A 113,871-nucleotide genomic window follows, 5' to 3' on the forward strand; every position below is an offset into this window, starting at 1 on the left:
GGCTTCGTCATCCAACTCGCCGGTGTCTTCCGGGGCTTGACGCCCTGTCCGACGTTTCAAACTCTAGCCGATCTCCGCTCCGAAAAGCGAATCCGACCGCAACCCGATAAAACGAGCACGCCAAATAAGCGCTCAGTCGCGACGAGGAAATGCCGACGCGACCCAGCCCGAACCTGGGAAGTGGTGTTTCAGAGGATTGGCCGCCCCGGGACCGTCCGCGCTGATGCGTGTCCGGTGCTCCCTGCCGAGCGACTAGAAAACACTACCCCTGTCCGAGACCGAAGGCAAACCCGTCCCGGAGACGGTCCGGGTGCAGAGCGCCCGGCCGGGCTTCACGTACTCGCCGTTCGGATGGTCGTTGCCGGTGACCCAGTGGCGGGCGGCGGCTTCGTCGCGTCCGCCGTCGCGGTGCCGCCGGAGCAGGCGCTCCTCACGTTCCTCGTCGTCGGTGTGCACGTACCAGAGCTCGTGGAGCAGTCGACGGGCGTCGGGCCAGGGGGTGTCTGCGGAGGCGAGGTAGTTGCCTTCGGTGATGACGAGTCGGGTGTGCGGGCGGACCACGTGGCGGGCGGCGACCGGTTCGTCCAGAGTGCGGTCGAAGTCCGGGACGTAGATGTCCTGGAAGCGGTCGCCGGCGATGCGGCGCAGCAGGGCGACGTAACCGTGGGCGTCGAAGGTGGCCGGGGCCCCCTTGCGGTGGGTCAGGCCGAGGCGGTCGAGCTGGGCGCCGGAGAGGTGGAAGCCGTCGAGCGGGACGTAGGCGGCGCTGCCGGGGCCTTCGGCGCGCTCGACCTCGGCGACCAGACGGCGGGCCAGGGTGGACTTGCCGGCGCCGGGCGGTCCGGCAAGTCCGAGGATCGTGCGGGCGTTGCTGCCCGGGCCGCGCAGGAAGCCGAGGGCAAGGGCGGTGAGGCGGTCCTCGTTCATGGCGGCACCTTACTCAGGGCGCACCTCTTTCAGCGTGCCCCTTGCTCGGTGACCCCGGACGGGCCGGACTCACCGAGTCGAGTCGGGTCGGGTCGCGAGCTCAGCGGCCGGCGAGGGCGGGCTGGTCCAGTGTCAGGGTGCCGGCGTCGGCGTCGAGCAGGGCGGGAACGCCGAGCGGGACGGTGAGGGTGGAGGGGCAGTGGCCGAAGCCCAGTTCCCAGAGCACGGGAACGCCGAGCCCGCCGAGCCGGTCGAGCATCACGTCCCGGACCCGCTCGGGCTGTCCGCAACCCTCCCAGGAGCCCAGGGCCACGCCGGCCACGCCGTCGAGCGCGCCGGAGCGCAGGAGCTGGGTGAGCAGCCGGTCGAGCTGGTAGGGGTGCTCGTTCACGTCTTCGAGCAGCAGGATGCCGCCCTCGTAGGAGGACCGCGCGGCGGGTGTGCCGCGCTCGGCGGTGAGGACGTGGAGGCAGCCGCCAGCCGTGACGCCGCGGGCCCGGCCGGGGACGAGCGGGGCGGCGGTGGGTGAGGTGAGGACGGTGACGGCGGCCGGGTCGAAGAGGGTGCGGCGCAGGTGCTCGGTGGTCGGGCCGTCGGCGACGAAGGAGGCCCCGGCGGCCAGCGGGCCGTACAGGGTGGCGAGGCCGAGGCGCTGGGCGAAGGCCTCGTGCAGGGAGCTGACGTCGCTGAAGCCGATGAAGGGCTTGGGCGCGGCGGCGCGCATCGCGGTCCAGTCGAGCAGGTCGACCAGTCGGTGTACGCCGTACCCGCCGCGGGCGCAGATGACGGCGTCGACGGTGGGGTCGAGCCAGGCGGCCTGGAGGTCGGCGGCGCGGTCGGCGTCGGCGCCGGCGAGGTAGCGGAGGGTGGGGTGGGTGTCGAGGACGTGCGGGGCGACGGTGACGCGCAACCCCCAGGAGCGGAGGATCGCGCAGCCGGCGGCGAGGCGTTCGGCGTCGATGGGGCCGCTGGGGGCGACGACGGCGATGTGGTCGCCGGGGCGCAGGTGCGGCGGGCGGGTCAGCCCCTGGCCGGGTGTGGTCGGGTGCTGGTCCATGGGCCGGACCACCTTTCGGGCACGGGATCGGGGTGCGGGCGGTCGCGTCGTGGCCGCGACCGCCCGGTGACGATATGCCCCGTGTCAACCGGCCGATGTCCCCCGCCCGGCCCGTGCCCGGCGGCGAGCGCTCTTCAGATCGCCGCCCCCATCACCTCCCGGACCTCGGCGAGGGTGGCGTCGGCGACGGCGTTGGCCCGCTCGGCGCCGTCGCGCAGGACCTGCCGCAGGTGGCCCCGGTCGGCGGCGAGTGCGGCGCGGCGGGCGCGCATCGGGCGGAGGAACTCGTTGACGGACTCCGTGACGGTGCGCTTGAGCACCGCGGCTCCGCCGTCGCCGATCTCCTCGGCGACGGCTTCGGGGGTGCGGTCCTGGCAGAGGGCGGCGAGCAGGACGAGGCTGGAGACCTCGGGCCGGTTGACCGGGTCGTAGCCGATCCGGCGGTCGGCGTCGGTCCGGGCGCCGCGGATGATCCGGGCGGTCTCGTCCTCGGTGGCGCCGAGGGCGACCGCGTTGCCCCTGCTCTTGCTCATCTTGCCGCCGTCGGTGCCGAGCAGCATCGGGGCGTCGGAGAGCAGGGCCTGGGGGCGGGGGAAGACGGCGCTGCCGTCGGCGTGCGGGTAGCGCTCGTTGAAGCGGCGGGCGACGGTGCGGGCGACTTCGAGGTGGGGCAGCTGGTCCTGGCCGACCGGGACCAGGTCGGCCTTGCAGAAGAGGATGTCGGCGGCCTGGTGGACGGGATAGGTGAACATCAGCCCGCTGACGGCGGACTGCCGGGAGTGGGTGATCTCGTCCTTGACGGTGGGGTTGCGGCGCAGTTCGGCGACGCTGACCAGGCTGAGGAAGGGGAGCAGCAGTTGGTTGAGGGCGGGGACGGCGCTGTGCGGGAAGATCGTCGCCCGCTCGGGGTCGAGGCCGGCGGCGAGGTAGTCGAGGACGAGGTTCTCGGTGTGCTCGGCGAGCCGGTCGGCGAGGTCGCGATCGGTGATGACCTGATAGTCGGCGACCACCACGAACATCTCGACGCCCTGGTCCTGGAGCCGGACGCGGTTGCGCAGGGTGCCGAAGTAGTGGCCGAGGTGGAGCGGTCCGGTGGGGCGGTCCCCGGTGAGGACGCGGTGTGCGCTCGGGTCGTCGTCGTACGGAACGGACGGAACGGACGGAACGGCCGTGCCGGTCGTGCCGGACGGAACGGTCGTGGCGACGCCAACGGCGGTGGGCGCGACGGCGGCGGCGGACGCGGGCGTGGTGGTCAAGGTCTCTCCTCGGTGCGGCGGTGGTGGTCTGCCGTCCGGGGCGAGGGGCCGGTTCTGCGGGGAGCGCGGGGGCGCGGAGAACGCAGCAGGGCCGTCCATCCCGGACGGCCCTGCTCAGGCGAGTGTGGTGGCCGTCCTAGGACGGCCACCAGCACAGGCCCGTGAAACGCTTCATGCGCTCAACAGTACTGGTGTCAGTCCTCCACGACCAGTGCCTGGGTGTCCTTGGTCAGCGTCTCGCCGCGGAAGAACTCCGGCCGGATGAAGCCGTACCAGGTCATCAGGCCGGCGCCGAGCAGCAGGATGCCGACGCCGATCACGAAGACCGAGCCGATGCCGAAGACCGAACCGCTGCCGTAGTCCGGGTCCCAGGCGTCGGTGAGGGTCTGCAGGAAGACCGCGGTGAGGAGCACCCCGCCGAGGAGCGGGGCGGCGCCCTTGAGCAGCAGGTCGCGGACGCCGGTGCGCAGCGAGCGGCGGAAGTACCAGACGCAGGCGAAGGCGGTCAGCGCGTAGTAGAAGCAGATCATCAGACCGAGCGCCAGGATGGTGTCCTGGACGACGTTCTCGCTGATCAGGCTCATGCCCACGTAGAAGACCGCGGTGGCGATTCCCGCCGCGACGGTGGCGTAGCCCGGGGTGCGGAAGCGCGGGTGGACGGCGCCGAAGCGCGGCGGCACGGCGCGGTAGGCGCTCATCGCGAGCAGGGTGCGGGCCACGGGGATGAAGGTGGTCTGCAGGCTGGCGGCGGCGCTGGCGACGACGGCCAGGAAGAGCAGGATGCTCCACGGCGAGCCGAGCACCGGACGGGCCAGCGCGGCGAACACGTTGTCAGCGGTGGCCGGGTTGCCGAGGCCGTTGCCGGTGCTGCCGACGCCCGCGAACATCTGGGAGGCGATCGCGACCAGCAGGTACGAGCCGACCAGGGTGACCATGGAGATCATCGCGGCGCGACCCGGGGTCTTGGCGCTGCCCTGGGTCTCCTCGTTCATGGTCAGGCAGGTGTCCCAGCCCCAGTACATGAAGATCGACAGCGACAGTCCGGCGGTGAACGCGCTGAACGAGCTGACCTCGAGCGGGTTGAGCCAGGAGAAGGAGAAGCCGATCGAGTCGGGCAGGTCGCCGGAGGCGGCCTTGCCGATGGCGATGGCGGAGAAGAGCAGCAGCACGGCCAGCTGGAGGCCGACCAGGCTGTACTGGAACCACTTGGTGGCGGTCATCCCCCGGTAGCTCATCGCGGTGGCGCCGGCGATCAGCAGGACCACGGTGAGCAGGTGGACGGCCTTGTTCTGGTCGAGTTCGGTGACCCAGCTACTGCCGGTCATCTCCCCGAGCATCAGGTACAGGAAGTCGGTCGCGACCCCGGCCAGGTTGGAGAGCACGATGATGGTCGCCACCGTCAGGCCCCAGCCGGCCATCCAACCGACCCGGGGGCCGAAGGCCCGCACACCCCAGGTGAAGGACGTTCCGCAGTCCGGGAAGTCCTTGTTCAGCTCCTTGTACGCGAACGCGACGAGCAGCATCGGCAGGAAGCCCGCGAGGAACACCGCGGGCATCTGGACGCCGACCGCGGTGACGGTCGGGCCGAGCGTGGCGGTCAGGCAGTAGACCGGGGCGACCGTCGAGACGCCCAGCACCACGCTGCTCAGCAGGCCGACGGAACCACCCCGTAGACCCTTGTCCCCCGCTCCCCCAGCCGTCCCCTGACCCGCGGGGACTCCACCACTGATGCCACTGACCGGGGCACCCTGCGGAGCGCCGGGCGCCATTGCCCGGCCGCTGCTCGTGTGCTCTGAGAGCTGCTGATCAAACACCAGCGCACCCTAGATGCGGCCGTGGAAGGTTGAGTAGACCAACCCTTGGTGATCTAAACCACTTGCTTCGATTCGTTCCCGTGCAGGCCACTCCAGCTGATGTATTTACGGCTTGTTAACCCATGTACCTTTGTTTCAAAGGAGTTGACCCAAGGAATTTTCTTCCTTTTGCCAAGGTTCGGCATGGTTTGCCCCCCTGGCACGAGCAGCCCGCGACCCTGTCACCCCAAGTCGGCTAGGTTTGCCTAACCTAATTTCGATCGTGAATGGAGCGCCGCGTGCCCCCCACCCCCGACGACCTGGCCCTCGTCGCCCGCACCGCCCCCCGCACCGCCGGCCGCCGCAGGTTCCTCACCGCGGCATTCGCCGGAGGAACGGTCCTCGGCCTCGGCGGGCTGCTCACCGCCTGCGGCAGCTCGGGCGGATCCGGTGGATCGGGCGGGTCGGGAGGCAGCGGCGGCTCGACCCCGGCCGGCGGCAGCTCCTCCCCGAACCAGAAGTCGGTCAAGCAGGGCGGTGACGACTACGCCACCGTGATCGAGAAGATGAAGGGCTTCGGCACCGACGCCGCCCCCGGCGTCTACCCGCGCACCCTCAGGCACGCGATGGGCGAGACCGTCATCCCGGCCAGGCCCACCCGGGTCGTGGTGCTGGACACCGGCGAGCTCGACAACGTCGTCGCCCTCGGCATCCAGCCGGTCGGCGTCGTCCACACCGACGGGTCGAAGTCCCTGCCGTCCTACCTCAGGGACAAGGCCGGCAGCCCCGCTGCCGTCGGCACCATCAACAGCCTCAACCTGGAGGCCATCGCCGCGCTCAAGCCGGACCTGATCCTCGGCAGCCAGCTGCGCGCCCAGGACCAGTACGCGCAGCTGTCCAAGATCGCGCCGACCGTCTTCTCGCTGCGCCCCGGCTACCCCTGGAAGCAGAACTTCCTGCTCAACGCGAGCGCGTTCGGCCTGGAGGCCGAGGCCAGGGCCCAGCTCGACGCGTACCAGGCGTCCGCCGCCGCGATCGGCGCGAAGCTCGGCGACAAGCGGCCCACCATCACCCCGCTGCGCTTCATGCCGGGCCGGACCCGGCTCTACGCCGAGCTCTCGTTCATCGGCACCATCCTCACCGACGTGCCGCTGCCGCAGCCCGAGATCGAGCGGGTCCAGGAGCTCGCGGTGGAGGTCAGCCCGGAGCAGATCGACAAGGCCGACGCCGACTGGATCTTCTACGGCGTGTACGGCAGCCCCAGCTCGACCAACCAGGACGCGGTGCTGGGCGGTGCGCTCTGGAAGACGCTCGGTGCGGTCAAGTCCGGTCAGGCCAGGCCGGTTTCGGACGAGACCTGGTTCCTCGGACTCGGAGTCATGGCGGCCAACGCGGTGCTCGCCGACCTCAAGGGATTTGTCGCGCCCAGCAGTTGATCACACCCGGTGGGGCGGGGTCGGGGGCGGCGAACAGCACGGGACGCCACGCCGGTCGCGTGGCAACAGTGTTCGCCCTGCGCTGTCTTGGACGATCCCTGGGCGGCCCCGCGACCATCCCACGGTGGTATGGCGCACACCATCGGGTTCGACGCTTGGAGCTGATCGCGCCGTGCGGGAGGATCGTCGGAACCGTTCCCCGAAGGGCCAGCCGATGACCTCGCTCCGCACCACCGCAACCGACCCGTCCCTGCCCGGCCCGCCCGGGGACAGCGCCGGGTCGTCGCCTCCCCCCGCCGAGACCGGCCCGCCCGCCACGTCCGTTCCGATGTGCTCGATCGCGACCGCCGCCGAGCCCGGTGCGGCCGCGGCCGGCGTCCCGGCGAGTGCGGCGGGTGCGGTGGGTGCGGTGGGTGCGCCGCGCCAGGGCGGCACGGCTCGGCAGGACACGGTGCGCCACGACACGGTGCCGCGGCCGCGCAGCCGGAACGACGCGGAGGCGCCGCCCGTCCCGCGCGCGGTCGGCCCGGAGGACCACGACGGTCCGACCGGCGGCGACCCGACCACGGCACGGCTGCGGGCGGCGTTCGCCGACCGGCTGCGGGCCGCGCACGCCCAGGGCCGTTCCGCCGCCGAGCTGGCGGACGCGTGCCGCCGACCGGTCGCTGAGATCTGGGCCCTGCTCGGTGCGGACGTCGGCGCGGACGCCGACCCGCAGGGCAACGCCGGCACTCAGGCCGGGAACGCTCAGGCCGGGAGCGGCCCGGCCGCGCCCGACGCCTCCGCGGGCATCGCCGCCACGGCACCCGACACCTTCGACGGGCCGGACCGGGGCGGGCCCGAGGGCGGATGCGTCCGGCATCTGCCCGCCGCCGCACCGTCGGAGGTCGGCCGCTCCGGGGCGGCGCCGCGCCCGGTGCGCGAGGAGCCGCGGATCCTGGGCTACCGACGGCCCTCTCCCTCGCGGCGACTGCGCCGGATGCATCCGCAGGCCGCCCAGAACGGGCAGGGGGCGACCGCACGGGAGACGGCCGCGTCCGGCCCGACCGGGGCGGGCCTGCCTGGCGCCGCCGGCCAAGCGGGCGAACGTGCCGGTGCGCGGGAACTAGCGGCGCAGGGGCCGCCGTTCGGGGTCGGCCAGGACGCCCTCGGCTTCGCTGCGGTCGATGCCGTCACCGCCGTCGGCCCTGCCGCCGGGACCTCGTGGAGCAACCCTCCGCTCGGCATCCTGATCGGCGGCAGCCCCGGACCGGCCGAGGCCCTCGGCCGACCGGAGGAGCGCGCACCGGTGCGGGTGACGGCGCGGCCGATCCGGGTCGGCCGCGGCACCTGTCTGGTGGTGCTGCCCTCCTGGCGGCCCGCCATCGCCGTCTCGGTGCCGACCGAGCAGTTGCTGTCCGCGACCGGGCTCGGCTCCGAGCAACTGGTCGGCGCTCGCCTGACGGTGCTGATGAACCCCGCCGCGCTGCACGACCGGGAGCTGGAACTGCACGGGTGGGAGCCCGCTCCGGCCGGGCGGACCCGACGCGGCGGGCGCGCGTAACCGCTCCGCCGGGCGCCGTCCGGCGGAGCGGCCGGCGGACCGGTGGGCCCAGCGGTTCAGCGGGCCAACGGTTCAGCGGGGCAGCGGTCTAGCGGGCCTGACGGGTGGCCGGAGCGTTCGGGACGTACCCGAGGTCGACGGGCACCGGCGGTCGCCCGTCCACGACCCAGCCCGTACGGACAGCGTCCAGCAGTTCCGGCAGCGCGGGCGGCCAGAGCGCGTCGGCGTTCTCGTCGGCGAGGTCCGCCGGGGTCCACCAGCGCCAGTCCAGGATCCGGTCGACGGCGTGCACCTCGCTGACGTCGCCGACCGGGCCGCGGTGCGGTCCGCCGGTGAGGTAGATGTGCTCGTGCTGGCGGACCGGGGTGCCGTGCCAGGTGAAGTCGTGCTCCCAGGTGCAGAGCAGTGGGCCGGGTTCGAGATCGCTCCAGCCCGTCTCCTCCCACAGCTCGCGCCGGGCGCCCTCCCACGGCGTCTCGCCCTGCTCCAGTCCGCCGCCCGGCATGGTCCAGTGCACGCCGACCTCGTCGTTGTCCGAACGGAGCAGGAAGACCGAGCCGTTCCCGTCCAGGACCACCGTGCGGGCGGCCTGCCTCGGCCTGCGTTTGCGGGATCGCAGCAGATTTCGCATCGGGTCACTCTCGCAGCGGCCGCCCGGGGCGTCGAGGGGATTCGGCACTCCGGTCGGGGTGCTCGGGCCGGCCGGTCCGTCGTGGCGGGCGCGGGATCAGCCCGCCGGCCGTACCCTGACGGCCATGCCCGAACCAGCGATCATCTTCCCCGCCGATCCGCTCAACCCGCGCCGGCCCGACCCGCACTTCGCCTGGGAGGCCAGGATGCTGCGGGAGTTGGGCGGCGAGCACCACTTGGTCGACCACGACGGGCTGCTCGCCGGACGGGCCGACGAGGCCGTCCGGCGGGTGCCGCGGGACAGCGGACCGCTCTGGTACCGGGGTTGGATGCTGCCCTCCGCCCGGTACGCCGACTTCGCCGCCGCGCTCACCGCCCGCGGCGGCAACCTGCTGACCAGCGCGCCCGGGTACGCGGCCGCCCACGAACTGCCCGGCTGGTACGGCGTGTTCGAGGGTGCGACGCCGGCCAGTGCGTGGTTCCCGTCCGACGGGGCGGTGCCGCCCGGGCCGGCGGAGCTGGCGGAGGCCGCGGCCCGGCTCGGCGGGCACGGACCGGCGATCGTCAAGGACTACGTGAAGTCACGCAAGCACGAATGGCTCGAGGCCTGCTACGTACCGGAGTTGGCCGACCTGACGGCGGTCGGCCGGGTGGTGGAGCGGTTCGTCGAGCTGCAGGGCGAGTTCCTGGCGGGCGGCGTGGTGCTGCGACGGTACGAGGAGTTCGAGGGCGCGGGCGTCCCGGCGGAGGGACCGGCCGGTACGAGTGACGCGGCCGCGAGGCGTGGGGTGGCCGGCGCGGCCGACACCGTCGGCCCCACCGGGCCGGAGCACGCGGACCGCGGCGCGCCGGAGAGCGGCGGGCGCGCCGTGGAGGCCCGGGTGTGGTGGCTGGACGGCCGGCCCGTCCTGGTCGGGCCGCACCCGGACGCCCCGCGCCGGGCCGTCGAGCCCGATCTCACCGACGTCCCGGCGCTGGTCCGCAGACTCGGCTGCCGCTTCGTCACCACCGACCTCGCCAGCCGGGCGGACGGCTCCGGCTGGCGCGTGGTCGAGGTCGGGGACGGGCAGGTGAGCGAACTGCCGCGCGGGATCGATGCCTCGGGCCTGCTGGCCTCGCTGATCGCCGCCTGACGGACCTCGCATGAAGGCCCGTCAGACGGCGTGCGGGTACGGCGCGGCCCCGGTGCGGGGCGGCCTGGGGCGGCTGCCCCGGGGCCGTTCCGCACCGGGGCAGCGGCCCTACACGGCGTCGACGGTCTCGACCGCCGGGTGGCCGTCGGCGATGAACGCCTGCCAGAGCCGGGAGTAGGTTCCGCCCCGGGCGAGCAGTTCGGTGTGCGTGCCGTCCTCGACCACCCGGCCGTGGTCCAGCACGACCACCCGGTCCGCACGCTCGGCGGTGGTCAGACGGTGGGCGATGACCAGGGTGGTCCGGCCGCCACTGAGCCGGTCGGCGGCCTGGTTGACCGCCGCCTCGGTGGCCAGGTCGAGCGCCGCGGTGGCCTCGTCGAGCAGCAGGATGTCCGGGTCGACCAGCTCGGCCCGGGCCAGCGCGATCAGCTGGCGCTGGCCCGCCGAGAGGTTCCGCCCGCGACCGGCCACCTCGTGGTCGTAGCCGCCCGAGAGCCGGACGATCATGTCGTGGGCGCCGACCGCCCGGGCCGCCGCCTCCACCTCGGCCGCCGAGGCGTCCGGCCGACCGTAGGCGATCGCCTCGCGGACCGTGCCCGCGAACAGGTACGCCTCCTGCGGCACCACGCCCAGGCGGTGCCGGTACTGCGCCAGGTCGTAGCGGGTGAGGTCGACCCCGTCCACCCGGACGGTGCCCTCCGTCGCGTCGTAGAACCGGGCGACCAGCTTCACCAGCGTCGACTTGCCGGCGCCGGTCTCGCCGACCAGCGCCACGGTCTGCCCGGCCGGGATGTGCAGGTCCACTCCGCTCAGCACGGTCGGGGCGCCGTCCGCGCCGCCGTTGTAGGCGAAACCGACGCCCTCGAAGGAGATCTCGCCGCGCAGGCCCTTGGCCACCGGGACCGGGTCGGCCGCCTCGGCGGTGGTGGTCGGGGTGCGCAGCAGCTCGCGGATCCGGCCGAGGCCCACCGAGGCCTGCTGGTAGCCGTCGAACACCTGGGACAGCTGGTTGACCGGCGCGAAGAACAGGTCGATGTAGAGCAGGTACGCGACCAGCGCACCGACCGTCAGGGTCCCCGCGTCGACCCGGGCCGCGCCGACGATCAGCACCAGCGCGGCGGCCACGCTGGAGAGGAACTGGACGAACGGGAAGTACAGCGAGATGTAGAGCTGGGCCCGGACCCGGGCCTCGCGGTAGGCGATGCCACGGGCCACGAAGCGGTCGGTGTTGGTGTCCAGACGGCGGAAGGCCTGGACGATCCGCATGCCGGCCACGTTCTCCTGGAGGTCGGCGTTGACCGTGCTGATCAGGTCGCGGGAGCGCTCGTACTGGTCCTTGGACTTCTTGCGGAACACCAGGGTGGCGATCACCAGCAGCGGCAGGACGGCGAAGACCACCAGGGCCAGGCCGGCATCGATGATCAGCAGGGCGGCGAAGATCCCGGCGAAGGTCAGCAGGCTGACCACGGCGGTGACCATGCCGGTCTGGAGGAAGGAGGTCAGCGAGTCCAGGTCGGTGGTCATCCGGGTCATGATCCGGCCGGTCAGCTCGCGCTCGTAGTAGTCCAGGCCCAGCCGGTTGAGGTGGGCGAAGATCTTGAGCCGGAGCGTGTAGAGGACGCGCTCGCCGGTGCGGCCGCTGACCCGGTTCTCGGCGCCCTGCACCACCCAGTCCAGGAGGACCACGACGAGTGCGGCGAGCGCGGCCACCGCGACGCCGGACATCAGGCCCTTGCGGACGCCCTCGTCGATGCCGTGCCGGATCAGCACCGGCAGCACCAGTCCGGCCGCCGCGTCCAGGGCGACCAGCAGCAGGGCGATGAGCAGCGGGACACGGAAGGGGCGCAGCAGGCGGCGCAGGGTGAAGTCGGGGTCCCCGGCCTCGGCCTCGGCGCGGGGGACGCCCGGGGTGTCGGAGGCGGGCGGGAGGGCGGCGACCTTCTCCAGCAGGTCGGGGTCGGCGGTGCGGGCGGCCTTGGCCAGGGCCGGGGTGGGGAGGGCTGGGGTGGGGCGGGCGGACGTCTCGGGGGCGGGGGTCTCGGGGGCGGAGCTTTCGAGGGTGGACCGGGGCCCGGTTCCGGGGGTGTCACCGGTGGGGGCGCCGCCGGTGGCCGGCTGACCTGCCGGCTGCCCCGGGGCTTCGTCGGGTGCCTGATCGAGGGTGGACTCGGGGGTGGACTCAGGAGTGGACTCAGGAGTGGAGTCGGGTGTGGACCGCCGGGTGTCGCGACCGGCCCCGGGGTCGGTGATCAGGGCCCGGTACTGGGGACATCGGGCCTCGAGCTCCTCGTGCGTTCCGAGGTCCAGCAGCCGACCGCGTTCCAGCACGGCGATCCGGTCCGCGAGCTGGAGGCTCGAACGGCGGTGGGCGATCAGCAGCGTGGTGCGGCCGGTCATCACCGAGCGCAGCGCGTCGTGGATCTCCGCCTCGATCTGCGGGTCCACTGCGGAGGTGGCGTCGTCCAGCAGCAGGATCCGGGGGTCGGTGAGGATCGCCCGGGCCAGTGCGATGCGCTGGCGCTGGCCGCCCGAGAGGGTCAGCCCCTGCTCGCCGACCCTGGTGTCGTAGCCGTCCGGCAGCGCGCGGACGAACTCGTCGGCCTGGGCGGCGCGGGCGGCGGCGACCACCTGCTCGTCCGTGGCGTCCGGGCGGCCGTAGGCGATGTTGGTGCGGACCGACTCGGAGAAGAGGAAGCTCTCCTCGGGGACGATGCCGACCGTCGCGCGGACCGAGTCCAGGGTGAGGTCGCGCAGGTCGTGGCCGTACAGGCGGACGGTGCCGGCGGCCGGGTCGTAGAAACGGGGCACCAGCTGGGCCACCGTCGACTTGCCGGAACCGGAGGCGCCGACCAGCGCGAGGGTCTCGCCGGGGGCCAGCTTCAGGCTGAGGCCGTGCAGGACGGGGGAGGGGTGCTCGGGGTCGTAGCGGAACTCGACCTGGTCGAACTCCAGGGCGACGTCGGGGGTCAGCGCACCGACGGTGGGGGTACCGGGGGTGGTTCCGGCGGCCGTTCCGGATGTGGTTCCGACAGCGGTGCCGTGCGGGATCTCGCCGTGCGCGAGGTCCAGGGTGCGGGCGTCCGGGCGCTCCTGGACCAGCGGGCGCTCGTCGATCAGCTGCAGGACGCGCTCGACGCCGGCCCGGGCCTGCTGGCCGACGGTGATGACCATGGTCAGCATCCGCACCGGACCGGTCATCTGGGCGACGTAGGTGGAGAAGGCGACGAAGGTGCCGAGCGTGACGCTCCCGTCCACGGCCAGCCAGCCGCCGAAGGCCAGGACGCCGACCTGGGCGAGCGCCGGGATCGCCTGCATCGCCGGGTTGTAGCGGGCGTTCAACCGGATCGAACGGAGCCGGGCCGCGAAGAGGTTGCGGGAGGCCGCCTCCAGCTTGTCGAGCTCCTGTGCCTCCTGGCCGAAGCCCTTGACCACGCGGACGCCGCCGATCGCGCCGTCCACCACGCCGGCGACGGCGGCCGCCTCCTGCTGGGCGGCCCAGGTGGAGGGGAAGAGGCGCTTGCGGCTGAGCACCGAGACCCACCACAGCGCCGGGCCCATGACCAGGGCGATCAGGGTGAGCGGCGGGGACAGCCAGAGCATCACGGCCAGCGACATGACGAACATCAGCAGATAGCCGGTCATCATCGGCAACATCGAGAGCAGGCCGTTGACCAACTGGAGGTCCGAGGTCGCGCGCCCGACCACCTGGCCGGTGTCCAACCGGTCCTGGCGGTGGCCGTCGAGCCGGCCGAGCGAGCGGAACAGGTCGCTGCGCAGGTCGTGCTGGACGTCGACCGCGAGCTGGCCGCCGTAGTAGCGGCGGACCTGGGTGCAGCCGAAGACCACGAGGGCGGCGAGCAGCAGCACCACCGCCCAGGGGGCCAGCGATCTGGTGTGGGCGACTATGACGTCGTCGATGATCAGCTTGGTGACCAGCGGCACCAGCGCGGTGACGGCCATGCCGAGGAGCGAGGCGCCGAAGGCGAGCAGCAGGCTGCGGCGGGAGCGCCAGCTGTAGCCGACCAGACGGCGCAGCCAGCCGGCCGGCTCGGCGCCCTCGGCGGGCCCGGTGCTCCCGGCGGGCTCGATGCTCTCGGTGCGCCCGGCCTTTTCGGTGCGCTCGGGGTTCTCAGTGGGCCCGGTGTTTCCGGCGCCGGCCTGCGGGCCGTCGACGGGGACCTCCGGGGTCGAGCCGGGGGCTGGGGGGCCGCTCGGGGATTGCTCCGCCGTGGATCCATGAGTCTCAGGCATATTTAGAGATGCTAACCATTTCGTCGGGTGGCCGCCATGGCGTTTCCGGCCCGGGTGGGTTCGGGGCGGGCCGGGGCAGCCCGGATCGTCCGGTCCGGCGGACTGGCCAACAGCCCGCGGCCTGCGGTGATTCCCGATCGAACACCCTCCCGGCCCGCTCTCTCCCGGCCGCCTCCAGCATCGCCGACGGCCTGCGCGACGCCCAGCGGCCAGGGGTGGGTGGACGCCGTCCTTTGGGACTAGGCCTCGGGACGGGCAGCCGTCGAGGCCTTCACCGGCGAAACCTTTACTCCCCGACCATTCTCCGCCGAACCCTTCACCACTCGGCCGTCCCCCACCTGGCCGCCCCCCGAAGGGCGCGGGAGGCCTTGGCGTGACCGGGCAGGGCACAGCCCAGCCGGACAGGGAGCGACCGAACAGGGGGCGACCCGGGCGGGGCGCAGCCCGACAGGGGGCGACCCGGGCGGGGCGTTCCCTGGGGCGCGGGGCTCAGGCTCCCGCGGGCCCCGCGGCCGCCGTGGTCGCCGTGGCCGTCGCGGCGGCGGCCGACCCGTCGGCGGTGGCGGCGGCCGACTCCGCCGCCGCCGCGAACGCGCCGTGGGCGAGGGTGTGGAGCAGGGCCGCCATGCCGTTGCGCTGGAGGGCGGTGCGCTCGCCCTGGTCGGGGTTCGAGCCGAGGCTGTGCGGGGTCGAGTTGATCAGGCCGAAGACGGCGTGCACGGCGGCCCGCGCCACCGGCTCGGCAGCAGGGTCGGCCAGCGGCGGGTAGGCCTGCCGGACCACCTCCACCCACAGCTCGACGTAGCCACGCTGGAGCCGGCGGACGGTGCGCCGGTCCTCCTCCTTGAGGTTCAGCAGCTCGCGGTCGTGGAGGGTGATCAGGTCGCGGTCGTCCAGGGCGAAGTCGACGTGGCCGCCGATCAGCGCGTCCAGCGTGGCAGCCGGACCTTCGCCGCGGCCGGCCCGCCGGCGCCCCTCGTCCAGCAGGCGCTCGCTGATCCCGATCAGCAGGTCCGCGAGCATCGCGTCCTTGCCGGCGAAGTGGCGGTAGAGACCGGGGCCGCTGATTCCGACCGCCTTGCCGATCTCGTCCACGCCCACGCCGAGGAAGCCCCGCGCGGCGAACAGCCTCGCGGCCTCCCGGCGGATCTGGTCACGGCGGCTGAGCGCGGAGGCGGCGGGGACGTTCGGCATACCGCCCATCGTAGACAGTCGGGTTATCGGCCGTTAACCTGGCTGCGTAAGTTAACGTTAATTAACGTGGCGATCACAGGCGGACCGCACCCGGCTGCCCACCTGGTGCCGAGGGCAAGGGAGCTCTTGGGAATGGTCATCTCAACCACCGGCACAACCGCCGGCGTCCGGCTCAGCGCAGCGACCGGCACGGCGGCGGCACCCGGTGCCACGCCGTCCGCAGCCGCCGCACCGGCGCCCCGGCTCGGCAGCTCCGCCGACCCGGGTTCCGAGGCCTACCGCGCCAACACCGAGGCGCACCGGGCCCTGGTCGCCGAGCTGCGCGCGAAGCTCGACGCGGCCGCCCTGGGCGGCGGTGCCAAGGCCCGCGCCCGGCACACCGCTCGCGGCAAGCTGCTGCCCCGCGACCGGGTGGACACCCTGCTCGACCCGGCCTCCCCCTTCCTGGAACTGGCCCCGCTGGCCGCCGACGGGATGTACGACGGTGCGGCGCCCGCGGCCGGCGTGATCGCCGGCATCGGCCGGGTGGCCGGGCGCGAGGTGGTGGTGGTCGCCAACGACGCCACCGTCAAGGGCGGCACCTACTACCCGATGACGGTGAAGAAGCACCTGCGCGCCCAGGAGGTCGCGCTGGAGAACCGGCTGCCCTGCGTCTACCTGGTGGACTCCGGCGGCGCCTTCCTCCCGATGCAGGACGAGGTCTTCCCGGACCGCGACCACTTCGGCCGGATCTTCTACAACCAGGCCAGGCTCTCCGCCGCGGGCATCCCGCAGATCGCCGCCGTGCTCGGCTCGTGCACGGCCGGCGGCGCGTACGTCCCGGCGATGAGCGACCAGGCCGTGATCGTCCGCAACCAGGGCACGATCTTCCTGGGCGGCCCGCCGCTGGTGAAGGCCGCCACCGGCGAGGTGGTCACCGCCGAGGAACTGGGCGGTGGCGAGCTGCACTCCCGCACCTCGGGCGTGACGGACCACCTGGCCGAGGACGACGCCCATGCCCTCTCCATCGTCCGCACGATCGTCGCCGGGCTCGGGCCGCGCGAGGCCAAGCCGTGGCCGCTGGCCCCGGTCGAGCCGCCGGCCGTCGACCCGGCGGGCCTGTACGGGGCCGTGCCGGTCGACCCGCGCACGCCCTACGACGTGCGCGAGGTGATCGCCCGCCTGGTGGACGGCAGCCGCTTCGCCGAGTTCAAGGCCGAGTACGGCTCGACCCTGGTCACCGGCTTCGCCCGGATCCACGGCCACCCGGTCGGCATCGTCGCCAACAACGGCGTGCTGTTCTCCGAGTCGGCCCTCAAGGGCGCCCACTTCATCGAGTTGTGCGACCAGCGCGGCATCCCCCTCCTCTTCCTCCAGAACATCACCGGGTTCATGGTCGGCCGGCAGTACGAGGCGGGTGGCATCGCCAAGCACGGCGCCAAGATGGTCAACGCCGTCGCCTGCACCCGTGTCCCGAAGCTGACCGTGGTGATCGGCGGCTCGTACGGAGCCGGCAACTACTCGATGTGCGGCCGGGCCTACTCACCTCGCTTCCTGTGGATGTGGCCGGGCGCCAAGATCTCCGTGATGGGCGGCGAGCAGGCGGCCTCCGTCCTCGCCACCGTCCGCCGCGACCAGCTGGAGGCGCACGGCGAGCAGTGGCCGACCGAGGCGGAGGAGGAGTTCAAGCGCCCCGTCCGCGAGCAGTACGAGCGCCAGGGCAACGCCTACTACGCCACCGCCCGGCTCTGGGACGACGGCGTGATCGACCCGATGGACACCCGCACCGTCGTCGGACTCGCGCTCACCGCCTGCGCCAACGCCCCGCTGGCGCCGCCCGCTCCCTACGGCGTCTTCCGCATGTGATCCGTCCTCGTGTCACCCCTGCGTCCGTGAACCCTCCCTTCCGGGTGTGACTCCCCGTGGCGCCGACCCACCCGGGCCGGCGCCCCGATCGCCCATCCACCACCTCCTTCGTACGGCTCCCCTCGACCCGGAGGAACGCCTCCCATGTTCGACACAGTTCTGGTCGCCAACCGCGGCGAGATCGCCCTCCGGGTGATCCGCACCCTGCGGCGGCTCGGCGTCCGCTCGGTCGCCGTGTTCAGCGACGCGGACGCCGACGCACCGCACGTGCGCGAGGCCGACGTCGCGGTCCGGCTCGGCCCGGCCGACCGCAGCGACAGCTCGGCGACCGAGACCTACCTGCGGACCGACCAGATCCTCGCCGCCGCCCGCCGCACCGGCGCCCAGGCCGTCCACCCCGGCTACGGCTTCCTCGCCGAGAACCCCGGCTTCGCCCGCGCCTGCGCCGACGCGGGCCTCGTCTTCATCGGACCACCTCCCGGTGCGGTCGAGTTGATGGGCGACAAGATCAACGCCAAGGAGGCCGTCCGGGCCGCCGGCGTGCCGGTGGTCCCCGGCAGCCAGGCCACCGCGCCCACCGACGAGGAACTCGTCGCCGCCGCCGACGAGATCGGCTACCCGGTGCTGCTCAAGCCGTCCGCCGGCGGTGGCGGCAAGGGCATGCGCCTCGTGCGGGACAGCGCCGACCTGCCCACCGAGATCGCCGCGGCCCGCCGGGTCGCCCGCACCGCCTTCGGCGACGACACCCTGCTGCTGGAACGCTGGGTCGACCGGCCGCGCCACATCGAGGTGCAGGTGCTCGCCGACGCCCACGGCACCACCGTCCACCTCGGCGAGCGCGAGTGCAGCCTCCAGCGCCGCCACCAGAAACTGATCGAAGAGGCTCCCTCCGTTCTCCTCAATGCCGAGACCCGTGCCGCGATGGGCGCCGCGGCCGTCCGCGCCGCGGAGTCCTGCGGCTACACCGGCGCCGGCACCGTGGAGTTCATCGTCCCCGGCATCGACCCGGACGCCCCCGCCTCCGCCGCCGAGGGGGTGCGGGACTTCTTCTTCATGGAGATGAACACCCGTCTCCAGGTGGAACACCCCGTCACCGAGCTCGCCGTCGCGGTCGGCGCGGACGCCGACCGGCTCGACCTGGTCGAGTGGCAGGTACGCGTCGCTGCCGGCGAAGCACTCAGCTTCACCCAGTCCGACATCTCCTTCCTGGGCCACGCCATCGAGGCCCGCATCTGCGCCGAGGACCCGGAACGGGACTTCCTGCCCACCGGCGGCCGCATCCTCGCCCTGGACGAGCCCCGGGGCGAGGGCATCCGCGTCGACTCCGGAGTGGCCCCCGGAACCGTCGTCACCAGCGCCTACGACCCCATGCTCGCCAAGGTCATCGCGTACGGGCCCGACCGCCCGACCGCGCTGCGCCGGCTCCGCGCGGCACTGGCCGACACCCGCATCCTGGGCGTCACCACCAACACCGGCTTCCTGCGCCGACTGCTCGCACACCCCGAGGTTGCCGCCGGTCGGCTGGACACCGGCCTGGTGGAGCGGACGGCCCAGGAGCAGCCGGCCCTGCTCACCGCGCCGTACTCCCCCGCGAACGCGACCACCTCTGACGCGCCCGCGGCGGACGAACCGCCGTCGCCCGCTCACCTCCTCTACTACGCGGCCGCGCTGGCACGGCACCTGGAACTCACTCCGCCCGCCGATCCCGACGGCTGGACCGACCCGTTCTCCCTTCCCTCCGGCTGGCGCCTGGGCGGCACCCCCGCCTGGACCACCCACCGACTCCGTACCCCCGGCCAGGATCCGGTGTCGGTGCGCATCCGTTCGATCACTGCGGGCAACGTAGCCGATGCCACTGACAATTCCGGTGGGCCCACCCGCGACCTGGAACTCCGGCTCGACGAGGGCCCCGCGCACCGCGCCCGCGCGGCCCTGGCCGGCGACCGGCTGCACCTGACCGTCGACGGCCTCCGGACCACGTTCTCGCTGGCCACCGACGCCACCCCCGGCCTCGCCGCAGGACCGGTGACCTGGCTCGGCCTCGAGGGCGACGCCTGGCCGCTGCACGCCTACGACCCGGTCGTCGAGAGCGCCGCCGGGGCCGGCGCGCACCACGGCGCCCTGACCGCCCCGATGCCCGGCACCGTCACCGTCGTCAAGACCACGGCGGGCGAGACGGTCCGCAAGGGACAGCCCCTGCTCGTGCTGGAGGCCATGAAGATGGAACACGTGATCGCCGCGCCGCACGACGGCGTGGTGGCCGAGCTGCGGGCTTCCGCCGGCGCCACCGTCGCGATGGAGGACCTGCTGGTCGTGGTCACCCCGGTCGAGGACGCGGCCGGCGAGGACGGCCCCGCCGTGCCGACCGCCGTACCCGCCGCACCCGCCGCACCCGCCGAGCCCGCGGAGGTCCGGTCGTGACGGCCTCCGTCCCCGCCCGCGAGCCCGACGCCCTCGACCTGGGACTGCCCGACCCGGTCCGTGCCCCCGGCCTGCCCGAGGAGGTCCGGATCCACGAGGTCGGGCCGCGCGACGGCCTGCAGAACGAGAAGTCCCTGGTGCCGGTCGAGACCAAGGCCGAGTTCATCGCCCGGCTCGCGGCCGCCGGGCTGCGGACCGTCGAGGCCACCAGCTTCGTTCACCCGAAATGGGTACCGCAGCTGGCCGACGCCGAGGAGCTGGTCCCCCGGCTCGCCGGCCTGCCGGAGCGTCACCCCGGCCTGCGGCTGCCGGTGCTGGTGCCCAACGAGCGCGGTCTGGACCGTGCGCTCGCCCACCGCACCACCGACATTGCGGTGTTCGCCAGCGCCACCGAGACCTTCGCCCGCCGCAACCTCAACCGCTCGGCGGACGAGGCCATGGAGATGTTCCGCCCGGTCGTGGCCCGGGCCACCGAGGCCGGGGTCGCGGTCCGCGGCTACCTCTCGATGTGCTTCGGCGACCCGTGGGAGGGCCCCGTCCCGGTCGAGCAGGTGGTCCGGTACGGCGTGCAGCTGCTGGAACTGGGCTGCACGGAGCTGAGCCTCGGCGACACCATCGGGGTGGCCACCCCGGGCCAGGTCACCGCCCTGCTGGCGGGTTTCGCGCGGGCCGGCGTCCCGGTCGAGCGGCTCGCCGTGCACTTCCACGACACCTACGGCCAGGCGCTCAGCAACACCCTGGCGGCGCTGCGCGAGGGCGTCACCACGGTGGACGCCTCGGCGGGCGGTCTGGGCGGCTGCCCGTACGCGAAGAGCGCCACCGGCAACCTGGCCACCGAGGACCTGGTCTGGATGCTGCACGGGCTCGGCGTCCGGACCGGCGTCGACCTGCGCTCCCTCGTCGCGACCAGCGGCTGGATGGCCGAGCGCCTCGGCCGCCCGAGCCCGTCCCGCACCGTCCAGGCGCTGCTCGGCTCCTCCGGGGGCTGACCCGCCCGCTCCCTCCCCGGCGCCGGCCGGCCGCCCGCACCGTCCGGCCGGCGCCGCGCACCACCCCGCACCGCTCGACACCAATCCCTCAGTCACACCGTGCGTCCGTCATACCGTCCGACGGACCCCGGTCATCCCGCTCACGTCCGCGGCCGACCCGGCCGGGCGCCAGGAGGATCACCATGCTCGACCACAGGCTCAGCAGCGAGTACGAGGAACTGCGGCGCACCGTCGCGGAGTTCGCCCAGGACGTGGTGGCGCCGAAGATCGGCGGGTTCTACGAGCGGGAGGAGTTCCCGTACGAGATCGTCCGCGAGATGGGGCGGATGGGGCTCTTCGGCCTGCCCTTCCCGGAGGAGTACGGCGGCATGGGCGGCGACTACTTCGCCCTCGGCCTCGCCTTGGAGGAACTCGCCCGCGTCGACTCCTCGGTGGCGATCACCCTGGAGGCCGCCGTCTCGCTCGGCGCGATGCCGATCTACCGGTTCGGCACCGAGGAGCAGAAGCGCGAGTGGCTGCCCCGGCTGACCTCGGGCGAACTCCTCGGCGCCTTCGGCCTCACCGAGCCGGAGGGCGGTTCGGACGCGGGGGCCACCCGGACCACGGCGCGGTACGACGAGGCCACCGACGAGTGGGTCATCAACGGGACCAAGTGCTTCATCACCAACTCCGGCACCGACATCACCGGCCTCGTCACCGTCACCGCGCTCACCGAACCGATCGCTCGTTCGAGTGAAGAGGGCGAATTCCGCTCGCCTGTACGGGAGATCTCCTCCATCATCGTGCCCACCGGGACCCCCGGCTTCCAGGTCTCGAAGAAGTACTCGAAGGTCGGGTGGAACGCATCCGACACCCGCGAACTGTCCTTTACCGACTGCCGCGTTCCCGCGGCCAACCTGCTGGGCGAGCGTGGCCGAGGCTACGCCCAGTTCCTGCGGATCCTCGACGAGGGCCGCATCGCGATCGCGGCCCTGGCCACCGGCCTGGCCCAGGGCTGCGTCGACGAGTCCGTGAAGTACGCCGGCGAGCGCAGGGCCTTCGGCCGGCTGATCGGCGCCAACCAGGCCATCCAGTTCAAGCTTGCCGACATGGAGCTGCGCGCCCACACCTCCCGCCTGGCCTGGCGGGACGCCGCTTCCCGGCTGCTGCACGGCGAACCGTTCAAGAAGGAGGCCGCGATCGCGAAGCTGTACTCGTCCGAGGCCGCCGTCGACAACGCCCGCGAGGCGACCCAGATCCACGGCGGGTACGGCTTCATGAACGAATTCCCGGTCGCCCGGTTCTGGCGCGACTGCAAGATCCTGGAGATCGGGGAGGGCACGTCCGAAGTCCAGCGCATGCTCATCGCCCGGGAGCTCGGCATCGGTTCGTGACGACCACGTCCTGATGGTCGCCTCCTGAGCCGCGCCACGCCCACCGGGCCAGCACACCAGTCAACGTGCTGCTCCCCGACGAGAGTTGGGGAGCAGCACGGCGGAGGAGGCATCAGGAGGAGACCTCACGGAGGCTTCGGGAGAAGCCGCAGGCACAAAGCCTCAGGGGATCACGATCACCGGGCGGTTGGCCCGCCGCGCCAGCCGCCCGGAGACCGAGCCGAAGATCTTGCCGAGCAGGCCGTGCGTCGTGCCGACGACGATCGCGTCGGCAGCGTACTCGCGGCCGACCTCCTCGATCTCGTGGCAGATGTCCCCTCCGCGCTCGACCAGGATCCACGGCACGCCGGTGAGGAAGTCCGCGCAAGCGAGCTCCAGACCCAGGACCTCCGTCCGGTGGTCGGGGAGGTCGACGAAGACGGGCGGCTCGCAGCCTGCCCAGACCGTGGCGGGCAGGCGGTTGGCGACGTGCACGATCACCAGGCCGCACTGCGAGCGGCGCGCCATGCCGCAAGCGTAGGCAAGGGCGCGCTCGCTCGACAGCGAGCCGTCGAAGCCGACCACCACGCCGTGCTGGAACACCGGGTCGAGAGACGGCGCGGGGGCGTCCTGCCCGGTCGGCTCGGCGCGCCCGCCCAGCGGGCCGGCCGCGCCGGAGGCCGCCTCCGGGCGCTCGGCGCCCGGACCCATGCGGCCCGTCACCGGAGCCCCCGCGGGGTCGGCCGGGGGCTCGCCACGCCTCTGGCGGGGCCCTGGGCGGTCGCGCCGGGCCAGGCTGCCCCGACGGGCGAGGCCGCGCAGAGCGCGAGCGAAGCCCGGAGCGCCGTCGCGGCCGTCGTGCCCCGGGCCGGGGCCGGGGCCGGGCTCTCCTGGCTCCGTCGACTGTGCCGCGTCGGCCGACCGGGCCACACGGGCCGTTCCGGCCGCCTCGGCGCCTTCGGCAGCGTCGGGCCGCCCGCGTGCCGTCCGTACGCCCGAAGCGCCCTCCGGAGCCTCGGCGCGGGCCTCGGCCCGTCCGTCGGCTTCGCTGTCGGCGCCGTCGGTGTGGTCGCTGCGGTCACTGCCGTCACCGCAGTCGCCGCCGAGGCGTTCACCGCGGTGCTCGCGCTGGTGTTCACGGTGGTCGTCACTGCGCCGGCCGGCAGGAACCCCGGCCCGCCCGTCGGAGCGATCGGAGCGATCGGAGGCAGGACCGCCTTCCGGGCCCGCATTGCGGGAGGTGTCCGGTTCAACCGGTCGGGGAGGCTCAAAACCAGCCATGGCTCACGGCTCTTCGATGGAGAGGGGCCGACAGGAGAGGAGAACAACGCTGCCCGGGCAGCAGGCCCGCCCACGGGATGACGTCGGTCTGCGCCACGCAGCACCGTATGTGACCTGTTCCTTTCAGAGTACGACGGGCCTGGGGCCCCGCCCAGCGAGGAAGGCACCGAGCGACGTTGTTCCCGCGAAAGGGGGATGCGCCCGCCGTGGCGGTGCGCCCCGTCCACGGGCGATCGCGCCCCCTCCGGAAAGGAGGTTCCCAGGAGCTTGACGGACCGGACCGGACGGCGCAACAGCCCCACGGGACACCGTGACCGGACTGTCATGGATCGGCGACGATCCGTTGCCACCGGTCGCGAACCGTGACGTCCGACCTGCCCCAACAGGCCCAACCGCCGCGTGCGCCACCGCCCGCCACGGAGGCACGGAGGTCGTTTCAGCCACTCCGTACGGCTTCGGGACGCCGACTGGCATTTGCCACGTGCATAGGCACGGCCGCTGGCACCATGCTTGGCATGCCCCTGCTCCTGTTCGACCTCGACAACACCCTGCTGCCCCGGGACGCCGCCTACCGGGCCTGGGCAGAGGACTTCCTGTCCGAACACGACCTCCCCGCGGGCGACCTCGACTGGTTCGTCACCCTCGACGGGGGCGGTTACGTTCCGCGCAGCACCGTACTGTCGGCGGTTCGGCGCCGCTACGGGCTGGACGTCACCGCCGACTTCCTGATTGCCCACTATCGACGCGGCATCAACTCCCACATCCACTGCCCGCCCCGGCACATCGAGGCGCTCCGGGCCGCCCGGGCGGCCGGGTGGACGCTCGGGATCGTCAGCAACGGCGGCACCCGACCGCAGTTGGAGAAGATCCGACGGACCGGGCTGGGCCCGCTGGTCGACGGCTGGGTCATCTCGGAGGAGGCCGACTGCGTCAAACCGGACCCGCTGATCTTCGAGATGGCCGCCCAGCGGTGCGGCATCGCCCCCACCGGGGACTGGGCCGAGCACACCTGGATGATCGGGGACCACGCGCCCGCCGACATCGCAGGCGCCGAACTGACCGGGCTGCGCAGCGTCTGGCTGCACCACGGTCGTCCGTGGGCGGAGAGCGGCTACCGGCCGACGCTGAAGGCGGCCGGCCTGCCGGAAGCCGTCGGCCAGGTCCTCGCCGCGCGGAACGCGCCCTCGCCCCGGCCGGACGTCCACTCCGACCGGCAGCTCCGGAAGGTCGCGGCGGGAGTGCCCGTACGCGCGACGGCGCCGGTCGGCGCGCGGTCCGGCGCACGTTCCCCGCTGGCCGCCCCGGAGGGCCCGAGCACATCCGTTCCCGCAACAACCGGGACGCTCCGCGAACCCGTCTCCGCAGGCCGGCCCGGTGTCCGAAACCGATCCGGCGGGTTTGCCGTGATCGCCGGGACCGGCCCCGGCTCCGGGGCGGGCTCCGGAACGGGGGCAGGCAGCGGCCCCGGTCCGGCCCCGGACACCCTCCGCCCCGCACCCACAACAGCACCGACACCCGCAGCCGCACCCGCACCCTCAGCCGCAGCCGCAGCCACGGCCACCGCCCCTGCCGCCGTGGCGGCCGGCGAGTAGCGCCCCTGCCCCACCCCCTCAACGCCCCTACGGCGCCTACCGCCTACCACCTAGCACCCACCGCGGTCCGGCTCCGGGCACCCCTACTGCAGCGCGACTGCTGCGCCCCGACCCCGTGCCGCCGCCACCCCACGCGGCCGCCAACCGCCAGCCGCCACCCACCCTGCGCCGGCAGTCAGCCGTCCGCCCGCCCCACCGGCCCCGACTACCCACCGACCTCAGCTCCCCGCCGACCTCAGCTCCCCGCCCGCCCCGGCTACCCCACCGGCCCCCGCTACTCAGCCGCCCCCACCGACGTACGGGTCCACCAGCAGGTACGGGCCACCTCGACGAAGCCGAGCTTGCGGTAGAGCGGTTCGCCGAGCGAGGTGGCGACCAGGGTGGCCGGACGGTCCGGGTGCGCGTGGGCCAGGGCGGTCCGGAGAACGGCGCGGGCCGCTCCCCGGCCGCGCCGGTCGGGGAGCGTGGCGACCCAGTACACGCCGGTGGCCCTGCCGTCGTCGTAGGTGAGGCAGGTGCCCGCCACCGCGCCGTCGACGCGGCCCAGCCAGCCCCGCCAGCCGGGCACGTCCAGCAGCCGTTCCGGGAGGGCTTCGCCCCGGACCCAGGGCTGTCGGGCGGGCAGCGGGAAGCCTTCCACTATCGTCCGCTCGACCATGGCGAAGCTGTCGCCGTCCCGTGCCTCATCGACCGTCAGGACGCCGCCGCCGTGCGCCTCCGAGACCGTGGGCAGAGCGGTGGTCGCGCCCTCGACCGGCCCCGGGTCCCGGACCATCACCGGCATGATCGGCATCCTCGTGGCCCCGAGGCCGGAGAGGTCGAGCCCGCCGTACGGGTCCTCCACGGTGCAGCGTATGGTCGACCACTCGGCCATCAGGTCCGCCAACTCCTGCTCCAGGGCGGCCGGTTCCTCGTAGGGGCGGGTCACCACGATGCGGTGCGCGTCGTCGGGAGTCCGGGCGCACCGGACGGCGGCCAGCCCCGGGCGGGTGCGGGACCGCCAGCCGTGGACGCGGGCTTGGGCGAGCCAGAAGGCGGCGGCATTGTCGTTGGCCCGTTCGAGCCGGCTGCTGGTGTTCACGGCAGGACCGTAACGCGGCGGTCCGGCTCCCGGTTCTGCCGTGCCGGGCTTGGCCGGATGGAGCCTGGGAGGCGCACGACTTCCTCCCGTGCGCCCCCTCGTGCACCGCCGATTTTCGGTCAATTTCGCGTCGATCCCTCCCGCTTGGGCAAATCCGCAGTCCAGACCTGCCGGCCGGGCGCACCGGAGCCGGACGCCCCAGGAAGCGCCCCGCGACAACCAGCCACCGTTGCCCCGGCCCTCTTCCCAGAAAGGTCGACGGGTGCCACGCTTCGTGATCGAATGCATCACGCCAAATTGCCATGTCGACATAGCGTCGGATGGTGAACTTGTCACAACGGCAATGGTCCACCCGATAGATTTCGATCTTGGCTAGCAGTGCCGCACCACCCACACCACACCACCGAGGGGGCTTGAGCGCCTTGAGCAGGGTGAGCAGGAGCGACGCGGGTCCTGACAGCGGCCAGGCGGCAGCCGGCGGCGCGGGTCGGTCCGCGAGAAGCACCGGCACCGCCGCGATCGCCACCACCCGCACCTCCGGCACCCCGGGCGCCGCCTCGCACTCCTCGTACTCCGCGGTGCCCTCCCCCGGGGCGGGCGCGGGCGTCGGCCCCGGTGCGCCCCCGGCCGCCTCCGACCACGGCACGGCGACGCCCTACGGCGGCCAGTCCCCCTACGGAGGCCAGCCGGCCTACGGCGGGCACCCGACCTTCGGAGGACAGCCCTTCGGAGGACAGTCCGTCAGTCGAGGCGCCGTCAACCCCGGGCAGCCCTACGGCGGCGAACACCCGGGCCATTCCAGCCACCCCGGGCACCCGGGGCACACCACCCACCCCGGTCATTCCGGCCACCCGGGCTACGGCGGACACCTCGCCCACCCCGGTCATTCCGGCCACCCCGGCTACGGCGGTGCCCCGGGCCCGAACGGCTCCCCCGTCGCCGCCGCCGGCCCGGGCGGCGGCCCGCTCGGCGGCCTCGCGCTCGGCTCCGGCACGGGCCACGGCCACGGTCCGCTGGGCCACGGCGGCCCCGGAGCGAACGGCTCCCCGACCCCGGTGACGGCCTCCGCCCCGCGCAAGCTGTCCGGCCGGCGCCGCCGGGAGACCGTCGCGGTGCTGATCTTCGGCGGGGCCCCGATCTTCGAGAGCTCCATCCCGCTCTCCGTGTTCGGCGTGGACCGCCAGGACGCCGGGGTGCCCCGCTACCGCCTGCTGGTCTGCGCCGGGGAGGACGGCCCGCTGGCCACCACCGGCGGCCTGACCCTCTCCGCGCCGTACGGCCTGGAGGCGCTCGCCCGGGCCGGCACGATCGTCGTACCGGCCTGGCGCTCGATCTCCCAGCCCCCGCCGGTCGAGGCGATCACCGCCCTGCGCAAGGCCCACCACGAGGGCGCCCGGATCATCGGGCTCTGCACCGGCGCCTTCGTCCTGGCCGCCGCCGGCCTGCTCGACGGCCGCCCGGCGACCACCCACTGGATGTACGCGCCGACGCTGGCCAAGCGCTACCCGCGGGTCCACGTCGACCCGCGCGAACTGTTCGTCGACGACGGCGACGTGCTCACCTCGGCAGGCACCGCCGCCGGCATCGACCTGTGCCTGCACGTGGTGCGCAGCGACCACGGCGCCGAGGCGGCCAACGCGCTGGCCCGCCGCCTGGTGGTGCCGAGCCGCCGCGGTGGCGGAGGACAGGCCCAGTACATCGATCAGTCTTTACCGGAGGAGATCGGCAACGACCCGCTGGCCGAGGTGGTCACCTGGGCGCTGGAGAACCTCAACCAGCAGTTCGACGTCGAGGTGCTGGCGGCTCGCGCGTACATGAGCCGGCGCACCTTCGACCGGCGGTTCCGCACGCTCACCGGCAGCGCGCCGCTGCAGTGGCTGATCACCCAGCGGGTGCTCCAGGCCCAGCGGCTGCTGGAGACCTCGGAACTGTCGGTGGACGACGTCGCGCGCCGTTGCGGGTTCCGTTCGCCGGTGGCGCTGCGCGGGCACTTCCGCCGCCAGCTCGGGGTCTCCCCGGCCGCGTACCGGACCAGCTACCGGGCCCGCCGTCCCGGCCAGCAGCCGCCCGCGCCGAACGGTGCGCTCGGCGACCTGCGGCTGTCAGGAGCGCTGCCGCACCCTGCGGGCGCGGTCGCGCAGGCGGGCGGGCCGCTGTTCGGCGGGGCGCACGGTGTGCCGTCGGCGCAGCCGTTCCCGACCGGCCCTGGGGTGCCGGCAACGGTCGGCCCGCACGGGCAGCCGGTGCCGCACGGTCAGCACGGACAACACGGTCAGCAGGTCGGACACAACCAGCCGGGAGGACACGGTCAGCCCGGCGGGTTCGGTCCGGGCCAGGTCGGGACGCCGACCGGCCAGGCCTTCCACGCCCGCGCCGGTCAGCCGTACCCGCATCAGCAGGCCGCGCAGCAGCCGCACCCCGGGCAGCAGGGTGCGGCCGGGCGCGGTCCGCTGCGGCCGCCGGTGGTTCCGCCGCAGGCCGGACCGGGGTCGGGGGCCGGACGTCCGCCGCGCACCGCCGAACACGCGGCGGCGGAGGACGGCCTCCCGCAGCCGGGGGTGCGTGGCCAGGGCCAGGGGCACCGGAGCGCGGCCGAGCGGCCCTCGGACGAGTCGGGTGCGGCCGGGCGCGGTCACGGCGCGGCCGGCGGACGGATGCCGGCCCCGACCGGGCAGCCGGGTGCCGGCCAGGGTGACCTCCGCGGTCGCCAGTCCCGGGCTCCGCAGGTCCGCGGTCAGGTCGGCCGGCCCGCGGCCGAGGGTGCCCGGGCGGCACACGAGGTTCGGACCGGGCGGGACGGCCACGCCGTCCGGCCCGGCCGGGAGGGCGAGCACCCGGACGGGCTCGGCGCGCACGACGGGCCGGAGGAGCACCAGACCGAGGCACCCCGCTCGGCTCCACCGGTCCCCGCGGCGCGTGATCGCGCCGTAGGGTGAGTTGTGTGAATGACCGTTTGGTATGGATCGACTGTGAAATGACCGGCCTCGACCTCGCCCAGGACGCCCTGGTCGAGGTCGCGGTGCTGGTGACGGACTCCGAGCTGAACATCCTCGGCGAGGGCGTGGACGTCATCATCCGGCCGCCGGCGGAGGCGCTGGCGAACATGCCCGAGGTGGTGCGCGAGATGCACACCGCGTCCGGGCTGCTGGAGGAGCTGGAGCAGGGCGTGACCCTGGCCGAGGCCGAGGCGCTGGTGCTCGCCTACGTGCGCGAGCACGTGCCGGAGGCCGGGAAGACCCCGCTGTGCGGCAACTCGGTGGCCACCGACCGCGGCTTCCTGGCCCGGGACATGCCCGCCCTGGAGAAGCACCTGCACTACCGGATCGTGGACGTCTCCTCGATCAAGGAGCTGGCCCGCCGCTGGTACCCGAAGGCGTACTACAACAGCCCGCAGAAGGGCGGGAACCACCGGGCGCTCGCCGACATCCGGGAGAGCATCGACGAACTGCGGTACTACCGCGAGGCGGTGTTCGTCCCGCAGCCCGGTCCGGACGCCGACACCGCGCGGGCGATCGCCGGGAAGTACCAGGCCCCGGCGAGCTGAGCCCCGGGCTGCCCGGCGGGCCGTCGGCGGCAGCGCCCCGCACCGGCCCGGCGGCAGCGCCCGGACGCGCCCGCCGGAACCCCCGCCGAACCCCCGTCGGAACCCGTGCCGGAGGGCCGGAGAGGGTGCCCGCGTTCGCCGGGACGGAACCCTGGCGCGAGCACCCTCTCGGATCCTGTAGAGTTCTTCCTGTCGGAACGGGAACGCGAGAGCGGGAACGGACCGGACAGATGGTGGGTGTAGCTCAGTTGGTAGAGCACCTGGTTGTGGTCCAGGTGGCCGCGGGTTCGAGTCCCGTCACTCACCCCAGAGCCTGAGGGGCCGATCTCTTCAAGAGATCGGCCCCTCAGGCGTTTTCGCACTCCCTCAGCTGTGCACGGCCTCAGTTGCCCACCCTCCCAGCCGGATGTGCGCTCCCTCACACGCGCCCGGCCGGCCGGCTTCAGGTCGACCCCTGCCACCGGAAGCTACTGGCTAGTAACATCAACGCCATGACCACACCCATGATCGGCAAGCTGCTCGACGACACCGTGCCGATGGCGCACACCCTCAAGCTGGAGTACCTGGAGACCACCCCGGAGCGCGCCGTCCTCCGGCTCCCGGACCAGCCCGCGTACCACAACCACGTCGGCGGCCCGCACGCCGGCGCGATGTTCACGCTCGCCGAGTCCGCCAGCGGCTGCATCGTGCTCGCCGCCTTCGGCGACCAGCTGTCCCGGGCCGTGCCGCTCGCCGTCAACGCCGAGATCGCGTACAAGAAGCTCGCCATGGGCGACGTCACCGCCACCGCCGTGCTCGGCCGCCCGGCCGCCGAGGTCGTCGCCGAGCTGGACGCCGGCGGCCGCCCCGAGTTCCCGGTCACCGTCGAGATCACCCGTGCCGACGGCGCCGTCACCGGCGTGATGACGGTCACCTGGACCCTGCGCCCCAACTCCTGACCGCCGCGCGGTCGGTGGCCCCGGGAGCGCCGGCCCCGGGGCCACCCGTGCGATGACTGTCCGTGACGGCGGGCGTGACCTCACCGCCCCCCGGCTCGTTCTCGATTCACGTGCGAGCCAATCACGCCAATCACGCGACCGAGCCCCAGGAACCCGCCCCCGGCGGCGTCGCCGGTGCCCGCCGCGGGATCGCCCGGTGGCTGCCCCGCCCCCGTGTCGTCGCGACCGCCGGGGCCCTGCTCGCGCAACTCTGGGGCTTCGGCGCCCCCGCGTACGCGGCCACCGTCGACCCGCTGCCGGACCCGGCCCGACCCACCGTCCGCCGCGCACCGCACGCCGCACCGGAACTCGACCGGCCGGAACTCGACCGGCCGGCGCTCGACGGTCCCTCCCTCGACGGGCAGTCAGCCGAACGCCCCGTCGGGTCCGGCCCCTCGACTGGCGCGCCGCCGAACCACTCCCCCGGGCCCACCGGGAGGCCGTCCGGCGACGGCCCGGTCGAGGACCTCCCCGGGATCACCGGAGTCACCGGGGCGGTCGGCGGCACCCTCCAGGAACGCATCCGGGCCGGCGGCCTGCCCCTGCCCGGCCAGCGGGCGGCCGTCCCCGACGCCTTCGCGCTCGCCTCCGGTCTGCTCGGCACCGACCCGGCCCGGGCCCGGCCCGACGGCCCCCGCGTCTTCCGCGAGGGCGGGGCCGCCGACCTGTCCGACCCGGCCCGACGCCGCACCGACCCGGCCCTTCCCGCCCCTTCCCGGCAGCGCGGGGCCGCGGCCGAACCGCTGGTCCAGGAGGCGGTGGTCACCGCCGCCGACCGGACCGGCCCCACCGCCGAGCCCGACAGGGCGGCGGACCCCACGGCGCCCACCGCACCGGGCCGCGGCGGCCCACCCGAGACGCCGGCCGTCGTCGACACCGCCACGGCCGCCACCTCCGGCCACGGCTCCGCCACCGCGACCGCCGTCCTCGCCCCCATCGCCGCCGGACTGCTGCTCACCGGAGCGGCCATGTGCAAGCACCGCGGACTGCCCAGCGGACACTGAGCGTTCCCGGGCCCGCCGGCGCCCACCCAGGGCGACGGCGGACGGGGCGAGTCCGGCATCGGTCACAGAGACAGGCCTTGGGCCCCTAGGACGCTTCCAGGTCAAGGGCCAGCAGCGGGAGTTCACGGCCCGGGATCGAGCCGGACGGGATGCTGCCGATCCGGGTGGCGCCCATCGCCAGGTAGAACGGCTCGGCGTTCGGGTCGGAGTCGATGGTGAGCCGGCGCAGGCCGAGCGCCACGGCCAGGACCCGAGCCCGCTCGAACAGCGCGCGGCCGACGCCACGGCCGATCCACTCGGGCTCGACGAAGAGCTGGTCCAACGACCCGGTCGGCGGCGCGCCGGACAGCGAGACGAACCCCAGCACCTGCCCGTCGGCCTCGGCCACCACCGTGACCGACCGCTCGATCACGTCCACGTCCACGGTCAGCTCCGACCGGCAGGCCGCCATGAACGCCTCGTCGTAGCCCCAGTACGCCTTGGCCCGCAGCGCGATGCCGGTGAGCAGCGCGGCCTCCTCCGGCCTGGCCGGTCTGATCTCCATGACGCCCCCTCGGGTCGGCGGCCGGACGGCAGCGTCATTGTCGGCCGCGATTCCGTCGTCCGCCAACGGTTTTTCGGCGGGCCGCCCGGCCGGCGGACGAGGGCGGACGAGGGACCTCGCGAACCCCCGAGAGGCATGACGGCAGACGGCTCGCCCGATGGACCGACGGGTGGGAAGGGCCGGGTCGGCGCTGCCGGCCTGGGCGTCCCGGCGACCGCGGCCGGAGCGACGCCGGCACCCGCCCGTACCGGACCCTGCCCCCGGCCACCCGAACAGGGCGAGGACGGAGCCCGGCGCCACCCCGGGCGGGCCGTCAGCGGAACACGCCCGGCGGCGGTTCCGGGGACGGGGCCGCCGTGGCGTCCGTCGCCGGGGTGGCGCCGGCCGCGAAGTCGGTGAGGGCGCGGCCGTGTTCGACCCGGGCGTGGGCGGAGTCGGAGGCGGCGCGGCGGGTGAGGTCGGCGACCGGCAGCGGGGTGTGGGCGGCGGCCAGGATCAGGTTGCCGAAGCGCTTGCCGCGCAGCACGGCGGGGTCGGCGATCAGGCAGAGCTCGGGGAAGACCGCGGCGAGGGTGGCGACCTGGGAGCGGGCGAAGGGCAGGGCGCCGCCGTCGGCGATGTTGGCGGCGTACCAGCCGCCGGGGGCGAGGGCCCGGGCGGCGAGGGTGGTGAACTCGACGGTGGTGCAGTGGGCGGGGGTGCGGGCGCCGGAGAAGACGTCGGTGATCACCAGGTCGACGCTGCCCTCGGGGGTGCGCTCCAGGACGCTGCGGGCGTCCGCGCCGCGCACCTTGATCTGCCAGCCGCGCTCCAGGGGGAGTTCGGTGCGGACGAGTTCGGTGAGCGCGGTGTCGATCTCGGCGACCTGCTGGCGGGAGCGCGGCCGGGTCGCGGCGGTGTAGCGGGCGAGGGTGAGGGCGCCCCCGCCGAGGTGCAGCACCGTGAGCGGGCGGCCGGGCGGGGCGACCAGGTCGATCAGGTGGCCGAGCCGGCGCTGATACTCGAAGCCGAGGTGGGTGGGGTCGGCGAGGTCGACCAGGGACTGCGGGGCGCCGTCGATCAGCAGCGACCAGGCGGCGGGGCGGTCGCGGTCGGGGCGCAGCTCGGCGAGGCCGGAGCCGACGGGGCGGCTGAGCGGGCCCTGGGCGTGGGTGCGTCCGCCCGGTCCGGTGATGGCCGCCGGTTCACTGCCGCGGGCGGCTCTGCTGCTTCGTCCCATGCCGGCCATTATCGCCGCCGGAGTGGAACACCCACAGGTCAGGGGCGTGCCGCGGGGATCCGGACGGAGGCCGGCGGGCCCGGCGGTCTCCACGCGGCACACCCGCTGGAACGGGCCGGGACCGCCGGAACGGCCGAGGCCGCTAGAACGGGCCGGGACCGCCGGAACGGCCGAGGCCGCTAGAACGGGCCGAGGCCGCCCGCGGTGAGTGTGCAGGCGGCCTCGCAGAGGGCGGAGCGCAGTACCCAGGCGTCGGTGGGGCGCGCGGTGCGGACGGCGCCGGAGGGCGGGATCACCCAGCGCTGGTCGGTGGCGGCGGGCACCAGCGCGCCCGCGGTACAGGAGCTGCCGGGCAGGTGCCAGGTCTCCCAGGTGCCGGCCGGGACGAGGAAGGAGACGGTGCTGCCGTTGCGGCTCTGCAGGACGGCTCCGCAGGCGCGGCGCAGTCTCAGGATGTCGACGGCCTCCAGGCCGTGCCGCAGGGCGACGGTCACGGTGTCGCAGGAGGTGACGAGGATGCCCTCGTCCGGGGTGGTGCGCTCGCGCCGGTGGCCACCGCGGGGGATGCGGCCGCCCTCGACCGGTGCCCGGCCGGACATCCGGTCGTCGGCGGGTTCGGGGAGGAGGGCGGGGGACGCGCCGGCCAGTACTCCCCCGCGGACGGGGCGGCACTGCGGCAGTCCGGTGGCCATCATGGGCTCTCCTGTACCTCGTCGGGTCCTGAAGCACAGCCGTTGGGAGGACCGCCGGCCTGGGACGGGCCGGGCGACGGCATGGGCTTCTTCCTCGTACCAGGACAACGCGGCGGGCGCACCGCGGGCCACGGGGCGCATTACAGCAAGCCATGGCATTTCATGGCGGATATCCCGCAACATCGCCCGCTTCGCCCAGGTTTGACGGTAGATGTCCTGCAAACCGAATGTGGCCGCTCGGTGACTCCGAGTACTCTCGGCGCCATGGCAGCCACCCCACCGGCCGAGCCGAACCGACCGATCCCCAACACCGTGATGCGCGCGCTGCGCGGCGACCGTTCACCCGGCGAGTTCGCCATGGCCGTCCGCAGGGCCGCCCGCGAGATCGGCGAGCACGTGTCCTGCGACGCCCGCTACGTCGGTCGGATCGAGTCCGGTGAGATCCGCTGCCCCAACTACGCCTACGAGCGGGTGTTCCGGCACATGTGGCCGGACCGCACGCTCGCCGACCTCGGCTTCGCCTCCCGGACCTCCGTCCGCCGCCGCTCGGCGGACCGACCCGGCGGGCGGAGCGAACCGCCTCCGCTCCACCCGACGTTCCCGCCCCTGCCCGCCCCGCGCTCACCACTCTCCGCTCAACTCCCGTACGCTGCCTCGCCGTACGCGGATCCAGCCGCTCCGGAAGGACCCTCGTGGCCGCACCCCGGGACGGCGCCCCGGGGGCCCGATGGATCGCCCAATCTCGACGAGGAGAACGACGACGTGCGTCGCCGTACGTTCCTGGCCGGCGGCACCACCGCGCTGGCCACCGTGATCGGCATCGACCGACCGGTCGCGGCCGCCGGCCTGCCGGCCCGTGCCGACGGCTCCGCCGGTGCGCTCACCGGTCAAGGCGCCCTTCCCGGTGCGGAGTTCGCCGCACCGTCACTGCTCGGCGGCGAACCGCTGGTGCCCGGCCGGCCCGGGCCGGTGGCGACGATGCGCCGGGTCGGCGCCGCCGAGGTGCTCGGCGTCGAACAGGCCGTCCGGGAGATCCGGCTGGCCGACGACGCGCACGGCGCCGACGCCCTGTACGAGCTCGCCGGGCAGTCGCTGCGCAACGCGTACGTGCTGCTCAACGAGTGCGAGTACACCGAGGAGACGGAGCGCCGGCTGCAGGCCGGGGCGGGTGAACTCGCCATCTCCGTCGGCTGGTTGGCCCATGACTCGAACCGGCTCGCGGACGCCCGCTCGTTCTATTCCGAGGCGCTCGCCACCGCCCGGATGGCCGGGGACTCCGCCCTGGAGGCGCACGTCTTCTGCAACAGCGCCTTCCTGGCCCGGGACGCCGGCCGGCCGCGCGAGGCGCTGCGCGCCGCCCAGGCCGGGCAGGCCGCCGCCCGGGATCTGGGCTCCGAGCGACTGCTCGCCCTGTTGACCATGCGCGAGGCCGGCGCCTGGGCGCTGCTCCAGGACCGCGGCTCCTGCGAGCGCGCGCTCGGCCGGGCGTACGCGCTGTTCGACCGGGGCCCCGCCGAGCAGGACCCGGAGTGGATGTCCTTCTTCGGCGAGGCCGAGATCGCCGGCCTCCAGTCGCAGTGCTGGTCGGCGCTCGGCGACTGGGACCGGGCCAGCGAGCAGGCGGGGCTGGCGATAACGCTCCAGAAGCCGCACTTCGTCCGCAACCGGGTGCTGTACACCGCCGAGCTGGCCCACGACCGGCTCGGCCGCGGGGACCTGGTGGGCGCGGCGCACCACGGCTCAGCCGCCGTCGCGCTGTTCGGCGCCGTCCGCTCGGCCCGGATCCGGAGCATGCTCGCGGACACCGCCGGACGGCTGCGCCCGCACGTCGCGGTGCCCGAGGTGCGCAGCTTCCTGACCGACTACGACCGGGCGGCGGCCGCCTAGGGCACGCCCGCAGGCCCGGTGCGGGACGCCGGGGTCACGGACGGCCCGGAGCCGCCCGAGGTGCGGGGCGCCGGGGTCAGTGCGCGGCGGCCAGGCCGTCCAGGTGGGACAGGTCGTTCCAGACCTCCACCGCCGGAGCGCCGTACTCCCAGGACAGCACGCAGAGCGCGGCCGTACCGAGCTTGAACCGCTGGGCGTACTCGGGCGGCAGGCCCAGCCAGCGGGCGGCCAGGATGCGCAGCAGGTGGCCGTGCGCGAACAGGACGACGTCCCGGTCGGCGCAGTGCATCACGGTGGTGCTCGGGTCCGGGACGCCGTGCTCCTCGTTGAGTCCGGCCAGGAAGGAGTCCACCCGGGCCGCCACCTCGGAGAGCTTCTCGCCGCCGGGCACCCCGTCGCGCCAGATCAGCCAGCCGGGCCGGTCGGTGGCCCGGATGTCCGCGCCGGTGCGGCCCTCGTACGCGCCGTAGTCCCACTCCATCAGCTCCGGGCGCTCCACCGCGCGGTCGCCGAAGCCGGCCAGCTCGCAGGTCTCCTTGGCCCGGCCGAGCGGGCTGGTGTAGACGAGCGCGTCCGGCAGGCCGTTCCAGGGGGCCTTGGCGAGGCGGGCGCCGAGGGCCCGGGCCATCGCGCGGCCCGCCTCGGTCAGCGGGATGTCGGTGCGGCCGGTGTGGCGGCCGGTGGCGGACCACTCGGTCTCGCCGTGGCGGACCAGCACGATGCGGCAGGGCATGGGGGCTCCTAGCGAAAGAGCGGTGGCAACAACAGTCGGTCTCACCATTGAGCACCGGGCTCCATGATCCCCCACCCGGGCGGCGGCCACGATCGCGGGGCCGTCCCGCCGCCCCGGGCCGCACGCCCTCGAACGGGGCCCTGGCCGTCCGGCATGTCGTCCAACGGCCGGTCCGCACCGCATTGTCGGACCCGGATGCGACACTGGGCCGCACCATGAACGTCTCGACGAACGTCCCGCCCCGCGGGCCCGCTGAGCCGCTCGCCCGGCGGCTCGCGCAGCTGCGCGGACCGGCCCCGCAGCGCAGTCTGAACGCCCGCTCCCTCGCCGCGCTCGCCGCCAATCCGGGCTGCCACCGCCGGGCCGTGCTCGACGCGGCCGGGGTGGACAAGTCGGCGCTGGCGGCCCGGCTCGGCCGCCCCGCCCCCTTCGGCCAGTCGCCCTTCGCCATCGCCCGCGGCGTGATCTTCGAGTCCCGGCTGAAGGCGGACGGCTACGCCCCGCTGCTGGAGCCGCTCCGCCACCACCTGGGCGTCCCGGTGGACGGCCACGCCCCGCTCCTGGTACCGGACCTGCTGCACCGCTCCGGGCCGGCCGTACGCGCCGACCGGACGGCCGAGGCCCTGGCCCGGGCCGCCGCCGACCCGGAGGCCTGGACGCTGCTGGACCACCCGATGCTGCGGCTGGAGGTGGCCGGCAGCACCGCCTACCTGGAGCCGGACGCGCTGGTGGTGCACGGCGGGCGGTGCACCGTGGTCGAGATCAAGTCCTTCCCGGTGCTGGACGGCAGCGCGGACCCGGCCAAGGTCGGCGCCGCCGCCCGGCAGGCCGCCGTGTACGTGCTGGCGCTCCAGCACGCCGCCGCCGCGGCGGCCGGCCAGCCGCTCGCCGAGGACCCGTACACCGAGCAGCGGCTGCCGGGCAGCCCGCGCACCAGCGTGCTGCTGGTCTGCCCGAAGGACTTCGGCAACCGGCCGACCGCGGTGGCCGTGGACGTCCGCCGCGAACTGGCCACCACCCGGCGCCAGCTGAGCCGGATGACCGGCATCGGCCGGCTGCTGGAGGCGCTGCCGCCGGACGCCGACTTCGACCTGGCCGCCGACGAGGACGGCGCGCCGGCCCGGAGCACCGGCCGACTGGCCGCCTCGGTCGAGGCGGTGCCCGCCGCGTACAGCCCGGACTGCCTCTCCACCTGCGAGCTCGGCTTCCACTGCCGCGCCCAGGCCCGCTGCGGCGACCGGGTCGAGCAGCTCGGCCGGGGCGTGCGCGGCGAGCTGGGCAGCATCCGTACGGTCGCCGACGCGCTGGCCGCCGCCGGCACCAAGAACGGGGACCTGGACGGCGCGGACGACGCCGCCGAGCGCCTCGCCTACGCGGCCGCCCTGCGCGCCGAGGCGCTGGAAACGGCGGCGCTGAGGACGGCGGCGCCCGCAGCCGCGGAGGCGGGCGCATGAGCCTGCTCACCACCCTCGCCCGGCTGGAGGCCGTCCGCAGCGGCCGGGCTGAGCCGCTGGCCACCGTCCGACACCGGCACCTGTCCGACCGCCCGATGGTGCTGGTCCCGCTGACCGCCGCCGGCGAGTCCGGCGCGCCGCTCGCGGTGATGCTCGGCACCGACCGGGACGCGCCCCGGCTGCACCTGGTGCCGCAGCCGCTCAACCGCACCCTTCGCTTCGACTTCCTGGCCGAGCTGGCCGCGGACCTGCTGCCCTACCTGGAGTCCTTCGCCGAGGACGTCGAGCGGATCGAGGGCTCCGAGAAGGACCCGGAGACCGGCGAGAAGACCCAGGTGTTCCGTGAGCTGTGCGCGGACGCCCCGCAGCTGATCGTGCCGAACGGCGCGGGGGTGCGCCACCTCGCCCTGATCGGCCGCTCGACCCGCTTCCGCCGCACCGCCGAGGACGCGGAGCCCGGCCCGTACCCGGCGCCGGCCCGGGTGCCGCTGCTCGGCCGCTGGCTGACCCACCTCACCGACCGTGCCCAGGTGCCGGGCTCCTCCCTGCTGCTGCCGATGACGGGGCTGCTGGCCCGGCACTGGGCGACGGGCCAGAGTCACCTGGAGGACCAGCACCTGGCGGCCCTGCTCGCCTGGCACCGCCCGCCGCCGGGGCTGACCGGCGCGCAGGCGGCCGAGTTGGCCGAGTCCGCCCGGGACGACCGGGGGCAGCTGCTGCACCCGCCGGCCGGCCCGGCCACCGACCCCCGCTTCGACGAGTTCGTGCTGGCCCCGGCGATCGCCCGCTACGACTCCGCCGTGGCCGCCCTGCAGCACGGCACCGAGCAGCGCGACGAGGCCGCCGCCGCCCGCGCCCGGACGGCCGTCCGGGGCGCGGTGACGGCACTGGAGGAGGCGCTGGCGACGATCCTGCTGCCCACCTGGCGGGACGTCTGGCAGGGCCTGGACCTGCTGCGTGCCCTGCCGCCGGCCGGGCACCTGGCGGAGCGCTGGACGGGCGACCGCTGGTCCTACACCGGCCATCGGGACCGGCTGGCGGCCGGCGAGCCGCCGCAGCCCCGGCAGGACGACGCCGTCACCGCAGCCCGCAAGCTCGCCCAGCGCGAGCGCGAGCAGGCCAGGCTCGACGTCCAGGAGGCTCTGGACGACCCGCTGGCGATGGCCGAGCACCGGCTGGCGGGCGAGGCGTTCAGCGGCGTGGTGACGGAGGTGGTGCCGGACTGGGACACCACCGGCCGCTCGCCCAAGCCGCGCCCGCTGGTCACCCTGCGCACCGCCGACCGTCCGCACGCGGACCTCGGCCGGGAGGTGCACCGGGTGTGGGGGTCCCCCCGGCCGGAGGCCGGCGCGGGCCCGTCCGCGCAGAAGGCGGAGATCGTCGCGGTGGACGCCGCCGCGGGAACCCTCACCCTGCGGGTGCTCTCCGGCATGGGCCGCCGGAAGGACCCCGAGCCGGGCAGCCTGCCCGAGCCCGGCGAGTCGGTCACCTTCACCCTGTTCGAGCTGACGGTGCGCCAGTCAGCGCCGCTGCCCGAGCCGGACGACACCCCGTGGACGCACGGTGGTCCGCCCGGTGCCGCGCCCGTACCCGCCCCGTCCGTCTCCGAGGAGTGGGAGTGAGCAGTCCGATGGTCCCCGAGCAGGCCCCGGGTGCGGCCGCCGACGCCGCGGTGGCGCGGATCCTGGCCGCCACGGTCCATCCGCCGGCCGGTGCCCCGCGCGGCGTGGTGGTGGACTCCCCGCCCGGCGCGGGGAAGTCGACGCTCGTGGTGCGCGCCGCGCGCGAGCTGGTCGGGGCCGGCGAGCGGCTGATGATCGTCGCCCAGACCAACGGCCAGGTGGACGACCTGGTCGGCCGACTGGCCGAGAAGGCGCCGGAGCTGACGATCGGCCGGCTGCACGCCGCGGACTCCCGGCCCGGCCCGGAGGTGCTGAAGCACGCCAACGTCACGCCCTCCGACAAGGTCGCCGAGCTGGTCGAGCACGACGTGGTGATCTCCACCGCGGCCAAGTGGCAGTGGGTGCGCGCCGAGGCCCCGTGGCGGCACGCGATCGTCGACGAGGCGTACCAGATGCGCTCGGACGCCCTGCTCGCGGTGGCCCGGCTGTTCGAGCGGGCGCTGTTCGTCGGCGACCCGGGCCAGCTGGACCCGTTCACCGCGGTCGGCACCGAGCAGTGGGCCGGGCTGTCGTACGACCCGTCCGGCAGCGCGGTGGTCACCATGCTGGCGCACAACCCGGAGATCGAGCCGCACCGGCTGCCGGTCTCCTGGCGGCTGCCCGCCAGCGCCGCGCCGCTGATCTCGCGGGCCTTCTACCCGTACACGCCGTTCCGCTCCGGCACCGGCCCGGACGACCGCCGGCTGACCGCCGCCGTGCGCCCGGACGGCTCGACGCTGGACGCGGTGATCGACCGGGCCGCCGAGCACGGCTGGGCGCTGCTGGAGCTGCCCGCCCGGCACACCGTACGGACCGACCCGCAGGCCGTGGCGGCCGTCGCGGCCACCGTCCGCCGGCTGCTGGAGCGCGGGCTGACCACCCACTCGGAGCAGGGCGAGGGCCCCCTCACCGCGGACCGGATCGCCGTCGGCACCGCCCACCGGGACCAGGCGGCGGCCGTGCGCGCGGCGCTGCTCAAGGCGGGTGTACCGGTGGACGGCGCGGACGGGCCGGTCGTCACGGTGGACACCGCCAACCGCCTCCAGGGCCGCGAGTACGACGTGACCGTGGTGCTGCACCCGCTCTCCGGGCGCCCCGACGCGACCGCCTTCCACCTGGAGACCGGCCGGCTCTGCGTGCTCGCCTCCCGGCACCGGCACGCCTGCATCGTGGTGGCCCGGGCCGGGATCGCCGAGCTGCTGGACGAGCATCCCGCTACGGAGCCGGTGCAGCTGGGCGTCCCGGTGGCCTTCCCGGACGGCTGGGAGGCCAACCACCAGGTGCTGCACCACCTGAGCGGCCACCGGGTGCACCTGCGGTAGACCGGGTGCACCCGCGGTGGGGGGTCAGTCCTCGGTCTCGCAGACGGCGAAGGCCTTGACGGCCGAGTGGTCGGTCCGCGCGATCCACCCGGTCGCGTCCTGGGACGGACCGTTGTGGGTCACGGTGTCGTTGGTCCCGGCCGGGAGCACGTAGCCGCCGCCGGTCAGGTGGGTACCGCTCGGGCAGGTCGCCTGCGACGGGGCGCCCGGGGCGCTTGTCGGGCCCTGCACCACCACCGCCGTCTCGGCGGCGACGGCGGGCGCCGCGGCGGCCAGGCCGAGGGCGGGAGCGGCCAGGAGGACGACGGTGGGGAGGATCGCTCGGCTGCGCATGGGGTTCTCCCGGTGGTGCGGATGGCGGGGACACCCGGACAACCGGTTCGCCTGCTGCTCGGATGCGCGGCGCCCAGGGCACGCGCCCGGCGCGTGCCGGGGAATAGCGCTCGCGTGCGCACCGTTCCGCTACCGGCCGTCGCCGCGAGACAATGGACGGCGGCCACGACCGGGCGGCGCGGCCCGGAGCAGATTCCCACCACCCCCACCCGAGACCCGGAGGTGTCCGTCCATGCCCGACTCCCCAGAGTCGACCGAGCCCACCAGGCGCCTGCGTCCGGTGCAGCTGCTGTTCGAGCCGCAGTCCGCCGAACCCGAGCCGGAACGATTCTTCGATCTGGAGTCGATCGAGGACCCGGCGGAGCTGCTGCGCCGTTCCACGGAACTGGCCCTGGCCTTCCGGGCGGCCGCCGAGCGGGCCACGGACTTCCAGGCGGTCGCCGCCGCGCAGCTCGCCGACCCGCGCCGTTTCGACGCGCTCTCCGACGTCGAGGTCGCCCAGCGGGCGGACTGGACCCCGGACTACGCCGCCAAGATGATCGAGTACGGCCGCACCCTGCTCCAGCCGCGCCGGCACGAGGACTGAGCCCCGCCCCCGACGGCGGGACGGGCTGATGCCGCTCGGGCACAGGCCTCTGGCATATGCGCGGCGGGGAAGGGTACGCCGTTCCCCGCCGCGCTGTCCGGCGAACCGTGCTTTCCGCCCGCCGGGGGCGTGCGCGCCGCAGGCTGCTCTCCGTGGAGATCTGGACACAGCAGTCGGTGACGCAGCAGTCGGTGACACGGCACTCGGTGCCGCAGCAGTCGGCGGTGTACCCGTCGGTGATGCACCCCTCGGTGGAGTGCGTCGGCGCGGCCGGGGAGGCCTGGCTGGCCTCCGCCAGCGAGTACCCGCGCAGCATGCGCGCCCTGTGGGAGAGCCGCCCCTGGGCGCCCTCGGTGCTGCCCTGCGGGCGCGCCTTCGACGTGATCAGCATGCCGGCGCTGTTCGGCCGCCGGGTGCTGGACGAGCTGTGGGCCTCCGGGCCGGGCTGCGGGCCGGTGGCCGTCCACCGGGGGCGGCTGCTGCTGTTCGTCCAGCCGGGCGCGGCGCCCCGGCTGCGCCGGCTGCTGGCCTGGGAGGAGTGGGCCCGGGATGTTCCGCCGCTGCTGTGCCACGGCAGGGGCGACGCGGTGACCGTGCCGCCGCTGCAGCGGATGGTGAACAGCCCGGACTCCCCCGGGCAGGGCGCGGGCCGGTGGATCGTCGCACCGGAGCGGCGCGATCCCCGGCTGCCCGGCGCCGCGGTGGTGCTCTGGGCCTGCGTCCGGGCGGCGCGTGAGCCGGGCGCGGCGGTTCCCGCCGGGTCGGCCGTCGTGACCGGGGGGTGAACGCGGGGCGACCGGTATTCGATTTTGGCTCGGCCGCACGGCGCTGCTAGAGTCTTCTCTGTCAGCAGGCGCCGCTAGCTCAGTTGGTTAGAGCAGCTGACTCTTAATCAGCGGGTCCGGGGTTCGAGTCCCTGGCGGCGCACAGACAGCCGGAAGGCCCTTCGCGAGAGCGAAGGGCCTTCCGGCGTTTCCGGTGTTTCCGGCGCCTCCCTAGGTCGAGAAGCCCGGACCGAGAGACCCCGGTCGGGGCCCCGACCGGGAGACCCGACCGGGCCGCCCGCCGGAGCGGACGGCCCGACCCGGGCTCAGCGGCCGCGCAGCGCCCGGTAGCGGGCGACCAGCTCGGCGGTGGAACTGTCCAGCTGGTCGGCACCCTCGCCGGTGAGCAGCACCGGCTCGATCCGCTTGGCGAGCACCTTGCCCAGCTCGACGCCCCACTGGTCGAAGGAGTCGATGTTCCAGACCGCGCCCTGGACGAACACCTTGTGCTCGTAGAGCGCGACCAGCTGGCCGAGCACCGACGGGGTCAGCTCGCTGGCCAGGATGGTGGTGGTCGGGTGGTTGCCCTTGAAGGTCTTGTGCGGGACGAGCTCGGCGGGCACGCCCTCGGCGACGACCTCCTCCGGGGTCTTGCCGAAGGCCAGCGCCTGGGTCTGGGCGAAGAAGTTGGCCAGCAGCAGGTCGTGCTGGGCGACCAGGCCGGGGAGCAGGTCGGCGACCGGCTTGGCGAAGCCGATGAAGTCGGCCGGGATGACCTTGGTGCCCTGGTGCAGCAGCTGGTAGTAGGCGTGCTGGCCGTTGGTGCCGGGGGTGCCCCAGACCACCGGGCCGGTCTGCCAGTCCACCGGGGTGCCGTCGCGGGTCACCGACTTGCCGTTGGACTCCATGTCCAGCTGCTGCAGGTAGGCGGTGAACTTGGACAGGTAGTGCGAGTAGGGCAGCACCGCGTGCGCCTGGGCGTCGAAGAACGCGCCGTACCAGACGCCGAGCAGGCCGAGCAGCAGCGGGACGTTCTGCTCCGGCGAGGCGGTGCGGAAGTGCTCGTCGACCAGGTGGAAGCCGTCCAGCATCTCGCGGAAGGCGTCCGGGCCGATGGCGATCATCAGCGAGAGGCCGATGGCCGAGTCGTAGGAGTAGCGGCCGCCCACCCAGTCCCAGAACTCGAACATGTTGGCGGTGTCGATGCCGAAGTCCTGCACGCCCTGGGCGTTGGTGGACAGCGCGACGAAGTGCTTGGCCACCGCGTCGGTGTCGGCGCGCAGGCCGGTGAGCAGCCAGTCGCGGGCGGAGACCGCGTTGGTGATGGTCTCGATGGTGGTGAAGGTCTTCGAGGCGACGATGAACAGCGTCTCGGCCGGGTCGAGGTCGCGGACCGCCTCGTGCAGGTCGGCGCCGTCCACGTTGGAGACGAAGCGGACGTCGAGGTCGCGCTTGGCGTACGAGCGGAGCACCTCGTAGGCCATCGCGGGGCCGAGGTCGGAGCCGCCGATGCCGATGTTGACGACGGTGCGGATCGGCTTGCCGGTGTGGCCCTTCCACTCGCCGCTGCGGACCCGGTCGGCGAAGGCGGCCATCTTGTCGAGGACCGCGTGCACCGCGGGCACCACGTTCTCGCCGTCGACCTCGATCACGGCGCCGCGCGGGGCGCGCAGCGCGGTGTGCAGGACCGCGCGGTGCTCGGTGTTGTTGATCTTCTCGCCGCGGAACATGGCGTCCCGCAGCTCGGCGACGCCGGTGGCGGCGGCCAGCTCGCGCAGCAGCTCCAGCGTCTCGTCGGTGACCAGCTGCTTGGCGTAGTCCACGTGCAGGTCGCCGACCTGGAGGGTGTAGCGGCGGCCGCGCTCGGGGTCGGCGGCGAACAGCTGACGCAGGTGGGTGTCGCCCAGTTCGGCCCGGTGCTTGGCCAGGGCGGCCCACTGCGGGGTGCGGTCCAGCGGGGTGCGGGCGTCGGCGCGGGTCTCCGACATCGGTGGGTCCTCGATTCATCTGGGTGCAGAAACCGGCAGGGCCAGGCGTGAGGGTTCGCCGAGGTCGTGCGGGTACTGGTGGTGCGCCGACTCCGTTGACGGCCTGCCCGGGTTCAGCCTATGCAACCCCGGGGCCGGTCGCGCACATTCCGCCCCGCGGGCGCGGACGGTGCGCCCGCGGGACGCGGACGGTGCACTGCGGGGCGCGGACGGTGCGCCGCGGGGCGAGTGGACGCCCCGTCACTTCCGTTCGGAGCGCAGGTCGAGTCCGCGCAGCACCTGGTCGACCAGCTCAGGGTCGGCGCCGGGCTCGCTGCGGGCGGCGAGCATCTCGCGGCGGGAGGCGGCGATCATCTCCTGCTCGACGTCCCGGGCGGCCCGCCACTGGGCCATCCGCAGCCTGGCCTCGGCGGCCTCCTCCTCGGCGTAGTTCTCCGGGCAGAGCCGGGCCAGCCGGTCGTGCTGACGGTCCCGCAGGCGGTCGGCGACCTCGGCGGGCAGCCGGTCCTGCTCCTCCATCTCGCCGAGCCGCCTGAGCCCGGCCTTGGCGGCCCGCCACCAGAGCTGGCGCACGGCCTGCTCGTGCTTGTCCTGGTCGATGTCCAGCTCGAACCGCTTGGCCAGCCAGGGCAGGGTCAGGCCCTGCACCAGCAGGGTGAAGAGCACCACGCTGAAGGCGATGAAGACCAGTCGGCCGCGCTCGGGGAAGTCCTCGCCGGAGTGCAGGGTGAGCGGGATGGCGAGCGCCAGGGCGACGGTGGCCACGCCGCGCATGCCGGACCACCAGAGGATCACGCTCTCCTTCCAGCTGAACGGCGTGTCCTCGTCGTCGCCGGAGCGCAGCTTCTTCGACAGCCAGCCGGCCGGCAGCAGCCAGAGCAGCCGGACCAGGACGACCACGGCGATGACCACGGCCGCGTCGCCGATGAAGCCGGTCCAGCCGCGGCCGGCCTCCTTGAGCACGGTGGCCAGCTCCAGGCCGATCAGGCCGAAGGCGACGCCGGTGATCAGGATCTCGACCACCTCCCAGAAGGCGTTGCCGACCAGCCGGTAGGAGACGGCGTCCGCGTCGGAGGCCCGCTCGGCGAGGTAGAGCGCGCAGACCACGACCGCGAGCACGCCGGAGCCGTGGATCTCCTCGGCCAGGGCGTACGCGGCGAAGGGCACCAGCAGGTTGAGCGCGACCTGCTGGGTCGGGTCGTCCAGCCGTTCGGCGAGCTTGGTGTTGACCCAGCCGAGCGCGACGCCGACCACCACGGCCAGCACCGCGGACAGCACGAAGCGCAGCACCGCGTCGCCGGCCGAGAAGTCGCCGCTGACCATGGCCTCGATGGACAGCGAGTAGATGACGATCGCGGTGACGTCGTTGAACAGCCCCTCGCTCTCCAGGATCGCCACCAGGCGGCGGGGCAGCCCGACGCTGCCGGCCACCGCGACGGCGGCGACCGGGTCGGGCGGGGAGACCAGCGCGCCGACCGCGATCGCGGCGGCCAGCGGCAGGGTGGGCAGCAGCCAGTGCACGGTGCCGGCCACGGCGACCGTGGTGACCACCACCAGGGCGACCGCCAGCAGCAGGATCGAGCGGGCGTTGGCCTTGAAGTAGCGCACCGAGGAGCGCCGGGCCACCGCGAAGATCAGCGGCGGCAGGACCAGCGGCAGGATCAGCTCGGGCTCGATGGTGACGTCCGGGATCTGCGGGACGAGGGCCATGACGATGCCGAGGAGGGTCATCAGTACCGGTTGCGGCACTCCGGTCTTCCGTCCGAGCGGCATGGTCACCACGGAGGCGAGCAGCACCAGGAAGAACAGGGGCAGCTGGCCCACGGGGAGGTTCCTCTCGACGACGGACGGCTGAGCGCCGTCCAGGATAAATCTGACAATGCGCCCATTGCTGTCGACACGCTGAACAAGGGTTTGACCTCAAGTGCACTTCAGGTCGGAGGATCGTCGGCATCGGAACGATCGGAGAGGGGTGGGCACAGGATGAAGGCGGTCACCGTGACGCGGAGCGGCGGTCCGGAGGTCCTGCGGGTCGCCGAGGTGCCCGACCCGGAACCCGGGCCGGGCGAGGTGCGGGTACGGGTGTACGCGGCCGGGGTGCAGCCGGTGGACCTCGCGATCCGCGAGGGGTTCCGCCCGCCGGGGACGGCGGTCGAGCCGCCGTTCGTCCTCGGCAACGAGTTCGCCGGAGTGGTGGACGCCCTCGGCCAGGACGCCGGCGACTGGCGGGTCGGGGACGAGGTGCTGGGCTTCCGAGTGCTGGGCTGCCAGGCCGACCGGGTCACGGTCGACGCCGGCCGGCTGGTGGCCAAGCCCGCCGGGATGCCCTGGGAGCAGGCCGGCTCGCTCTCCGCCTCCGGCCAGACCGCGCACGTGGCGCTCACCGGGCTGGGTGTCGGCCCGGGCGACACCGTGCTGGTGCACGGCGCCGCGGGCGGGGTCGGCACGGTCGCCGTCCAGCTGGCCCGGGCCTGGGGCGCCACGGTGGTCGGCACCGCGAGCGAGCGCAACCACGCGTACCTGCGGGAGCTGGGCGCGGTGCCGGTCGCGTACGGCGAGGGGCTGGTCGAGCGGGTCCGGGCGGTGGCGCCGCAGGGGGTGACCGCGGCGTTCGACGCCGCCGGGCGGGGCGCCCTGGAGGCCTCCGTGGAACTGGTCGCCGACCGGAGCCGGATCGGCACCGTGGTCGACTACCCGGGCGCCGAGCGGCTGGGCGTCCGAGGGCTGCGGGGCGAGCGGACGGCCGGGCGGCTGGCCGAGTTGGTGAAGCTGTGGGAGGCCGGCGCGCTGCGGCTGGAGGTCGAGGAGTCGTTCCCGATCGAGCGGGTCGCCCAGGCCCACCGGCTGGTCGGCGCCGGGCACGTCCGGGGCAAGGTGGTGCTGACCATGTGAGCGGGCCGGGCCCCCGCTCCGGCCCGATTGTGAGTTTCGGCTGCTGACCAGGTAATGTTCTCCACGTCAGCAGGCGCCGCTAGCTCAGTTGGTTAGAGCAGCTGACTCTTAATCAGCGGGTCCGGGGTTCGAGTCCCTGGCGGCGCACAGACAGCCGGAAGGCCCTTCGCGAGAGCGAGGGGCCTTCCGGCGTTTCCGCGTCCCCCTGCTTCTTCCCGAGTCCGCCCGCCGTTTCCGCGTCCGCCCGCGCGGCGGATGGCAGGAAAGGTGGGAAACAGGTCATTGCTGCCACAGTCACCCGTTGGGAGGCTGGTCGCATGAGAGCGCGCAACGTGGTCATCGTCCTCTTCGAGGGCGTGCAGAGCCTCGACGTGACCGGCCCGCTGGAGGTGTTCGCGGGTGCGGACAAGGCCTCCGGGCAGCCGGACGCGTACCGGGTGACCACGGCCTCCCCCGGTGGCGGTCCGGTGCGCAGCCACAGCGGACTGCGGCTGCTGCCGGACGCGGACCTGGCCGAGGTCGGACCGGTGCACACCCTGCTGGTTCCCGGCGGGGAGGGCACCAAGCTCGCCGACCCGGCACTGGTGGCCCGGATCCGGGAGCTGGCCGGCCGGGCCGAGCGGGTGGTGTCGGTGTGCACCGGCGCCTTCCTGCTCGCCGAGGCCGGGTTGCTGGCCGGGCGCCGGGCGACCACCCACTGGGCCTATGGCGAGGAGCTGGCCCGGCGGTTCCCGGACGTCGAGGTGGACCCGGACCCGATCCACGTCCGGGACGGGAACGTCGCCACCTCGGCCGGGGTCACCGCCGGGATCGACCTGGCGCTGGCCCTGGTCGAGGAGGACCTGGGACGGGAGACGGCCCTGCTGGTCGCCCGCCACCTGGTGGTCTTCCTGCGCCGACCGGGCAACCAGGCCCAGTTCAGCACCCAGCTGGCCGCCCAGGTGGCGGCCAGGCAGCCGCTGCGCGAGGTGCAGCGGTGGATCGCCGAGCACCCGGAGGGCGACCTCTCGGTGGAGGCCCTGGCCTGCCGCTCGGCGCTGTCGCCGCGGCACTTCGCCCGGGCCTTCGCCGCCGAGGTGGGGGTGACCCCGGGCCGGTACGTGGACGGGGTCCGGCTGGAGGCCGCCCGGCGGCTGCTGGAGGACACCGACGACGGCGTCGAGGAGATCGCGCGCTCCTGCGGCTACGGCACCCCGGAGGCGATGCGGCGCGCCTTCGTCCGGGCCCTGGCCGCCCCGCCCGCCGAGTACCGACGCCGCTTCCGACCCGAACCGACCGGAGGTCACTGATGCGCATCGCCATCCTGCTCTACCCCGACTTCACCACCCTGGACGCGGTCGGCCCGTACGAGGTGCTGTCCCGGATCCCCGGCGCCGAGGTGGTGTTCACCGCCGCCGAACGGGGGCCGGTGCGCAACGACGTCGGCAGCCTGTCGATCACCGCCGAGGCCACCCTGGACGAGGTGGACTCGGCCGACCTGCTGCTGGTGCCCGGCGGGCCCGGCACGCAGGCGCAGCTCGCGAACGAGGAACTGCTCGACTGGCTGCGCCGGGTGGACGCGACCACCACCTGGACCACCTCGGTCTGCTCGGGCTCGCTGCTGCTGGGCGCCGCCGGGCTGCTCAAGGGCCGTCGGGCCACTTCTCACTGGGGCGTCCTGGACCGGCTGCCCGCGTACGGGGCGGAGCCGACCGGGACCGGGCGGGTCGTCATCGACGGCAAGTACGCCATCGCCGCCGGCGTCTCGGCCGGGATCGACCTCGCGCTGACGCTGGCCGGCCTGATCAGCGGGGACACCACCGCGCAGGCGATCCAGCTGCTGATCGAGTACGACCCCCAGCCGCCGTACGCGTCGGGTTCCATGGCGAAGGCCTCCCCCGAGGTGGTCGAGGCGGTGCACCGGCTGATGGAGCGCTAACGCCGGGGCGGGAAGGCGTGGCGGCGGGCGGCGGTGACCACGGCGAGGACGGGGAGCACCAGCGCGAGCACCGTCCAGGGCAGGGCGCCGGTGCCCAGGCCGCTCAGGACCAGCCCGCCGACCACGCCGCCGCCCGCCATCGCCGCGTTCCACAGGGTCACCAGCACGGCCTGGGCGGCGTCCGCCCGCTCCCCGCCCGCGTCGGCCAGCGCGGTCTGCAGCAGGGTCGGGGCGCCGCCCCAGCCCACGCCCCAGCACAGTGCGGCGACGTACACCGGCGGCGCGTCGGCGGACCACCCGGAGAGGACGGCCGCCGCCAGCGCGACCAGCAGCGTGCCGAGGATCGTCAGCCGCCGCAGCCGGCGGTGGATGTGGGCGCCGGTCAGCCAGACGCTCGCCAGCGAGCCCAGCCCGAAGACCAGCAGCACGGTGCCGGTGGCGCCGCCGAGGCCGGCCCGGTCCAGGAAGGGCGCGACGTAGGTGTACAGGATGGTGTGGGCGAGCACGTAGAGCACCGTCACGGTGAGCACCGGCCGCACACCGGGCACGGTGAGCGCCTGCCGGACCGGTGCCCGCCCGCCGGCCGGCTGCCCGGGCTGCTCCGGCAGCAGCGCCGCGATCCAGCCGATCACGCCGACCGCCAGTGCCGTCATGGCCAGGAAGGGCACCCACCAGGCGAGCGCCTGCCCGAGGAAAGTGCCGACCGGCACTCCCAGCGACAGCGCCACCGGCACGCCCGCCATCGCGACCGCCATGGCCCGGCCCTGCTGTTCGACCGGTACCAGCCGGCGCGCGTACCCCGCCAGCAGGGCCCAGGCCAGGCCGGCCGCGACGCCCGCGAGGAAGCGGGCGGCCAGCGTGAGCGGGTAGCTGGTGGAGACCGCGGTGACGGTGTTGGCCACCACGAAGCCCGCCATCGCGGTGAGCAGCAGCCGCTTGCGGCCCCAGCCGGCGGTGGCCGCGCTGAGCGGGATCGCGGTGGCGGCGGAGCCGATCGCGTAGACGGTGACGGTCTGCCCGGCCGCGGACTCGCTGACTCCGAGCGCCGCGCTCATCCCGGGCAGCACGCCGGCCGGCAGGTTCTCGGTGAGGCCGGTGACGAAGACCGCGGTGGCCAGTGCGAGCAGGGCGGGGAGTGGAAAGGGCTTGTGGGGTAGCGGGGTTGTGAGCTGTGTGGTCGCCATGGGGACCATGCTTGGACCTCACACCGGTGTCAGGTTCAAGCACGGCCCCGCGGGCGATCGGGGCCGGCGGCCCGTCGGATCGGCCGCTCAACGGCTCAGTGGCTCAACGGCTCAGTGGCTCAACGGCCGAAGTAGCCGTTGAAGTTCCTGGAGAACTCCTGGCCGCCGAACCGGTCCCAGTTGATCGACCAGGTCATCAGTCCGCGCAGGTTCGGCTGGGCGCCCGAACGCGGCACGTAAGTACCGCAGTTGGCCAGCCTGGTGAGGCAGTCGAGCGCCTTGTTCACCTCGGCCGGGGCGATGTAGCCGTTGCCCGCGTTGGTGGTGGCCGGCATGCCGATGGCCACCTTGGAGGCGGGCAGCGGCGGGAACACGTTGTTCGCGCTGCCGGCCACCGGGAAGCCCTTGAGCAGCATGTCGGTCATCGCGACGTGGAAGTCGGCGCCGCCCATCGAGTGGTACTGGTTGTCCAGGCCCATGATGGAGCCGGAGTTGTAGTCCTGGACGTGCAGCAGGGTGAGGTCGTCGCGCAGCGCGTGGATGACCGGCAGGTACGCCCCGGCGCGCGGGTCCTGGCCGCCCCAGGGGCCGGATCCGTAGTACTGGTAGCCAAGTTGGACGAAGAAGGTCTCCGGCGCCATGGTCAGCACGAAGCCCGGGCCGTACTTGGCCTTGAGGGTCTTCAGCGCGGAGATCAGGTTGACGATGACCGGGGTGGTCGGGTTCCTGAAGTCGGTGTCACCGGTGTTGAGGGAGAGCGAGTGCCCCTCGAAGTCGATGTCCAGGCCGTCCAGGCCCCACTTGTCGATGATCGCCGAGACCGAGCTGACGAATGTGTCCCGGGCGGCGGCGGTGGTCAGCTGGACCTGGCCGTTCTGGCCACCGATGGAGATCAGCACCTTCTTGCCCTGGGCCCGCTTGGCGGCGATGGCGGCCTTGAACTCGTCGTCCGACTCGACGGTCGGGCACTCGGTGGCCGGGCAGCGGTTGAAGCGGATGTCGCCGGAGGTGACGGAGGTGGGCTCGCCGAAGGACAGGTCGATCAAGTCCCAGGAGTTCGGGACGTCGGCCATCCGGGTGTAGCCGGCGCCGTTGGCGAAGCTCGCGTGCAGGTAGCCGACCAGGGCGTGGCTGCCGGCGGGCGGGCTGGTGGGCGTGCCGGTCGGGGTGCCCGTCGGAGTCCCGGTCGGCGTCGCGGTCGGCGAGGGGGTGCCGGTGGGCGTCGCGGTCGGCGAGACGGTGGCGGTCGGGGAGGCGGTAGCGGTCGGTGTGGGCGTCGGACTGGGCGCGCCCGGGCCGTCCAGCGAGATGTCGTCCGCGTAGTAGGTGCCCTGCCCGTACCAGCCGTGGGTGTACACGGTGGCGCTGGTCTGGTTGGCCCCGGTGGTGAAGCTGACGCTGAGCTTCTGGTACGAGCCGCCGGTGCCCGGCGTCCAGGTGCTCGGGCCGCCGCCGTCCACGCCCAGGTAGACGTACGAGCCGTTGACGAAGGCGCTGAGCGTGTAGGTGGTGTTCGGGGCGACGGTGACGGTCTGGGCGCACTGGGCCGTGTCGCCGGCCGTGGCGCCCGCGGCGAGCGCGCGACCGCCCCCGTGCACGGGGGCGGTGACGACGCTGCCGGAGTCGCCGGTGCAGCTCCAGGGGCCGAGCGAGCCGGACTCGAAGCCGCCGTTGACCAGGAACTCGCCGGCCGAGGCGGCGGGCGCCAGGCCCAGCGTGACGCCGACCAGGGCGGCCGCGGCGACGGCGGAGGCGGTACCGGCGGCGAGGGCCGCGCGGCGGCCCCTGACCGGGGTCTTGGGCATGGGTGTTCTGCGCATGCGGGTGCTCCTGCGATGGCGCGGTCGTGGGGGACGTCCGAGGGCACGCCGGAGCACGCGCCAGTGGGGGGAACGGCCCGGCCTGGCACCCAAGTTGGACTAGACCACTGAAGTGGATTCGACAGGGCGGTGTCAATGGTCCAGACCGGTTCCCGACTTCTCCGGTTGCCGGGGGTGACACCCCGTCGAAGGATGGAGGGGTGACCCCGCCCGGCTACCTCCGCTACCCCCACCTCCACGGCGGCCTGCTCACCTTCACCGCCGAGGACGACGTCTGGATCGCCCCGCTGGACGCCGACGGCGCCGGCGCCGGTCGGGCCTGGCGGGTCGGCTGCGACCGCACCCGGGTCAGCCACCCCCGCTTCTCCCCCGACGGCACCACCCTCGCCTGGACCAGCTGGTTCGGCCTGACCCCCGAGGTGTGGACCGCCCCGGTCGAGGGCGGCCAGGCGAGCCGGCTCAGCTTCTGGGGCAGCCACGACACCCGGGTGCGCGGCTGGCTGCCGGACGGCGAGGTGCTGGCCGTCACCTCCTACCACGAGCCCTTCGGCCACTACACCTGGGCGCACGCCCTGCCGCCGGACGGCTCCCCCGGCCGCCGGATGCCCTGGGGGCCGGTCGGCGACGCCCAGATGAGCCGCGAGCGGACCGTGCTGCTCACCGGCGCCGCCCCGCACGAGCCGGCCGCCTGGAAGCGCTACCGCGGCGGCGCCACCGGCCGGCTCTGGGTGGACGGCGAGCGGATCCTGCCCGAGCACACCGGGCACCTCGCCGCACCGATGCCGGTCACCGGAGCGCTCGGCAGCCGGATCGCCTTCCTCTCCGACCACGAGGGCATCGGCAACATCTACTCCTGCCGCCCGGACGGGACCGACCTGCGCCGGCACACCGACCACGCCTCCTACTACGCCCGCGAGGCCGCCACCGACGGCACCCGGATCGTCTACCAGCACGCCGGCGACCTCTGGCTGCTGGACGGCCTGGACGCCCCCGCCCCGCACCGGCTGCACGTCCCGCTCGGCGGCGCCCGGGCCGGCCGCCGCCCGTACCAGGTCAACACCGCCGGCCAGGTCAAGGACCTCGCCTGCGACCAGACCGGCCGGGCCGGGGTGATCACCGTGCGCGGCAGCCAGTACTGGCTCACCCACAAGGACGGTCCGGCCCGCGCGCTCGCCGACACCCCCGGGGTGCGCACCCGGCTGCCGGTGGTGCTCGGGCACACCGGCGAGGCGGCCTGGATCACCGACGCCGAGGGAGCCGACGCGATCGAGGTGGTGCCGCTGCCCGGCCACGCCGGGCCGCCGGGCCACCAGGGCTCGGACCGGCACCACCACCGGCTGCTCGCCGCCGGCCGGATCGGCCGCGTCCTGGAGCTCACCGCCTCCCCCGACGGCAGCCGGCTCGCCGTCGCCACCTCGGACGGGCGGCTGCTGCTGCTCTCCGCCGCCGACGGCGAGGTCCGCGAGGTGGCCGCCTCCGGCTACGGACCGGTCTCCAGCGCCCGCTTCTCCCCCGACTCGCACTGGATCGCCTGGTCCGAGCCGGTCGCCGGGCGCTCGCTGCGCCGCATCCGGCTCACCCGCGCCGACACGCCCGCGGGGACCACCGACGTCACCGACGGCCGGTTCGAGGACGAGCAGCCGGTGTTCACCCGGGACGGCCGCTACCTGGCCTTCCTGTCCTGGCGCGGCTTCGACCCGGTCCACGACGTGCACACCGGCGACCTCTCCTTCCCGGTCGGCTGCCGCCCGTACCTCGTGTCGCTCGCCGTCGACACCCCCTCACCGTTCGCCGCCCCGGCCGAGGACGGCGCCCCGCTCGGCGACGGCGGCGGCGACGGCACCGTCCGGGTCGACCCGGAGGGCATCGGCGAGCGGCTGCTCCAGTTCCCGGTGATCACCTCCAAGTACTCGGCCACCGACGCGGTGCGCGGCGGCCTGGTCTGGCTGCGCTGGCCGATCTCCGGCACCCTCGGACAGACCTTCGCCAGCCCGGAGGACACCTCGGGGCGCCCCTCGCTGGAGCACTTCGACCTCGTCCGGGGCACCCGCAGCACCCTGGTCGACAAGCTGGACGGCTACGCCGTCTCCGGGGACGGCGGCTCGATCGCGGTCTACTCGGCCGGGGCGCTGCGGGTGATCCCGGTCGCCGCCCCCGCCGCCGGCACCACCGTCGACCTGCGCCGGATCACCCACACCGTGCACCCGGCCGCCGAGTGGCGCCAGGCGTACCACGAGGCGGCCCGGATCGTCCGGGACCAGTTCTGGGACGAGCGGATGTCCGGCCTGGACTGGCCCGCGCTGGTCGCCCAGTACGAGCCGCTGCTGGACCGGGTCTGCACCCCCGACGACTTCGCCGACCTGCTGCGCGAACTCCTCGGCGAGCTCGGCACCTCGCACGCCTACGTCACCCCGTCCCGGCGCGCCGAGGGCCCCGTCCTCGCCCAGCAGCCGCTCGGCCTGCTCGGCGCCAACACCCGCCGGTCCCCCGACGGCCGCTGGCTGGTCCACCGGGTGCTGCCCGGCGAGACCTCCGACCCGCGCGCCCGCGCCCCGCTGGCCGCCCAGGGCGTCCGGGACGGCGACGAGATCCTGGAGGTCGGCGGCCGCCCGGTGGACCCGGTGCGCGGACCGCTGCCGCTGCTGGCCGGCACCGGCGGCAGCACCCTGGAACTGGCCCTGCGCGGCGGCCCGGACGGCCCGGTGCGGCGGATCGTGGTCACCCCGCTGACCGACGAGCGGCCCATCCGCTACCAGAACTGGGTGGCCAGACGGCGCTCCCTGGTCCGGGAGTACAGCGACGGGCGGTGCGGCTACCTGCACATCCCGGACCTCGGCGGCTCCGGCTGGGCGCAGTTCAACCGGGACCTGCGGCGCGAGCTGGACAAGCCCGCACTGGTCCTGGACGTGCGCGGCAACGCCGGCGGCAACGTCTCCGAACTGGTGCTGGAGAAGCTCTCCCGGCACGTCCTGGCCTGGGACTTCAGCCGGGGCCGCCACCCGGTGCGCTGGCCCCGGCACGCACCGCGCGGACCGCTGGTGGCGCTGGCCGACGAGGCCACCAGCTCGGACGGCGACGTGATCATCGCGGCGATCAAGCTGCTCGGGCTCGGCCCGGTGATCGGCACCCGCACCTGGGGCGGGGTGGTCGGGATGAGCGGGCGGCACACCCTCGGCGACGGCACCCAGATCTCGGTGCCGAAGAACGCCTCCTGGTTCGGCGGCGGCCTCGGCTGGTCCGTGGAGAACCAGGGCGTCGAGCCGGACGTGCACGTGCTGCGCACCCCGCGCGACTGGGCGCGGGGGCGCCACCCGGAACTGGTCACCGCCGTCCAGCTGGCTCTGGAGCTGCTGGAAGACGTGCCCGCCGCGGCGCCCCCGCCGGAGTCCACGCCCCGGCCTGACCTGCGGCGCCCGCCGCTGCCGCCCCGTACGGGCTGAGTCCGGGGCTCAGTCCCAGGGGTCGCCCTCGGAGGTCATGTTCTCGGCGGCGCGCCGGTCGGCCTCCTCCTGGGCGAGCTTCTCCTGCTGGTTCCGGGTGCGCTCGACGTCATTGGTGTACGCGTCGGCGGCCTCGTCGTGGGCGAGGGCGGCACGCTGGGCGGCCTCCTGCCCGGCGGACTCGTGCTGCGACCGGTGGAACAACCTCTCGAAGATGCCCATGACTCCTCCAAAGGGAATGGACGGAAAGTCTGATGACCGGGCTGCCCCCACTCTCACACCGGGTGCCCACGGGCGCACCTTGAGCCTTTGGTCCCTGGTGGACGCGCCCAAGGGCCGTAGCCGGGGGCCGCCGGCCGGGCGCAGATTGGGGCCGTCGGCGAAAATCGACGCCACCCTCTGGAGCCCGCTGTGACCGTCGTACACCCCGGAAGCCACGCCCGGCGCACCGCCGAGGACCCGCACGACGGACCGCGCCGGCGGGTCGGTCCGCTGGCCGCCCTGGACGGCCGGCTGCCCGGCACCCACGACCTGCTGCTGATGCAGTGCCCCAGCTCGCTGCGGCCCCTCGCCGGCGGCGAGCTGCCGGACTGGGCGCGGGCGGTGCTGCGGGCGCACCCCTGGGTCACGGTCGGCCGGGCGCCCGCCGTGGTCGGCAACCCGGCCGACCTGCCGCACCCCCAGCGCTGCACCCGGGACCCGGAGGCGGCGCCCGAGCTGTGGTTCCCGGTGACCGTGCGCGGCCCGCGCCCCGGACAGCGGATGGACGCGCTGGCCCCCTGGGCGGCGGTGGCCAGGACGCTGCGGCCCGAGCAGCTCGCCGGACGGCGCGAGCGGCTGGCCCCCGAGCGGCTGGCCGCCGTCCCGGCGCTGGCCCTGCTGCCGGAGGTCGGCCGGCTGGTGGCGGACCACCGGCTCCCCTGGGGGCCGATCGGCGCGGTCGGCTACGAGCTGGGCAGCGGGGTGCCGGTGGCGGGGCCGCTCAGCCCGCTGCGGCTGGTGCTGCGCTCCCCGCAGCCGATCAGCCGGCGCGACGCCCTGCAGCTGCGGCGGGCGCTGACCAAGCTGCCGGTGCCCGTGCAGGCCGAGCTGGAGACCCGGCACGGCGCGGTCCAACTGGCCGAGTACGCCTCCGGTGCCCACAGCCTGACCCTGCTGGCCTCCGACGGGCCCCGGGAGGTCCACGACCCCTGGTTCCCCCGGGGGCCTTTCGCCTGAGCGCCCGGACCGGCGGGGCCGGCAGGGCAGGCAGAACCTGCCGGTCGCTCCCGTCCGATCAGGGCAATCTCGGAGTTGGCGGCCCGGCCCGGCGCTCGTGAGGATGGAGCGCCGTCCGTCCTGCCCAGCCGAAGGAGCACACCGTGCCGCACATCGCCATCGACAACGGACTTCCGGGGATCAGCGGCCTGTTGACGCTGCGTCCGGACACCGCCGCCCCACTGGGCATGCTGGCCGACGCGCTGCTGCGGGCCCCGGCCCCGATGAGCCGGGGCGAGCGCGAGCTGGTCGCCGCGTACGTCTCCCACCTCAACGGCACCCGCTTCTGCGAGGGGGCCCACAGCGCCTTCGCCGCGGCGCAGTTGGACGGCGGCGAGGACCTGGTGAAGGCGGCCCTGGCCGACCTCTCGTCCGCGCCGCTCCCGGAGCGGATGCGGGCCCTGCTGCGGATCGCGGCGCAGGTGCAGGCGCAGGCCGCGCCGGTCTCGCCGGAGGCGGTGGCGGCCGCCCGCGCGGCCGGCGCCGGTGACACCGAGATCCACGACACCGTGCTGATCGCCGCCGCGTTCTGCATGTACAACCGGTACGTCGACTGCCTGGCCACCGACCTCCCCGCGGACCCGGGCTACTACGCCGAGGGAGCGAAGCGGATCGTCGACTCCGGCTACAGCAACGGGAACTGATCCCAGGAAACCCGGCGGATCGGGCGGCGCCGTCCTCGGACGGCGCCGCCCGAGCGCGTTCCGACACGGCACGACAGAAGAAGCGGCCGACCGGCCGCACCGCCAGGATGTCAGCCGTCGAGCACCGGGCCCCCTGCCGAATCGAGGCTCCGCCATGAGTACTTTCGCGTCCGGCCGGCCGAACACGCCGGCCGATCCCACCCCGCGTCAACTCGCTTCCCGAACCTCGCTGTTCGTCACCGGGGACTTCCCCCGGCGGCGCTGGCTCACCCTGCTGCTCAGTACCGCCGGCGGACTGCTGCTGGCGTACGCCTGGAACGCGAAGCTGGTCGACGACGAGATCGGCTTCAGCAGCGCCGACGCCCTGCTCGGGCACGACGCCCACGGCACGCCGATCACCGGAGTGCTCTCCGGCATCCTGTTCGCCTTCGTCTCCGGACTGGCCGGCTCGTTCACCGCCTGCAACATCGCGGCCTTCGGCGCGGTCGGCCCGCTGGTCGGGCAGACGCCCTCGCTGCGCGGCAGGCTGCTGCACGTCGCCCGGCCACTGGGGTGGATCTTCGCCGGCATGGCGCCGGTCTCCGCCGCCTACGGGGCGCTGGTCGGCCTCGTCGGCACGCACATGCCGCAGTTCTCGACGGCCGCGGCCAAGGGCCTGACGCCCCGGTCCATCCAGTCGATGGTGACCTTCGGCCTGATCGGGCTCGTGATGATCGTGCTCGGCCTGGCCGCCGTCGGCCTGGTCCGGGACCCGCTGGCCGGCCTCTCCCGCCGCTTCCCGAACGCGCCGCTGGTGCTCGTCGGCGCGCTGATCGGCGGCTTCCTGGTGGGCCGGCCGTACCCGCTCTTCCGCGACCTGTTCCGGCACGCCGCCGACAGCCACAACCCGGTCTACGGCGCCGGCGCGTTCCTCCTGCAGTCGATCGGCAACATCGCGGTCATGGCGCTGCTGTTCGTGCTGCTCACCTACACGGCGGGCGGGCGGCTGCAGCGCCGGCTGGCGGCCGGGCCCGCCCGGATCAGCGTGCTGACCGCGGCGGCCTTCCTGGTCGCCGGGGTCTTCACCGTCGTCTACTGGGACGTGCGGATCCTGGGCCGGCTCGGCTACATCTGGTTCCCGCCCTCCCCCTGGTCCTGAGGCCGGCGGCAGAACCGCCGCGGGCCCCGACCACCGGTGAGCGGTCGGGGCCCGCGACGCCGGGAGCGGTCAGCCGGTGACGCTCGGCGCGCCCGTCTCCAGGTGGCCGGTGAACCGCTGGGACCAGCTGCTGTCGGCGTCCACCGTGACGGTGAAGTCGTACCAGCCGTTGGTGTGAGCCACCGCGTTGAAGAAGTCGTCGACGCTGCCGCCGGCCGGGACCTGGTACGTCCAGGGGCCGTCCGTCCGGTAGTTGTTCGAGGCGATGGTGAAGGTCATCGGCGTGCTGCCCGAGTTGGCGAGCTTGAACCAGAGCGCGAGCTTGTCCGTCCCCGGCTCGACCGCGTACGAGGCGGTGACGGCCGCGCTCTTGCCCGCCTTGGTGAGGTCGCCGGTGAAGCGGCGCAGGAAGCGGTTCGGGCCGACGACGGTCAGGTCGTACTTGCCGCTGCCGAAGCCGTTGGTGCCGCAGTTGAAGAAGTCGGTGGCGGGGCTGCCGGAGTCGACGGTGTACTGCCAGGGGCCGCCGCCGCGGTAGGCGTTGGCGTAGGCCGCGAAGTGCGCGGCGCGGGCGGCGCCTTCGTTGGACATCTTCACCCAGACGTGCATGACACCACTGGCGTCGGCGTCCCAGTGGTCCAGGTTGGCGTTCGGCTGGTACGGCAGGGCGCGCGCCGGGCGGGTGCCGGGCTCCTGCACCGGCAGCTGGTTGTTCACCGGGGCCGGGTTGGGCAGCGGGCCGCAGGCGGACAGGCCGATGGTCTGCGAGGTGTCGGGCAGCGCGGGCAGGCCGTACACCGGGTTGGCGAAGTCGAACACGCTGGTCAGGTCGCCGCAGACCTTGCGGCGCCAGTCGCTGATGTTCGGGCAGGTGGCGGGCTTGCCGAGGGCGGCCGTCCAGACCTCCAGGAAGCGCAGCACCGAGGTGTGGTCGAAGGTCTCGGAGTTGACCCAGCCGCCGCGGGTCCAGGGCGAGACGGCGATCAGCGGGACGCGGAAGCCGAGGCCGATGTTGGTGCCGTTGTAGAACTCGCCGGGGGTGCCGGCCGGGGCGGCCGGCGGCGGGACGTGGTCGAAGAAGCCGTCGTTCTCGTCGTAGTTGAGGAACAGGACGGTCGAGTCGAAGACGTTCGGGTCCGCGTTGAGCGCGTCGATCACCATGTGGACGAAGTGCGCGCCGTCGGCCGGGGTGGCGTACGGGTGCTCGGAGGAGGCCTGGTCGGCGACGATCCAGGAGACCTGCGGGAGGGTGCCGGCCAGCACGTCGGCCTTGATCGCGGCGGCGATGTCGTCCGGGGTCCGCCCGGTGGCCTTGGGCACCGAGCCCATGCCCTTGACGGCCAGCGGGCTGCCGGCCGCGGCGCCCGTGAAGTTGCTGAAGTACGCCAGGGCGTTGTCGCCGTAGTTGTCGGCGGCGTTCTGGTAGACCTTCCAGCTGACGCCCGCGCTCTCCAGCGCCTCGGCGTAGGTCTGCCAGCGCAGGCCCTTCTCGTCGCCGCCGTCGTAGGCCGGGCCGCCGGCGGCGCCGGCCGGGTCGATCTGGCCGGACCAGTGGTAGGTGCGGTTGGGGCCGGTCGCGCTCAGTACGGAGCAGTGGTAGGCGTCGCAGATGGTCCAGTTCTCGGCCAGCGCGTAGTGGAACGGGATGTCCTGGCGGGTGAGGAAGCCGAGCGTGCGGACGTTGCCCTTGGCGGCGACCCAGGAGTCCAGCTTGCCGCCGTTCCACGCCTTGTGCTGGTCGGACCAGCCGTGCGCCTGCTCCCGTAACTCGTAGCATACGCCCCCGTTCCTGACTTGAGCTCAGACAGCAAAAAAGCCCCGCCCGGAGAGGTTCCGGACGGGGCTGGGGGGTCTACTCGCTGACGATTCGGTGGTGCGGTACTGCCCAACAGTCCCGGGACCAGAAGCGGTCTACGCCGTCGGTCCATGGTTGGCGATCGTTGGCCGCACGGGGATCGTAGCGGGCCTTGTAGCGGTCAGGGGTGAGGATCTGCCACCCTTCCCGCTCGCACTTCCGTAGGCCCCGCGTGTTGCCCCGGCGGGTGCCGTCGGGCATGGTCCGGATGGATACGCGGGGCATCACGCCACCGCCCCGGAGAGGGTGTGAGGGACACCGGTCGTGATGCTGTCGAGCCAGTGTGAGGGGTCGGGCAAATCAAGGGCGGCGGCGAACAGCGCGGCCCTGCGCTTCCGCTGGTCGTTCGCGTCCCGGGCAAGTTCAGCCTTGACGATGGCTGCCCATTGCTCCGCCATGCCTTCCGCCTGACGCTGCCGGATCACTTCCTGCTGCTCAGGGGTCATGTTCGCGAACGCGATGATGTGCGGGCGGACCAGGGGGCCCGGGCAGTACTGCACGGTCTCGCGCAGATCGAGCAGTGACACGGGGCGGGTCGGGGCGCAGATGACCCGCTTCGGCACGGTGAGCTGTACGGGTTCGGTAGGTCCGCAGGTCACCAGGGCGGGGCGGCGATGCTGGCCGCGCGCCGGCAGGCAGAGAACCAGGACACGGCGTATGAGCGTGACGATAGAATGATGCATGTCGGACAGCTCCTTGAAAGCTGGTCGGCTTCACCCCCGGCAGCCGGGCCTAATCGGCTTCCGGGGGTTCTTTCATGGTTGACGGTACTCAACCTGTCCATACCTGTCCATGGGTATCCGGGGCTATGCCTGGTTAGCCCTCGCGGCTACGGTCGGGGGGTGTACGAGTTCAGCCCGTCCCGCCCGAAGTGGGAACAAATCTCAGAGACGATCACCACGCGCATTGCGGCTGGTGAGCTTCGGCCGGACGACAAGCTGTCCGAGGTGGAGATGGCCGCGGAATTCGGCGTGGACCGGAAGACCGTCCGGAAGGCGATTGCCTCGCTGCGGGATGCTCGCCGCGTGGTCACCCGTAAGGGCATGGGCAGCTTCGTGACGCACCCCGAAGCATGCGACCAGGCCGAGGGAGACGAGTAGGCCCCGCCCGTCGGGGTGCGGGTGCATCCGACGAGCGGGGCCGAGGGCGCGGGGTAGGCAATGACTCGTTCCGCGTTCTTCTAGGTCAGATTTGACTGCCTACGTGAACTACGAGACGCCCGCGCCCGGCTACCGACCCTACCGGACGGGTTTTGACACCAGGACCGCCCGGACTACCTCCGCCACCTCCGACGTATCGGCACGCGTCAGGAACTCGACCAACGTCGACCGCACGCCGTCCAGCGTGCCCGGCAGGTTCTTGGGGGTCAGCCGCTCCGGCGCTACGCCGGTGCGGAATTCCCGTTCCTCCAGGGCGGTGGCGACCAGCGCTTCAGCGAGGTCCAGCACCGTACGTTCACGCAGGGCGAAGGTCAGGTGGAAGGACGTTTCCTGCCCGGTCGTGTTGTGCGGGCTGTGCACCCATCCCCGGGGAAGGACCAGCGTGTCACCGGGCCCGAGTTCGTATTCCGCGTAGGGCTCGGTGGTGTCCCACCGCTCTTGCATCTCCGGTGTCCACATGACGGGCGAGTCCAGGTAGTCATCCGTCGGAAGCTCGACCTCGGGACGCCAAACCGGCCAAACCTTGCGGCCGTGCATCTGTGTGACGACAGCCGTGAACTGGTCCCAGTGGTGCCGGAGTCCCTGTCCACCCGGAGGAGTGACGATCCCGGAGACGTACAGGGTGTATCCGGTCTCGGCGCGGATCTCGCGGCACAGCTCGGCGAGGTACGGCACCCGGGCTTGTAGGTGCCGCAGGTTGACCGTGTGTCCGGCCTCGACCAAACCCCGGAGCCGGCCAGGGCGCATCTCGCCGCCTTGCGAGAACTGTCCCGGATGGACGGCCTTCCCGTCCTTCACGGCGGCCGTGACCGCGGGGTCCGTGAGCCCGTGATCGATGTACGTCCCGATGAGCGGGAGCGTGATCCGGTCGTCCAGCTCAGACCCCTTGCGGCGGTAGATCGCCGGTTCGGTCGGGCAAGCGCGCAGCAGTGTTTCGGCTGCCTCGGGGCCGACCAGGGTTGCGAGTGCCATGCACTCTTCTCCGATCATGAAGGGGGAAGCGGACAGGGAAGGTTGGCAAGGTGCCGGTTCGGACACACGATCACGGACGCACTGAACATCCGCTCTCCCGGCATGTAGTGCATCCACACCACGTCCGTGCCGTTGGTCAGTGCAGCCGTCGCGTACTCGACCTTGGCGGAAAGCCCCGGGTGGATCGGGCGGCCGTCCGACAGAGGGGCCGGGGGGTGGCGCTCGTACTTGCCGGCCAACCACTCCGCCGCTTCCTTCGGTTCTCGCCACGTCTGGTCGGCGAGGTACGACGGTCGGCGCAGCAGCCAGTGCCCCGTACGCATCGGTGGAACCGTCCGCTGTTCGAACGGGATGTGCGCTTCCTGCTCGGAGCCCTTCATTGCGGACACCATCGTGTGCCATGCCGCGTCGAACGGGGCTGGCCGTCGAAGGTACTCACTGTGGTACGTCTCGGGCCTACCGATCCACGGACCGTAGCCGTGGAAGTGAGCGAGTTCTGTCACGGGTTATCCTCCACGGATCGGGGGACGCTGGTCTGACTGAGATTCAGACCAGCGTCCCCCGTGTGATTCAGCGGTACGTCGGCCTAGAGCGTCAGGCCGCCGCGCCCCGGACGACGGCGATCAGGTCGCCGAGGGCGTCCAGCTCGGCACCGGTGAACCGCAGGAGCGGCGAGTCGTCGCCGAGCTTGCTGTCACCGAGGGCGAAGGCGTCCGCCGCGCCCGGGATGGCGCCGAGGGTCGCGCAGGTCTCGCTCTCGCTGTCCAGGTTGCCGCCGCACGCCTTGACCAGCTCCAGGCCCTCGGTGGGCAAGTCGTACAGGTTGGGCTTCATGTTCCCCTCCACGGGGTGATCGGTTGTCCGGCCGATCGGGTGACCGGCCGGGTTTTGCGCCCCGCTCTATACGGCATGGACCTCAGCCAGTTCGGAGCGGGAGTCGTTGGAGCCGGCCCCTCCCGGAGTGTTTCTGTCAGAACATCCGGCGGGGACCGGCGTACGCACCGGGACTCCGAGCCCGGAGCGCAACCCGGCACAAGCGGCCCCTACCGCGTGCACCGGGAGCTGGGGCCCGTCCCGAGTGTCCGGCGTGACCAGTTCGCCGCCCCGGGACGGGGGTTTCCGGTGTGGGCCCAGGACATCCCACGGCCGGAGATTGGGGCCCGCTCGGGCCACGGCCCTAGGGGGACTGCACGTCGCCCGGGGAGGGGCAGCCGCGCACACGTGGTCAGAGCGGGCAGTCTGTTGGGGCTAGCCGGTAGCGGCTTTGGCATCCCGGTTCGCCCTGTGCCGTTCCCACCTGAGCCGTTGCGCTGCTCGGCGGTCACGGATGTTGACACCCCACCGGGCGAAGCGGACCCGCAACCAGTCGTCCGTGTGCCCGAGTTCGCGGGCGAGCTTGATCATGGACGCGCCAGCCTCGTACCGCGCGATCAGGTCCTCACGGGCCTTGCCGGTCGGCTCTTCAGCGGTGTGTGGTCTTCGCGTAATCGGAACGGGCAGCAGCATCGTGATTCCTCGGGTGGTGAAGCGGGGCCCCGCCCTGGTCGTCCGTGCCGTCCACTCGTCACGTCACCAGGGCGGGGGTTGTGCTTCCCGGCGGGACACAGTTTTCCGCCGGGGTCTTGGGGAGTCGCCCCGGCCCTATCGGGGGACCGGACCGGGGCGACCGGTGCGCATCGCTCCCCTGCGCACCCTTCCGCCGGATGGGACCGGCGGGTGAGCCCGGAGCACCGGGGGTAGGTGAGTGCTCCGGGAGATCAGATGGACGGCGAACGCCCGCGCTGTCGGACCAGCAGCCCGTACCAGGGGCGGAGCTGGATGGTCTTGTGGAACCTTCTGGCGTACCGCCAGTAGTGCAAGCCGCACACGATCAGGATCGTGTGGCGCCCGATCGCCGGTACCGCCGTGACGTCCTGCGTCGTGCCGCAGGGCACGCACACGCCCACTTCCCAGCGCAGGCCATCCGGTATCGGCGGTGTCTCGGTCCCCATGCTCACCGGACAACCCGTTCCCGCCGAGCCTCCCGGCACAGCATCGAACCACGCCGTTGTGCGGCCCGCACGCGGGCGTGCGCCCGTCTTCGCCGCCACCACGATTCCCAGTCACCCCCGTACGCGATGCCGAGCCCGGCGACCGCCAGGGCGACGAACAACCAGACGCCACGACGGTTACCTTGCGGGTCGCACGCACCTAGGACGGCCACCAGGGCGGCCGGGGCGAGGGCGACGACGACCGCCAGGGCACCGGTCATCGTCGTTTTCCGCGTCATGCCGGTTCCTCCTGTGGGAACATGATCAACGGCCGGTAGGAAAGTTCGCCGTATGAGCGGTGCTCGGGGTGTCGCTTCGCGTGCTCGAACGGGAAGCCCTGCGCGGTCTCCAACTCCGAGCACTCGCCCGAGTCCGCGCCGCACGGACGCCCGTCGTCGTCCTCGCCCTCGCAGAAGACCAGGTATGCCGGCTTGCGGTCGAAGTCCGGTCCGAGCCGCCACACCACGTACCGAAAAGTGCGGCGTCCGCCGCGGAGAAACGGGTTCTCCGTCATCCGACCCTCGCCGCGCGGTGTCGTGCCGTAGTCCACGCAGCCTCGGCCCGGAGCTTGTCGGACAGATCGGCCGCGCGTACGCCCTCGGGGTCCACGGGCCACGGCTCTCCGCCCGCCGGCGGGCGGAGCAACCATCGGCCGGTGTCGTCCAGTCCGCGAAACTCGCCGACCTTGTCGGCCCCGATGTCGTGCACCAGGTCACCCATGACCGGCGCCCACATGTGGGTGACGGTCCCGGGCTCCGCGGACTCCTCCGCGGCGATGGCGGCGACCCCGGCACGGAGTACGACCGCGAGCCGTGCCGCCGTCTCCGGGGACACCCCGCCGAGCTGGACCAGGAACTCGGTCCGACCCCGGACCGGTAGTTCCACGCCGAGCAAGGGCAGAACCACCCCGGCCAACTGGGACGCTTCCTGCAACTCGGCGAGGGCCAACACCGCCGCCTTGTGTTCGGTGCTGGGCAGGTCGTCAAGCAGGGATCTCACAGTGCCACCCCTTCGTCTCCCTGACACCGCCTATGAGGCAGGCGGCGTGCCACGCCGAGCGGTCAGAGCGGTCCGCTCTCTGCCCGGCGTGCCTATCCAGTGAACGACCCACGCACCAGGGGCGGTAAGGAAAAACTTGCCACTCGCTACGCGCCAGCAACCGGAAAACTTGAGACTTTCTTTACCCTTCTTTCCCCACCGACAGTTACGACAGAGCTACGTTGAGCGCGTGGGAGACAACGTCGCACTCCGCCGGGCCATCGCAGCGTTGGGCATTGGCCACGCTGAGTTAGCCCATCGGATCAATCAACACACTGAGTCCGTATCAGGTCGGTATGGGAGCTGCACTGAGCGCACCGTGCACAACTGGGTGTCAGGCAGGACCAGATGGCCCAACGCCAAACAGCGCGCCGGACTAGAGGCAGTATTCGACTGCTCGGCCGAGTTACTTGGCTTCATCCCACGGGGCCAGCGCCCCGCGTCGCCACCGGAGGAACCTGTGCGACGCCGTACCTTCATCACGTCCGGACCAGCCACCGCAGCGACGGTCGCTGTTCCGATGCTCGCCAGTTGCCGCACGGTCGGACTTGCTGACGTCGAACGGGCCCGCGCCGGACTACAGACCTTGGATGCTCTCGACGACCACCAGGGCGGACACGGCGCCCTAGAACGTGCCGCCCTAGTGGGTGCCCAACAAGCCATCGACTTGCAGCAGAATGGCACTGCCAGCGAACGAGTACGTCAGCGTTTGTTCGGCGTTGCCGCTGCGTACACCGCTACTGCGGCGTGGTCTTGCATCGACAGCCGCACGTTCGAACGGGCACGGCAACACCTAGACAGATGTACAACGCTCGCCGGCCTCGCCCGGGACTCGACCGCGCAACTCCGAGTGTGGAACTCCGTTGCGATCCTTGCCAACAGTCAGGGGAAGTACGGGGATGCGGTAGCTGCCGCGCGAGCCGCGCAGGCAACGCGAATCACTCGCCGTGACCCACTTTTTGCATCCATGGCGCATGCGCGCGTCGCCGTCGCGCTTGCGAACCTGGGAGATCGCCAGGCCGCTTTGCGGTCGATCGGGCTCGCGGGTGAGTCACTGGCGCGGGCCACGGCACAGCACCGACCCACCTGGGCGGCGTTCTACGGGCCAGCAGAGCTGCACGTGTTGACTGCGATCGTCTACGAGCGACTAGGCAACGCCGAGCGAGCCGAGAGCGCGTCACACCAGGCGTTGGGTGCACTACCACCACAGTTCCGCCGGAACCGAGCACTTGCCACGGCTCGGCTCGCACTTGCGCAGGTTCGCCAAGGCGACGCTGAACTCGCCACGGATACCGCCACAAGCGTCATCAGCTTGATGGGTGGCGCCTCGCTATCCGGCCGGATTCGGACCGTTCTCGGCGACTTCCACCGGGAGCTTCTGACCCTTTCCGCGACCACCCCCAGTGCGCGAGAGTGGGTGGACCGCTTCCGAACTGAATGGAGCCGACCATGATCGAAATGCGGCACTACCGGCACGGCGCGCTACCCGAAGGGTTCCGGCAGCTGCTGATTGACGTGCATGCTGACGCCTACGCGGCCGAGATGAGTGATCCGTTCGTTCGGCGCTTCCCTTGGTTCGTTGATCACTGGACAGGCCTTGACGGCTTCGCATGTGTAGTGGGGTTCGACGCCGGAGAACCAGTCGGATTCGCCTACGGCGCGCCAGCGAAGACCGGCCGGGAGTGGTGGCGAGAGCACGTCGACCCGGCGCCGGAACGGGACTCCACGTTCTCATTCTCTGAGCTGATGGTGCGCCCACGGTGGCGAAAGACCGGGGCCGCCGAGCGTCTGCACGCCGCGCTGTTGGCGGAGCGCACCGAGGCTTTGGTGGTGCTTCTGGTCGACCCGGACCACCCGAAGGTTCGAGCGCTGTACGAGTCATGGGGCTACCGCCAAGTGGGCAACCGACAGCCCTTCCCGGACGCACCCCGATATGCGGTGATGCTGCGAGACCTTCCGTAGCATCGCCCCGAGGCCCCGCCACCCCTCCCCGGAGTGGCGGGGTCTGCTGTTGCTACGCGGCGAGGGCCAGAAGCTCGACCACCAGGGCGCGGGTCGACCATGCCCCCGAGATGTAGATCAGGTGGGTCGGGACCGGTTCCGCAGGCGTCCGGTCAACCAGGTACAGGCCCCACGCGGGACCGCCGACCCGACACAGGGGCAGCCGGCGGACTCGGATGCCGTACCGCTCGGTGATGGCGTGCCGCCGGAGGACGGCACCGAGCCGGAAGGCTGCCGACCAGGCGTCGTCTTCGTCGTCGCGCGATGCCACGAACGACGTCACGAACTCCGCATTCGCCGTCGCCCTGGCGGTCATGCTGCCACCCCCAGCTCCGGGCGGCCGGGGCGGTGCTGCCCCGAGTCACACACTGTCCACGGCACGTCGTGCGGGCGCCACAGCCCCGAGTCCGCATCATGCCGCCACTCGACCAGGCCGACCAGTCCGCGGCTGATCGTCTCCCGTGCGATCAGCCGGAATCCGGCGTACCTCACCACGCCTTCGAGCAGTCGTGCCACCATTCCCCCCTCGGTCTCAAGAATCGCGGGCAGGTCCTCGCACCTGCGGACTCGCGTGACGGGCAGCAGCGCTGCGGGGCCCGTGCACACCTCCCAGGCACCGGCTCCGCCATGGTTACGCGGAGTTACGTAGATCGTGGGCTGGACCTGCCATTCCTTGCGGTGTGTGACCATTTGCTCACCATAGAACACTCGTTCGAGCAACGGAAGGGGGTATTCCGACTTCGTCACGGACATGATCAACCTGGTGCACCCCCTGCGCTGTAGGACTCTGACCAGCAGGAAAGGTTGCGCTCTGGATCAAGGAATCTTCAACAAGTTTTCAAAAGCGGACCAACATGCACATGCAAAAAGCCCCCACCTGAAGAGGTGGGGGCATATAACGCTGCGTCAGTTCCTAGGCAAACCGACACGCCGCATGCTGACAGTCTGTGACCGGCCTGAGGATCTACGCGGAAGCCTGAGACCCACCTGTGAGCCGGCCGGGGAGGCTTCGGAGCGGTAGCCCGGTGATCCTGCGACCGGTCACCGTGCGGACCACCGTGGCGACGGTCTCGCCGTTGCTGTCCCGAAGGTGCATGTCCAGCACGTTGCCTCGCCGCGCGATCTCGACCGTTCCGCCGTCCGCCGTGGGGATCACCACTGTGTCGCCCCCGCGGTGTACAGCTCGGCGAAGCGCTTCCCGCCCTTGGTCCTCGCCTGCTGCACCTGATACGGCGTCATGTCCATCTCGGCAGCCAGCTCGGCATCATCCTCGGCGACCCGGTACAGCGGGACGGGCGAGATTCCGTGTCCCGCCTTGAGTACGGTTCGTTGCCGGTCCGAGAGCCGCCCGAGGGCGCGGTGCACCTGGTCGCGGATCACTGCCTGTCGCCGGTTCTCGATGTCCCGCGGCTCGACCAGGTCGGCCGGGACACCGATCTCCTCTGCCAGCTTGACTGCGAGGGTGCGCGGTTCGCCTTCGTCGTCCGTGCCGGCTGGTGCCGACAGGTAGTCGAGCCCCTGCCACGAAAGCCGTGCTGCGTAGGCGAGTTCGGGACTCATCCGGCGGGCACCCATGACGTCGTCCTGCGTGGCGATGTGTTCCGCGGCGTACGGGTCGCCCCCGGCATGCCGAAGCGCGTTCTCAAAATCCTTCGCAGCACTCGGGGAAAGCCCTTCGAACATCTCAGCCCGTCGCGCGTCGGATATCGTCTTGTCGATCGTCCGGCGTATGTATGCGGCGAACTGCTCCACCGTTCCGCCTTCGAACCGGCCGATTGCCCGCCAGACTGCTACCCGGCCATCCTGTGCAAGGTCTTCCGCTCGGGTCGCACAGTATTCGCCCTGGTGCTTTGCATAGTAGTGGGCGGCACCCGTGACCAGGCTTTCGGTTTCCCGGACTATGGCCGTGATGGCGTCAAGGTCGTTCGCCTTTGCGGCGGTGATCTGATCTTCGGTGAGGTTGAGCATAGGTTGCCACTCCGTTGGCTCGGGATCTCTGATGCGTTGGGAGCGCATGGAATTCCCGGAACGGAGCTGAAAAAGGGCAGACTTATCCCCTGGTCACCTTTCGTTGGATTGGAAAAGGGCATAAAAAAGCCCCGTCCCGGGTTAGCAGGACGGGGCTTGCGCATTTGCTCGGTCGCTGCGATGCAAATGAATCTAGAAATTGAATCCGACAGCGACAATGCATATGAACTTGGACAAAGTACTCACATACCAGGACATAGGTCCCGGATTGCACCCCCGAGTGTGATCTTTCGTTACTGTGGGCCAGATCGTTACCGGATGTGTAACGCAGAGTCCCAGAAGTGGCGCTGCAAGCCACCGAAGGGCCCCAAAAGTAAGGCCACCGTTATCGATTGGTGCACAACCATTACGGCCCTTCGATGGTCGTGGCGAGGCTTGACAGATCAGTAGTCAGAGCCGTACAGGCTCCCCCATGACCGGCGGCCTATCTCCGCCTCGCCTTCAATCGGCACCCCGTACAGGGGCCACGTCATACACCGCTCGATCTCGCGGGCGACGTCCTCGGCCTCGCCGGCCGGGGCCGACAAAAGGACCTCATCGTGAATAGGGAGGCGCAACAGATCAAGCAATCCGGCAGCCTCGATATTCAGAAGCGACTGCCCGAGGACATCACGGGCCGCACTTTGACACATATAATTCGTTACGGCGTACGTTCTATCGCGGTCTAGCGGAAGCCTTCGACCGGTTACCGAAATGGACACCATCCCGGTTTCAAAAGCCTCTCGCTGCCACCTGCGGGCCGCACGCTTGATCTCCGGGTAAAGGCGGTCGTAGGCCCTGATAGCCCGCTGTACGTCCTCGATCGGGACGCCGCTTTGCCTACTGATCGTCGCCGCCCCGCCGCCGTAAACCTTTCCGAGCCCGGTACTCTTGGAAAGCTTCCGCTGTTTCGGGGTGAACCCCTCACCGAAAAGGATGCTCGCGGTGAAGTCGTGCAGGTCTCGACCTTGCGAAATCGCACGCTTCATGGCCTTGATATCCGCCAACGCGGCGAGTACGCGGAGTTCAACTGCCTTGAAATCACAGCTGATTACCACGTGGCCTTCGTCTGCGAGCAGACAGCGCCGGATCATCTGGTCCGAACTCGGGAGTGTCTGGAGTGCGGGCCGCGTGATCGACATGCGGCCGGTGCGGGCTTGCAAGCTGTTGATGAACGGGTGGACCCTGCCCTCGGCGTCGACCGAGTCCAGGAACGTCCTGGTGTACGCCTGCCTCCACTTCCCCGCCCGCTTGGACTTGAGCACCGCGGCGGCGAGCGGGTTCGGGGTCCGGGTGCCGAGCGGTTCGCCCTGTAGCGACAGATCCGCGAGGGCATGCAGGACGGCCTTGTCGACCCGGAGTTGCCCGCCGGCTGTTCGCTCGGTCAGTACCTCCCCCATGCCCAACAGTGCCTCGGACAACTGGGCGGTCGAGTTGACGTTGTCGACGCCGTACCGGACCGCGCGAGCCGCGAACTCCGCGGCGTCGGCGCCGAGCTGGTCGTCAAGGGACCTGGTGTACTCGGTGTCCAGCACCAGGCCCGTGCGCTGCATCACGGCGCAGATGCGCGCTATCTCGTGCTCGTACGGGACGAGTGCGGGCCGAACCTCCAGCCGGGCAAGTTCCCGCCGTAGGACCGTCTCCAGTCGGGCGGTCAGGATGACGTCCAGCCCGGCGTACAGGAGGTAAGTCGGGTCTTCCAGCGGGATACCGGCCCACCCGGTTTCTTTGGTCAGCCCGTGGCTTCGGAATACCGCATTGAGCCCGGCCTGTGTATCCGGCGCCGCGGGGTCGATCCAATATGCGGAAAGGGGTTTGAGCCCTACCCCAATTCCGCCCTCTTGGGGCTGCCTCGGGTCAATCAGGGCCGCAAGTAGGCGGGTGTCTGTGGTCTTCGGCGCGAGGTCTTCCAGCGGGATACCGGCGTGCCTGTCGATCACCAACCAGTCGAACGGAGCGTTGTGAATCAGGAGGTTCGGAATCCGGGGAATGATCTCCCGCACGAAGCCTTCGAAGTGCCCGCCCTTTTCGTACGGGATCACCCATGCTTCGTGGGAGTTGCCGAATTGGACGGTCCGGATTCGGTAGCCGACGGAAAAAATACCGAGACCTGTTGTCTCGGTGTCCAGGGCGATAGGGCCTCGGTGCCTGACTTCGTGAACCCAGTCCCAGAATTGCTGTAGGTCCTTAAGGTCCTCGGGGACTCGGATGGTGACCGTTTCTCCGGCCACCTGGTGTCGGAATGTCTGCATAACCCTCGAAGTCGGGCCACCCACCGAAAGGTAGGCGACCCGGCTTCGGGGCTATTCGGAGAAGATCCCCGGACCCTTCGCGTCGGGGCTCTGGTTGGCAATCCGGAGCCCGACCAGAGAAATCCCCTTCTTAGTCTTCTTCCGAGTGATCCCCCGTTCCTCCAGTGCGTCATAAAACGCCCTGCGGGTCCACCGTTCCTTCGCGGGCAGGTTCTCGGCCTCGCACCATTCCAGATAGATGGTGAAAGCCGAGCTGCCGTTGAGCTGGTGGGAGTCGTCGGCCCGCTCCAGCACACCGGGCAGGAAGCCCGCGAGGGCGTCGGACGTCTCCCGGTACTCACGGCTTGCACCAGTGATGACCTGCGGGTCTTGCAGGCCTTCGCGGTACCACTCGCCGGCTCCGCGGACAGCCCACGCGGCGATCCCCTCCCGCTCGGCGGCAAGCTTGCGAGGCAGGCTGTAGTCCCGTTCCCCGGGCGCGAAGTACCGCAGGAACGGAATCATGCGGACCCTTCGCCAAAGGCCCTCGTCCTGGCTTCGAAACTTCGGCCGGTGATTGGTCGCCAGCAGCAGCAGGAAAGACGGACGGAACTCAAAGAATTCCTGATGCAGGAAACGGGCCTGCATCAGGTCACCGCCAGTCGAGCGCTTGATCACTGCCTCGCTCATCGGACGCCCAGCTTCACCCTCGGAAGCCATCACCAGCCGGGCGGCGCGAAGGGCGGCGAGATCGTTCGGGATACCTCCTCCCTTCCGTTCCTCAAAAGTGCTGAAACTGGTTGTCTTCGTGATGCTCCGAAAGACCTCGGTGAGGGAATCCAGGAAAACCGACTTTCCGTTCGCCCCCTTGCCCCACAGGACCATGAAGATCTGTTCCCGAGTATGCCCGGTGATGCCGTAGCCAATCACGCGGCGAATATAGGCAGGCATGTCCGGTGAGTCCGGGAAAACTTCCTCCAGGAAACGCTCCCACCGGGGACACTTGGCCTCGGGATTGTAGTCGATATCCAGACAGTAGGTCAGGAGGTGCGCCGAATCGTGCGGGTGGAGTTCGCCGGTGCGAAGGTCGACCACGCCGTTTCGAAAGGCGAGCAGATCGGGCCGGGCGTCGAATTCCTCGGCGGCTACATGCACATCGTGTATCGACCGTAGCTCAGTCATCAAATTGTCGATTCTGCTAGTCATAGTGAAGCCCTTTGCCGCTTTCGAATCGCCGGACAGCACCAGGGCGGCGCCCATACGGTGAATTTCCTGCCGGACCCGCACGTCCGAGCGCACCCACACCCGGCCGTCCCACGTGTGGTAGCCGAGTCCCGGGGCGTACCGGATTCGTCCGGCCGACCAGGCAGCGAGGGCCGCAGCGTTGAGCGCGTCGGACTCGCCGTACTTGTCGACCAGCTCGGCGAGGATGCGCGCGGCGTTCGCTCCGTCCTGCACTGCGACGCCTCCCGCGGGCACCAACTCGGCGGCTCGCTGGCGGACTTCGGCGGGATCGACCGCAGCGAACGGCCGGGCGGCGGCAACCGCGCGGTGGAGCTTGGCGGGGAAGCCCTCGGGGTCCGCCTCGCGCCACTCGGTCAAGTCCCCGACGCCCTCGGGGATTTCGAGCACCAGGACCGTAACGCCGTGCTCGGCGAGGCCGTCGGCGAGACGGCGGGTGAACCCGGCCCCGGCCTGGTCCCGGTCGCCGGCCAGGATCACCAGCGAGCCGCGCAGACCTTCGGCGAGTTCGGCGACCAGCTCGGCCGAGTGCGACAGGCTCGCCCCGCGGATGGCCACCGAGTCGTACCCGACCGCGCACGCGGTGAGCGCGTCGGACGGCCCCTCGCAAACCAGCACGGTGCCGTACCCGCCGGCTCCGCGGAACACCCCGTACGGGCTCCAACGGTGGCCCCGCGGGTTGGCGAGGCTCACCCACCGGGCGGGACAGCCGCCGGACAGGTCCCTGCCTTGCAGGCCGCGGGTCGCCCCGTCGAAGCCGACCAGGGGGACGACCAGCCGGGGGTACGCGCGGTAGCCGCGGGAGAGGTGCGCGAAGTCCTCGGCCTGGTCGCCGCCGTCCGCGCCGAGCTGTAGGTCCGCGGCGGTCTCGGGGTCGATGCCGAACCGGGCTCGCAGGTAGGCGAGGGCGGTCCGGCCGGTGTGGTCGTCGGGGTCGGCGAGGGCTGCCCGGGTCCGGTCGACGTAGGCCGCGAGGGCGGCAACGTGGCGCACGGCGACCAGCTCGGGGCGGGCACTGGACACCACGGAGCCGGGGCCGGTCGCCTCGAACAGATCGCCCCACTCCAGCCGGACGGCCGAGATCACGTCGTCCGTACGGCAGCCGGCTCGACAGGTCAGCCGCACCGTCCCGTTGTCGCCCCGCCAGATTCGCAGACTCGGCCGCGAGTCCGGGTGCGCGGGACAGGACGCGATGTACCCGCCGTCCTGGTGCTCGCCCACCGCGGAGAACCGGTCGAGCAGATCACGGAACCGCATGGGCGCCCCGCAGATCAGAGAGGAGATCACCGAAGTCCCGGAGCGAGATCGTCACGTACCACCGGGAGGTGTCGAGCCCGCGCGCCGAGTAGGTCGCGCCGTACAGCCCCGCTGCGTCGTCCACGGGCGTTCCGAGCAGCCCACGAACGGCCGTCCACGTGCTCACCGGGAAATGAACCCGGCCCTCGCCAATCGGCCGATTCCGGGTTTTGTGGACCACGACCCCGAACGGAAATCCGGCGTGGTCCGCCTCGGCAACCGCCTGCCGGAGCCACGTCGGAACGGCAGGCGACTTGACGTCCTTGGCTTCAATGATGAACGGCCACGCGTGAACGTCTCCCACATCGCGGGCACCCTCCTGCGCCGCGCGCCGAATGTTGTGGGCACTGGCCGGATTCAGGAACCGGCCGCCCTGGTCGACCAGGCCGAGCCGGCGGTTAAGGAAGTCCCTCACCGCGGACTCCCACGCGGTCCCCCGGTCCTTGTTCGGATTACTCATCCTCGCCACCCCGCCCGAACACGACCAGGAGTACGGCCAGCAGCAGAGCAGAAAAGACCACCCCGGCCAGGGCAGCTACCAGGAAGAAGCCGACCGGCTCGCTAAACACCACCATCACAAAAATCCCCCCTAAACACAGAAAGGGCCGGGGAACATTTCGCTCCCCGGCCCTTCGACGTCCGGTCAGTCCTTGTACGCGTCCGCGACGTCCGGCAGCACCAGCCGGACATGTTCCGAGCTGATCCACTCGCGCCGCAGACTCTTGCGGCGGGTGAAACCGCTTTCGGTGCCGGTCGGACGAACCAGCAGCATTGGCCGCAGCCGGCCGTCGACCAGGCGGGTCGTCACCTTCTCGACAATCGCATCAGCGAGCCGAACTCGATTACCCTGTCGGGCGCCGTAGACAATCAGATCTCCGCGGTGCAGTTCCTCGCCCGCATAGTCGACTATGATTCCCCGCTTACTCATTGTCAGGGTCCCCCTCGTATTCCAGAAGATGCGTGAATGCCTCGTATGCCTGCTGCGGGCAGACGGCATTTCCGATGGATTTAAGTTGCTGACCGCGGGAAAGCCCCGGGACTGAAGTAACCCAGCCCGGTACAAAACCCATGAGCCATTCGGCGAACTTCGCGGTAACCCGGATTCCTCCGCGCGGCCCCTTTTCGGTTGGCGCGGGCGCGGGGTGGCCAAACAGCTTTTCCCACCGACGAATCACGGGCAGGTATGGACCCCACCATGCGGAAGGTGAAGAACGATGGTCCGGAGATTCATCCCGCCCGTTCGCTTCGGTGAGTTCCCCGGGCCCCCCGTCCCGTCTGAGGCGGTCGGAGTAGGGCAGTAGGAAACAGACTTCATCGGCGAGCGTGGCACCGTGGGGTTGGGTTCGGGAATTGGCAGACTGCCCCCCCCCCCCCCCCCGCAGGTTTCGGGAGAGCACCCCGACGCTTGTCCGGATGCTGTGCGCCACCATTCACCCCGAGATTCGCCGTCGGGGTTTTCAGGAAACGCGACACAGAACCATCTGTCTCTGTGGTGTGCGGCGCCAAACGCGGAAGCTCGAACGCAACACCAGCGCGCGTCATACCCGATCTCGGCCAAGCCGGCGACGACTTCGGCGAGCCCGCGCCGGACAATTGCCGAAACGTTTTCCAGGAACACGACGCGCGGTCGAAGTACGCGAATCGACTCCAGGACCGTGTACCACAAGCCCGAACGCTCATCCTTCAACCCCTTCCGTAGTCCTGCATTGCTGATTCCCTGACACGGGAATCCGGACGCGATAACGTCAACCTCACCAGTTAGCGAGGCCCAGTCGATTTGGGTTATGTCCCCGAGGTTCGGGGCGTCCGGGTAGTGCTCGGCGAGCACCGCGGACGCGCCCGGGTCGGTCTCTGCTACGTATCGCACCTGGTCACCGGTGATGTGCTCGACCACCAGGCCGAGCCCGCCGACCCCGGCGCACAGCTCCAGAATTGGCATGAGATTCCCCCCAGAGGGGCCCCGAGGAATTACCCCCGGGGCCCGCCGGCTCAGAACTTCGGGTCCGCCACTACGTCGTTCCAGCTCTTGAGGACCCGAATTACGGGCTTGACGTAGGACACGTCACGGCCGTTCTTCGTGGTGTACTCCACGCGCTCCAGCTCAAGGCTGCAAAGGGCCTCGCTGCCGATCCGGTCCAGCTGGTTCTCAATCTCGTGCAGGACCTCGGCGAGCTTCCAGGACCCCGTCTGAAAGCGGAAGATTCCGAGATCCGGGTCATCGGCAATCCGGAACATGACCGAGATCGACGGCGAGGGGCCGCGCTTAACCTTCGCCTTTGCCTTGCGATCGACCATGAGCGGCGGGCAGCCGCACGGCGTACCGGCCTCATCCTCCGGCGAAAGAAATTCGACCCCGTCACAGTGGTGAATCAGGTTGCTGCCGTTCCAGAGCTTGAGATCCGAGGAAATCGCCGAGGCACCATCGATGATCACCTTTACCTTTGCGGTGCTGGTGTCCACGACAATGTAGTTTTCCTTGTCGGTCTCGGTCTCCTCGGGGGTGCCGCCGAAGAGCTGAGAAACCGCGGAGGCCACCTCGGGGTCACCCGTGGAAACGCGCCACTCGTTCAGTGCGACAGGAACCCCCTCCTCGTCTTGCTTACCGGAATGGAAACGACCCACGGTGTCGTCCGAGAAAGTGCCCGCCGGCTTCGCGTCCGGGTCGGTCTCAAAAATTCGCATGGCCATGAAATCCCCCTGATTTTGGGCATGAAAAAAGGGGCGCGGTCCGATTGGCCTGCCCCTGCGGAAACGTTTCTTCTATTACGGTCAGCGCGCGCGGCGCTGCGTTCCGGTGACCAGCCGGCGGACCGACTTGGCAATAGCCCTACCGAGCACGGTCTTACTGGTCTCGCGGTCCCAGACGAACACCCTGCGCAACGTCAGGAAGACCTCGAACACCTCGGAGTCGACCCGAACCGGCTTGAACTCCCAGTCTTCCCCGGTGATGTGGAGAACGGCAGCACCGTCGAACTCCGGCATCTTCTCGGCGGTACCGTCAGGCGAGATGATGAGATCGGCGTGCGAATAGGCCGCCATCTGGAGTGCCACGTCCGGATAGGTGCTCTTGCTGGTCTTCCAGTCGACAATCAGCAAGTGTGGAGTTCCCGAGCGGTCCGGGGTCGGCTTGCCCTCGGAGTTGAGCCAGACACGAAGAATCGCGTCAAAGCTTCCCGCGTACTCGTGGGTGCTCGACCACGCCACGTCTTCGGCGCGCACCAACTCAGGATTGACCGCCTCCAGGAAGTCCGCGAACCCAGCCTTGTACGGCTCTAGGTCCGGGTGAACCCGACCGACGAACTCGCCTCGCGCCATACGCTCGAACAGGTCGTGAGCGTCAGACCCGAGCTTCGCCCTGACCTTTGTATACCGCATGTGCGAGTTGCGTACGTAGTCGATCGCGCCTTCGGGGTCGCGTTCGGCAATCGACTGGACGGCGGCAAGGCTGGTCACCGCGGTCTCGGCAGCCATGCGGGCCGCCCAGTGAACTAGAAAGGGCTTCGGGAGCATCGCAATTACCGATGTGACTCCCGGGTACTTGACGGCGGTCTCGGGGTCGACGTACCAGCGCGACCCGCCCCGTGTGATGGTCCGGATACGTCCGGCCATGGATTCCCCCTTGAGTGTGGGGGTGACGGGGTGACGTTCAAAGCCCTGGATTCAGTTTTCTCTAGATTTCGAGATCTAGTAGAAAACCTAGAATCTGCACCCCGAACGTCACCCCGTCACCCCGCTGTCAGCTCCGCCGGACGGCGAGCGAGTCGGCGAGCCGGTGCAGGTCTTCGACCGTGCCCACGTTCGTGATCGTGACGTCCGCCTCGACCTGGTCTAGCTCCGTCTCGGTGACGTGCTCGCCCTCGGCCCCCGCGAGCCGGCCGACACCCGGCCGGACGACCCGGACCACCAGGGCGCCGCGGGCCCGGAGCGCGTCCAGCTCGTTGACGTGGCGCACGTCCGTGACGACCACGGGCACGTTCCACTGGTCGGCGACGTCGACCCGTTCGAGTGCGAGCCGCACCCAGTAGTCGGGGTCATGGGTGCGCACTGCCTCACCGAGCCGTTGCAGCGTCCGGCGAACCTCCGGGAACCGGGTCTTCGCCGTCTCCCACCCGTGGCGGCCGACCAGATCGGACAGGCGGATCGGAAGGTGGCCGTACAACGTGGACTCGGCGCCCACGATGGGGTCAAGGTCGAGCGCGACGGACCGCAAGGGGTCGGCGAACGCCACCCGGACGAAGCTGTATTGGGTGCCGAGCCTTGCCCCGATGGTGTCCTTACCGCTCTGAGCCTTGCCGATCAGCGCCACATGGCGGAAGGTCACTCGCCGTCCACCTCGAACGGGTCGGTGTCGGTGTCGACCCGCGCGGCCTGGTCGACGGTCTCGACCGGGGCCGGCTGTGCGAGGGCGTCGGCGGTCTTGCTGTCCTCGACTCGCTGCACGCTCTCGCCCACACCAAGGACGGCGGCGGCCAGGGCGAGCACCAGGGCGGACGGGAGGCTCGGGACGTAGTGGGCGACCAGGGCGAGCGCGGCGACCAGCACGGCGTACAGGCGGGCGGGATGGGACTTGATGAACTGCATGATGGTTCCTCCGAGTTGTTACTGTGCGTAGATGAATTGAGCAGCTGCACAGCCGGGTGAAATCCGGGCGTACCGGGCACCCGGCTGCAACGCTGTGTGATCAGACGGCGGGCACGCGGAGCGCGTCCCACGTGGTCTTGCCGGGCCAGCCATCGGCGTCCGAGCCGGTGAATCCCCGCTTGCGCTGCCACTTCGCGTAGCTCTGCCGGTCAGCCTCGGTCCACTGCGGGCCGGGGCCCTCGGTGTAGGCCGAGCACCCTTCGGCGACCAGGCGGCGGCCCATCGCGGTCACGATCGGCGAGCGCGGGTTGGCCTTGAACCAGGCAGCCCCCGGAAACGGGACGTAGCCCGAGGTGGTCGACCCGCCACCACCACCGGGCGCGGGCATGCCGGACTGTACCCACGCGTACAGCCGGCCGCCGGGGCACAGCGTGGCGAACCCGTCGCGGTGCCCCTTCATTGCGAGGCGTCGACCGGTGCGGGCGCACGCTTCGTCGTACAGCGCGCGGGCGGCACGGAGCGCGACGTCCGTCGGGGCCTGGTCGCCACCGATGGCGATCTGGACACCGAAGCCGGATCGGTTGTGGTCCGGACAGTGCGCGCCCTGGAGTCCCCAGCCCCGGCCCTCGTAGACGTTGCCCGCCTGGTCGACAACGAAGTGATAGCCGATGCCGCTCCACCCGTTGGCCAGGTGTTCGGCTTCGATTGCCCGCGGGACCGCGTTGCCGGTGCGGTTGACCGGGGATGCACCGTCGTAGTGGACGAAGAACTCCGTCCGCTCCGACAGCGAGACCGCGTTGACGCTGCCGTTCCATGGTCGTGCGCCCCACTGCGCGCGGGAGATGATGTTGACGCTCAAGGTGCCTCCTCTAGGCATGCGAAAGCCCCCGCCGGCTGATGCCCGGACGGGGCTCGGGCTTCTGAATTGGGTTGTGTGGTGGGCTACTTGGCGAACGCTTGCACCACGGCCACCAGGGCGCCACCTACACCGGTCAGCGCTGCAACGGGCACGCCGTAACGCCACGCTTCGAGACTGCGAAGCCTCGATTCGTGGTCGTCCAGCTCCTCGCGCACGCCCTCGGCTTGCTGGCCCATGCTGCGGACCTCGGAGCGGAGCCCGATCACTTCGTCGTAGATCTCGCGGGCACCGATGTTGACCACGCCGAGCTGATCAGGCCCCGGGGATGGGGATGTGGGCATTGGGGTCCACCTCCTCACGGCGCACGGTGACCACGGCGGACAAGGGGCGGTAGCTGATGCACTGGCGAAGTAAAGCCGTGATCGCGCTCTCGGCGGCCCTGGTGATCTCCTCGCCGGCGCGGGCGATCGACGCTGCGTCCGGCGGGCCGGGGTCGCGTCCGGTGACGTAGGCAACGACCGCGCGCACGTCCTCGGGCGGCACGATGATGTTCAGGTCGTAGGCGTGCCCGTCCATGGACTCTCTCCTCTCTATCTAGTAGCCGGCCGGGGCGTTCACGGCCGACCAGGTGCCTCCCGCGGTTGCCCCCGGCGCCGACAGGGTCGGCACCCCCGCGGCGAGCCCCAGCCCGATCGACAGGGCAGGCGTGCCAACCGACTGCCGGGCTTGCAGCAGCACGCGCCGCCACGTCCCGGTGCGGGTCTGCGGCGGGCCGAGCGGGTGCAGCCACTCGACCCGTAGCCACTGCGCGGGGGCTATGCCGATGGCAACCGCGTTCGTAGTGACCCGGCCGGTGTCGACGTCACACAGCCGGAACTCCACATATCCGGTCCCGGCTGTGCTGGCGCGGAAGTCGAGCCGGAGCACGGGCAAGGTCAGCCCGCCCGTGCCAAGCTGGGCAACCGCCCTGAAGTCAACTCCGCCCGGCCACCCTTCGTACGGAGTGAGCGGCAGGGGTTCGTCCCGGGCGCCCCCTCGCGGGGAACGCTCCAGCACGTCAAGCCGTCGCCGAATCTCGGCGAACTCGCTTCCCAGGCTAGGGAGTTGCGGCACTCCCGACATTGGCGAACACCTCCACTGGTGCAAGGGACAGCGTGCTCTCCTCGCCGTCGTCTCCGACACGGACCGTGATCTCGGTGACCAGGTACCGGCCGTCCACCAGCAGCCGGCCACGGACCGGGACGCGCACGCGGACCTGATGGCCCACCTGCACGTCACCGGGGCCAGGATGGCCGTCGGGGTAGAGCCGGACGGAGGGAATCGTGATCGGCACGGAGCCCGCGGCGATCGTCTGCCGGGCGTACTCGGTGAGGGTGCCCGGGTCCACGACGTCCTGTCGGGACTCCACCGACGACAGCCGCGGAATCCGACGCGAGGGGTCGCTCTCGGCGGGCAGGTTGTACCACCAGCCGGTCACCTGCGCCTCGCCCTCACCAGCACCCGTCACGGCCGCCTCGGTGACCATGCCGCTGCCGTCGACCGTGACCCGCGGGACGTCGCACGTCGACCCGTGGTCAAGCACCAGGTCCGTGGGCTCGCCCTCGCGGGGCAGGAACCGCATCGTGTTGGTGAGCCGGCCACCGAGCCACCCGGAGTCGATCCGGAAGGCGAAGCCCCCGCGCACCCCGGCGAGGTCTTCGACCACCTGCCCGACCCACTTGTGTTCGTAGCCGTAGTACGTCCGGTCCCGCGGCACCCCCGTGACCTCGGAGCCGTCCCAACTAAGAGTGCCGGGGCCCGAGTTCCACGACAGCCGCCCCGTGCCGTCCGCGTAGTCCTCGACCAGCCGACGGACGATGAGGCCCTGGTCCAGCTGGGCGTACGTCGCCGTGCTGGTGATCTGCCGACGCCGGTAGTACTCCCACAGCCCCACGGCGTTGAGCGTGACCGTCTCCGCCTCTAGGTCGACGTCGAAGCCGAGTAGCGGCCCCGACCACAGAACTTGCTGTCCGCGCTGTACGTAGATCAGCACGCGCCACGGGGCGAGAGCCTGCCAAGGGAACCGCTCGAAGCTGAGCTTCACGGTAGCGCTGCCGGGGGCGCTCAGGGTCCGGGTGTAGGACAGCTCCGCGGCGGCCAGCTCGCCCCAGACTTCACCGCTCGTGAACTCGGCGAACAGGATGCGGTACTGAGCCACGGCGCCTACTCGGCCGGGTGCAGGATCAACTGACCGTTGCTCTGCCACTCGTCAAACTGAGTCCGGCCGTCCTGCGCGTAGAGGTGCGCGACGACCGACAGCGGCGTGCCCTTCGGCACCGTGACCACGGCCGCCCCGGTGTGCACGCCCGAGGCATTTCGGTACCGAGGCGTCTCCCACATGAACGTCCCACCGGACAGAATCCACGCGGACGTCCAGTCCTCGCGTCCGTCGGGCGTGAGATAGCGCATCTGGAACGTGCACACGCCGTACCGGTCGTAGGGGGCGGCGGCCCCCTCCCACGCCATGACTCGCCCCTGCCACCCGTGCGGCTCGGGCGAGGACGCCCAACCAGTAGCCCCCCGGCTGGTGCACTGCATGACAACCGACGGGCGGTAGGTGAGCGGCCGAGCTTCCCCCTGCCCCCGGACATACATCCGGTCGTCGTCGGTGGAGTAGACCAGGGTGCCCGGGGCAGTCCCGGTGGCTGCTGCGCCGACCGTCTGTCCCGGAGCCGTACGGACCGGCGCGAGGGCGGTCGGGTCGCCCTGCCCGGACGTCGACCACCGCAGATCCTCGATATCCGCGGCGGTCAGCGTCGTTGCCCCTCGCCGGACCCGGACCCGGGCCAGCGTCAGGTAGGACTCCCACGGCACCGACGGCGAGGGCCCGCCGTCCGTCCCCCGGACCACGTCCACGCACCAGCCCGGTGCCAGGTTGCCCGGCTGGTAATTCGCTAGGGGCACCTCGGCGTACGGCGTCGTGTCGGCGTCGTCGGCGACCCGGACGACGACCAAATCGGTCCGGTCGGCCGTCGGCGAGGACGGCGACAAGTTGAACTGCACCCCCGGCGAGGGCAGTTCGACCAGGTACGCCGTGCGCTCCCGGACGCCCGTCCGTGTCACCGGTATCCACGCCCGCCCGCCGGCTACGGAGATACCCGCCGAACTGCCGGACACCGCACTCACCCGGAAGGCGTCCGGGTCCGTTCGGATCACCCCGACCAGCTGCCCCCGCAGATCCGCGACCAGGCCGCGGAAATCGGACGCGTCGTACTCACCGCGCGGCCCGAACAGCGGTGCTCGGATTCCCATCTCTACCCCCTATATCCATGCGGACCGCCAGCGAAGATCCGCGACTCGGTCACGCCCGCCCATCAAGTCGTCCAGCTCCCACCGGTTCGCCCCCGGCCGGAGCGGGAACCACACCGAGTCGCTGGACAGCGCGTACCGGTCCGCCCCGTTGAGCTGCACCGAGCGCGCCCCGGTGTCGATCGTCAGTACCTCGCCCGCGGGCACGTCCAGCAGAATCCGGAGCCGTTCACCGGGCGCGGACCGGTTGGTGATCACCGGGGCCGAAAGCGGACCCCGCAGCGTGATGACCGGCCACGTCTCCGCGGTCCCCCCGACCGTGACCACCGGGTCCGCCGCCACCGGCGCAACGCCCGCCCTCGCGAAGGAGAACGGGAACCGCAGCGGCCAGATCCGGGCGGCCCCGCGCGGAACCGCCGGACCTACCTTCCCCGTGTGCTCCTGGTCGGAGTACAGGAACGGGTCCGAAGCGATCAGCTCCACCTCGACCCGGGCGGCCCCCGCGGTGTACGCGACGTCCAGCGGTGCCGCCCACTCGCCGACCCGCACGGCGACGCGACCGGACCCGCCGGCTACCCCGGGAACAGCGAACCGGAGCACCCGATCGGCGCCGCGCCGCAGAACGGCCAACAGCGCTGCCAGCGTCTCCGGACTGTCCAGGACGGTCATCGACAGGTGGATGATCCGGGCACCCGGAACGTCCTCGCCGAGGACAACGCCCGGACGGCCAATCCGAGTTGACCGCGCCGTCCGGGTCTCGGTGCCTGCCAGGAAGCCCGTGGGTTCGTGCAGGACCACCGATCCGGCTCCGCCGAGCAGCAGCCCGCCGAGTTCCATCGTCCACGGCTCCGCGCTGTACGCCGGTCCCACCAACTAGACCACCCCCATTCGGAGTTGCCACGCGACTTGTCGGCCGATCTCGTACGCGCTCGCGTCGGTGCGGGCGTTGACCGTGATCGACGGCGGCGCCGAGCTGGTCGCCGCGGAGCCGGCCGGGGCCAGCACCGGGGCGGGCACCCGTACGGCCGGGACGTGCACCAGGGCGCGGAGTCGGGCGGTCAGCGCGGGCTCGGCCTGGTCGACGCCCTCGGCAATGCCGGGCGGAATCCAGCGGCCGACAGCGGCCGCCATCACCCGGGACGGCGATTTGATGCCGAGGGCATCCGCGATGGGGCCCGGAATGGCACTCTTGGCCCAGCCGATCAGCTTTTCCTTGAGCCATCCGGCCATTCCGGAAATGCCGTTCCAGAGCCCGCGAACCACGTCCTTGCCCTTGTCGAGCAGAAGATTTCCGAAATCCCCCAAGGCGTCCTTGACGGCGCCGGGAACGCCCTTGGCCCAGTTCACGAACTCGCCGAACTTTTCTTTCGCCGCGGACGCGAAGTTCGCCGCTGCCTGTCCGGCTGTTTGCAGCATGTTGGCGAGCGAGGAAACCCACCCGATGATGTTTCCGAACCAGCCGATACCGGTTCCGATCGCCGACCACAGAACCGAGAAGATCGGCCCGGCGAGCCGTAGCACAACCGGGATCACGACCCCGAGAATGTCACCCGCGAGCCGCCCCAGCCACGACAGCAGCCCGGCTATGAACTCAACCGTTGGACGGCCCTTCTCGACCACTTCAAGCAGACGGGCACCGATCATCTGGAGAGCCGGGACAACGCGCTCGGACACGAACGCGCTTACTGCCGCGAAGATCGGCACCAGGTTCTCGGCGAGCGATTGATAGACGCTCATGACCGCCGGCCAGACGACTCCGACCAGAATGGAGCCGAGGGCGGAGACGACCGGCATAACCGCGCCGAGAACAGCGGAGCCGAGCTGAAACAGTGTCGGCACCAGGTAGTTGGAGAAGACGTCCCAGAGATTCCGGGCCACAAGCCCGGCACGTTCCAGAAGCCCCGCAAAACCCGAGCTGGTGACATCGTTCCCGCCCGCGATGAAGGCGGCACCGAACGCCCGGATACCGCCGATCGCGGAGTCGAAAACGGTGCGGACCGTCGCCCCCGCCAGGATGATGGGGTTGATCCACGACGTTGCCAACTCAACGGACGCCCCCGCCCCGGTAAACGACCCGAAGAACAGCCGGACCACATCCGCAGCCACCCTAAGCGGCGGCCCGAAGGTATCCGCCAGGAATCCGCCGAACCGACCGAGAACCGGCAACACCTGGTCGCCGATGAAATTCGTCAGCCCAACCTCTAGGCTGCGCTTGAACTGTTCGATCCGGGCACCCGCATTGTCGTGCAGCGCGTCGCCCATTTTCTCGGCGGCACCCGCGGTATCCCCGAGGGCCTGTACGGCCGTACGCGGGTCCATAGCCAGAAGCGCGCGCCCCAAGTCCTCGCTTTTCGTCCCGAAAAGCCCAATAGCAACCTGCGACTGCTCCGCCGGGTCTTTAATCGCCTTGATGCCGTCGAGAACCTGCTGTAGACCCTCGCGGGCACCAGGACCACCCGCAGCGATTTTCTTGGTCATCTCCTCGGCATTCAGGCCGATAGCCTCATACGCCTCGGTACTCGCCTTACTGCCGTCCGTGGCCCGGATCTGAAATTCCTTGAGCGCATCCGCCATGGTGTCGGTATCGCGCGCACCCGCCGCCATACCCTGAGCCATAAGGCCCATCGCGTCGGCACCAGAAAGGCCGAGATCACGAAACTTGGTGGAGTACTCGTTCATCGTGTCGGACAGATCGTCCGCACGCGGCCCCATGTGCTGCATAGCCGCAGTCATAAGGTCGACCGCTTCGGTACCGTCCTTGGCAAGGCCGGTTTTCAGCATCTGCCCGACCGCATTACCGGTCTGCCCCAAGTCCAATTCGAAAGTCTTGGACAGGTCCGTGACCTTACCGGTTATGGACTCAATCTGTGCATTGGTGGCATCCGGCGGAAGGATACCCGAGCGCATTACCGAGGAAAGGGCCTGCGCCGCTTCCTCGACATTATCGGTGACGCCGTGCGCATAAAGCTGCCCCGCAGCCTTCCCGTACCGCCCGGCTTCCTCCGGGGTCGTCCCGAGCTGAGCCTGAATCTTGCCGTTGATGGCGCCCTGGTCAAGGGCGTCCATAAACCCCTTGGTCAGAAGTGCCGCGGCAGCCAGCCCAACAGCCAGAAGCGAGCCCTTGAGGAACCCTCCCATCTTGCCGGTGAAACCCTCGCCGGAGGCGGCTCCGGCCTTCTCGCCGGCTGCCGCTCCGGCTTGCTCCGAGGGCCCGGTGACCTGCGATTCCAGTTCCCGGGCGAACCCCTGCACCTCGGGCACAATGCTGAGGTAGCCCATTCCGACTTCGACAGCCATTAATCACCCCCCGAGGTCGGCTGGAATCGCGCCAGATAGGCGGCTACTTCCTGCGGAGTTCGGGTGGTCGAACCAATTCGACCAGGGCCCTTGACGCCCGGCCGCGGAATCGGGTCCGGCCGCCGGCTCGGCGACTTCGCCCCCGCGTTCCCTCGCTGCCAATTCGCCTCGGACAGCCGATCGTGGACCGCCGCGAGGAGTTGGGTTTCCAGCGTCCATGGTGCATCAGGACCGGCCAGCGAACGGGCCAGTGCGGAATCCGGTGGCAACCCGGAGATAAGGGCTCGAAGACGCCTCAGAGTAAGCCCGGAGCCGGACCGGAAAAGGTCCCGGATATCGATCCGGTAGTAGCGCTGTAGGTCCGCCTCGACCGCCTCGCCGTGATCGGTCAGGAGGCGGGCGAGGGCTGCGATTCCCCCGGCGTCACGCCCGTGTGGTTCTGCCAGCGCCGGAACAGCTCACCGAGGGCGGAAAGCGGCAGGGGAAGCGCGTCGAACGCCGTCCACTGGTCGCCGAGGCCTTCCCTCATCAGGGACAGGATGTCGTCCGCCGAGGGCGCCGACAGGTTTACCGTCGACAGCAGGGCCTTATCCAGATCGCCCGCAGCAGGAAGGGAGAAATCCGCACCGCCGAGCGTGAATTCATAAGGCATACGGGCGTTCTCTGCTACCCAGGTGTCAAGGTTGAAACGGTCAGCCATTGGGATACCTCTCGATCATGCGGAAACGTTTCTGCTAAAGGGCGAAAAAAGGGGAGTCAGGACGATGGATCGGCCAGCCACGCCGGGTCATCAGAGAACTTGATCGCCACGATTCCATCCGTCGCGGGATACGCCGTAATGGTGAGTTCGTAGGAAACGGCTTCGTCGCCCTTGTAAACCAGGTCGCCGACCTCGGTAACCTCACCGTCCGGGATTACGATTCGGATGTGGGAATCGCCGTCAACCACGTCAAGCCCAAACATCCTGCGGTCCGGACCGGGCGCCTTAATGGCAAGCACCGCCTTGCCGCTGGTGCCGGTGACCTTCGACCCCTTGTGGTACAGCTCAAGCGTGGTCTTGCTGGTCTCAATGGCAGTCAGTTTGAAAGTCATCTCCGAACCGGAAATGACCTTCCTGACCGTGGCCCCGCCCTGCCAAGCCTTGATTTCGGTGACGTCCGCGGAATTCGACTCGGTAATACCGTCGTCGGAGATCCAGCCGATATCGACCGCAGCAGCCGGCCATGGGCTGGTTGCGTCGGTGGGCGCGGTGGTCCCCTTCGGCGCGGTGTAAGCAGCGCCGGTAATGGCGACTCGAACGGCATTCGCATTGAGCGTCATCTATTCCCCCTTGGGTGTGTTCGGCGCGGAAAGCACTCGGCCCCGCATGTGGAGTTCGACCGCCAGGGCGTACCGTGGGCTTCCGGACTGGTCGTCGGGCAGCCACATAAGGCCGCCGACCTCGGTGATCCGGTACACCGTGACTTCGTCTCGAACGCCCGGAATGAAACTGAGCAGCGCGCGCACCATGGCGGCGAGATCGTGCGCCGCGGACTCGGTCTCCGCCCACGCGTGGATATCGAGCCGGGGCCGGTCAGAGACGGGCGTTGCCGACGTGCCCCCGACCCGCTCGATCCGGATGAACTCCGGCGGGCGGGGCGAGGGGATGCGGGAGACGACCGGCACGGGTCGGCCGACTTCGGCAAGGGCTAGCCGGAGGTATCCGGTAACCACCGCCACGGCGTCCGGCATGAGGATCAGGGGCCTACTCCCCATGGGCACCATCCAGCCCGCGGAGTAGGTCCCTGCGCGAGCCTTCGCGCCCGCCTGCCTTCGGGAAGTTGTAATTTCCGATGACCGCGCCGCGCCAACGCTGGCGCCCCTCCTCCAGATCGGTGCGGAAGTCGCCGCCACCCGATCCGGCGCTGTCAGCGATCCGGTTCGTGATCCGCCCGATCTCCTTACCGACCGTGGGCAGTTTCATCAGGCTTCGAATTCCGGCCTTGTTGGGCTTGAACCGCCGGAATCTCATCCGGTCACCTCCCGTAGTCGTACCTCGGTGTGGTGGTGCCGGTCGCCGAGCGGGTACCGGGCGGGCTCGCCGTCGACTTCGAGCAGCCGGCCGAGAGCGGTCACCCGGTCGCCGGGGGCTAGGTCGACGTCGACTCCGCGGCGGGTCAGAAGTCGCCACCCGGTGACCACCACGGGCCGGTCTCCGACTGCCTCGGTGGACTCCTGCGGCAGCACCTCGACCCGGCGCACGGTCGTACTGGTCGCCCGGGACCAATCCCGCTCCGAGGTGGTGTTGCCGTAGCGGTCAACTCTGAACGGGGCTCGGTGAGTTACGACCGTCTGCCTGTACCGGATCATTCGAGCCCCACCAGGGTGGCCCTGCGCCGGTACCGGGCGAGCTGGTCGCGCTCGGCCGGGGCGAGGCTCGCGCCGATCGTCTCCGCGGCGTAGGTGACGCTCACCCCACCCACGGCTTCCTGCCGGAGATCCTGCGGGTTGTTGATCACGCGGGCGGCGAGGGTGAGCACCACGGCGAGGACGTCGCCCGGTACGGAGCGGTAGCCGGCGGTGTAGGTCACCAGGGCCGGAGCGGTCGGGTAGTCGACCACGCGAAGCCGGTCCCGGTGCAGTTCCCAGCCCGAGGGCTCGACCGTCCCTCCGTGGACCGTCACGGCGTCCACGGAGACGACCGGCCGGAGCGGGAGCGTGATCCAGCCGTCCCGCGGGTAGAACGTCGCCGTGGTCGTCCGACGGACGAAGTCCTGTCGGGCCTCGGTACGGACGATCCGGCTCGCAACGTCGAGCACCAGGGCGGCGCCCTCGGGCAGCTCGGCCGGAGTGCGCTGCATCCACAGGGCGAGGTGGTCGACCGTGGCGAGCGGGGGCATGGTCGTCACGGTGCCCCCTTCGGGTCGTCGGTGATGAGCTGGGCGCCGCACTCCATGCACCGCGTGACGGTCCGCCCCGGCCCGTCCGTACCGGGCACCGGAAAGCGCTCGATACGGACGGGCGAAGGGCAGGAATCCGTGTGCGGAATTCGGGAGAGCGGCACCGCAGCGCGCTTACGCGGCGGCATTCCGGCTCCTTACTTGTTGAGCACGCCGTTAAGGCGAGCGGCAGCCTGACCGCCAAAAGTGGCGAGGCCACAGAAAAACTCGATGCGAGTCCGGTAGCACGGCTTCGAATCCAGCTCGCCGAGGTCACGCACGCTCACGCCGCCATTGGTCAGACCGGTCACGGCCTTGTCGCCCTCGCTCCGGCCGAACTTCACGGCGTAAATGCTGCTCGCGTCGGTGGCGGTGCCCTGAGTCTCGGTGGTCGGCAGGATATCGACCCCCGCGGCAGTCTGGCCCGGGTCGAGCAGCGGAATACCCTGATAGGTGGCAATCATCTTGCCGGTAAGGGCCTCCTTGACCATCTCGTATCCGCCGAGCCGGCGAGCCGAACTCTTGATCTTCGCGATAATCTTCCGGTTGGCGTACAGGGCGCCGTTCGAGCTTCCCAGGCCCGGGACCTGCGCAATCAGGGCATCGAGCGCGTCGAAGAAATCGTGGCCACCCGCCACCGGACCGAGGCCGTTGGCACCCGCGGAAAGCACCTGCGCGCCCACCAGTCGCTTTCGCAGACCGTCGAACCCCTTCGGGTCCACGGCAGTATCCCCGTTGAAAAACGAATCCTGGAACTTAAAGGCCGCAGCCTTGACCTTGAGCGTTTCCTGAATCGCCCTCTGGTCGTTCAGGTCGCCGCGGGTCTTGGCAACGAACGTGTCCACGTCCGCGTCACCACCGAGGATTACCAGAGACTCGGTCTTGGTGTTCACGGTGCCTGTGGACTCGGAATATGCCTCATTCACGTTTCGGAACTCGACACCCGGTAGCGTCGCCTCGGAGTTGTACGCGTAGGCGTTTCCCTCAATGGTCATGAGGGGCAGGCGGTCGAGAATCGGGCTTTCCTGCACGAAGGTCTCGACCACGCCGCGCTGAAGATCGGTCTTGCTCAGCTTCGCGGCCTCGGCAAGGGTCAGTGCCATTTAATTCCCCCTGGATTTGGGCATGAAAAAGGGCCCCGCTCGGCGAGCGGTGCCCAACTCGGTTGTGGCGCCTGCTAGTTGCCGCGCTGCACCCGGCGCAGACGCTCGTACGGGCTCGCCGGCTCGGGCTCGGCCGACTGCCGCGGACCGGCGCCGACGTCGCCCCACTTCGGTGCCTCGCCGGAGTCGGCCGCAAGGTACGGCTTGTCCTTGACCAGCTGCTCCAGCGCGGCACGGACCGCCGTAGCGTTCACCGCGGAGCCGGAGCCAGCGAGGGCGGACAGGTCGAGCAGCGCGAGGGCGTCGGCAGGGTCGCGGAGCAGACCGGCCCCCGCGGCGCGCACCTCGGCGCGCACCAGCTCGGCGGCGAACTCCTGCCGGATCTCGGCCTTGATCGCGTCAAGGTCGGTGCCCCGGCTCGCGGCGTTGCTGCGGCGGAGCCGGTTCGCCTCGGCCTCGGCATCGGTGGCGCGCTTCTCGGCAGCCGCTCGGGCGGACTCCGCGGCGGCAAGGGCGTCGGCCTGGTCGTCGGTCTTCGGTGCCGGGTCGCCCGGCGCCGGGGCCGGGGTGCCGGTGGTCTTCGCCGGGTCCTGGTCGGCCGGGGCCGGGTCGCCGGTCGGGTTCGGGTTCGGGTCGTTGGGCATGGGCTCCCCCTCAGAAGATGTAACCGTGTTTGGTGAGTAGGTCGATCTGTTGTTCGCGCGTCTTGGCGCGGCGAATGATCTCCTCGGGCATCATTCGCGTCTCGGTGCGGCGGGCGTACCGGGCGCCGTCGACCTGCTGCACGTCGCCGAGGTTCCGGCCGCCGAGTCCACGGCGGGTGGTCGACTCGCTCGTGATGCTGACCTTCCCGCGCGTGGTGGTGACGGTCTGCATGCCCCTGCGGGCGTTGACCACGGCCGACACGTCGGCGCCGTTCTCGATCGCTTTGACGGCCGCGCCGCCGAACGCCCGGTGTCTCTGCTCCGGGGTCATCTGGTCGAACAGGTCCTTCGGGTCTGCAAGTTGGGGCTTCGTGCTGTCGGCGAGCGGTTCCATCCCACAGTCACAGCGTGGGTGGCGGGCGAACCCGGTTGAGTGGCTGTACTGCCTGCCCGCCAGCACGATGCACTGGGCACACGCCGGAGCGTGGACCACCCGCACGTACCCCTGACAGCGCGGGTGCGCCGCCATGGCGACCGAGGTAGCCGTACGGGCGGTGTCTGCGATCGTCGTGCCGGTCATCATGGCCATCTGTGTCATCCCCCGGAGGGCTGCCACCTCGGGCGTCTCGCCGAGTGCGAGGGCGCGGGCGGTCGTGATGGCCGGCTGGTACAGGAGGGTTGCGAGCGGGCGCCCGTCCATGGCGACGCCCACCAGGGCGGACGCGTCCACCGTGCCGAGCGGGGCCGCAATCGCCCCTTGCGTCACCATCGATGCAGTGACGAAAGCCTGCGCGCCCTCGGCGGCGGTGAGCTGTCCCACGGTGACCGCCCGCAGGACGGCGGCGCCCGCCTCGCCCTGCATCGCGGACAGGATGCGGTCCGCGGGCACGTCCCGCCAGACGGCCTGTACGGCGTCGACCACGCTGCGGCTCACCCCTTGTACCTCCCGGTACCGGGCGTCCGCGAGCGTCGCCGAGGCGGTCACGCTGCTGCCTCGGCAGGGTCGAGCGGCTGCCCCTGGTCGGCCTCGGGCTCGGGCTTCGGGCCGAACATCGCGCCGAGGCTGCCCCCGACGATCGCAGCGGCCTGGTCCTCGCGCATCCGCTTCCATCGCTCGATTTCGTCCGGGGTCACGCCGGGGATGCGCTCCCACACCGCTTCGTCCGGAAGGTTGAGGCTTTTGAGCTTCACCAACGCGTCGGCGTACTGAGCGTCGGACCTGAACTGCGGGTCGCGCCATACGACTTCACCCAGCCGCAGGGACTCGGCCCGTGCCGGTTCGCCGGCTGCCAACGCCTCAAGGCGCATCACCTCCCGGAGAGCACTCCCAACGTACTTGTGTCGCTCCCGCACCTTCGCGACCAGCGAGGAATCGTCCGCTTCCAAGGTGTCGGCTGCGACGTTCACCAGCCTGCCCAGGTAGCGGGGCGGTGTGCGGGTCTGCGCTGCGATGTGCTCTACCAGCTCCCGGATCACCTCAAGGAACGGGCCGGGGTCGACGGCGGTGAACTCCGCAATCCGGGCGGTGTCCTTCTCCAGCCACAACAGCCGGTCGCTTCGGAATCGCCCAATTGGCAAGTCCTCCTCGCCGACCACCTCTCCGGTTTCGTCAAGAATCTCTCTGACCGGGCGGTCCATACCGATCACGGCACGCGTGGGGAGTGCCCGATCATCTGTCGCAAGAAACAACTTCGCCCATTGAGAGTTAATCGCATTCTGCAACGGGATCACGTCGCAGATCTCCGAAACCGGGGACTCAGTCAGCCGGGTACGGTTCGGGATCTCGACCAGCGGAACCAGTCCGAGAGGGTTCGGGAAGTGCGCCGTCTCAGACCGGCGAAGGCCGATCGTGCGCTCCGCCCACTCCCCGCTGGCCATACTGCGCTGCCAGCGATACACCATGTCCGGCAGAAAGAGTGTGGCTAGTTCGTAATCGCCGTCCCGCCACACTTTGATTCCCGCAGCACGTACCCGCCGTCGCCCGGGAACATACTCGACAAGTGCTCGCCCTTCCGGCTCGAACGTGATTTCCGTGTGGATCCCATCCGGCTTCCAAACCAGCGCATAGCACCGACCGGTAACCAGGGCATCGAGCATCGTAAGGCCGATCTCAACGTCACATTCGGACGACTTCCAGGCGCGCTGAGCGGCCTTGTCCAGCGAGCCATCCTCAAGGCGGAAAGCGAGTGGGGACATGCGCTCGATCATGGCCGTGGGAATCGTCCGACACCAGTTATCGGAGAACCCGTCGAACAGCCCGCCCGTCTGCGCCCGGAACTCTGGGGTGGCAAACTTCAACGGATGCTTTCCGTCGAAGTAATCTCCCCATCCCCGGGCGCGAACCTTACGCGTTTCCAGCTTCCGCCGAAGGCGGGCAGTCATCTCTAGCGGCGTTTCTGCCACGCTTCCCCCTTCGTTATGCGCTCACGGCGCGCGACTTCCGGAGCGGACGGCGGATATACCCGTCAAGCGCCATCACCGTTGCTGCAATGCCATCTATTCGGGCTGACGATTTGTCGCGGTCCGGCTTGACGGGCCTCATGTTGTCGTTTCCATCCCGATACACCTCGACCACGGACGCATTCCATCGCAGCACCGGATTACCACCGTGCTGTATTCGGCCCTCGCGGAGCAGCCTTTCCAGTTCCTTGCAGCCCGGAGACATTCCTAGGTAGGTCTGTGCAACCGGCACCAGGTCGACACCGCGGGTCTTCGATTCGACACGCTGCACCAGCTGACCTGCGAACATGCGGTCGTAGCTAATGCGCTGCATATCCAGCCGGCGGCAGTCTTCGACCACCTGCCGCTCAATGGCGGTGTAGTCGATTGCGTCGCCCTCGGTGAGGGTGAGCAACCCCTGATTAACCCACTGACCGAGCGGCACCTGTAGCTGTTGTTCCAGCTCGGGCAACCGTTCCTCGGGCAACCAAAAACGGGCGATCAACTCCAGCTCGACGCCGGGCCGCTTGGACTCAACCGCCATAACCCACGCGGACAGGTCCGAGACTGCGGAAAGATCGATCCCACCCCACGCCCGACGGCGCCGAAACGCTTTCTCGTCCACGGCTCCGGCATTCGCGTCCCACAGTGTGAGAGGCAGCCAGCGCGAGGACGACCGCATACGCATGTTGAGCGACAGTCGGCAGAACGTGGGATAGTAGCTCGGGGTCGACTTCGCTTTAGCGGCCTCACGGCGCATGTAGGCGAGGCTCGGACTTACCCCGAGGCCCGGATTAGCCTTCCGCCAAGTCTCCTCCGCGAAAGGATCATCCCCGGGCTCTGCGGCCCAGATAACCCCGTAGTGACCGGGGTCGGAAACTACCCCGTCCGCAATCCTTCGGGTGTAGGTGTGTTTCTCATCGTAAATACTGCCTTCGATCCCCTCGTCGGCAGTGGTAATGAAAACAACTAGCGGTTGATCTCGGGCACCCGTACCGGTCTCGATAGCGTCGACCAGGTCTCGTCTTTTATGGACGTGTACCTCATCGACAATCGCCCCGGAAACGTTCAGGCCATGCGCAGTCTCCGCAATTTTACTGAGAGCACGGAATAGCCCGCCGGTCCGGGGCACGCGAATGAGTCCGCGCAGGACTTCCACCCGCCCCCGGATAGCTCGGGAAGTGAGCGCCATTCGCTTAGCGTCGTCAAACACGCGCTCTGCCTGTGGAAGGCTTCCCGCGGCGGCGTAGACCTCGGCACCAATCTCGCGGTCAGCGAGCAGCAGCACCAGGCCGATACCCGAACTCAGCGTCGACTTACCCGCCTTACGGGGCACCTCGATCCACGCTGTCCGGATAACTCGGACAGGACGACCAATTTCCGGATCGTCCCACAGCCACCCGAAGAGGGGAGCAATGATCCATACTTTTTGCCACGGGGCGAGCCGGAGCCGACTGCCACCCCATCGGCCCTTTGTGTGCCGCATGCTCTCGATTGCGGCGATAGCCCGTCGGGCTGCCGGAACCGAGAAGTAGGCGCCGGGTTGCTGGTGTTGCTGGTTAGCCACGACCAGGGGCCGGGATTCAAGTGCCTCGGCTATCTCGTCCTCGGTGAGCCCGAGTTCGAGCAGCGCGTCACGGGGAACGGGCAGGGGTGTGTCAGTCGAAGATCCCGTCATCGTCGCCCCCGGTTTCCGGCGGGGTGATCCTGGTCGCGGACGCCGGGCTGAGCCCGAGTTCGCCCACCAGGGCCCGCAGATGAGACCGGTAGCCGGTCACGATCGTGGTCCACGGGTTCTTCACCCGCCCTCGCTCGGTCTCGACCACAAGACCTTCGCGGCTCAACTCCCGCTCGCCCTGCCAGATTCGGGCGGCGGTCACACAGAAGTCGGTGGCCACCTCACGCTGTGAGTCGACCAAGCCGGCGGACACCACCAGCGCCGGAACAACCCGGGCCCATACGCCCGCGGCGAACTGCCGCACGTCCTCGGCCTGGTCGCCGGGCAACAGCTCGAACCAGTCCGGTTCGATCGGGTCGACGGGCTCGAACCGGGCGCCTTCGGTGTGCCTATCCGCCCTGAACGTCCCCTCGCGGAGCGCCGTAAGGTGTGGCTTAGGCTTCCGCCCTGACATGGACACGATTAGTCACCCCACAAGAATGGTTGCATTAGCCATCTGATTTTTTTGCCTCCCTGCCGGTCAGGGGCAGGAGGGGAGGGGGTCACCCCCCTGGGTAAAAGCGCAGGTCAGAAGCCTGTAATCGGTTTGACCCGCTCGGCAGCCCATCCACCCGGCTGGTGGGAGGCGGTCTCCTTGTTGTGACACTGCGTGCACAACGGCCGAAGCCGGCTCCACGCGTCCGGGTCTTCGACACCTCGGGCGAGCAGCGAACGGCGCGACTCCGGGTGGTGGTCGGCGACCACGGCGGCCCGTCCGCACAGCAGACACCAGGGGTGCGCGTAGATGTAGGCTCGCCGGACCCGGGCCCAACGGCGGGAGTCGTATCCGCGCTCTGCCGCACTGCCTCGCTGCTGCTCTGCCTCGCGCTGGTGCTGCGGACAGCGACCACCTCTGGCTGTCAGCTCGGGGCATCCGGGGACGGAGCACGGGGGTCGGGGTCTTCGGGGCATAGGGGCACCTCCGGTCGAGCGTCCAGGAAGGCGCCTAGGCGAGAGCAGGTAGAATCGGTCTCTCAGTCGACAAGGGGGTGACATGAAGTCTGGGTATCGAATCGAAGTGGCACGTCTTTGGGGAAAAACCCGCTTCGACTATGAACCTGTCCCTCTGAGGGATTTCTTGCGTTACACCGAAAGCCCTTCCGAAGTCGAGCGTCGGCTTGCAGAGTTGCTGTCCCAACATGACATTGGGAAGACGGCCGCGTCCTTTCAGTGGTTTACAGGCAGCAATGACCCAACAGGTGAACAACTCTGCTCCGCGCGTGAGCGCGTTCGGGAATCAGCAAAAGCCATGCAGCGAGCCGAGAACACTAATGCCCGCCGCGCAGCCGCAAGAGACTTTCTCGCTGCGGTAGCGGAGCTAGTCCTCTGCCTTCTGTGCTTCCTGGTGCGGGCCCTGCTGACGCTCATGTCCCGGTCCCTCGGCCGGACCAGCGCCAATCACACTCTGGTATGGCAACCCGAGCCAATCGAAGAGTCACCACAGATCACACCCCGCGGCCCGAACACCGCCCTCCCCGTGAGTTGTTACCGGGGCGGGCGTCGTAGCAGCGCGTTGGGGAACGTCGTAGTAGCTGCGTAGGTGACCCGCCGACCGCTTCCGGTCGGAAGGCTCGTAGTCATGTTCAATCTCCCGGCATCGGCCCCATGGTGGGCTGCCGTAGTTGTGGTGCTGGTCGGACTCCTCATCATCGGATTCAACCGGTTCATGCGTCATTTCTGGCCGCAGAACTCTGCCGATCGGAAGGCGGTACTGCTGGAAAGGCAGCGCGAGAAGACCCGCCGCCGCAAGGAAGCGGAGAAGCAGAGGGCCCTTCGGGAGGCCCGGCGGACGCAACAACGGGACGCCGCCCGGCAGCCTGCTCCTCCATCCTGAGTAACCGCCACTCATCCAGCGAACTCCCTTGCGGTCTTCCCTCGGTGGCACTCGCGGCACAGCGCCCAAACGTTGTCGTCCGTGTCCTCGCCACCGAGGGCGAGCGGGGCCCGGTGGTCGACGTCGACCAGCTCGGCCGGGAAGTCACCGCCGCACAGCCCGCACACCGCGGAGCCCGCCCGATCAACCCGCCGTCGAAGCCGCTCCGCGCCACTGTGGCGACGGGCCACCAGGGCGAGCAGCCGCCGGCGGGCACGGACCGAGGGACGGGCTTCGTAGGCCGCGTGGTGGGCCTCGCAGCGTCCCCGGTGAGTCGGAGGCGAGGGGCAGTCGATACAGCGCACGACACCCCCTCGGTGGTCAGTTGCATCAAGCCGAAGACCACGATCTCTGTGCATCGCGCCATCTCGCGATGGTGGGGACTGCACGCGCTTACGACCCTTTCGGCCCGCCCTGGCGGACGGGGTTACTCGTGGGCGGTGCAGCCCCCGCACCCTGCCGCACGACTCCGGCGGCCACCCGGTAACGCGGGTGCGTGGTGCACGGGCAGGGTTGCTGTAGGGGCAGGCACTCAGACCGCCGGTTCCCGTCGGTGGGGTGCGCGGTAATCCCGCCCCTACTGGTGTGGAGAGCGCAACGAATTCCCGCGGCCTCGGCCGGGGTTGTTGGTCTCTCTACTGTGGTGGAGAGCGCAACGAATTCCCGGCCCGTGGGCGAGAGCTGCGCACCCTCCTACTACGGTGGAGAGCGCAAGGAATTCCCGCGGATGCCGAAGGGGTGACGGGGTGACGTTCAAGGGGTCTGTTTCAGGTTTTCTCTAGACTCGCTGTGTCATAGAAGAACTTGAAATCGACCCTTCGAACGTCACCCCGTCACCCCTCGGGCTGTCCCGCGGCTACGCGGCTAGGGCGGGCTCCGACGCTGGTGTGCCCACCGGTGCGGGCGGTACCGGGTTCTGGTCGTCCTTGGCAGTCTCCGCGACGGGCTCGGCGAGCCGGACCGACGTACGGCCCACCTGCGGGGCCTCGGGCTGCGCCTGCCGTACCTCGGGGCGGTCCTGGTCGCCTTCGACGGCGCCCGTCACCTCGGCCCCGGGGTCGTGGTCGACCTCGGCCGTGATCACCACACGGTCGGCCTTCCCGCGGCCCCACACCGGGTACAGCACCACCTTGACGCCGTACTCATCCAGCATCTCGCGGCGCCCTGCTCCGTCCGCCTCGCGCCACCGGTCGGCGACGGTCTGTCCGGTCGGTACGACGTGCCAGCCGGCGGGCCGCTCGGGCCTCTTCTTCAACTCGGCTATGTCGCTGGTGAGCTGGTGATACCTGTCCTGGTACCACGCTGCGTCGTCTTCATCCTCGTACAGCCCTGCGTCCCGGTCGTCCCGGAGCCGCTTCCGGGCCGCTTGCAGCTCGGCAATCTGGCTGGCGTAGCCGGTGCCCGGGTCGAAGACCCGTTCCATGATCTCCGCGGAGCCGTACCGTTCCAGGAACCAGGCCGCAACCCGCCCTTCGACGTCCGCAACTCCGATCGACGGGGCGGGCTTGCAGTCCTGTGCCGCGATGATTCCGAGGGACCGCCCCTCACAGCGGTAGGCGGGCACTGACCCGTTCTTCGTGCTGATCCCGCCGTTGCGCGTGATCGTCTCGTTGCAGTTCCCGCAGGTGATCCGCCCCGAGCACGTAAGGGTGCCGCTCGGTGCTCGCGAGACGCGCGCCGACGCGTCGACCACCCGCGTGGGGGCAAGCTTCTTCTTAAGGGCTTCGTGCGTCGCGCGGTTCCACAGCTCGGGCCCGATCCGGATCGGGCGCCCATCGTCGTCGAGCAAGGGGCGGCCCTTGTACATGCGGTAGCCGAGGGCGTTTTCAGACATGAGAATCTTCCGAAGGCTGTCGCCGCCCCACGGCTTGCCCTGCGGCTCACGGCCGTACATCACAGCCCGCCAGTCATCTGGGCTCAGGACTCCCGCCCGGGTCAGCCGTGCAGCCTCGGTGTACTCAGTGATCTTGCCGGTAGTGTCGGCGAGAATCCGCCGGGCAACCTCTTGGATGCTGGTCTGCGCGCCAGGCTCGAACTCGCGACCGGTGATCTTCCCGGCCTTGTCCCGAACGTTCCGGTACCCGTAGCTCGGCTTGCTATTCACCTGCCCAGCTTCGACGGCACGGGCCGTCTCGTCCTGCACCCGCTTCTTGGTCTGCCGGTGCTCCATCTGAGCGGCGAACAGCTTGAACGTGAAGTCCATTTCTTGCGCAATGTCCGTAAGGTCCCACACTCCCGCATGGTCGGCCGTGATCAGTACCCGACCCTCGGCCGTGTTGAGCTTCGCGAGCCGCAGACCTTCGTAAACGTCTCGGCCGACACGATCGACTGCGGCGGCGGCGAGTCCATCGAACGGGCCCCGTTCTCCGCGGAGCCACGGGCCGAGAGACGGCCGGGTAAATGGGTCGGTGGCACCGGACACCTCCCAGTCATCCGCCCACGCGATGATGTGTCCGCCAACGGGCTCGACAGCCTTGAGAACCTGCCTCATCTGCTTCTCGGGGCTGTTGGTGTGCCGCTTCACCCGGGAAAGTCGACGAATGCCTACCAGGCACATGCCGCACCCGTCGTACGGCGTCACCGGGGCATTCTCGGTGCCCGCAATCTTCTTTGGGGCCACGGGGCCTCACTCCTCACCACTAGTCCTAGTGCGGTGGGAGCGGGCGGTGTTCCTGTACTACGACCAGACCGACCAGCCGTGGCTGAGGTCCCCGTTGCACTGGGCCAGGCGCTCGGGGTCGGCACCGCCGGCCGGCTTGGTCTGGCTGAACTGCCACGGGTACTGCCGGCCGAACAGGCCGTTCGGCTGGTTGAAGACGCTGTAGCCGCCGGAGATCTGGATGGCGCTGCGGTCGGCGAAGCCGCGCACGCCGCGCAGCATGCCGAAGTAGTGGTCGAAGCTGCGGTTCTCCTGCATGAGGATCACCACGTGCCGCGCGTCGGTGATGGTGCCGGTCGTGCTGAGTGCGGTGGTGGCGGCGGTCGCGGCCGTGCCGCTCGGGGCGGCCCCCGCGGCACCAGTGCCGGTGCCGGCCACGGCGAGGCCCGCCGCGGCGGCACCGGACAGCGTGACGAACTTCCTTCGACTCAACTCGGCCATCAGCCCGGCCCGTCCCTTCGCTGGCGATGTTGTGTACACAAGTCGGGGCTCACTCGATCGCGCAGCAGTCTCCACCGTGCGCGAGGCGGCCCACCAGATGCGCGCGGCAGGATTGGCGGACTGTTCCTCCGGGTGTCACCGGGCGACGCCCGGCTGAACGGGCGGAGGAGGACGGACACATCCCGGGGTGTTCAGCGGTCCTTGACCTCGATCCCCAGCGCGTGGGCGAACTGCGGCGCCAGTTCCAGCAGTTGGGTGGAGCTGATGACCGCGCCCCGCAGCCCCTGGTGGCCGTCGACCAGTCCGAGCCGGACGGCCCCGCGCAGGTCGGTCCGGCTCAGCGTCGCGCCGCGCAGCCGGACCTCCTCCAGCGTGGAGCCGGGGAAGGACACGCCGGTCAGCTTCGCCTCGCCGAAGTCCACGTCGCGCAGCAGGCAGTCCTCGAAGACGACGTCCCGCAGGACGGCCGAGCGCAGGTTGACCGCCTCCAGCTTGCAGCCGCGGAACACCACCCGGCGCAGCGCCGAACCGTACCCGGCGACCCCGGCGAGCACCCCGCCGACGAAGGCGCTGTCCTGCCACTCGGAGTCGCTCAGGTCGCAGGCGACCCAGCGGCCGGCCTGCACCCAGACCTCGTTGAACCGGGCCTGGCGCAGCTTGACCCCGCTGAGCGCGACGCCGGTGAAGGCGCACTCCAGGAAGGCCGCCCCGGCGCCCGACTCGTCGCTGTGCTCGCCGCCGTCGAAGTGCGCGGTGTCGTAGCGCTCGTCGCTGTGCAGCGGCCCGCCGTGCGGGCGCAGCAGCTCGGCGTACGGAAGGTCGGCGAGCCGGTCGGGGACGGAACGGGGCATGGCGGTGGCTCCTGGCGGTCGGGGGCGGAGGGGTCTCGCCCGCATGCTCGCACGCGGCACCGACAGCCCCCGGCGGCGCACCGACGCGGCGGTGCCCCGGACCGGCCGCACCGACGCGGCCGGTCCGGGTCTCACGGCCCGGGCCGTGGGAAGGCTCCGGGTCAGCCGCGCACCCAGAGCGAGTTGACCCGGGTGCGCTCGGCGCTGTTCGGGTAGGGGTTGGTGCAGGAGGTGCCGGGGCCGCCGCCCGACATCAGCTCGCTGCACGGGCCGGAGTAGTGGTCCGGCAGGCCGAGCACGTGACCGGTCTCGTGCGCCACCACGCGTACCGAGCTGTACTGCTGGTTCTGCGCGTAGTCGAGGAAGACGTAACCGCGCCCGTGGCCGTCGGTGCTGGCGTAGGAGCCGCGGCTGTCGTTGCCCTCGTAGTAACGGAAGTCGGCGGCCGAACCGGACCGCAGCTGGACGTTGGTGACCGAACTGTTCCAGATCTGCGCGGCCTGGGATATCTGGTTGCGGAAGGACGGGGCGGAGCTGGCGTCGTAGGTGACGGTGACGGTCGCCAGACCCGGGCTGGCGGCCTGCTTGGCCTTGGCGGAGGCCATCACGGCCTGGAAGAAGGCCTGGTTGTCCGCCGCCTCCGCGGCCGAACCGGCGTACGTCGTGGCCGTGTAGCCCTGCACGGCCGGGGCGGCCGGCGCCGCGGCGGCGGCGGTGGTGGTGGGCAGGACGGCGAGGCCGGCCGCGAGGGCGAGGCCGAGGGTGGCGGACAGCACGGATCGCTTCATGTGGGGGCTCCGATTCCTGGGGTGACGTGGCCGGTTGGGGGCCGGCCACGGGGAACACCTGGTCAACGGGTGGTGTCCCCAGAGCTTCGGGCAACCCGGTGCGTGCGCGGATGATGCCAACCCGCGATAGCACGATCCAATACCCCTGCCGTGGAACGGAATTGAGTCGTCTTTTCCTCGGCTTGACTCATTCGTGCCCCTGGCATTCCGTTCCGGCGGCGGCTAGGCTCCGTGCGGGGAAGTACCCGGAGCGGCGGGCCGCCCGATTCCGGCCGGACGGCCCGCCGCGCCGAACCCGCCTGCGGGCGTGTCAGTCGCGCGCCGCCAGGCCGTTCGACCAGAGGTAGTCGACCTGGCCGCGCTCGTTGCCGTCGGGGTACGGATTGGTGCAGGACGGGCCGGGGCCGCCGCCCGACATCAGCTCGCTGCACGGGCCGGAGTAGTCGTCGGGCAGGCCGAGCACGTGACCGGTCTCGTGCGCCACCACGCGCAGCGAGCTGTACTGCTGGTTCTGCTGGTAGTCGAGGAAGACGTAGCCGTGGCCGTGCCCGTCGGTGCTGGCGTACGAGCCGCGACTGTCGCTCCCCTCGTAGTACGAGAAGTCGCCGTTGCCGCCGGTCTCCTGGAGCCGCACGTTGCGCTCCGAGCCGTTCCAGATCTGCGCAGCCCGGGATATCTGACTCGTGAAGGAGGGCGCGTTCGCGGTGTCGTAGGTGACGGTGACGGTCAGCAGCCACGGGTCGGCGGCCTGCCGGGCCTTGGCCGAGGCCATCACGGCCCGGAAGAAGGCCTGGTTGTCCGCCGCCTCCGCGGCCGGACCGGCGGACGTCGAGGGGGTGTAGCCCTGGAGGGCCGACCCGGCCGGGGCCGCTGAGGCCGCGGTGGCGGGCAGGGTCGCGAGGCCGGCCGCGAGGGCGAGGCCCAGTGCGGCGGACAGCACGGATCGATTCATGTGGGGGCTCCGGTTTCGCGGCGCGCCGGCTCGCCGGGGCCGGTGGGGCCGGGCCCGGGACGGCGCGCGATGGGGGCCGCCCCGACGGTGTGGCCGGGACGGGTTGCTGCCCACCGAGCTTCGACCCGCCCGGTGCCGTCACGGATGATGCCAACCGGCGATAGCACCGCCGCATGACCGCCCGGTTCGCCGCACGCCGGGCCGGTCGACCGGCCGGTCGGTCCGCCGACCGGCTCTTCGGCACGCCTTGAATACCTGTCATGTCCTTGGCGATACGGTGCGGCGACGTCTATGCTCCGGACGTGGAGCTCGACGTGAGACACCTCCGGGTGCTGTGCGCGATCGCCGACAGCGGCAGTCTCCGCAAGGCCGCGCTCCAGCTCGGCATGACCCAGCCCTCCCTCACCACCCAGCTGCACCGCATCGAACGGGCCATCGGCGGCACCCTGTTCACCCGCGAGCAGACCGGCAGCCGGCCCACCGCGCTCGGCCACTCGGTGCTCTCCCGGGCCCGGCCGGTGATCACCGAGATGGCCGCCCTGGTGGCCGCCGCCCGCCAGGAGGCCCGGGACTCGGCCGGGCCGGGACGGCAGCGGCGGCTGCGGATCGGCAGCGTCGGCAGCCGGGCGGTCGCGGCCTGGCTGCGCCGGGTGCACGAGCGGCTGCCGGACACCGACACCACCATCCACGTGGACGTCTCGGCCGGCGCGCTGCTGCGGATGGTCGCCGCCGACCAGCTGGACGTGGCCTTCGTGTACGAGTGCGAGGGCTTCCCGCTGCGGATGCCGCCGGACGCCGAGCACCGGGTGCTGATGGCCAGGGAACCGCAGTTCGTCGCGCTCGCCGCCGGACACCCGGCCGCCGCCCGGCCGGTCGTCCACCTGACCGACCTCGCCGAGGACACCTGGATGGTCGACCCGACCGCCGACCACGAGTACGCGGCGATGCGCCGGGTGTTCAGCGAGGCCGGGCTCAACCCCCGGGTCGTCCAGGTGCGGGACAACGCCACCGCCGCCGAGCTGGTCGCCTCCGGCGAGGCCGTCCGCCCGTGCCAGCCGACCTCGTTACCCGGCCCCGGCACGGTGGTCCGCCCGGTGCACGGAGACCCTCTGGCCGTCCGGCTGCTGTTCACCTGGCGTCCGCGGGTGCTCAGCCCGCCCGCCCTGGACGCGCTGTACGGCGAACTGCGGGCCGCCTACCTGGATCTGGCCAGGGTCAACCCGGCCTACCTGGACTGGCTGGCGGAGCACGAGCCGGTGCTGCTGGAACGCATCGGCTAGCCGGCACCCGCCCGCCGGCCCCGCGCCCACACGCCCGCCCGCCGGCTCTCCCTGCCGTGGATCAGCACGCCCACCGCCACCGTCAGCGTGCAGACCAGGCCCGCCGCGAGCACCCCGGAGCCGCCGAACGCGGTGCAGGCCAGCACCAGCGCGGCCCCCACCGGCGCGACCGCCTGGGCCGCCGCACCCCGCTTGGTGTGCCGGGAGTGCAGGAGCCAGACCGTGAGCAGGTAGAGCGCGGTGGGCACGGTGACGGTCGCGGTGGCGGCGGTGTCCGAGATGTGCGCCTGGCGCACCGCCGACTCCACCGCGACCTCCAGCCCGGTGCCGATCGCCGCCGCCGAGCCGAACACCAGGTAGTGCCCGTAGCCCCAGACCAGTGCCTGCCGGTTGGAGCGCAGATGCTCGTGGACGGACCGGGCGAAGTAGATCCACCAGGCCGAGAAGCAGATCAGCAGCCCGCCGGCCGCCACCGGCACCAGCCGGCCCAGGTCCTCGTGCTCGTCCACCGCCGACTGCACCGCGACGGTGGCCGCGGCCACCGTCTCGCCGAGCACGATCAGGGTGAACAGCCCGTACCGCTCGGCGATGTGGTGCGGGTGCCAGGAGGTCCGCATCCGCAGCTCGGCGATCACCGGCACGGCCAGCTCGCACAGCACCCCGAGCGGGATGGCGTACGGGCGGACGTCGTGCGGCAGGAACAGCGTCACCACCCAGCCGACCTGGCAGAGCGTGATCCCCGCCGCGTAGCCCAGCGCGACCCTTCGTGCCAGGCCCTGCTCGCTGGCGGCCGCGCGCAGCCACTGGGTGACCATCGCCAGCCGCATCACCACGTAGCCGGCGATCGCCAGCGTCAGGTCCTGGGTGGCGAACAGCCGCGGCACCCCGGCGGCGAGGATCAGCACCCCGGCGATCTGCACCAGCGTGGTGATCCGGTACGGCACGTCGTCGACGTCGTACGCGGAGGCGAACCAGGTGAAGTTCATCCAGGCCCACCAGATCGCGAAGAAGGCCAGCGCGTAGCCGCGCAGCCCGTCGCCGTAGTGCCCGGCCGCCAGGGCGTGGGCCAGTTCCCGCCCGGCCTGGCCGACCGCGACCACGAAGCAGAGGTCGAAGAACAGCTCCAGCGGGGTGGAGACCCGGTGCGGCTCGTGCCGGTCGCGCGGGACCATCCGGCGCACCGGCGGCGGATCGACGGGGTGGCTGTGGGGTGCCGCGGCAGCGGGGTCACTGGCCATCGGAGCTGCTCCGGAGTCGGGAAGGGGGGGCGGAAGTGCCTGTCCCGCGCATCCTGGCAGCGGTCCGGGAGGGGCGCACGCATCGGCGCGGCAGGTGTGCACGCGCGGGCACGGCGGTGTGCGCGCACGGACCAGGGGCGGGAAGCCCCCTCACAGCCGGGCCACAATGGCCAGAATGCCCCTTTTTTCCTTGCTGTCAGCCGTAGTTGACGCTCCGGTGCGCGAACCGGGTGACAGCTCGGCGGATTTCCGGGCGTGCCCCGCGCGCTGCCTCGCGGGCGGCCGGAGCGCCGCTAGATTCTTCCCCGGTTGGAAGAGCGCGGGCCCTGCCGGGCCCCACGACACGGGCGGTCTGCGGGCAACGCGGAAGGTCAAGGCGGGTGGTCGGGCAGCGGGGGCGGCAGAGCCGGTCCCCCCGCGCCCGCTCCACCGGCCTCGTGATCACCGCGCTGCTCGCCAGCGCCTGCCGTGCGGCGGCCGGGCCCGTTCGGGCGGCGGCTACTTCTCCCAGCCGACCTTGCTGTAGTCCTCCTGGGCGAGGCCGAAGGCACCGTAGTTGGCCAGCCCCTTGCGGGTCGCCACCACGGCGGGCCGCTGGTAGAGCTCCACGGTGTGGCCGAGCTCCCAGATCTTCGCGTCCGCCTGGTTGTAGAGCTTCGCCGCCTCCGCCGGGTCGACCGTCCCGGCCGCCTTCTTCAGCAGGGCGTCGATCTCCGGGGTCCCCAGTCGCGAAGGGTTGCTGAAGGTGTTGTCCCCCACCGGCAGACGGAAGTTGGCCAGGCTCTTGGAGTTCGGGAACGAGTCGGTGTTGCGCCAGCTCGCGATGTCGAACTTGCCCGGGGTGACGTACTTGGCGAAGTAGTCGTTGGCCGCCACCTTGTCCAGGTCGACCTTGACCCCCACGGCCTGCCACATCGCCGCCGCCGCGGTGGCGAGGTCGACCTGGGCCTGCTGGGTGCCGTCGCTGAGCACCCAGTGCAGCTCCAGCGGCTTGCCGTCCTTGGTGCGCGGCTGGCCGCTGCCGGACTCCTTCCACCCGGCCTCGTCCAGCAGTCGCTTGGCCGCGGCCAGGTCGAACTTCGCCCACTCGCCGGAGTTGTCCTGGTAGCCGGCCTGGTTGGGCATGATGATGTGGTTGCCGAGCGGCTTGAACTCCACCGGCACCCCGTTGTTGGCGATCTTGATCAGCGCCGAGCGGTCGAGCGCCCTGCCGAGCGCCTGCCGGACCTTCCGGTCGGCGAGCGCGCCGGTGCCGCCGAAGGAGATGTGCACCTCGTCCCACGGGCTGGCGGCCCGGATCACGGTGTCCTTGGCGTTCTTGAGCTGCCCGTACGCGGTGGCGGTGCCGGCCGAGGCGAAGTCGATCTCGTTGTTGAGGTACGCCTGGATGCTCGCGGCCTTGTCCATCACCCGGAAGGTGATCTTGTCGAGCTTGGGCCGGGTGCCCCACCAGGCCGGGTCCGGCACCAGGCTGATGGTCTGCGCGGTCTTGTCCGCCACGCCGATCTTCAGCGGGCCCGCGGTGATCGGGACCTTCTCCACCCAGCCCTTGTTGAAGTCGTCCGGGGTGGCGATGCCGGCCGCCGGGATCAGCGGGCGGAACAGGTTCTGCCAGTCCGCGTACGGCTCCGAGAAGGTGACCTTGACCTCGCTCGGGTCGGCGCCCTGCTCGACCGCGGAGATCAGCTCGTAGCCGGAGGGGTCGTAGATGTTGTACGCCGGGTCCTTGCCGTTGCCCGCCTGCCAGTCGGCCTTGAAGTCCAGGTAGCTCAGCGGCTTGCCGTCGGACCACTTGGCCTTGGGGTTCAGCCTGTACGTGACCACCTGCGGCGAGACCGAGGTGACCTTGGCCTCCACCAGGTAGTCCGGGTCCGCCTGGAAGGCGCCGGAGGCGTCGGTGCGGAAGAGCGAGGGCTCCACGGCCCGGATCAGGTTCACCGTGTCGGTGTAGGAGCCGCCGTCCACCTGGAGCGGGTTCCACTGGGTGATCCACTGGTCCAGCTGGAAGCGCACCTCCCCGCCGTCCCTGATCTGGTCCAGCGGCTTGACGTTGATGTCCTGGGAGTCCTGTCTCGGCGGCTCGCTCTTGGCCACGCCGTCGGCAGACCCTCCTCCGCCCGAGGTGCACGCGGTGACCGCGAGCGCGACGGCGACGGCGAGGCCGGCCGCCCGGCCGAGACGGCGGGCCGTACGGGAAGCGTCCATGAGGGTCCCCCTGGGATCGATGACGGGAGTTGGGGCGCGCGAGGTGTGACGGGGCTTGAGCGTGGGCAGCCAATTCGGCACCGAGCGAGCAGAACGTAACAGCCGATCAGATCCGCCACCAGGGGGAGGAGCGCACACCTGATCCAGAAGTCACGGGCGGCAACACGGCCGCAACACCGCCTCAGCGCGCCGGTGCTTCACTCTGACCTGCGCTTACCCAACCCCCTTTTGAGTCACGCCAACTGACGCCCCGACCGGGGGCCCGGACCGAAGGCCACACCCGATGCCCACCAGACGCGTCGGCCCCACCCGCACCGCGACGGGCGGCCATTGATGCTCCGCTACCTCGCGAAGCGGTTGAGCTACTACGCGGTGCTGCTGATCGCCGCCGTCTTCCTGGCGTACGCGATCTCCGCGACCGCGCTGCAGCCGCGCACCTACTTCGAGGCCAAGGTCCCCCGGCCGTCCGTCGAGTCGGTGGAGCGCCAGCTCACCGCGCTCAATCTGAACGACCGCACCCCGGTGGTCGAGCGCTTCGGCCACTGGGCCGGCGGGCTGCTCGACGGCGACCTCGGCCGGACCATCCACGACACCCCGGTCACCGACGACTTCGGCCGCCGGGTCTGGGTCTCGCTGCGGCTGCTGCTGCTCGGCAGTCTGCTGGGCATGGTCCTCGGCGTCGCCGTCGGGGCGTGGAGCGCGGTGCGCCAGTACCGGATCTCCGACCGGCTGCTCACCGTGCTGTCCTTCGTGCTGCTCTCCACCCCCGTCTTCCTGGTCGCGCTGTTCCTCAAGAACGGCGCCATCGCCGCCAAGGACGCGGCCGGCCACGAGGTGATCCCGTTCACCGGCTACGAGACCCCCGGGCTCACCGGCGGCCTCGGCACCCACCTCGCCGACTGGGCGCTGCACCTGCTGCTGCCCACCGTCTCGCTGGCCCTCGGCGGCCTCGCCACCTACAGCCGCTACCAGCGCGGCACCATGCTCGACGTGCTCGGCTCCGACTACCTGCGCACCGCCGAGGCCAAGGGCCTGACCCGCGGCCGGGCGCTGCTCAGGCACGGACTGCGGACCGCGGTGATCCCCATGGCGACCATGTTCGCCTACAGCTTCCTGGGCATCTTCACCGGCGCGATCTTCACCGAGACGATCTTCGGCTGGCACGGCATGGGCGAGTGGCTGATCAAGTCCATCAACGAACAGGACGTCAACTCGGTGGTCGCGATCAACCTGTTCACCGCCGTCGTCGTGCTCGCCTCCGGCTTCCTCGCCGACACCCTGCACGCCGCCCTCGACCCGCGCGTGCGGTCCTGACCGGAGGAGAGCCGAGATGACGACCGTCACCACCGCCGAGCCGGCCGAACCGTCCGGGCCGTCCGGGCCGTCCGGGCCCGCCGAGGCCGGCCCACCCGCCGGACCGCCCGCCGGACCGCCCCGGGCCGCCGGCCGCGGCCGGCTCGTCCTGTCCCGGCTGCTCGCCGCCCGCGGGGCCGTGGTCGGCGCCGTCGTGGTGCTGCTGCTGTTCGCGCTCGCCTTCGGCGGGCCGTACCTGACGCCCTGGGACTACGCCGCCCCCGACTTCTCCGCGCTCCACCAACCCCCGTCCGCCGAGCACCTGTTCGGCACCAACGGGGTCGGCCAGGACGTCTTCGCGCAGACCGTCCGCGGCCTGCAGAAGTCGCTGGTCATCGGCCTGCTGGTGGCGCTGTTCTCCACCGTGCTGGCCTCGGTGGTCGGCGCCTGCGCCGGCTACTTCGGCGGCTGGACGGACCGGGCGCTGATGTTCCTGGTGGACCTGCTGCTGGTCTTCCCGGCCTTCCTGATCATCACCATCGTCTCGGCCCGGCTGAAGGGCGCCGGCTGGATCGCCTTCGTCCTGCTGCTCGCGCTGTTCAACTGGATGATCACCGCCCGGGTGGTCCGCTCGATGACCATCTCCCTGCGGGAGCGCGAGTTCGTCCGCGCCGCACGGTTCATGGGGGTGCGTCCGCTGCGGATCATCAGCCGGCACATCCTGCCCAACGTCGCCTCCTTCCTCATCATCGACGCCACCATCGCGGTCGGCGGCGCCGTGATGAGCGAGACCGCGCTCTCCTACTTCGGCTTCGGGGTCAAGCCGCCGGACGTCTCGCTCGGCACCCTGCTCGCCGCCGGGACCGGCGAGGCCCCGGTGTTCCCCTGGCTGTTCTACTTCGCCGCCGCGCTGCTGGTGCTGTTCGTCCTCGCCGTCAACCTGATCGGGGACGGGCTGCGCGACGCCCTCGACCCCACCTCCGGGGCCGCGCCCCGCCGTTCACGCCGCACCGGTCGCTCCCGCCGCACCGGTCGTTCCCGCCGTACCCGCCACTCCGCCGGCCGTAGGAAGCACCCGTGACCACCACCGTCGAAACCCCGCTGCTCGCCGTCCGGGACCTGCGGGTGGACTTCGCCGGGCCCGACGGCCCGGTCCCCGCCGTCCGCGGGGTGGACCTCACCCTGCGGCGCGGCGAGACCCTCGGCATCGTCGGCGAGTCCGGCTCCGGGAAGTCCGTCACCGCGCTGTCCGTGCTCGGACTGCTGCCCGGCACGGCGCGCGTCAGCGGCTCGGTGCGCCTGGACGGACGGGAACTGGTCGGACTGCCCGGCCGGGAGCTCGCCGCGATCCGCGGCCGCCGGGTCGCCATGGTCTTCCAGGACCCGCTCTCCGCCTTCACCCCGGTCTACCGGATCGGCGACCAGATCGCCGAGGCGGTCCGCATCCACCAGCGGGTGGACAAGGCCGCCGCGCGCCGCCGGGCCGCCGAACTCCTCGACCTGGTCGGCATCCCGGCGCCCGACCGGGCCCTGGACAGCTTCCCCCACGAGTTCTCCGGCGGCATGCGTCAGCGCGCCATGATCGCCATGGCGGTCGCCAACGAGCCCGACATCCTGCTCGCCGACGAGCCCACCACCGCGCTCGACGTCACCATCCAGGCCCAGGTGCTGGACGTGCTGCGCACCGCCCAGCGGGAGACCGGCGCGGCACTCGTCCTGGTCAGCCACGACCTCGGGGTGATCGCCGGAACGGCCGACCGGGTCGCGGTGATGTACGCCGGCCGGGTGGTCGAGACGGCCGCGGTGGACGAGCTGTTCGCGGCCCCGCGCCACCCCTATTCGCTCGGTCTGATCGGCGCGCTGCCCCGGCTGGACGGACGCGGCGGTCCGCTCGTGCCGATCCCCGGCACCCCGGCGCCGATGGCCGAACTGCCCCAGGGCTGCCCGTTCGCGGCGCGCTGCCCGCTGGCGCAGGAGCGCTGCACCCCGGCCGAGCCCGCCCTGGAAGGGGCCGACGGCCACCTGTCGACGTGCGTGCGCTCGGCGGAACTCGCCGAGCGGCGGCCCGCACCCGCCGAGGTCTACCCCGTACCAGAGGTGCCCGCCGGCGCCGCCGGCCCCGGCGACCGTTCCGCCCGTACCCCGGTGCTGTCGGTGAGCGGCCTCGGAAAAACGTTCCCTCTCCTCAAGGGCACGGTGTTCAAGCGCAAGGTCGGCGAGGTGTACGCGGTGGACGGCGTCGACCTGGACCTGCGGGAGGGCGAGACCCTCGGCCTGGTCGGGGAGTCCGGCTCCGGCAAGTCCACCACGCTGTTCGAACTGCTGCGGCTCGGCGCCCCCGAGACCGGCCGGATCGAACTGCTCGGCCGGGACACCGCCGCCCTCACCCGGGCCGAGGCCCACCGGCTCCGCGCCCAGCTGCAGATCGTCTTCCAGGACCCGATGGCCAGCCTCGACCCCCGGATGCCGATCGGCGACATCGTCGCCGAACCGCTGCTGGCCCAGCGCGCCCCGCGCGAGGAGATCGCCCGCCGGGTGCCCGAGTTGCTGCGCCAGGTCGGCCTCGACCCGGAGCACGCCGTCCGCTACCCGCACCAGTTCTCCGGCGGCCAGCGCCAGCGCGTCTCGATCGCCCGGGCGCTCGCCGTACGGCCCAGGCTGCTGGTGCTGGACGAACCGGTCTCCGCGCTGGACGTCTCCATCCAGGCCGGGGTGCTCAACCTGTTGCAGAGCCTCAAGGCCGAGCTGGACCTGTCCTACCTGTTCGTCTCGCACGACCTCTCGGTGATCCGGCACCTCGCCGACCGGGTCAGCGTGATGTACCTCGGCCGGACGGTCGAGCAGGGCGAGGTCTCCGCCGTCTTCGACCACCCCCGCCACCCGTACACCCGCGCCCTGCTCTCCGCCGTCCCGCTCCCCGACCCCGCCGCCGAGCGCGCCCGCGACCGCATCCTGCTGGCCGGCGACCCTCCCCCGCCCACCGAGCGCCGCACCGGCTGCGTCTTCCGCAGCCGGTGCCCGCGCTACGCCGCGCTCACGGCCCCTGCGGACCGGGCCCGCTGCGAGCGGGAGCGCCCCGCCCTGGTCGGCGGCGCCCCGGGCACGGACCAGCAGGCGGCCTGCCACTTCCCGGAACCCGGAAACGGCCACATGGAGTGATCGCTCGAACACGATTCGGCGGATCCGGTCGGCGCCGTGTAATGTCTTCGACGTCAGCAAGCGCCGCTAGCTCAGTTGGTTAGAGCAGCTGACTCTTAATCAGCGGGTCCGGGGTTCGAGTCCCTGGCGGCGCACATGGCAAGGTCTCAGGCCGTCCACTCCGGTGGGCGGCCTGAGGCGTTTTCCGGCCCGGGTGGGCCGGCCCCGCGCCCCCTGGGGTGGCACTTCGACGGCGCTTCGACGGCGCCTCAGCGGGTGTCGAGCACCGCCGAGGCGACCGCGTCCGGGCGGTCGAACATCACCAGGTGCCCGGCCGGGGCGGTGATGCGGAAGTCCGCCCCCAGCAGGGCCGCCAGCTCCCGCTGCCGGGCCAGCCAGTCCTCGGTGCGGCGGGTCCGGCAGCCGTCGTCGGCGGCCAGCACGGTGATCGGCAGGTCCTCGGCCAGCGGCCTGGTGCGCCGCAGCCCGTCCAGTTCGGCGGCCGTGTCGAGGTAGCGGACGTTCTCCCGCAGCATCGCGCGCAGGGCCCGCCCGGTGCGGTAGCAGTGCCGCACCAGCGGCGCCGGGGCGAGGTCCTCCCGGCGGACGGTGGACAGCCGGGCCGTGGTCCGTCGGACGGTCGGGCCCAGCAGGTAGGGCACGGCGAGGGCGGTGGCGGCGCAGGCCACCGCCCGGGCCGCCAGGTCGCGCGCGCCGGGCGCCGGGTACGGCCGGGGCCGCGCCTCCATGCTGCCGTCCACCAGCACGAGTCCCGCGGTGCGCTCGGGGTGCAGCCGGGCGAAGGCCTCGGCATGGAGGCCCGCGAGCGAGTGCCCGACCACCGTGCAGGGCTCCCGCAGCCCGAGGCCGTCCAGCACCGCGCGTATTCGCCCGGCCTCGCCGGCCGCCGTCGGGGCGGGCCGCCCGGCGGCGGGTTCGGCGGCGCTCAGCCCGTAACCGGGCCGGTCGAAGCGGACCACGGTGCGGTAGGGCGTGAGGAAGGGGACGACCAGGTCCCAGTCGAACCAGCTGCTGCCGAGGCCGCCGGAGAGCAGGCAGACCGGGCCGCTGCCCTCGGTGCGGACGTGCAGCGGGACGCCGTCGATGCGCAGGAAGCGCGCCCGGTTGCCGGTCCGCGCTCCGGGGGCGCTCATGTCGGCCTCCGGTCCCGGGACGGCCCGGCAGGGCGGCGCCCCGGCATGGCGTCCTGGTGCGTCCGGTCGGAGGGGTCCGACACGTCCGACGTGTCCGGGGCGTCCGACGCGTCCGGGGCGTCCGTACGGGCGGAGCGGGCGATGCCCAGAGCCAGCAGACCGAGCCAGATCGCGACCAGCAGCACCTGCAGCCGCTGCCCGGCCCCGAGCGCCCAGGTGCCGCGCCCGGCCTGGAAGGCGGCGATCGAGGCGAGGCTCCAGCCGGTGGCGAGGAGCTCGGCGCCCAGCAGCCAGGGCCCGAACCGGCGCACCGGCGGCCACCAGTGGTAGCGCCGGGCGGCCACGGTGAGCGAGACGAGCGCGGTGAGCGCCCCGGCCATGGCGAGGCTGCTGGTGACGGCGTGCGCGGTGTGGGTGGCGGGGACGAGCCCGGCGGTCTCCCGGGCGGCGCACATCTCGTCGCTGGTGGGGGCGCAGCTGAGCGGCAGCCGGGAGTCGGCGGCGGTCGCGGCGCCGAACAGGGCCAGCGCGGACCAGCC

Annotated in this window: 100 protein-coding genes, 4 tRNA genes and 3 pseudogenes (1 of these 107 only partly in view); 36 read left to right on the forward strand and 71 right to left on the reverse strand. The window is 71.5% G+C overall.

The window, feature by feature from the left end:
* Positions 1–252 precede the first annotated feature (252 nt).
* The 4 genes from ACWDBB_RS12705 to ACWDBB_RS12720 all read right to left on the reverse strand — a co-directional run bounded on the left by ACWDBB_RS12705 (position 253) and on the right by ACWDBB_RS12720 (position 5,009).
* The gene (locus ACWDBB_RS12705) at positions 253–927 is read right to left on the reverse strand and encodes a nucleoside/nucleotide kinase family protein (protein ID WP_449789570.1); all 675 of its coding nucleotides are present in this window, start codon (positions 925–927) and stop codon (positions 253–255) included.
* A 100-nt stretch (positions 928–1,027) separates the two neighbouring features.
* Entirely contained in the window at positions 1,028–1,984 is a 957-nt protein-coding gene (locus ACWDBB_RS12710) for a S66 peptidase family protein (protein ID WP_449789571.1), read from the reverse strand.
* A 134-nt stretch (positions 1,985–2,118) separates the two neighbouring features.
* The gene (trpS, locus tag ACWDBB_RS12715) at positions 2,119–3,240 is read right to left on the reverse strand and encodes a tryptophan--tRNA ligase (protein WP_449789572.1); all 1,122 of its coding nucleotides are present in this window, start codon (positions 3,238–3,240) and stop codon (positions 2,119–2,121) included.
* A gap of 194 nt (positions 3,241–3,434) precedes the next feature.
* Positions 3,435–5,009: an APC family permease gene (locus ACWDBB_RS12720; RefSeq protein WP_449789730.1), complete on the reverse strand. Its 1,575-nt coding sequence runs from the start codon at positions 5,007–5,009 to the stop codon at positions 3,435–3,437.
* 440 nt (positions 5,010–5,449) lie between these two features.
* On the opposite strand from ACWDBB_RS12720, the gene ACWDBB_RS12725 reads away from it, so the two are divergent.
* Positions 5,450–6,469 carry an ABC transporter substrate-binding protein gene (locus ACWDBB_RS12725; protein WP_449789731.1) on the forward strand — a complete coding sequence of 340 codons (1,020 nt, stop codon included), beginning with the start codon at positions 5,450–5,452 and terminating at the stop codon, positions 6,467–6,469.
* Between the two features lie 214 nt (positions 6,470–6,683).
* On the forward strand, positions 6,684–8,012 hold the full coding sequence (locus ACWDBB_RS12730) for a hypothetical protein (RefSeq protein ID WP_449789573.1): 1,329 nt from the start codon (positions 6,684–6,686) through the stop codon (positions 8,010–8,012).
* Positions 8,013–8,100: 88 nt separating this feature from the next.
* Here the strand turns inward: ACWDBB_RS12730 and ACWDBB_RS12735 are convergent, their stop codons facing one another.
* Positions 8,101–8,643: an NUDIX hydrolase gene (locus tag ACWDBB_RS12735; RefSeq protein ID WP_449789574.1), complete on the reverse strand. Its 543-nt coding sequence runs from the start codon at positions 8,641–8,643 to the stop codon at positions 8,101–8,103.
* A 124-nt stretch (positions 8,644–8,767) separates the two neighbouring features.
* Between ACWDBB_RS12735 and ACWDBB_RS12740 the strand changes: the two genes are divergently transcribed.
* Positions 8,768–9,775, forward strand: coding sequence for an ATP-grasp domain-containing protein (locus tag ACWDBB_RS12740; protein ID WP_449789575.1), 1,008 nt, complete (start codon positions 8,768–8,770; stop codon positions 9,773–9,775).
* Positions 9,776–9,883: 108 nt separating this feature from the next.
* Here ACWDBB_RS12740 and ACWDBB_RS12745 read toward each other — a convergent pair whose 3' ends face one another.
* Both ACWDBB_RS12745 and ACWDBB_RS12750 read right to left on the reverse strand, forming a co-directional pair.
* Complete coding sequence (locus tag ACWDBB_RS12745; RefSeq protein WP_449789576.1) at positions 9,884–14,026, reverse strand: ABC transporter transmembrane domain-containing protein; 4,143 nt, start codon at positions 14,024–14,026, stop codon at positions 9,884–9,886.
* A 489-nt stretch (positions 14,027–14,515) separates the two neighbouring features.
* Positions 14,516–15,220: an SACE_7040 family transcriptional regulator gene (locus tag ACWDBB_RS12750; protein WP_449789577.1), complete on the reverse strand. Its 705-nt coding sequence runs from the start codon at positions 15,218–15,220 to the stop codon at positions 14,516–14,518.
* Between the two features lie 132 nt (positions 15,221–15,352).
* On the opposite strand from ACWDBB_RS12750, the gene ACWDBB_RS12755 reads away from it, so the two are divergent.
* From ACWDBB_RS12755 to ACWDBB_RS12770, 4 genes are all read left to right on the forward strand, one after another.
* Positions 15,353–17,065: a carboxyl transferase domain-containing protein gene (locus tag ACWDBB_RS12755; RefSeq protein WP_449789578.1), complete on the forward strand. Its 1,713-nt coding sequence runs from the start codon at positions 15,353–15,355 to the stop codon at positions 17,063–17,065.
* Positions 17,066–17,209: 144 nt separating this feature from the next.
* Positions 17,210–19,486, forward strand: coding sequence for an ATP-binding protein (locus ACWDBB_RS12760; RefSeq protein ID WP_449789579.1), 2,277 nt, complete (start codon positions 17,210–17,212; stop codon positions 19,484–19,486).
* Positions 19,483–20,475, forward strand: coding sequence for a hydroxymethylglutaryl-CoA lyase (locus ACWDBB_RS12765; protein WP_449789580.1), 993 nt, complete (start codon positions 19,483–19,485; stop codon positions 20,473–20,475). The genes ACWDBB_RS12760 and ACWDBB_RS12765 overlap by 4 nt, the downstream gene beginning before the upstream one ends.
* A gap of 182 nt (positions 20,476–20,657) precedes the next feature.
* Positions 20,658–21,848 (forward strand): acyl-CoA dehydrogenase family protein, encoded by a 1,191-nt coding sequence (locus ACWDBB_RS12770; RefSeq protein ID WP_449789581.1) that lies wholly within the window; start codon positions 20,658–20,660, stop codon positions 21,846–21,848.
* A gap of 162 nt (positions 21,849–22,010) precedes the next feature.
* On the opposite strand, the gene ACWDBB_RS12775 is transcribed toward ACWDBB_RS12770, so the two are convergent.
* Positions 22,011–22,538, reverse strand: a complete 528-nt coding sequence (locus tag ACWDBB_RS12775; protein ID WP_449789732.1) for a universal stress protein — start codon at positions 22,536–22,538, stop codon at positions 22,011–22,013.
* A 1,085-nt stretch (positions 22,539–23,623) separates the two neighbouring features.
* On the opposite strand from ACWDBB_RS12775, the gene ACWDBB_RS12780 reads away from it, so the two are divergent.
* A complete protein-coding gene (locus ACWDBB_RS12780; protein ID WP_449789582.1) occupies positions 23,624–24,700 on the forward strand; it encodes an HAD family hydrolase in 1,077 nt (358 codons plus the stop codon).
* A gap of 274 nt (positions 24,701–24,974) precedes the next feature.
* Here the strand turns inward: ACWDBB_RS12780 and ACWDBB_RS12785 are convergent, their stop codons facing one another.
* Positions 24,975–25,781 (reverse strand): GNAT family N-acetyltransferase, encoded by an 807-nt coding sequence (locus tag ACWDBB_RS12785; protein ID WP_449789583.1) that lies wholly within the window; start codon positions 25,779–25,781, stop codon positions 24,975–24,977.
* A gap of 1,055 nt (positions 25,782–26,836) precedes the next feature.
* Between ACWDBB_RS12785 and ACWDBB_RS12790 the strand changes: the two are divergent.
* The 5 genes and pseudogenes from ACWDBB_RS12790 to ACWDBB_RS12810 all read left to right on the forward strand — a co-directional run.
* Positions 26,837–27,842: pseudogene (locus ACWDBB_RS12790) on the forward strand (helix-turn-helix domain-containing protein); the annotation flags it as partial.
* An 880-nt stretch (positions 27,843–28,722) separates the two neighbouring features.
* A complete protein-coding gene (orn, locus tag ACWDBB_RS12795; protein WP_449789584.1) occupies positions 28,723–29,325 on the forward strand; it encodes an oligoribonuclease in 603 nt (200 codons plus the stop codon).
* A gap of 233 nt (positions 29,326–29,558) precedes the next feature.
* Positions 29,559–29,634: transfer RNA gene (locus ACWDBB_RS12800), tRNA-His, on the forward strand.
* Positions 29,635–29,816: 182 nt separating this feature from the next.
* Positions 29,817–30,263: a DUF4442 domain-containing protein gene (locus ACWDBB_RS12805; RefSeq protein ID WP_392881300.1), complete on the forward strand. Its 447-nt coding sequence runs from the start codon at positions 29,817–29,819 to the stop codon at positions 30,261–30,263.
* 110 nt (positions 30,264–30,373) lie between these two features.
* Positions 30,374–31,306: a hypothetical protein gene (locus tag ACWDBB_RS12810; protein ID WP_449789585.1), complete on the forward strand. Its 933-nt coding sequence runs from the start codon at positions 30,374–30,376 to the stop codon at positions 31,304–31,306.
* Between the two features lie 85 nt (positions 31,307–31,391).
* On the opposite strand, the gene ACWDBB_RS12815 is transcribed toward ACWDBB_RS12810, so the two are convergent.
* From ACWDBB_RS12815 to ACWDBB_RS12825, 3 genes are all read right to left on the reverse strand, one after another.
* Entirely contained in the window at positions 31,392–31,850 is a 459-nt protein-coding gene (locus ACWDBB_RS12815; RefSeq protein ID WP_449789586.1) for a GNAT family N-acetyltransferase, read from the reverse strand.
* Between the two features lie 313 nt (positions 31,851–32,163).
* The gene (locus ACWDBB_RS12820; RefSeq protein WP_449789587.1) at positions 32,164–33,069 is read right to left on the reverse strand and encodes a spermidine synthase; all 906 of its coding nucleotides are present in this window, start codon (positions 33,067–33,069) and stop codon (positions 32,164–32,166) included.
* Between the two features lie 179 nt (positions 33,070–33,248).
* On the reverse strand, positions 33,249–33,764 hold the full coding sequence (locus tag ACWDBB_RS12825) for a hypothetical protein (RefSeq protein ID WP_449789588.1): 516 nt from the start codon (positions 33,762–33,764) through the stop codon (positions 33,249–33,251).
* Positions 33,765–34,025: 261 nt separating this feature from the next.
* On the opposite strand from ACWDBB_RS12825, the gene ACWDBB_RS12830 reads away from it, so the two are divergent.
* Positions 34,026–35,648, forward strand: coding sequence for a tetratricopeptide repeat protein (locus ACWDBB_RS12830; RefSeq protein ID WP_449789589.1), 1,623 nt, complete (start codon positions 34,026–34,028; stop codon positions 35,646–35,648).
* A 76-nt stretch (positions 35,649–35,724) separates the two neighbouring features.
* Here ACWDBB_RS12830 and ACWDBB_RS12835 read toward each other — a convergent pair whose 3' ends face one another.
* The gene (locus tag ACWDBB_RS12835; RefSeq protein ID WP_449789590.1) at positions 35,725–36,381 is read right to left on the reverse strand and encodes a histidine phosphatase family protein; all 657 of its coding nucleotides are present in this window, start codon (positions 36,379–36,381) and stop codon (positions 35,725–35,727) included.
* A gap of 215 nt (positions 36,382–36,596) precedes the next feature.
* Here ACWDBB_RS12835 and ACWDBB_RS12840 point away from each other — a divergent pair, with 215 nt between their 5' ends.
* Genes ACWDBB_RS12840 through ACWDBB_RS12850 form a run of 3 tightly spaced genes read left to right on the forward strand, consistent with a single transcriptional unit; the run spans position 36,597 to position 40,818 of the window.
* Positions 36,597–37,835: a hypothetical protein gene (locus tag ACWDBB_RS12840; RefSeq protein WP_449789591.1), complete on the forward strand. Its 1,239-nt coding sequence runs from the start codon at positions 36,597–36,599 to the stop codon at positions 37,833–37,835.
* Positions 37,832–39,457 (forward strand): hypothetical protein, encoded by a 1,626-nt coding sequence (locus ACWDBB_RS12845; protein WP_449789592.1) that lies wholly within the window; start codon positions 37,832–37,834, stop codon positions 39,455–39,457. The genes ACWDBB_RS12840 and ACWDBB_RS12845 overlap by 4 nt, the downstream gene beginning before the upstream one ends.
* A gap of 8 nt (positions 39,458–39,465) precedes the next feature.
* A complete protein-coding gene (locus ACWDBB_RS12850) occupies positions 39,466–40,818 on the forward strand; it encodes an AAA family ATPase (RefSeq protein WP_449789733.1) in 1,353 nt (450 codons plus the stop codon).
* A gap of 24 nt (positions 40,819–40,842) precedes the next feature.
* Here ACWDBB_RS12850 and ACWDBB_RS12855 read toward each other — a convergent pair whose 3' ends face one another.
* Positions 40,843–41,151 (reverse strand): hypothetical protein, encoded by a 309-nt coding sequence (locus ACWDBB_RS12855; RefSeq protein ID WP_449789593.1) that lies wholly within the window; start codon positions 41,149–41,151, stop codon positions 40,843–40,845.
* A gap of 232 nt (positions 41,152–41,383) precedes the next feature.
* On the opposite strand from ACWDBB_RS12855, the gene ACWDBB_RS12860 reads away from it, so the two are divergent.
* From ACWDBB_RS12860 to ACWDBB_RS12870, 3 genes are all read left to right on the forward strand, one after another.
* Entirely contained in the window at positions 41,384–41,737 is a 354-nt protein-coding gene (locus ACWDBB_RS12860) for a hypothetical protein (RefSeq protein ID WP_449789594.1), read from the forward strand.
* A gap of 239 nt (positions 41,738–41,976) precedes the next feature.
* Positions 41,977–42,522, forward strand: a complete 546-nt coding sequence (locus ACWDBB_RS12865; RefSeq protein ID WP_449789734.1) for a bifunctional DNA primase/polymerase — start codon at positions 41,977–41,979, stop codon at positions 42,520–42,522.
* Between the two features lie 68 nt (positions 42,523–42,590).
* Positions 42,591–42,664 (forward strand) — tRNA-Lys (locus tag ACWDBB_RS12870).
* 163 nt (positions 42,665–42,827) lie between these two features.
* On the opposite strand, the gene pgi is transcribed toward ACWDBB_RS12870, so the two are convergent.
* Together pgi and ACWDBB_RS12880 are read right to left on the reverse strand one after the other, a co-directional pair.
* On the reverse strand, positions 42,828–44,489 hold the full coding sequence (gene pgi, locus ACWDBB_RS12875) for a glucose-6-phosphate isomerase (protein ID WP_449789595.1): 1,662 nt from the start codon (positions 44,487–44,489) through the stop codon (positions 42,828–42,830).
* Between the two features lie 240 nt (positions 44,490–44,729).
* Complete coding sequence (locus ACWDBB_RS12880) at positions 44,730–46,313, reverse strand: Na+/H+ antiporter (RefSeq protein WP_449789596.1); 1,584 nt, start codon at positions 46,311–46,313, stop codon at positions 44,730–44,732.
* 159 nt (positions 46,314–46,472) lie between these two features.
* Here ACWDBB_RS12880 and ACWDBB_RS12885 point away from each other — a divergent pair, with 159 nt between their 5' ends.
* The 4 genes from ACWDBB_RS12885 to ACWDBB_RS12900 all read left to right on the forward strand — a co-directional run bounded on the left by ACWDBB_RS12885 (position 46,473) and on the right by ACWDBB_RS12900 (position 49,299).
* Complete coding sequence (locus ACWDBB_RS12885; protein WP_449789597.1) at positions 46,473–47,381, forward strand: NADP-dependent oxidoreductase; 909 nt, start codon at positions 46,473–46,475, stop codon at positions 47,379–47,381.
* Positions 47,382–47,454: 73 nt separating this feature from the next.
* Positions 47,455–47,528, forward strand: a tRNA-Lys gene (locus ACWDBB_RS12890).
* 170 nt (positions 47,529–47,698) lie between these two features.
* A complete protein-coding gene (locus tag ACWDBB_RS12895; protein ID WP_449789598.1) occupies positions 47,699–48,670 on the forward strand; it encodes a GlxA family transcriptional regulator in 972 nt (323 codons plus the stop codon).
* Positions 48,670–49,299, forward strand: a complete 630-nt coding sequence (locus ACWDBB_RS12900; RefSeq protein WP_449789599.1) for a DJ-1/PfpI family protein — start codon at positions 48,670–48,672, stop codon at positions 49,297–49,299. The genes ACWDBB_RS12895 and ACWDBB_RS12900 overlap by 1 nt, the downstream gene beginning before the upstream one ends.
* Here ACWDBB_RS12900 and ACWDBB_RS12905 read toward each other — a convergent pair.
* Both ACWDBB_RS12905 and ACWDBB_RS12910 read right to left on the reverse strand, forming a co-directional pair.
* Positions 49,296–50,483: an MFS transporter gene (locus tag ACWDBB_RS12905; protein ID WP_449789600.1), complete on the reverse strand. Its 1,188-nt coding sequence runs from the start codon at positions 50,481–50,483 to the stop codon at positions 49,296–49,298. The two genes, ACWDBB_RS12900 and ACWDBB_RS12905, sit on opposite strands and share 4 nt — an antisense overlap.
* 119 nt (positions 50,484–50,602) lie before the next feature.
* A complete protein-coding gene (locus ACWDBB_RS12910; protein WP_449789601.1) occupies positions 50,603–52,303 on the reverse strand; it encodes a chitinase in 1,701 nt (566 codons plus the stop codon).
* Positions 52,304–52,503: 200 nt separating this feature from the next.
* Between ACWDBB_RS12910 and ACWDBB_RS12915 the strand changes: the two genes are divergently transcribed.
* Positions 52,504–55,743, forward strand: coding sequence for a S41 family peptidase (locus ACWDBB_RS12915; protein WP_449789602.1), 3,240 nt, complete (start codon positions 52,504–52,506; stop codon positions 55,741–55,743).
* Positions 55,744–55,752: 9 nt separating this feature from the next.
* Here the strand turns inward: ACWDBB_RS12915 and ACWDBB_RS12920 are convergent, their stop codons facing one another.
* Positions 55,753–55,965, reverse strand: coding sequence for a hypothetical protein (locus tag ACWDBB_RS12920; RefSeq protein WP_449789603.1), 213 nt, complete (start codon positions 55,963–55,965; stop codon positions 55,753–55,755).
* A 189-nt stretch (positions 55,966–56,154) separates the two neighbouring features.
* On the opposite strand from ACWDBB_RS12920, the gene ACWDBB_RS12925 reads away from it, so the two are divergent.
* The 3 genes from ACWDBB_RS12925 to ACWDBB_RS12935 all read left to right on the forward strand — a co-directional run bounded on the left by ACWDBB_RS12925 (position 56,155) and on the right by ACWDBB_RS12935 (position 58,782).
* Positions 56,155–56,961 (forward strand): phosphoribosyl-dephospho-CoA transferase MdcG domain-containing protein, encoded by an 807-nt coding sequence (locus ACWDBB_RS12925; protein ID WP_449789604.1) that lies wholly within the window; start codon positions 56,155–56,157, stop codon positions 56,959–56,961.
* Positions 56,962–57,104: 143 nt separating this feature from the next.
* Positions 57,105–57,644, forward strand: coding sequence for a carboxymuconolactone decarboxylase family protein (locus ACWDBB_RS12930; protein WP_449789605.1), 540 nt, complete (start codon positions 57,105–57,107; stop codon positions 57,642–57,644).
* 154 nt (positions 57,645–57,798) lie between these two features.
* The gene (locus ACWDBB_RS12935; RefSeq protein WP_449789606.1) at positions 57,799–58,782 is read left to right on the forward strand and encodes a hypothetical protein; all 984 of its coding nucleotides are present in this window, start codon (positions 57,799–57,801) and stop codon (positions 58,780–58,782) included.
* Positions 58,783–58,851: 69 nt separating this feature from the next.
* Here the strand turns inward: ACWDBB_RS12935 and ACWDBB_RS12940 are convergent.
* Positions 58,852–60,537, reverse strand: a pseudogene (locus ACWDBB_RS12940) (phosphocholine-specific phospholipase C); the annotation flags it as partial.
* A 324-nt stretch (positions 60,538–60,861) separates the two neighbouring features.
* The gene (locus ACWDBB_RS12945) at positions 60,862–61,320 is read right to left on the reverse strand and encodes a hypothetical protein (RefSeq protein ID WP_449789607.1); all 459 of its coding nucleotides are present in this window, start codon (positions 61,318–61,320) and stop codon (positions 60,862–60,864) included.
* Between the two features lie 159 nt (positions 61,321–61,479).
* Here ACWDBB_RS12945 and ACWDBB_RS12950 point away from each other — a divergent pair, with 159 nt between their 5' ends.
* Positions 61,480–61,737: a GntR family transcriptional regulator gene (locus ACWDBB_RS12950; protein WP_449789608.1), complete on the forward strand. Its 258-nt coding sequence runs from the start codon at positions 61,480–61,482 to the stop codon at positions 61,735–61,737.
* 138 nt (positions 61,738–61,875) lie between these two features.
* Here the strand turns inward: ACWDBB_RS12950 and ACWDBB_RS12955 are convergent, their stop codons facing one another.
* From ACWDBB_RS12955 to ACWDBB_RS12985, 7 genes are all read right to left on the reverse strand, one after another.
* Positions 61,876–62,769 (reverse strand): JmjC domain-containing protein, encoded by an 894-nt coding sequence (locus tag ACWDBB_RS12955; protein WP_449789609.1) that lies wholly within the window; start codon positions 62,767–62,769, stop codon positions 61,876–61,878.
* A 14-nt stretch (positions 62,770–62,783) separates the two neighbouring features.
* Entirely contained in the window at positions 62,784–63,149 is a 366-nt protein-coding gene (locus tag ACWDBB_RS12960; RefSeq protein ID WP_449789610.1) for a hypothetical protein, read from the reverse strand.
* Between the two features lie 214 nt (positions 63,150–63,363).
* Positions 63,364–63,603 (reverse strand): DUF397 domain-containing protein, encoded by a 240-nt coding sequence (locus ACWDBB_RS12965; protein WP_449789611.1) that lies wholly within the window; start codon positions 63,601–63,603, stop codon positions 63,364–63,366.
* 414 nt (positions 63,604–64,017) lie between these two features.
* Positions 64,018–64,275, reverse strand: coding sequence for a hypothetical protein (locus ACWDBB_RS12970; protein WP_449789612.1), 258 nt, complete (start codon positions 64,273–64,275; stop codon positions 64,018–64,020).
* A gap of 487 nt (positions 64,276–64,762) precedes the next feature.
* Positions 64,763–65,038: a hypothetical protein gene (locus ACWDBB_RS12975; protein WP_449789613.1), complete on the reverse strand. Its 276-nt coding sequence runs from the start codon at positions 65,036–65,038 to the stop codon at positions 64,763–64,765.
* Positions 65,035–65,313 (reverse strand): DUF7848 domain-containing protein, encoded by a 279-nt coding sequence (locus ACWDBB_RS12980; protein ID WP_449789614.1) that lies wholly within the window; start codon positions 65,311–65,313, stop codon positions 65,035–65,037. Before ACWDBB_RS12980 ends, ACWDBB_RS12975 begins: the two co-directional genes overlap by 4 nt.
* Positions 65,310–65,798, reverse strand: coding sequence for a hypothetical protein (locus tag ACWDBB_RS12985; protein ID WP_449789615.1), 489 nt, complete (start codon positions 65,796–65,798; stop codon positions 65,310–65,312). The genes ACWDBB_RS12980 and ACWDBB_RS12985 overlap by 4 nt, the downstream gene beginning before the upstream one ends.
* Positions 65,799–67,286: 1,488 nt before the next feature.
* Here ACWDBB_RS12985 and ACWDBB_RS12990 point away from each other — a divergent pair.
* The gene (locus ACWDBB_RS12990) at positions 67,287–67,799 is read left to right on the forward strand and encodes a GNAT family N-acetyltransferase (protein WP_449789616.1); all 513 of its coding nucleotides are present in this window, start codon (positions 67,287–67,289) and stop codon (positions 67,797–67,799) included.
* Between the two features lie 52 nt (positions 67,800–67,851).
* Here the strand turns inward: ACWDBB_RS12990 and ACWDBB_RS12995 are convergent, their stop codons facing one another.
* From ACWDBB_RS12995 to ACWDBB_RS13155, 33 genes are all read right to left on the reverse strand, one after another.
* The gene (locus tag ACWDBB_RS12995; RefSeq protein ID WP_449789617.1) at positions 67,852–68,154 is read right to left on the reverse strand and encodes a hypothetical protein; all 303 of its coding nucleotides are present in this window, start codon (positions 68,152–68,154) and stop codon (positions 67,852–67,854) included.
* Complete coding sequence (locus ACWDBB_RS13000; RefSeq protein ID WP_449789618.1) at positions 68,151–68,591, reverse strand: hypothetical protein; 441 nt, start codon at positions 68,589–68,591, stop codon at positions 68,151–68,153. Before ACWDBB_RS13000 ends, ACWDBB_RS12995 begins: the two co-directional genes overlap by 4 nt.
* Positions 68,592–68,990: 399 nt before the next feature.
* On the reverse strand, positions 68,991–69,806 hold the full coding sequence (locus ACWDBB_RS13005) for a sigma-70 family RNA polymerase sigma factor (RefSeq protein ID WP_449789619.1): 816 nt from the start codon (positions 69,804–69,806) through the stop codon (positions 68,991–68,993).
* Positions 69,807–70,249: 443 nt separating this feature from the next.
* A complete protein-coding gene (locus ACWDBB_RS13010) occupies positions 70,250–72,097 on the reverse strand; it encodes a DNA polymerase (protein ID WP_449789620.1) in 1,848 nt (615 codons plus the stop codon).
* A gap of 51 nt (positions 72,098–72,148) precedes the next feature.
* Complete coding sequence (locus ACWDBB_RS13015) at positions 72,149–74,575, reverse strand: phage/plasmid primase, P4 family (protein ID WP_449789621.1); 2,427 nt, start codon at positions 74,573–74,575, stop codon at positions 72,149–72,151.
* On the reverse strand, positions 74,562–75,074 hold the full coding sequence (locus ACWDBB_RS13020; protein WP_449789622.1) for a hypothetical protein: 513 nt from the start codon (positions 75,072–75,074) through the stop codon (positions 74,562–74,564). The genes ACWDBB_RS13015 and ACWDBB_RS13020 overlap by 14 nt, the downstream gene beginning before the upstream one ends.
* Positions 75,067–75,189: a hypothetical protein gene (locus ACWDBB_RS13025; protein WP_449789623.1), complete on the reverse strand. Its 123-nt coding sequence runs from the start codon at positions 75,187–75,189 to the stop codon at positions 75,067–75,069. Before ACWDBB_RS13025 ends, ACWDBB_RS13020 begins: the two co-directional genes overlap by 8 nt.
* A 68-nt stretch (positions 75,190–75,257) precedes the next feature.
* On the reverse strand, positions 75,258–75,542 hold the full coding sequence (locus ACWDBB_RS13030; RefSeq protein WP_449789624.1) for a hypothetical protein: 285 nt from the start codon (positions 75,540–75,542) through the stop codon (positions 75,258–75,260).
* 243 nt (positions 75,543–75,785) lie between these two features.
* Complete coding sequence (locus ACWDBB_RS13035; RefSeq protein ID WP_449789625.1) at positions 75,786–76,553, reverse strand: DNA cytosine methyltransferase; 768 nt, start codon at positions 76,551–76,553, stop codon at positions 75,786–75,788.
* A 50-nt stretch (positions 76,554–76,603) separates the two neighbouring features.
* On the reverse strand, positions 76,604–77,302 hold the full coding sequence (locus ACWDBB_RS13040; protein WP_449789626.1) for a recombination directionality factor: 699 nt from the start codon (positions 77,300–77,302) through the stop codon (positions 76,604–76,606).
* An 81-nt stretch (positions 77,303–77,383) separates the two neighbouring features.
* Complete coding sequence (locus ACWDBB_RS13045) at positions 77,384–78,223, reverse strand: hypothetical protein (RefSeq protein ID WP_449789627.1); 840 nt, start codon at positions 78,221–78,223, stop codon at positions 77,384–77,386.
* A 127-nt stretch (positions 78,224–78,350) separates the two neighbouring features.
* Entirely contained in the window at positions 78,351–78,920 is a 570-nt protein-coding gene (locus tag ACWDBB_RS13050) for a deoxynucleotide monophosphate kinase family protein (protein ID WP_449789628.1), read from the reverse strand.
* An 11-nt stretch (positions 78,921–78,931) separates the two neighbouring features.
* Complete coding sequence (locus tag ACWDBB_RS13055; RefSeq protein ID WP_449789629.1) at positions 78,932–79,195, reverse strand: hypothetical protein; 264 nt, start codon at positions 79,193–79,195, stop codon at positions 78,932–78,934.
* Positions 79,196–79,295: 100 nt separating this feature from the next.
* On the reverse strand, positions 79,296–80,054 hold the full coding sequence (locus tag ACWDBB_RS13060) for a peptidoglycan-binding protein (protein ID WP_449789630.1): 759 nt from the start codon (positions 80,052–80,054) through the stop codon (positions 79,296–79,298).
* A gap of 83 nt (positions 80,055–80,137) precedes the next feature.
* A complete protein-coding gene (locus ACWDBB_RS13065) occupies positions 80,138–80,356 on the reverse strand; it encodes a hypothetical protein (RefSeq protein ID WP_449789631.1) in 219 nt (72 codons plus the stop codon).
* Between the two features lie 10 nt (positions 80,357–80,366).
* A complete protein-coding gene (locus tag ACWDBB_RS13070; RefSeq protein WP_449789632.1) occupies positions 80,367–80,630 on the reverse strand; it encodes a hypothetical protein in 264 nt (87 codons plus the stop codon).
* A gap of 18 nt (positions 80,631–80,648) precedes the next feature.
* Positions 80,649–80,936 (reverse strand): hypothetical protein, encoded by a 288-nt coding sequence (locus tag ACWDBB_RS13075; RefSeq protein ID WP_449789633.1) that lies wholly within the window; start codon positions 80,934–80,936, stop codon positions 80,649–80,651.
* 214 nt (positions 80,937–81,150) lie between these two features.
* Positions 81,151–82,251 carry a hypothetical protein gene (locus tag ACWDBB_RS13080; RefSeq protein ID WP_449789634.1) on the reverse strand — a complete coding sequence of 367 codons (1,101 nt, stop codon included), beginning with the start codon at positions 82,249–82,251 and terminating at the stop codon, positions 81,151–81,153.
* A gap of 5 nt (positions 82,252–82,256) precedes the next feature.
* The gene (locus tag ACWDBB_RS13085) at positions 82,257–83,096 is read right to left on the reverse strand and encodes a hypothetical protein (RefSeq protein ID WP_449789635.1); all 840 of its coding nucleotides are present in this window, start codon (positions 83,094–83,096) and stop codon (positions 82,257–82,259) included.
* Positions 83,097–83,354: 258 nt separating this feature from the next.
* Positions 83,355–84,212, reverse strand: coding sequence for a phage distal tail protein (locus ACWDBB_RS13090; RefSeq protein ID WP_449789735.1), 858 nt, complete (start codon positions 84,210–84,212; stop codon positions 83,355–83,357).
* Between the two features lie 3 nt (positions 84,213–84,215).
* Positions 84,216–86,639, reverse strand: coding sequence for a phage tail tape measure protein (locus ACWDBB_RS13095; protein ID WP_449789636.1), 2,424 nt, complete (start codon positions 86,637–86,639; stop codon positions 84,216–84,218).
* Between the two features lie 388 nt (positions 86,640–87,027).
* A complete protein-coding gene (locus ACWDBB_RS13100) occupies positions 87,028–87,339 on the reverse strand; it encodes a hypothetical protein (RefSeq protein ID WP_449789637.1) in 312 nt (103 codons plus the stop codon).
* A 56-nt stretch (positions 87,340–87,395) separates the two neighbouring features.
* On the reverse strand, positions 87,396–87,959 hold the full coding sequence (locus ACWDBB_RS13105; protein ID WP_449789638.1) for a phage tail tube protein: 564 nt from the start codon (positions 87,957–87,959) through the stop codon (positions 87,396–87,398).
* Positions 87,960–88,370, reverse strand: coding sequence for a hypothetical protein (locus ACWDBB_RS13110; protein WP_449789639.1), 411 nt, complete (start codon positions 88,368–88,370; stop codon positions 87,960–87,962).
* A gap of 13 nt (positions 88,371–88,383) precedes the next feature.
* Positions 88,384–88,650, reverse strand: a complete 267-nt coding sequence (locus ACWDBB_RS13115; protein WP_449789640.1) for a hypothetical protein — start codon at positions 88,648–88,650, stop codon at positions 88,384–88,386.
* Complete coding sequence (locus tag ACWDBB_RS13120; protein ID WP_449789641.1) at positions 88,647–88,880, reverse strand: hypothetical protein; 234 nt, start codon at positions 88,878–88,880, stop codon at positions 88,647–88,649. The genes ACWDBB_RS13115 and ACWDBB_RS13120 overlap by 4 nt, the downstream gene beginning before the upstream one ends.
* 104 nt (positions 88,881–88,984) lie before the next feature.
* Positions 88,985–89,527 carry a hypothetical protein gene (locus ACWDBB_RS13125; RefSeq protein ID WP_449789642.1) on the reverse strand — a complete coding sequence of 181 codons (543 nt, stop codon included), beginning with the start codon at positions 89,525–89,527 and terminating at the stop codon, positions 88,985–88,987.
* A gap of 188 nt (positions 89,528–89,715) precedes the next feature.
* A complete protein-coding gene (locus ACWDBB_RS13130) occupies positions 89,716–90,660 on the reverse strand; it encodes a major capsid protein (RefSeq protein ID WP_449789643.1) in 945 nt (314 codons plus the stop codon).
* Between the two features lie 74 nt (positions 90,661–90,734).
* Entirely contained in the window at positions 90,735–91,304 is a 570-nt protein-coding gene (locus tag ACWDBB_RS13135; protein WP_449789644.1) for a hypothetical protein, read from the reverse strand.
* 10 nt (positions 91,305–91,314) lie between these two features.
* Positions 91,315–92,238 (reverse strand): VG15 protein, encoded by a 924-nt coding sequence (locus ACWDBB_RS13140; protein ID WP_449789645.1) that lies wholly within the window; start codon positions 92,236–92,238, stop codon positions 91,315–91,317.
* Positions 92,239–92,285: 47 nt separating this feature from the next.
* On the reverse strand, positions 92,286–93,707 hold the full coding sequence (locus tag ACWDBB_RS13145) for a phage portal protein (protein WP_449789646.1): 1,422 nt from the start codon (positions 93,705–93,707) through the stop codon (positions 92,286–92,288).
* Between the two features lie 13 nt (positions 93,708–93,720).
* Complete coding sequence (locus ACWDBB_RS13150; RefSeq protein ID WP_449789647.1) at positions 93,721–95,421, reverse strand: terminase large subunit; 1,701 nt, start codon at positions 95,419–95,421, stop codon at positions 93,721–93,723.
* Positions 95,402–95,875, reverse strand: coding sequence for a P27 family phage terminase small subunit (locus ACWDBB_RS13155; RefSeq protein ID WP_449789736.1), 474 nt, complete (start codon positions 95,873–95,875; stop codon positions 95,402–95,404). The genes ACWDBB_RS13150 and ACWDBB_RS13155 overlap by 20 nt, the downstream gene beginning before the upstream one ends.
* Positions 95,876–97,039: 1,164 nt before the next feature.
* On the opposite strand from ACWDBB_RS13155, the gene ACWDBB_RS13160 reads away from it, so the two are divergent.
* A complete protein-coding gene (locus ACWDBB_RS13160; RefSeq protein WP_350511135.1) occupies positions 97,040–97,294 on the forward strand; it encodes a hypothetical protein in 255 nt (84 codons plus the stop codon).
* 11 nt (positions 97,295–97,305) lie between these two features.
* Here ACWDBB_RS13160 and ACWDBB_RS13165 read toward each other — a convergent pair whose 3' ends face one another.
* The 6 genes and pseudogenes from ACWDBB_RS13165 to snpA (ACWDBB_RS13190) all read right to left on the reverse strand — a co-directional run bounded on the left by ACWDBB_RS13165 (position 97,306) and on the right by snpA (ACWDBB_RS13190) (position 103,024).
* A complete protein-coding gene (locus tag ACWDBB_RS13165) occupies positions 97,306–97,692 on the reverse strand; it encodes an HNH endonuclease (RefSeq protein ID WP_449789648.1) in 387 nt (128 codons plus the stop codon).
* A gap of 497 nt (positions 97,693–98,189) precedes the next feature.
* Positions 98,190–99,953: a recombinase family protein gene (locus tag ACWDBB_RS13170; protein WP_449789649.1), complete on the reverse strand. Its 1,764-nt coding sequence runs from the start codon at positions 99,951–99,953 to the stop codon at positions 98,190–98,192.
* Between the two features lie 69 nt (positions 99,954–100,022).
* A pseudogene (locus ACWDBB_RS13175) lies at positions 100,023–100,433 on the reverse strand (alkaline phosphatase family protein); the annotation flags it as partial.
* 191 nt (positions 100,434–100,624) lie between these two features.
* On the reverse strand, positions 100,625–101,284 hold the full coding sequence (locus ACWDBB_RS13180) for a pentapeptide repeat-containing protein (protein WP_449789650.1): 660 nt from the start codon (positions 101,282–101,284) through the stop codon (positions 100,625–100,627).
* 161 nt (positions 101,285–101,445) lie between these two features.
* A complete protein-coding gene (gene snpA, locus ACWDBB_RS13185) occupies positions 101,446–102,072 on the reverse strand; it encodes a snapalysin (RefSeq protein ID WP_449789651.1) in 627 nt (208 codons plus the stop codon).
* A gap of 310 nt (positions 102,073–102,382) precedes the next feature.
* Positions 102,383–103,024: a snapalysin gene (gene snpA / locus ACWDBB_RS13190; protein ID WP_449789652.1), complete on the reverse strand. Its 642-nt coding sequence runs from the start codon at positions 103,022–103,024 to the stop codon at positions 102,383–102,385.
* 302 nt (positions 103,025–103,326) lie between these two features.
* Here snpA (ACWDBB_RS13190) and ACWDBB_RS13195 point away from each other — a divergent pair, with 302 nt between their 5' ends.
* Entirely contained in the window at positions 103,327–104,304 is a 978-nt protein-coding gene (locus ACWDBB_RS13195; RefSeq protein ID WP_449789653.1) for a LysR family transcriptional regulator, read from the forward strand.
* On the opposite strand, the gene ACWDBB_RS13200 is transcribed toward ACWDBB_RS13195, so the two are convergent.
* Together ACWDBB_RS13200 and ACWDBB_RS13205 are read right to left on the reverse strand one after the other, a co-directional pair.
* Entirely contained in the window at positions 104,301–105,542 is a 1,242-nt protein-coding gene (locus ACWDBB_RS13200; protein WP_449789654.1) for a low temperature requirement protein A, read from the reverse strand. The genes ACWDBB_RS13195 and ACWDBB_RS13200 overlap by 4 nt on opposite strands.
* Before the next feature lie 498 nt (positions 105,543–106,040).
* Positions 106,041–107,747: an ABC transporter family substrate-binding protein gene (locus ACWDBB_RS13205; RefSeq protein WP_449789655.1), complete on the reverse strand. Its 1,707-nt coding sequence runs from the start codon at positions 107,745–107,747 to the stop codon at positions 106,041–106,043.
* 333 nt (positions 107,748–108,080) lie between these two features.
* On the opposite strand from ACWDBB_RS13205, the gene ACWDBB_RS13210 reads away from it, so the two are divergent.
* The 4 genes from ACWDBB_RS13210 (at position 108,081) to ACWDBB_RS13225 (ending at position 112,333) form a co-directional block, all read left to right on the forward strand.
* Positions 108,081–109,061 (forward strand): ABC transporter permease, encoded by a 981-nt coding sequence (locus tag ACWDBB_RS13210; RefSeq protein WP_449789656.1) that lies wholly within the window; start codon positions 108,081–108,083, stop codon positions 109,059–109,061.
* 16 nt (positions 109,062–109,077) lie between these two features.
* On the forward strand, positions 109,078–110,121 hold the full coding sequence (locus ACWDBB_RS13215) for an ABC transporter permease (protein ID WP_449789657.1): 1,044 nt from the start codon (positions 109,078–109,080) through the stop codon (positions 110,119–110,121).
* Positions 110,118–112,199, forward strand: a complete 2,082-nt coding sequence (locus tag ACWDBB_RS13220; RefSeq protein ID WP_449789658.1) for an ABC transporter ATP-binding protein — start codon at positions 110,118–110,120, stop codon at positions 112,197–112,199. Before ACWDBB_RS13215 ends, ACWDBB_RS13220 begins: the two co-directional genes overlap by 4 nt.
* Before the next feature lie 60 nt (positions 112,200–112,259).
* A tRNA-Lys gene (locus tag ACWDBB_RS13225) sits at positions 112,260–112,333 on the forward strand.
* 114 nt (positions 112,334–112,447) lie between these two features.
* Here the strand turns inward: ACWDBB_RS13225 and ACWDBB_RS13230 are convergent.
* Together ACWDBB_RS13230 and ACWDBB_RS13235 are read right to left on the reverse strand one after the other, a co-directional pair.
* A complete protein-coding gene (locus ACWDBB_RS13230; RefSeq protein ID WP_449789659.1) occupies positions 112,448–113,332 on the reverse strand; it encodes an alpha/beta fold hydrolase in 885 nt (294 codons plus the stop codon).
* A protein-coding gene (locus ACWDBB_RS13235; RefSeq protein WP_449789660.1) for a DUF998 domain-containing protein crosses the window boundary here: on the reverse strand, positions 113,329–113,871 show its 3' portion. The gene runs 285 nt beyond the window's last position; 543 of the gene's 828 nt are visible here — the last part of the coding sequence; its start codon lies off the right edge, out of view; the stop codon is at positions 113,329–113,331. Before ACWDBB_RS13235 ends, ACWDBB_RS13230 begins: the two co-directional genes overlap by 4 nt.

Source organism: Kitasatospora sp. NPDC001095, from assembly GCF_053598615.1.

Coding starts and splice junctions, on each gene's coding strand:
- ACWDBB_RS12705 (WP_449789570.1), bottom strand. CDS start 927: ATGAACGAGGACCGCCTCACCGCCCTTGCCCTCGGCTTCCTGCGCGGC.
- ACWDBB_RS12710 (WP_449789571.1), bottom strand. CDS start 1,984: ATGGACCAGCACCCGACCACACCCGGCCAGGGGCTGACCCGCCCGCCG.
- ACWDBB_RS12720 (WP_449789730.1), bottom strand. CDS start 5,009: ATGGCGCCCGGCGCTCCGCAGGGTGCCCCGGTCAGTGGCATCAGTGGT.
- ACWDBB_RS12730 (WP_449789573.1), top strand. CDS start 6,684: ATGACCTCGCTCCGCACCACCGCAACCGACCCGTCCCTGCCCGGCCCG.
- ACWDBB_RS12735 (WP_449789574.1), bottom strand. CDS start 8,643: ATGCGAAATCTGCTGCGATCCCGCAAACGCAGGCCGAGGCAGGCCGCC.
- ACWDBB_RS12740 (WP_449789575.1), top strand. CDS start 8,768: ATGCCCGAACCAGCGATCATCTTCCCCGCCGATCCGCTCAACCCGCGC.
- ACWDBB_RS12745 (WP_449789576.1), bottom strand. CDS start 14,026: ATGCCTGAGACTCATGGATCCACGGCGGAGCAATCCCCGAGCGGCCCC.
- ACWDBB_RS12750 (WP_449789577.1), bottom strand. CDS start 15,220: ATGCCGAACGTCCCCGCCGCCTCCGCGCTCAGCCGCCGTGACCAGATC.
- ACWDBB_RS12755 (WP_449789578.1), top strand. CDS start 15,353: ATGGTCATCTCAACCACCGGCACAACCGCCGGCGTCCGGCTCAGCGCA.
- ACWDBB_RS12760 (WP_449789579.1), top strand. CDS start 17,210: ATGTTCGACACAGTTCTGGTCGCCAACCGCGGCGAGATCGCCCTCCGG.
- ACWDBB_RS12770 (WP_449789581.1), top strand. CDS start 20,658: ATGCTCGACCACAGGCTCAGCAGCGAGTACGAGGAACTGCGGCGCACC.
- ACWDBB_RS12775 (WP_449789732.1), bottom strand. CDS start 22,538: ATGGGTCCGGGCGCCGAGCGCCCGGAGGCGGCCTCCGGCGCGGCCGGC.
- ACWDBB_RS12780 (WP_449789582.1), top strand. CDS start 23,624: ATGCCCCTGCTCCTGTTCGACCTCGACAACACCCTGCTGCCCCGGGAC.
- ACWDBB_RS12805 (WP_392881300.1), top strand. CDS start 29,817: ATGACCACACCCATGATCGGCAAGCTGCTCGACGACACCGTGCCGATG.
- ACWDBB_RS12815 (WP_449789586.1), bottom strand. CDS start 31,850: ATGGAGATCAGACCGGCCAGGCCGGAGGAGGCCGCGCTGCTCACCGGC.
- ACWDBB_RS12820 (WP_449789587.1), bottom strand. CDS start 33,069: ATGGGACGAAGCAGCAGAGCCGCCCGCGGCAGTGAACCGGCGGCCATC.
- ACWDBB_RS12825 (WP_449789588.1), bottom strand. CDS start 33,764: ATGATGGCCACCGGACTGCCGCAGTGCCGCCCCGTCCGCGGGGGAGTA.
- ACWDBB_RS12830 (WP_449789589.1), top strand. CDS start 34,026: ATGGCAGCCACCCCACCGGCCGAGCCGAACCGACCGATCCCCAACACC.
- ACWDBB_RS12835 (WP_449789590.1), bottom strand. CDS start 36,381: ATGCCCTGCCGCATCGTGCTGGTCCGCCACGGCGAGACCGAGTGGTCC.
- ACWDBB_RS12840 (WP_449789591.1), top strand. CDS start 36,597: ATGAACGTCTCGACGAACGTCCCGCCCCGCGGGCCCGCTGAGCCGCTC.
- ACWDBB_RS12845 (WP_449789592.1), top strand. CDS start 37,832: ATGAGCCTGCTCACCACCCTCGCCCGGCTGGAGGCCGTCCGCAGCGGC.
- ACWDBB_RS12850 (WP_449789733.1), top strand. CDS start 39,466: ATGGTCCCCGAGCAGGCCCCGGGTGCGGCCGCCGACGCCGCGGTGGCG.
- ACWDBB_RS12855 (WP_449789593.1), bottom strand. CDS start 41,151: ATGCGCAGCCGAGCGATCCTCCCCACCGTCGTCCTCCTGGCCGCTCCC.
- ACWDBB_RS12860 (WP_449789594.1), top strand. CDS start 41,384: ATGCCCGACTCCCCAGAGTCGACCGAGCCCACCAGGCGCCTGCGTCCG.
- ACWDBB_RS12865 (WP_449789734.1), top strand. CDS start 41,977: ATGCACCCCTCGGTGGAGTGCGTCGGCGCGGCCGGGGAGGCCTGGCTG.
- pgi (WP_449789595.1), bottom strand. CDS start 44,489: ATGTCGGAGACCCGCGCCGACGCCCGCACCCCGCTGGACCGCACCCCG.
- ACWDBB_RS12885 (WP_449789597.1), top strand. CDS start 46,473: ATGAAGGCGGTCACCGTGACGCGGAGCGGCGGTCCGGAGGTCCTGCGG.
- ACWDBB_RS12895 (WP_449789598.1), top strand. CDS start 47,699: ATGAGAGCGCGCAACGTGGTCATCGTCCTCTTCGAGGGCGTGCAGAGC.
- ACWDBB_RS12900 (WP_449789599.1), top strand. CDS start 48,670: ATGCGCATCGCCATCCTGCTCTACCCCGACTTCACCACCCTGGACGCG.
- ACWDBB_RS12905 (WP_449789600.1), bottom strand. CDS start 50,483: ATGGCGACCACACAGCTCACAACCCCGCTACCCCACAAGCCCTTTCCA.
- ACWDBB_RS12910 (WP_449789601.1), bottom strand. CDS start 52,303: ATGCGCAGAACACCCATGCCCAAGACCCCGGTCAGGGGCCGCCGCGCG.
- ACWDBB_RS12920 (WP_449789603.1), bottom strand. CDS start 55,965: ATGGGCATCTTCGAGAGGTTGTTCCACCGGTCGCAGCACGAGTCCGCC.
- ACWDBB_RS12935 (WP_449789606.1), top strand. CDS start 57,799: ATGAGTACTTTCGCGTCCGGCCGGCCGAACACGCCGGCCGATCCCACC.
- ACWDBB_RS12945 (WP_449789607.1), bottom strand. CDS start 61,320: ATGCATCATTCTATCGTCACGCTCATACGCCGTGTCCTGGTTCTCTGC.
- ACWDBB_RS12955 (WP_449789609.1), bottom strand. CDS start 62,769: ATGGCACTCGCAACCCTGGTCGGCCCCGAGGCAGCCGAAACACTGCTG.
- ACWDBB_RS12960 (WP_449789610.1), bottom strand. CDS start 63,149: ATGAAGGGCTCCGAGCAGGAAGCGCACATCCCGTTCGAACAGCGGACG.
- ACWDBB_RS12965 (WP_449789611.1), bottom strand. CDS start 63,603: ATGAAGCCCAACCTGTACGACTTGCCCACCGAGGGCCTGGAGCTGGTC.
- ACWDBB_RS12970 (WP_449789612.1), bottom strand. CDS start 64,275: ATGCTGCTGCCCGTTCCGATTACGCGAAGACCACACACCGCTGAAGAG.
- ACWDBB_RS12975 (WP_449789613.1), bottom strand. CDS start 65,038: ATGACGCGGAAAACGACGATGACCGGTGCCCTGGCGGTCGTCGTCGCC.
- ACWDBB_RS12980 (WP_449789614.1), bottom strand. CDS start 65,313: ATGACGGAGAACCCGTTTCTCCGCGGCGGACGCCGCACTTTTCGGTAC.
- ACWDBB_RS12990 (WP_449789616.1), top strand. CDS start 67,287: ATGATCGAAATGCGGCACTACCGGCACGGCGCGCTACCCGAAGGGTTC.
- ACWDBB_RS12995 (WP_449789617.1), bottom strand. CDS start 68,154: ATGACCGCCAGGGCGACGGCGAATGCGGAGTTCGTGACGTCGTTCGTG.
- ACWDBB_RS13000 (WP_449789618.1), bottom strand. CDS start 68,591: ATGTCCGTGACGAAGTCGGAATACCCCCTTCCGTTGCTCGAACGAGTG.
- ACWDBB_RS13005 (WP_449789619.1), bottom strand. CDS start 69,806: ATGCTCAACCTCACCGAAGATCAGATCACCGCCGCAAAGGCGAACGAC.
- ACWDBB_RS13010 (WP_449789620.1), bottom strand. CDS start 72,097: ATGCAGACATTCCGACACCAGGTGGCCGGAGAAACGGTCACCATCCGA.
- ACWDBB_RS13015 (WP_449789621.1), bottom strand. CDS start 74,575: ATGCGGTTCCGTGATCTGCTCGACCGGTTCTCCGCGGTGGGCGAGCAC.
- ACWDBB_RS13020 (WP_449789622.1), bottom strand. CDS start 75,074: ATGAGTAATCCGAACAAGGACCGGGGGACCGCGTGGGAGTCCGCGGTG.
- ACWDBB_RS13025 (WP_449789623.1), bottom strand. CDS start 75,189: ATGGTGGTGTTTAGCGAGCCGGTCGGCTTCTTCCTGGTAGCTGCCCTG.
- ACWDBB_RS13030 (WP_449789624.1), bottom strand. CDS start 75,542: ATGAGTAAGCGGGGAATCATAGTCGACTATGCGGGCGAGGAACTGCAC.
- ACWDBB_RS13035 (WP_449789625.1), bottom strand. CDS start 76,553: ATGCCAATTCTGGAGCTGTGCGCCGGGGTCGGCGGGCTCGGCCTGGTG.
- ACWDBB_RS13040 (WP_449789626.1), bottom strand. CDS start 77,302: ATGGCCATGCGAATTTTTGAGACCGACCCGGACGCGAAGCCGGCGGGC.
- ACWDBB_RS13045 (WP_449789627.1), bottom strand. CDS start 78,223: ATGGCCGGACGTATCCGGACCATCACACGGGGCGGGTCGCGCTGGTAC.
- ACWDBB_RS13055 (WP_449789629.1), bottom strand. CDS start 79,195: ATGCAGTTCATCAAGTCCCATCCCGCCCGCCTGTACGCCGTGCTGGTC.
- ACWDBB_RS13070 (WP_449789632.1), bottom strand. CDS start 80,630: ATGGACGGGCACGCCTACGACCTGAACATCATCGTGCCGCCCGAGGAC.
- ACWDBB_RS13095 (WP_449789636.1), bottom strand. CDS start 86,639: ATGGCTGTCGAAGTCGGAATGGGCTACCTCAGCATTGTGCCCGAGGTG.
- ACWDBB_RS13100 (WP_449789637.1), bottom strand. CDS start 87,339: ATGGCTGACCGTTTCAACCTTGACACCTGGGTAGCAGAGAACGCCCGT.
- ACWDBB_RS13105 (WP_449789638.1), bottom strand. CDS start 87,959: ATGACGCTCAATGCGAATGCCGTTCGAGTCGCCATTACCGGCGCTGCT.
- ACWDBB_RS13110 (WP_449789639.1), bottom strand. CDS start 88,370: ATGCCGGACGCCGTGGCGGTGGTTACCGGATACCTCCGGCTAGCCCTT.
- ACWDBB_RS13115 (WP_449789640.1), bottom strand. CDS start 88,650: ATGAGATTCCGGCGGTTCAAGCCCAACAAGGCCGGAATTCGAAGCCTG.
- ACWDBB_RS13130 (WP_449789643.1), bottom strand. CDS start 90,660: ATGGCACTGACCCTTGCCGAGGCCGCGAAGCTGAGCAAGACCGATCTT.
- ACWDBB_RS13135 (WP_449789644.1), bottom strand. CDS start 91,304: ATGCCCAACGACCCGAACCCGAACCCGACCGGCGACCCGGCCCCGGCC.
- ACWDBB_RS13150 (WP_449789647.1), bottom strand. CDS start 95,421: ATGACGGGATCTTCGACTGACACACCCCTGCCCGTTCCCCGTGACGCG.
- ACWDBB_RS13155 (WP_449789736.1), bottom strand. CDS start 95,875: ATGTCAGGGCGGAAGCCTAAGCCACACCTTACGGCGCTCCGCGAGGGG.
- ACWDBB_RS13160 (WP_350511135.1), top strand. CDS start 97,040: ATGTTCAATCTCCCGGCATCGGCCCCATGGTGGGCTGCCGTAGTTGTG.
- ACWDBB_RS13165 (WP_449789648.1), bottom strand. CDS start 97,692: ATGCACAGAGATCGTGGTCTTCGGCTTGATGCAACTGACCACCGAGGG.
- ACWDBB_RS13180 (WP_449789650.1), bottom strand. CDS start 101,284: ATGCCCCGTTCCGTCCCCGACCGGCTCGCCGACCTTCCGTACGCCGAG.
- snpA (WP_449789651.1), bottom strand. CDS start 102,072: ATGAAGCGATCCGTGCTGTCCGCCACCCTCGGCCTCGCCCTCGCGGCC.
- snpA (WP_449789652.1), bottom strand. CDS start 103,024: ATGAATCGATCCGTGCTGTCCGCCGCACTGGGCCTCGCCCTCGCGGCC.
- ACWDBB_RS13200 (WP_449789654.1), bottom strand. CDS start 105,542: ATGGCCAGTGACCCCGCTGCCGCGGCACCCCACAGCCACCCCGTCGAT.
- ACWDBB_RS13205 (WP_449789655.1), bottom strand. CDS start 107,747: ATGGACGCTTCCCGTACGGCCCGCCGTCTCGGCCGGGCGGCCGGCCTC.
- ACWDBB_RS13210 (WP_449789656.1), top strand. CDS start 108,081: ATGCTCCGCTACCTCGCGAAGCGGTTGAGCTACTACGCGGTGCTGCTG.
- ACWDBB_RS13215 (WP_449789657.1), top strand. CDS start 109,078: ATGACGACCGTCACCACCGCCGAGCCGGCCGAACCGTCCGGGCCGTCC.
- ACWDBB_RS13230 (WP_449789659.1), bottom strand. CDS start 113,332: ATGAGCGCCCCCGGAGCGCGGACCGGCAACCGGGCGCGCTTCCTGCGC.